Annotated in this window: 107 protein-coding genes and 1 riboswitch (1 of these 108 running past the window's edge); of the genes, 63 read left to right on the forward strand and 44 right to left on the reverse strand. The window is 57.4% G+C overall.

Annotated elements, in window-relative coordinates; genetic code table 11:
* On the forward strand, nt 1–1571 hold the 3' portion of the coding sequence (locus tag ACXADZ_RS04080) for a mechanosensitive ion channel domain-containing protein (RefSeq protein ID WP_475192804.1). 811 nt of this gene lie to the left of the window's left edge; the window shows 1571 of its 2382 coding nt (coding positions 812–2382); its start codon lies beyond the left edge, outside the window; the stop codon is at nt 1569–1571.
* Nucleotides 1572–1656: 85 nt separating this feature from the next.
* Here the strand turns inward: ACXADZ_RS04080 and ACXADZ_RS04085 are convergent, their stop codons facing one another.
* The 5 genes from ACXADZ_RS04085 to ACXADZ_RS04105 are packed head-to-tail and all read right to left on the reverse strand — an operon-like array spanning nt 1657 to nt 8878.
* On the reverse strand, nt 1657–3009 hold the full coding sequence (locus ACXADZ_RS04085; RefSeq protein WP_475192808.1) for a CoA transferase: 1353 nt from the start codon (nt 3007–3009) through the stop codon (nt 1657–1659).
* Nucleotides 3006–4160 carry an ABC transporter permease gene (locus ACXADZ_RS04090; protein ID WP_171094406.1) on the reverse strand — a complete coding sequence of 385 codons (1155 nt, stop codon included), beginning with the start codon at nt 4158–4160 and terminating at the stop codon, nt 3006–3008. Before ACXADZ_RS04090 ends, ACXADZ_RS04085 begins: the two co-directional genes overlap by 4 nt.
* Entirely contained in the window at nt 4157–5185 is a 1029-nt protein-coding gene (locus ACXADZ_RS04095) for an ABC transporter permease (RefSeq protein ID WP_475192814.1), read from the reverse strand. The genes ACXADZ_RS04090 and ACXADZ_RS04095 overlap by 4 nt, the downstream gene beginning before the upstream one ends.
* 14 nt (nt 5186–5199) lie before the next feature.
* Complete coding sequence (locus ACXADZ_RS04100) at nt 5200–7113, reverse strand: ABC transporter substrate-binding protein (RefSeq protein ID WP_475192819.1); 1914 nt, start codon at nt 7111–7113, stop codon at nt 5200–5202.
* Nucleotides 7106–8878, reverse strand: coding sequence for an ABC transporter ATP-binding protein (locus ACXADZ_RS04105; RefSeq protein ID WP_171094399.1), 1773 nt, complete (start codon nt 8876–8878; stop codon nt 7106–7108). The genes ACXADZ_RS04100 and ACXADZ_RS04105 overlap by 8 nt, the downstream gene beginning before the upstream one ends.
* A gap of 233 nt (nt 8879–9111) precedes the next feature.
* On the opposite strand from ACXADZ_RS04105, the gene ACXADZ_RS04110 reads away from it, so the two are divergent.
* The 7 genes from ACXADZ_RS04110 (at nt 9112) to ACXADZ_RS04140 (ending at nt 17083) form a co-directional block, all read left to right on the forward strand.
* Complete coding sequence (locus tag ACXADZ_RS04110) at nt 9112–9609, forward strand: class I SAM-dependent methyltransferase (protein WP_256367898.1); 498 nt, start codon at nt 9112–9114, stop codon at nt 9607–9609.
* Nucleotides 9610–9627: 18 nt separating this feature from the next.
* Nucleotides 9628–10257: a glutathione S-transferase family protein gene (locus ACXADZ_RS04115; protein ID WP_475192825.1), complete on the forward strand. Its 630-nt coding sequence runs from the start codon at nt 9628–9630 to the stop codon at nt 10255–10257.
* A gap of 112 nt (nt 10258–10369) precedes the next feature.
* Nucleotides 10370–12772, forward strand: coding sequence for a GcvT family protein (locus tag ACXADZ_RS04120; protein ID WP_475192827.1), 2403 nt, complete (start codon nt 10370–10372; stop codon nt 12770–12772).
* A gap of 2 nt (nt 12773–12774) precedes the next feature.
* Nucleotides 12775–14319 carry a trimethylamine methyltransferase family protein gene (locus ACXADZ_RS04125; RefSeq protein WP_171105827.1) on the forward strand — a complete coding sequence of 515 codons (1545 nt, stop codon included), beginning with the start codon at nt 12775–12777 and terminating at the stop codon, nt 14317–14319.
* Nucleotides 14320–14994, forward strand: a complete 675-nt coding sequence (locus tag ACXADZ_RS04130; RefSeq protein WP_475192828.1) for a TetR/AcrR family transcriptional regulator — start codon at nt 14320–14322, stop codon at nt 14992–14994.
* On the forward strand, nt 14991–16295 hold the full coding sequence (locus tag ACXADZ_RS04135; RefSeq protein ID WP_475192830.1) for an NAD(P)/FAD-dependent oxidoreductase: 1305 nt from the start codon (nt 14991–14993) through the stop codon (nt 16293–16295). Before ACXADZ_RS04130 ends, ACXADZ_RS04135 begins: the two co-directional genes overlap by 4 nt.
* A 56-nt stretch (nt 16296–16351) precedes the next feature.
* Complete coding sequence (locus ACXADZ_RS04140; protein ID WP_475192835.1) at nt 16352–17083, forward strand: hypothetical protein; 732 nt, start codon at nt 16352–16354, stop codon at nt 17081–17083.
* 6 nt (nt 17084–17089) lie between these two features.
* Here the strand turns inward: ACXADZ_RS04140 and ACXADZ_RS04145 are convergent, their stop codons facing one another.
* A complete protein-coding gene (locus ACXADZ_RS04145) occupies nt 17090–17452 on the reverse strand; it encodes a DUF3307 domain-containing protein (RefSeq protein ID WP_171094491.1) in 363 nt (120 codons plus the stop codon).
* 245 nt (nt 17453–17697) lie between these two features.
* Between ACXADZ_RS04145 and ACXADZ_RS04150 the strand changes: the two genes are divergently transcribed.
* Nucleotides 17698–20694: a cyclic nucleotide-binding domain-containing protein gene (locus ACXADZ_RS04150; RefSeq protein WP_475198479.1), complete on the forward strand. Its 2997-nt coding sequence runs from the start codon at nt 17698–17700 to the stop codon at nt 20692–20694.
* A 4-nt stretch (nt 20695–20698) separates the two neighbouring features.
* Here the strand turns inward: ACXADZ_RS04150 and ACXADZ_RS04155 are convergent, their stop codons facing one another.
* From ACXADZ_RS04155 to ACXADZ_RS04195, 9 genes are all read right to left on the reverse strand, one after another.
* Nucleotides 20699–20986, reverse strand: a complete 288-nt coding sequence (locus ACXADZ_RS04155) for an ArsR/SmtB family transcription factor (RefSeq protein WP_171094487.1) — start codon at nt 20984–20986, stop codon at nt 20699–20701.
* Between the two features lie 112 nt (nt 20987–21098).
* Nucleotides 21099–22331 (reverse strand): mandelate racemase/muconate lactonizing enzyme family protein, encoded by a 1233-nt coding sequence (locus tag ACXADZ_RS04160; RefSeq protein ID WP_475192839.1) that lies wholly within the window; start codon nt 22329–22331, stop codon nt 21099–21101.
* Nucleotides 22332–22350: 19 nt separating this feature from the next.
* Entirely contained in the window at nt 22351–23445 is a 1095-nt protein-coding gene (locus tag ACXADZ_RS04165) for a Zn-dependent alcohol dehydrogenase (RefSeq protein ID WP_475192842.1), read from the reverse strand.
* Between the two features lie 82 nt (nt 23446–23527).
* Complete coding sequence (locus ACXADZ_RS04170) at nt 23528–24727, reverse strand: TCR/Tet family MFS transporter (protein WP_475192845.1); 1200 nt, start codon at nt 24725–24727, stop codon at nt 23528–23530.
* 95 nt (nt 24728–24822) lie between these two features.
* Nucleotides 24823–25539 carry an alpha/beta fold hydrolase gene (locus ACXADZ_RS04175; RefSeq protein ID WP_475192848.1) on the reverse strand — a complete coding sequence of 239 codons (717 nt, stop codon included), beginning with the start codon at nt 25537–25539 and terminating at the stop codon, nt 24823–24825.
* A gap of 12 nt (nt 25540–25551) precedes the next feature.
* Nucleotides 25552–26340 (reverse strand): 3-oxoadipate enol-lactonase, encoded by a 789-nt coding sequence (gene pcaD / locus ACXADZ_RS04180; RefSeq protein ID WP_475192851.1) that lies wholly within the window; start codon nt 26338–26340, stop codon nt 25552–25554.
* 61 nt (nt 26341–26401) lie between these two features.
* Nucleotides 26402–27376 carry a threonine ammonia-lyase gene (locus ACXADZ_RS04185; protein WP_475192852.1) on the reverse strand — a complete coding sequence of 325 codons (975 nt, stop codon included), beginning with the start codon at nt 27374–27376 and terminating at the stop codon, nt 26402–26404.
* Nucleotides 27373–28203 carry an alpha/beta fold hydrolase gene (locus ACXADZ_RS04190; protein WP_475192855.1) on the reverse strand — a complete coding sequence of 277 codons (831 nt, stop codon included), beginning with the start codon at nt 28201–28203 and terminating at the stop codon, nt 27373–27375. The genes ACXADZ_RS04185 and ACXADZ_RS04190 overlap by 4 nt, the downstream gene beginning before the upstream one ends.
* A complete protein-coding gene (locus ACXADZ_RS04195; protein WP_475192858.1) occupies nt 28203–28889 on the reverse strand; it encodes a haloacid dehalogenase type II in 687 nt (228 codons plus the stop codon). The genes ACXADZ_RS04190 and ACXADZ_RS04195 overlap by 1 nt, the downstream gene beginning before the upstream one ends.
* A 126-nt stretch (nt 28890–29015) precedes the next feature.
* On the opposite strand from ACXADZ_RS04195, the gene ACXADZ_RS04200 reads away from it, so the two are divergent.
* Nucleotides 29016–29444: an FKBP-type peptidyl-prolyl cis-trans isomerase gene (locus tag ACXADZ_RS04200; RefSeq protein WP_475192862.1), complete on the forward strand. Its 429-nt coding sequence runs from the start codon at nt 29016–29018 to the stop codon at nt 29442–29444.
* Nucleotides 29445–29477: 33 nt separating this feature from the next.
* Here ACXADZ_RS04200 and ACXADZ_RS04205 read toward each other — a convergent pair whose 3' ends face one another.
* The 4 genes from ACXADZ_RS04205 to fabA are packed head-to-tail and all read right to left on the reverse strand — an operon-like array spanning nt 29478 to nt 32300.
* Nucleotides 29478–29657: a hypothetical protein gene (locus ACXADZ_RS04205; protein WP_475192864.1), complete on the reverse strand. Its 180-nt coding sequence runs from the start codon at nt 29655–29657 to the stop codon at nt 29478–29480.
* Between the two features lie 58 nt (nt 29658–29715).
* Complete coding sequence (locus ACXADZ_RS04210; protein WP_171094364.1) at nt 29716–30507, reverse strand: enoyl-ACP reductase FabI; 792 nt, start codon at nt 30505–30507, stop codon at nt 29716–29718.
* Between the two features lie 5 nt (nt 30508–30512).
* Nucleotides 30513–31742 carry a beta-ketoacyl-ACP synthase I gene (gene fabB / locus ACXADZ_RS04215; protein ID WP_475192867.1) on the reverse strand — a complete coding sequence of 410 codons (1230 nt, stop codon included), beginning with the start codon at nt 31740–31742 and terminating at the stop codon, nt 30513–30515.
* Nucleotides 31743–31790: 48 nt separating this feature from the next.
* Complete coding sequence (fabA, locus tag ACXADZ_RS04220) at nt 31791–32300, reverse strand: bifunctional 3-hydroxydecanoyl-ACP dehydratase/trans-2-decenoyl-ACP isomerase (RefSeq protein ID WP_475192870.1); 510 nt, start codon at nt 32298–32300, stop codon at nt 31791–31793.
* A 186-nt stretch (nt 32301–32486) separates the two neighbouring features.
* Here fabA and irrA point away from each other — a divergent pair, with 186 nt between their 5' ends.
* Entirely contained in the window at nt 32487–32903 is a 417-nt protein-coding gene (irrA, locus tag ACXADZ_RS04225) for an iron response transcriptional regulator IrrA (protein WP_171187038.1), read from the forward strand.
* Between the two features lie 4 nt (nt 32904–32907).
* Here the strand turns inward: irrA and ACXADZ_RS04230 are convergent, their stop codons facing one another.
* Entirely contained in the window at nt 32908–33804 is an 897-nt protein-coding gene (locus ACXADZ_RS04230; RefSeq protein ID WP_475192876.1) for a LysR family transcriptional regulator, read from the reverse strand.
* 83 nt (nt 33805–33887) lie between these two features.
* Here ACXADZ_RS04230 and ACXADZ_RS04235 point away from each other — a divergent pair, with 83 nt between their 5' ends.
* The gene (locus tag ACXADZ_RS04235; protein WP_171187036.1) at nt 33888–34685 is read left to right on the forward strand and encodes a phytanoyl-CoA dioxygenase family protein; all 798 of its coding nucleotides are present in this window, start codon (nt 33888–33890) and stop codon (nt 34683–34685) included.
* A 6-nt stretch (nt 34686–34691) separates the two neighbouring features.
* Here ACXADZ_RS04235 and ACXADZ_RS04240 read toward each other — a convergent pair whose 3' ends face one another.
* Nucleotides 34692–35555, reverse strand: a complete 864-nt coding sequence (locus ACXADZ_RS04240) for a glycosyltransferase family protein (protein WP_475192878.1) — start codon at nt 35553–35555, stop codon at nt 34692–34694.
* A gap of 122 nt (nt 35556–35677) precedes the next feature.
* Here ACXADZ_RS04240 and miaB point away from each other — a divergent pair, with 122 nt between their 5' ends.
* From miaB to cmk, 11 genes are all read left to right on the forward strand, one after another.
* Entirely contained in the window at nt 35678–36997 is a 1320-nt protein-coding gene (miaB, locus tag ACXADZ_RS04245) for a tRNA (N6-isopentenyl adenosine(37)-C2)-methylthiotransferase MiaB (protein WP_475192879.1), read from the forward strand.
* A gap of 172 nt (nt 36998–37169) precedes the next feature.
* Nucleotides 37170–37934, forward strand: a complete 765-nt coding sequence (locus ACXADZ_RS04250) for an outer membrane protein (protein WP_475192881.1) — start codon at nt 37170–37172, stop codon at nt 37932–37934.
* A 124-nt stretch (nt 37935–38058) separates the two neighbouring features.
* On the forward strand, nt 38059–39081 hold the full coding sequence (locus ACXADZ_RS04255; protein WP_171094353.1) for a PhoH family protein: 1023 nt from the start codon (nt 38059–38061) through the stop codon (nt 39079–39081).
* A 36-nt stretch (nt 39082–39117) separates the two neighbouring features.
* Nucleotides 39118–39612, forward strand: a complete 495-nt coding sequence (gene ybeY, locus ACXADZ_RS04260) for an rRNA maturation RNase YbeY (protein ID WP_171094351.1) — start codon at nt 39118–39120, stop codon at nt 39610–39612.
* A 35-nt stretch (nt 39613–39647) separates the two neighbouring features.
* Nucleotides 39648–40535, forward strand: coding sequence for a hemolysin family protein (locus ACXADZ_RS04265; protein WP_475192884.1), 888 nt, complete (start codon nt 39648–39650; stop codon nt 40533–40535).
* Nucleotides 40532–42040, forward strand: a complete 1509-nt coding sequence (lnt, locus tag ACXADZ_RS04270) for an apolipoprotein N-acyltransferase (RefSeq protein ID WP_475192886.1) — start codon at nt 40532–40534, stop codon at nt 42038–42040. The genes ACXADZ_RS04265 and lnt overlap by 4 nt, the downstream gene beginning before the upstream one ends.
* A 37-nt stretch (nt 42041–42077) precedes the next feature.
* Nucleotides 42078–42126: riboswitch (SAM-SAH riboswitch) on the forward strand.
* A 5-nt stretch (nt 42127–42131) separates the two neighbouring features.
* Nucleotides 42132–43313: a methionine adenosyltransferase gene (gene metK / locus ACXADZ_RS04275; protein WP_475192890.1), complete on the forward strand. Its 1182-nt coding sequence runs from the start codon at nt 42132–42134 to the stop codon at nt 43311–43313.
* Between the two features lie 97 nt (nt 43314–43410).
* A complete protein-coding gene (gene trmB / locus ACXADZ_RS04280; RefSeq protein ID WP_475192892.1) occupies nt 43411–44124 on the forward strand; it encodes a tRNA (guanosine(46)-N7)-methyltransferase TrmB in 714 nt (237 codons plus the stop codon).
* Nucleotides 44125–44211: 87 nt separating this feature from the next.
* A complete protein-coding gene (locus ACXADZ_RS04285) occupies nt 44212–45285 on the forward strand; it encodes an amidohydrolase family protein (protein ID WP_475192894.1) in 1074 nt (357 codons plus the stop codon).
* A gap of 85 nt (nt 45286–45370) precedes the next feature.
* Entirely contained in the window at nt 45371–46717 is a 1347-nt protein-coding gene (aroA, locus tag ACXADZ_RS04290; protein WP_475192896.1) for a 3-phosphoshikimate 1-carboxyvinyltransferase, read from the forward strand.
* The gene (cmk, locus tag ACXADZ_RS04295; protein ID WP_475192897.1) at nt 46714–47331 is read left to right on the forward strand and encodes a (d)CMP kinase; all 618 of its coding nucleotides are present in this window, start codon (nt 46714–46716) and stop codon (nt 47329–47331) included. The genes aroA and cmk overlap by 4 nt, the downstream gene beginning before the upstream one ends.
* A 23-nt stretch (nt 47332–47354) precedes the next feature.
* Here cmk and ACXADZ_RS04300 read toward each other — a convergent pair whose 3' ends face one another.
* Nucleotides 47355–47831 (reverse strand): YHS domain-containing (seleno)protein, encoded by a 477-nt coding sequence (locus tag ACXADZ_RS04300; RefSeq protein WP_475192902.1) that lies wholly within the window; start codon nt 47829–47831, stop codon nt 47355–47357.
* Nucleotides 47832–48049: 218 nt separating this feature from the next.
* Between ACXADZ_RS04300 and ACXADZ_RS04305 the strand changes: the two genes are divergently transcribed.
* Both ACXADZ_RS04305 and ACXADZ_RS04310 read left to right on the forward strand, forming a co-directional pair.
* Complete coding sequence (locus ACXADZ_RS04305; RefSeq protein ID WP_171669329.1) at nt 48050–48586, forward strand: hypothetical protein; 537 nt, start codon at nt 48050–48052, stop codon at nt 48584–48586.
* Nucleotides 48587–48742: 156 nt separating this feature from the next.
* A complete protein-coding gene (locus ACXADZ_RS04310; RefSeq protein ID WP_171187019.1) occupies nt 48743–50428 on the forward strand; it encodes a tryptophan halogenase family protein in 1686 nt (561 codons plus the stop codon).
* A gap of 43 nt (nt 50429–50471) precedes the next feature.
* Here the strand turns inward: ACXADZ_RS04310 and ACXADZ_RS04315 are convergent, their stop codons facing one another.
* A complete protein-coding gene (locus ACXADZ_RS04315; RefSeq protein ID WP_475192908.1) occupies nt 50472–50879 on the reverse strand; it encodes a hypothetical protein in 408 nt (135 codons plus the stop codon).
* Between the two features lie 197 nt (nt 50880–51076).
* On the opposite strand from ACXADZ_RS04315, the gene ACXADZ_RS04320 reads away from it, so the two are divergent.
* The 8 genes from ACXADZ_RS04320 to ACXADZ_RS04355 all read left to right on the forward strand — a co-directional run bounded on the left by ACXADZ_RS04320 (nt 51077) and on the right by ACXADZ_RS04355 (nt 58752).
* Nucleotides 51077–51370, forward strand: coding sequence for a DUF6525 family protein (locus tag ACXADZ_RS04320; RefSeq protein ID WP_475192911.1), 294 nt, complete (start codon nt 51077–51079; stop codon nt 51368–51370).
* A gap of 266 nt (nt 51371–51636) precedes the next feature.
* On the forward strand, nt 51637–53313 hold the full coding sequence (gene rpsA, locus ACXADZ_RS04325; RefSeq protein ID WP_171094327.1) for a 30S ribosomal protein S1: 1677 nt from the start codon (nt 51637–51639) through the stop codon (nt 53311–53313).
* Nucleotides 53314–53583: 270 nt separating this feature from the next.
* The gene (ihfB, locus tag ACXADZ_RS04330; protein ID WP_008758048.1) at nt 53584–53868 is read left to right on the forward strand and encodes an integration host factor subunit beta; all 285 of its coding nucleotides are present in this window, start codon (nt 53584–53586) and stop codon (nt 53866–53868) included.
* Nucleotides 53869–53875: 7 nt separating this feature from the next.
* A complete protein-coding gene (locus tag ACXADZ_RS04335) occupies nt 53876–54226 on the forward strand; it encodes a lipopolysaccharide assembly protein LapA domain-containing protein (RefSeq protein WP_475192915.1) in 351 nt (116 codons plus the stop codon).
* A 9-nt stretch (nt 54227–54235) separates the two neighbouring features.
* On the forward strand, nt 54236–54877 hold the full coding sequence (locus ACXADZ_RS04340; protein WP_475192916.1) for a phosphoribosylanthranilate isomerase: 642 nt from the start codon (nt 54236–54238) through the stop codon (nt 54875–54877).
* Between the two features lie 47 nt (nt 54878–54924).
* Nucleotides 54925–55260: a DUF3291 domain-containing protein gene (locus ACXADZ_RS04345; RefSeq protein WP_171094321.1), complete on the forward strand. Its 336-nt coding sequence runs from the start codon at nt 54925–54927 to the stop codon at nt 55258–55260.
* A 69-nt stretch (nt 55261–55329) separates the two neighbouring features.
* A complete protein-coding gene (gene trpB, locus ACXADZ_RS04350) occupies nt 55330–56577 on the forward strand; it encodes a tryptophan synthase subunit beta (RefSeq protein WP_475192920.1) in 1248 nt (415 codons plus the stop codon).
* Nucleotides 56578–57102: 525 nt separating this feature from the next.
* The gene (locus ACXADZ_RS04355; protein ID WP_475192924.1) at nt 57103–58752 is read left to right on the forward strand and encodes an Ig-like domain-containing protein; all 1650 of its coding nucleotides are present in this window, start codon (nt 57103–57105) and stop codon (nt 58750–58752) included.
* Nucleotides 58753–58791: 39 nt separating this feature from the next.
* On the opposite strand, the gene ACXADZ_RS04360 is transcribed toward ACXADZ_RS04355, so the two are convergent.
* From ACXADZ_RS04360 to ACXADZ_RS04390, 7 genes are all read right to left on the reverse strand, one after another.
* Nucleotides 58792–59166, reverse strand: a complete 375-nt coding sequence (locus ACXADZ_RS04360; RefSeq protein ID WP_171187008.1) for a DUF2237 family protein — start codon at nt 59164–59166, stop codon at nt 58792–58794.
* A gap of 9 nt (nt 59167–59175) precedes the next feature.
* Nucleotides 59176–60339: a serine hydrolase domain-containing protein gene (locus ACXADZ_RS04365; protein WP_475192927.1), complete on the reverse strand. Its 1164-nt coding sequence runs from the start codon at nt 60337–60339 to the stop codon at nt 59176–59178.
* An 83-nt stretch (nt 60340–60422) separates the two neighbouring features.
* Nucleotides 60423–61103, reverse strand: a complete 681-nt coding sequence (gene pth, locus ACXADZ_RS04370; RefSeq protein ID WP_475192929.1) for an aminoacyl-tRNA hydrolase — start codon at nt 61101–61103, stop codon at nt 60423–60425.
* A gap of 127 nt (nt 61104–61230) precedes the next feature.
* Entirely contained in the window at nt 61231–61884 is a 654-nt protein-coding gene (locus ACXADZ_RS04375) for a 50S ribosomal protein L25/general stress protein Ctc (RefSeq protein WP_171178062.1), read from the reverse strand.
* A gap of 247 nt (nt 61885–62131) precedes the next feature.
* Nucleotides 62132–63298 (reverse strand): alpha-hydroxy acid oxidase, encoded by a 1167-nt coding sequence (locus ACXADZ_RS04380; RefSeq protein ID WP_475192934.1) that lies wholly within the window; start codon nt 63296–63298, stop codon nt 62132–62134.
* Nucleotides 63299–63445: 147 nt separating this feature from the next.
* Nucleotides 63446–64237: a tryptophan synthase subunit alpha gene (trpA, locus tag ACXADZ_RS04385; protein ID WP_171094305.1), complete on the reverse strand. Its 792-nt coding sequence runs from the start codon at nt 64235–64237 to the stop codon at nt 63446–63448.
* Between the two features lie 78 nt (nt 64238–64315).
* Nucleotides 64316–64804, reverse strand: coding sequence for an acyloxyacyl hydrolase (locus ACXADZ_RS04390; RefSeq protein ID WP_171186995.1), 489 nt, complete (start codon nt 64802–64804; stop codon nt 64316–64318).
* Nucleotides 64805–65004: 200 nt separating this feature from the next.
* On the opposite strand from ACXADZ_RS04390, the gene ychF reads away from it, so the two are divergent.
* Nucleotides 65005–66102, forward strand: coding sequence for a redox-regulated ATPase YchF (gene ychF, locus ACXADZ_RS04395; RefSeq protein ID WP_171094301.1), 1098 nt, complete (start codon nt 65005–65007; stop codon nt 66100–66102).
* Between the two features lie 141 nt (nt 66103–66243).
* On the opposite strand, the gene ACXADZ_RS04400 is transcribed toward ychF, so the two are convergent.
* The gene (locus ACXADZ_RS04400; protein WP_475192940.1) at nt 66244–66678 is read right to left on the reverse strand and encodes an LCCL domain-containing protein; all 435 of its coding nucleotides are present in this window, start codon (nt 66676–66678) and stop codon (nt 66244–66246) included.
* Between the two features lie 229 nt (nt 66679–66907).
* On the opposite strand from ACXADZ_RS04400, the gene ACXADZ_RS04405 reads away from it, so the two are divergent.
* From ACXADZ_RS04405 to ACXADZ_RS04425, 5 genes are all read left to right on the forward strand, one after another.
* Complete coding sequence (locus ACXADZ_RS04405) at nt 66908–67789, forward strand: LysR family transcriptional regulator (RefSeq protein WP_475192943.1); 882 nt, start codon at nt 66908–66910, stop codon at nt 67787–67789.
* 85 nt (nt 67790–67874) lie between these two features.
* Nucleotides 67875–69578 carry an NAD(P)H-dependent oxidoreductase subunit E gene (locus ACXADZ_RS04410; protein ID WP_475192945.1) on the forward strand — a complete coding sequence of 568 codons (1704 nt, stop codon included), beginning with the start codon at nt 67875–67877 and terminating at the stop codon, nt 69576–69578.
* Nucleotides 69579–69591: 13 nt separating this feature from the next.
* Entirely contained in the window at nt 69592–72375 is a 2784-nt protein-coding gene (gene fdhF / locus ACXADZ_RS04415; RefSeq protein WP_475192948.1) for a formate dehydrogenase subunit alpha, read from the forward strand.
* Nucleotides 72376–72490: 115 nt separating this feature from the next.
* Nucleotides 72491–73276, forward strand: a complete 786-nt coding sequence (locus ACXADZ_RS04420; RefSeq protein ID WP_475192950.1) for a cyclase family protein — start codon at nt 72491–72493, stop codon at nt 73274–73276.
* A gap of 11 nt (nt 73277–73287) precedes the next feature.
* On the forward strand, nt 73288–73809 hold the full coding sequence (locus tag ACXADZ_RS04425; RefSeq protein WP_475192953.1) for a thioesterase family protein: 522 nt from the start codon (nt 73288–73290) through the stop codon (nt 73807–73809).
* A 4-nt stretch (nt 73810–73813) separates the two neighbouring features.
* On the opposite strand, the gene ACXADZ_RS04430 is transcribed toward ACXADZ_RS04425, so the two are convergent.
* The 3 genes from ACXADZ_RS04430 to ACXADZ_RS04440 all read right to left on the reverse strand — a co-directional run bounded on the left by ACXADZ_RS04430 (nt 73814) and on the right by ACXADZ_RS04440 (nt 81069).
* Nucleotides 73814–77902, reverse strand: a complete 4089-nt coding sequence (locus ACXADZ_RS04430; RefSeq protein ID WP_475192956.1) for a translocation/assembly module TamB domain-containing protein — start codon at nt 77900–77902, stop codon at nt 73814–73816.
* Nucleotides 77899–79704 carry an autotransporter assembly complex protein TamA gene (locus tag ACXADZ_RS04435; RefSeq protein ID WP_475192960.1) on the reverse strand — a complete coding sequence of 602 codons (1806 nt, stop codon included), beginning with the start codon at nt 79702–79704 and terminating at the stop codon, nt 77899–77901. Before ACXADZ_RS04435 ends, ACXADZ_RS04430 begins: the two co-directional genes overlap by 4 nt.
* Before the next feature lie 141 nt (nt 79705–79845).
* Nucleotides 79846–81069 carry a urate hydroxylase PuuD gene (locus tag ACXADZ_RS04440; RefSeq protein WP_171094284.1) on the reverse strand — a complete coding sequence of 408 codons (1224 nt, stop codon included), beginning with the start codon at nt 81067–81069 and terminating at the stop codon, nt 79846–79848.
* A gap of 96 nt (nt 81070–81165) precedes the next feature.
* Here ACXADZ_RS04440 and ACXADZ_RS04445 point away from each other — a divergent pair, with 96 nt between their 5' ends.
* Nucleotides 81166–82086 (forward strand): LysR family transcriptional regulator, encoded by a 921-nt coding sequence (locus tag ACXADZ_RS04445; protein WP_475192968.1) that lies wholly within the window; start codon nt 81166–81168, stop codon nt 82084–82086.
* 16 nt (nt 82087–82102) lie between these two features.
* Here ACXADZ_RS04445 and uraH read toward each other — a convergent pair whose 3' ends face one another.
* Nucleotides 82103–82459, reverse strand: coding sequence for a hydroxyisourate hydrolase (gene uraH, locus ACXADZ_RS04450; protein ID WP_171094280.1), 357 nt, complete (start codon nt 82457–82459; stop codon nt 82103–82105).
* Between the two features lie 164 nt (nt 82460–82623).
* On the opposite strand from uraH, the gene puuE reads away from it, so the two are divergent.
* From puuE to ACXADZ_RS04465, 3 genes are read left to right on the forward strand one after another with little or no spacing between them, the layout of a single operon-like run.
* On the forward strand, nt 82624–84042 hold the full coding sequence (gene puuE, locus ACXADZ_RS04455) for an allantoinase PuuE (RefSeq protein WP_475198480.1): 1419 nt from the start codon (nt 82624–82626) through the stop codon (nt 84040–84042).
* The gene (locus tag ACXADZ_RS04460; protein WP_475192974.1) at nt 84039–84545 is read left to right on the forward strand and encodes an ureidoglycolate lyase; all 507 of its coding nucleotides are present in this window, start codon (nt 84039–84041) and stop codon (nt 84543–84545) included. The genes puuE and ACXADZ_RS04460 overlap by 4 nt, the downstream gene beginning before the upstream one ends.
* A 42-nt stretch (nt 84546–84587) precedes the next feature.
* Complete coding sequence (locus ACXADZ_RS04465; protein WP_171094274.1) at nt 84588–86018, forward strand: uracil-xanthine permease family protein; 1431 nt, start codon at nt 84588–84590, stop codon at nt 86016–86018.
* 47 nt (nt 86019–86065) lie between these two features.
* Here ACXADZ_RS04465 and ACXADZ_RS04470 read toward each other — a convergent pair whose 3' ends face one another.
* The 3 genes from ACXADZ_RS04470 to ACXADZ_RS04480 all read right to left on the reverse strand — a co-directional run bounded on the left by ACXADZ_RS04470 (nt 86066) and on the right by ACXADZ_RS04480 (nt 88375).
* Complete coding sequence (locus ACXADZ_RS04470; RefSeq protein WP_475192978.1) at nt 86066–87052, reverse strand: type I glyceraldehyde-3-phosphate dehydrogenase; 987 nt, start codon at nt 87050–87052, stop codon at nt 86066–86068.
* A 54-nt stretch (nt 87053–87106) separates the two neighbouring features.
* The gene (locus ACXADZ_RS04475; protein ID WP_171669309.1) at nt 87107–87430 is read right to left on the reverse strand and encodes a hypothetical protein; all 324 of its coding nucleotides are present in this window, start codon (nt 87428–87430) and stop codon (nt 87107–87109) included.
* A 117-nt stretch (nt 87431–87547) separates the two neighbouring features.
* Entirely contained in the window at nt 87548–88375 is an 828-nt protein-coding gene (locus ACXADZ_RS04480; protein ID WP_475192982.1) for a bifunctional allantoicase/(S)-ureidoglycine aminohydrolase, read from the reverse strand.
* Between the two features lie 174 nt (nt 88376–88549).
* On the opposite strand from ACXADZ_RS04480, the gene ACXADZ_RS04485 reads away from it, so the two are divergent.
* Nucleotides 88550–88906 carry a hypothetical protein gene (locus tag ACXADZ_RS04485; protein ID WP_475192986.1) on the forward strand — a complete coding sequence of 119 codons (357 nt, stop codon included), beginning with the start codon at nt 88550–88552 and terminating at the stop codon, nt 88904–88906.
* A 15-nt stretch (nt 88907–88921) separates the two neighbouring features.
* Here ACXADZ_RS04485 and ACXADZ_RS04490 read toward each other — a convergent pair whose 3' ends face one another.
* Nucleotides 88922–89857 carry a 2-hydroxyacid dehydrogenase gene (locus ACXADZ_RS04490; RefSeq protein ID WP_475192989.1) on the reverse strand — a complete coding sequence of 312 codons (936 nt, stop codon included), beginning with the start codon at nt 89855–89857 and terminating at the stop codon, nt 88922–88924.
* A 131-nt stretch (nt 89858–89988) separates the two neighbouring features.
* Between ACXADZ_RS04490 and ACXADZ_RS04495 the strand changes: the two genes are divergently transcribed.
* From ACXADZ_RS04495 to ACXADZ_RS04510, 4 genes are all read left to right on the forward strand, one after another.
* Nucleotides 89989–91218, forward strand: coding sequence for an acyl-CoA dehydrogenase family protein (locus ACXADZ_RS04495; RefSeq protein ID WP_475198482.1), 1230 nt, complete (start codon nt 89989–89991; stop codon nt 91216–91218).
* Nucleotides 91219–91226: 8 nt separating this feature from the next.
* On the forward strand, nt 91227–92033 hold the full coding sequence (locus ACXADZ_RS04500) for a thioesterase family protein (RefSeq protein WP_475192992.1): 807 nt from the start codon (nt 91227–91229) through the stop codon (nt 92031–92033).
* 81 nt (nt 92034–92114) lie between these two features.
* On the forward strand, nt 92115–92753 hold the full coding sequence (locus ACXADZ_RS04505; protein WP_254448221.1) for a DUF1007 family protein: 639 nt from the start codon (nt 92115–92117) through the stop codon (nt 92751–92753).
* Nucleotides 92738–93724, forward strand: coding sequence for a nickel/cobalt transporter (locus ACXADZ_RS04510; protein WP_475192997.1), 987 nt, complete (start codon nt 92738–92740; stop codon nt 93722–93724). Before ACXADZ_RS04505 ends, ACXADZ_RS04510 begins: the two co-directional genes overlap by 16 nt.
* On the opposite strand, the gene truA is transcribed toward ACXADZ_RS04510, so the two are convergent.
* Entirely contained in the window at nt 93721–94488 is a 768-nt protein-coding gene (gene truA, locus ACXADZ_RS04515) for a tRNA pseudouridine(38-40) synthase TruA (protein WP_475192999.1), read from the reverse strand. The genes ACXADZ_RS04510 and truA overlap by 4 nt on opposite strands.
* Nucleotides 94489–94595: 107 nt before the next feature.
* Here truA and ACXADZ_RS04520 point away from each other — a divergent pair, with 107 nt between their 5' ends.
* The 11 genes from ACXADZ_RS04520 (at nt 94596) to ACXADZ_RS04570 (ending at nt 107026) form a co-directional block, all read left to right on the forward strand.
* The gene (locus ACXADZ_RS04520) at nt 94596–96011 is read left to right on the forward strand and encodes a YcjX family GTP-binding protein (RefSeq protein WP_475193001.1); all 1416 of its coding nucleotides are present in this window, start codon (nt 94596–94598) and stop codon (nt 96009–96011) included.
* Entirely contained in the window at nt 96008–96463 is a 456-nt protein-coding gene (locus ACXADZ_RS04525) for an N-acetyltransferase family protein (RefSeq protein WP_475193003.1), read from the forward strand. Before ACXADZ_RS04520 ends, ACXADZ_RS04525 begins: the two co-directional genes overlap by 4 nt.
* Nucleotides 96456–97445, forward strand: coding sequence for a YcjF family protein (locus ACXADZ_RS04530; protein ID WP_475193006.1), 990 nt, complete (start codon nt 96456–96458; stop codon nt 97443–97445). The genes ACXADZ_RS04525 and ACXADZ_RS04530 overlap by 8 nt, the downstream gene beginning before the upstream one ends.
* Nucleotides 97446–97505: 60 nt before the next feature.
* Complete coding sequence (locus ACXADZ_RS04535; protein WP_171094246.1) at nt 97506–98216, forward strand: VIT1/CCC1 transporter family protein; 711 nt, start codon at nt 97506–97508, stop codon at nt 98214–98216.
* A 76-nt stretch (nt 98217–98292) separates the two neighbouring features.
* Complete coding sequence (locus tag ACXADZ_RS04540) at nt 98293–98994, forward strand: NAD(P)H-binding protein (RefSeq protein ID WP_475193008.1); 702 nt, start codon at nt 98293–98295, stop codon at nt 98992–98994.
* A 266-nt stretch (nt 98995–99260) separates the two neighbouring features.
* Nucleotides 99261–99608, forward strand: a complete 348-nt coding sequence (locus ACXADZ_RS04545; protein WP_475198483.1) for a DoxX-like family protein — start codon at nt 99261–99263, stop codon at nt 99606–99608.
* Entirely contained in the window at nt 99605–100087 is a 483-nt protein-coding gene (locus tag ACXADZ_RS04550) for a DUF2269 family protein (protein WP_475193011.1), read from the forward strand. Before ACXADZ_RS04545 ends, ACXADZ_RS04550 begins: the two co-directional genes overlap by 4 nt.
* 79 nt (nt 100088–100166) lie before the next feature.
* Nucleotides 100167–102872 carry a DUF2339 domain-containing protein gene (locus ACXADZ_RS04555; protein WP_475193014.1) on the forward strand — a complete coding sequence of 902 codons (2706 nt, stop codon included), beginning with the start codon at nt 100167–100169 and terminating at the stop codon, nt 102870–102872.
* Between the two features lie 163 nt (nt 102873–103035).
* Complete coding sequence (gene ileS, locus ACXADZ_RS04560) at nt 103036–105948, forward strand: isoleucine--tRNA ligase (protein WP_475193016.1); 2913 nt, start codon at nt 103036–103038, stop codon at nt 105946–105948.
* Nucleotides 105949–106026: 78 nt separating this feature from the next.
* Entirely contained in the window at nt 106027–106482 is a 456-nt protein-coding gene (locus ACXADZ_RS04565; RefSeq protein ID WP_475193018.1) for a methylated-DNA--[protein]-cysteine S-methyltransferase, read from the forward strand.
* 76 nt (nt 106483–106558) lie between these two features.
* Nucleotides 106559–107026, forward strand: coding sequence for a hypothetical protein (locus ACXADZ_RS04570; RefSeq protein ID WP_475193021.1), 468 nt, complete (start codon nt 106559–106561; stop codon nt 107024–107026).
* Between the two features lie 22 nt (nt 107027–107048).
* Here ACXADZ_RS04570 and ACXADZ_RS04575 read toward each other — a convergent pair whose 3' ends face one another.
* The 4 genes from ACXADZ_RS04575 to fsa form a co-directional block, all read right to left on the reverse strand.
* On the reverse strand, nt 107049–107744 hold the full coding sequence (locus ACXADZ_RS04575; RefSeq protein WP_171094233.1) for a CDP-alcohol phosphatidyltransferase family protein: 696 nt from the start codon (nt 107742–107744) through the stop codon (nt 107049–107051).
* A 69-nt stretch (nt 107745–107813) separates the two neighbouring features.
* Nucleotides 107814–108734, reverse strand: coding sequence for a tyrosine recombinase XerC (locus tag ACXADZ_RS04580; protein ID WP_475193024.1), 921 nt, complete (start codon nt 108732–108734; stop codon nt 107814–107816).
* Nucleotides 108731–109438 carry a DUF484 family protein gene (locus ACXADZ_RS04585; protein ID WP_171186932.1) on the reverse strand — a complete coding sequence of 236 codons (708 nt, stop codon included), beginning with the start codon at nt 109436–109438 and terminating at the stop codon, nt 108731–108733. Before ACXADZ_RS04585 ends, ACXADZ_RS04580 begins: the two co-directional genes overlap by 4 nt.
* A gap of 197 nt (nt 109439–109635) precedes the next feature.
* The gene (gene fsa / locus ACXADZ_RS04590; protein ID WP_170520531.1) at nt 109636–110289 is read right to left on the reverse strand and encodes a fructose-6-phosphate aldolase; all 654 of its coding nucleotides are present in this window, start codon (nt 110287–110289) and stop codon (nt 109636–109638) included.
* Nucleotides 110290–110377: 88 nt separating this feature from the next.
* Between fsa and ACXADZ_RS04595 the strand changes: the two genes are divergently transcribed.
* The 4 genes from ACXADZ_RS04595 to ACXADZ_RS04610 all read left to right on the forward strand — a co-directional run bounded on the left by ACXADZ_RS04595 (nt 110378) and on the right by ACXADZ_RS04610 (nt 115276).
* Nucleotides 110378–112573 carry a primosomal protein N' gene (locus ACXADZ_RS04595; RefSeq protein WP_475193027.1) on the forward strand — a complete coding sequence of 732 codons (2196 nt, stop codon included), beginning with the start codon at nt 110378–110380 and terminating at the stop codon, nt 112571–112573.
* Nucleotides 112574–112652: 79 nt separating this feature from the next.
* Complete coding sequence (locus ACXADZ_RS04600) at nt 112653–113885, forward strand: MFS transporter (protein ID WP_171186929.1); 1233 nt, start codon at nt 112653–112655, stop codon at nt 113883–113885.
* Nucleotides 113886–113951: 66 nt separating this feature from the next.
* The gene (locus ACXADZ_RS04605) at nt 113952–114830 is read left to right on the forward strand and encodes a 50S ribosomal protein L11 methyltransferase (protein WP_171186927.1); all 879 of its coding nucleotides are present in this window, start codon (nt 113952–113954) and stop codon (nt 114828–114830) included.
* Between the two features lie 101 nt (nt 114831–114931).
* Nucleotides 114932–115276, forward strand: a complete 345-nt coding sequence (locus tag ACXADZ_RS04610; RefSeq protein WP_475193031.1) for a hypothetical protein — start codon at nt 114932–114934, stop codon at nt 115274–115276.
* Nucleotides 115277–115343 lie beyond the last annotated feature (67 nt).

The following is a 115343-nucleotide window of genomic DNA, read 5'->3' on the forward strand; positions in this document are numbered from 1 at the left end:
GCAGGCTTTACATCTGGGCATCGGCCTTGGCGACCTATGACATCTCGGTTGTTTTATTTGCGACCTGGGTCGCGGATTTTGGCCTGAACTACAACGTTTATGCCATGGTTTATGGTGGGCTGACGATGATTGGCGCGTTGGGCAATGTTCTGATGATCCTGTTCAACGCACGGGCCATTTCGAACGCGATCCGCGGTGGACGGGCTGGGGATCAGGTATCCTGGTTGCTGCGGGTTGTGTCCTATGGTTGGGCGCCTGTCCTGATCGTCTACGTCGTGTTCAGCTGGTTCCGTTTGGCAGTTGATCTGGCGCTGGAGAATCCAACGCCAATTCCTCTGATTGCCAGCAGCTATCTGATCTTCATGTCCGTCGTCATTGCTTATGGCGCGATGAATTATCTGCTGGAACGGTATTTCGACCGGTCCCGTATGATTGACGAAATCAACGAAGAAGCGGCGGCAGAGGATGACGATATCGCCCTGGTGGAAACGCCCGAGGCCGAGCAGCGCAAGCAATATCTCCTAACCTACGAAGATCTGGCGCGCCGCGTGGCCGGCATTCTGGCCTTTGTGATCGGGGCTTATGCGCTTGTCGTCATCTGGTACCCGGATGCGGACTGGAGTCAGGATCTGCCGGTCGAGCGCGCGCTGGATGTGATGGTCATCATCTTCATCGGCTACATCCTGTTTCACTTCTTCCGCATCTGGATCGACAGTAAAATCGCGGAAGAGGTCGATGACGGGAGTGACGCCGAACTGGGTGATGAAGGCGGCGAGGGCGGACAAAGTCGTCTGGCAACGTTGCTGCCCCTGTTCCGCGGCGCGATTCTGGCCGTTGTTGTCGTAACGATTGTGCTGATTGCTTTGATGGAGCTGGGCATCAATGTCAGCCCGCTGTTTGCTGGCGCCGGTGTGGTGGGTCTGGCCGTTGGCTTTGGCTCGCAGACATTGGTGCGTGATATCTTTTCCGGAGCGTTCTTCCTGCTGGATGATGCGTTCCGCAAAGGCGAATATATCGACATCGGGGATGTCAAAGGCACGGTCGAGAAGATCTCGGTCCGGTCCATGCAACTGCGGCACCATCTGGGTGCGCTGAACACTATCCCCTTTGGTGAGATCAAGGTGCTGACGAACTATTCGCGCGATTGGGTCATCATGAAACTGCCCTTGCGCGTCACCTATGACACGGATGTCGAGAAGGTGCGCAAACTGATCAAGAAACTGGGTCAGCAACTGCTGAGCGATCCTGTGATCGGAGAGAACTTTATCCAACCGCTGAAATCGCAGGGTGTGATTGAGATGCAGGATTCTGCCATGATTATCCGAGTCAAGTTCATGACCAAACCGGGCGATCAGTGGTTGGTGCGTAAAAAGGTCTATCAGGACATTCGTGAATTGTTTGCTCGTGAGGGAATCAAATTTGCACACCGTGAAGTCACTGTGAGATTGGCGGACGGCAAAGAAGCCGAAGACCTGACGCCTAAGCAGCGAGAGGCCGTGACCGGAGCAGTGCAGACTGCAATTGACGAGGATTATCTGGACGACATCGGGCCGGGTGGCGACGACCGCTAGGGACTCTCCCGCCGCTTTGGAATGCGTCTATGGCAAGACGCGACACAAAGCGTTGGGCCGCGCGTTCCGCGCGGCGGTTGGGTGGCTAGGCGGTAAAGGGCCAAACAGGTTTGGATGTGCCCAGTTTTGATGCTGGCAGATCCCAACGCATAGATGCCTCGCCGACTTGGAGCGCAGGTTTGAGCCGCAGGCCGGGCCCCCAGCCGGAGGGTTCGGGTTCTGTGTTGTAGTCTGCGGTCTTTGGGTTGATGGGTGCAGCTTTAGCATCGTCCTTGCCGAGCACGGCCAAAAGCTCAGCGGTGCGTGCAAGTGACAGGTGGGCGTGCATGATCGAATTACCTGCCGCGGCCTCTGACAGGGCGGACAGAACAGCGGCCGCCATCAAATACCCTGTCGCGTGATCCAAAGCCTGAACCGGCAGAGGAGTCGGCTTGTCCGCTTGCGCCCAGCCCATGCCGGTATGGGCAATGCCCGCGCTCATCTGCACAAGGCTGTCAAAGCCACGCCGGGTAGACCATGGCCCCTGCCAGCCATAGGCGTCCAACGTAACCTCGATCCGGTTCGGGGCAAGCTCATCACGCTTGGCGCGTGTCAGACCCAAAGCATCCAATGCGCCCGGTCGATACCCGTGCACAAATACGTCCGCCTGAGACAGCAATTCTTGCAGCCGTTTCAACCCATCGTCTGATTTGAGGTCCAGATAAGCGCAGTGTTTCCCGAGCGAGATGTCTGGGATCACACCCGGTTCATCCCAATCCGGAGGATCGATGCGCAGAACCTCGGCGCCGAAACCGGCCAGAGTTCGGGTCGAGACCGGACCGGCCAGAACACGTGTCAGGTCAAGCACGCGTAGTCCCGACAGGGGCCGCTCGGCCGTTGCCTGCGGCCTGTCGCGTAGTTTGACATAGCGCGGCCCTTGCCAGCCAATCAGTGGATCACGTGACACGGCGCGGCCTTGCGGATGTTCCAGCCACTCGGTTCGACTGCGCATGGCAGCGGCAACGCCACCTTCTGCCACCACTGCGGTTTCGAGATCCGCTATGGACCATGACTTAACGGCAGTTGCGACGGCCGCGCGATCAGGTGGAGTGCCAAGAACCTTCAGCGCAGCCGCCCGGTGGCGAGGTAAGTTGGTGTGCAACCTGATCCAGCCGTCCGATGCTTTGTAGTCGCCCGCGACCGCATCCCAGAGGCTTGGCATTTCCCAACCGTCTGGTTTGAAAGAATAGCCGAACCAAAGGGATGCCAGCCGGTGATCGACTTTGATTTCAGGCGTAGCAGAGGACAGGTTGAGCGCTTGCATCAACCGGGCCATTTCGTGACCAACCGCCGCAAAGCTGGCTGTCGCCATCTCAGATACCGCGAAAGCACTTGGCAGCGCGCCGTTACCCGTTCTGCGATAGTTGTCTGCAGCAGGAAGGGTGGCGAGAAGGCTCATTGCTGATAGGGGTCCAGACTGTCGCGCAGCCCGTCACCGAGGAAGTTGAAAGCCAGCACGACCACGATGATCGGCAGCATCGGGATGGCCGTCCACGGGTAAATCTCGATCGAGGCGAGGTTTTGCGCATCATTCAGCATGACACCCCAACTGACGGCAGGCGCTCGCAGGCCCAACCCAAGGAAACTAAGTGCTGTTTCACCCAGGATCATGGCTGGTATCGACAACGTGGCCGATGCGATCAGGTGCGACATGAAGTTTGGCAGCAGGTGCTTGCGGATCACCCGGCCCGAGCTCGCGCCCATCATTTCAGCTGCACGCACATACTCTTCCTCACGCAGTGACAGAAACTTGGCGCGAACAGAACGCGCCAGGCCAGGCCAGTCGAGTATGCCCAGAATGATCGAGATGATGAAGAAGACCGCAACAGGGCTCCAGTTCGATGGTACGGCGGCGGACAGCGCCAGCCACAAAGGCAGTTCCGGTAACGAACGCAGAATTTCGATCACGCGGTTGATCGTCCAGTCGATGCGCCCGCCGAAATAGCCCGCCATCGAGCCGAACAAGATGCCCAGGAAGAACGATACTGAGATACCGATCAAACCCACCGTCAACGAAAGCTGCGCGCCATAGAGGATGCGGCTGAAGATGTCGCGCCCCAGTCGGTCAGACCCCCACAGGAACAGGGTGGCGCCTTCGGGGGCGCAAAACAGATGTGTGTCGGATGGTATGAACCCGGCCAGACGGTATTCTGACGCTTCGCAAAAGAACCTGATGGGGCGTGGGTCGTCTGTGTCGGGCACAAATTTCCACTGGAATGTCTCAAGATCCGCTTCAGCAACGATCGGATACACATGAGGGCCAATAAACTCACCCTCATGGAACCAGTGAACCGATTGGGGCGGGGCATAGAGGTGCTCGCCATTGCGGTCGTTGGGTCCATAGGGTGCGATGAACCCGGCAAACGGTAACATCAGATAGCACAACAGCAGGAAGATGCCTGAGATCAGGCCTAGCTTGTGGGTACGGAACTTGCGCCAGACCAGCACCCAGTTTGGTGCGTCCAGATCGGCGCGTTCGAGCTGCTGAACAGACGCCTGCGGGTCAAAAGGCGCGTCATCGACAAAGCGGTTATCGGGACGTTCGGTCATGCTTCGCGCCCCTCATAACGGATGCGCGGATCGAGCATCACCAGCAGAATGTCCGAGATCATCGTACCGATCAGAGTCAGCAAGGCGACAAACATCAGGATGAAGGCCGACAGGAACTGATCCTGTGTTTTCAGAGCCGTCAGCAGGGTCGGGCCAATGGTTTGCAGGCCCAGAACAACAGAAACCAGAACCGAGCCTGACACCATTGACGGAAGCAGGTTGCCGATATCGGCTACGAAAGGGTTGAACGCGACACGTAGTGGGTATTTGGTCAGCATCCGCGACGGGGCCATACCTTTGGCAATCGCAGTTTCGACATAAGGCTTGCCAAGCTCATCCAGCATATTTGCCCGCAGGCGCTGCATCATGGCCGAGGCCCCCGACGTGCCTATCACAAAGGTTGGCACGATCAAGTGAATGAGGATGGATTTCAGCTTGTCCCAACTCATCGGCTCGCCTTCGAATTTGGGATCCATAAGGCCGCCGATGGGCAGGTTAAAATACTGGTGTCCGTAGTAGAACAAGATCAGAGCCAGAAGGAAGTTCGGTGTGGCCAGACCCAAATATCCGACAAAGGCCGAGGTATAGTCGATCCACGTCCGCGACCGTGCAGCCGCTATTACGCCCAATGGAAGCGCAACTGCATAGACGAACATGATTGCGGCCAGATTGACGACGACCGTCAGCCAAAGCGTATCGCCAACAATTTCTGAAACAGGTCGGTCAAATTCAAACGACCAGCCATAGTTCCCTTGAATCAATCCAGAAAAGCCGTGCGGTCCGGGCCAGAACCCCATCCAGATCAGGTATTGCTCCCAGATGGGACGATCCAGGGCGTATTCCGTGCGAAGAAACTCGGCTTTGGCGACACCGGCAGATTGGCCCGAGGCCTGAAGCTCGGCAATCTGGTTGCTCAGGTAGTCACCGGGCGGCAGGTTGATGATTGTGAAAATCAGAACAGAGACCACCAACAGCGTCAGCAGCATCGTGAAGAATCGATACACCGCATAGCGCAGCATGACCATTTTGCTGCTCCTGCTTAGTCGGCGAAAAAGAACTCGTCCGGGCGATGGATACCGAAATGCGCGCCGGGCTCCCATGCCCACATAGCCTGTTCCGGTACGTTGCGCAGACGGTTTGACACAACGACAGGCTGGGGCGCGCCGTTCAGGATACCAATCGCATACAGTTGGTCCGCATGAATATTCAGCATTTCCGTCCAGGCAGCCATGCGTTCTTCATCGCTTGTGGCGATTTCCCAATCATGGGCCAGCTCCATCAGGCGTTCGGCTTCGGGCATGTCGGGGGCTTCGCCAGCTTCACCTTTTGTCTGGTAATATTGACCCCATTTGGGCCAGGCCAGAAACACCTGATCGGTGGGCGCCAGATAGGCGGGGGAGGTATGTGCCTGCGGGATGCCATCATCCCATCCAAACCAAACTGACGCCATCGAGTTGCCCGCAAACACGCGGTTGCGCAGAATGTCGCGGTCCAGAGGACGCATCACCAGCTTGACCCCGATCTCGCGCCAGTTGTCGGTGACGATTTGCAGGGCATTCTCGACCTCTTGCCGCTCACCGGCGGTTTCGATGATCAACTCCATCGGGCGGCCATCGGGTAACAGGCGGATGCCATTCTTGTCACGCTGAGTCAGACCAGCTTCGTCTAGCAGGGCATTGGCCTGATCAATATCGTATTGCGCCCAGGCTGCGGCGTTCTCTTCACTGTAGAAAGGCGATGCGGGCAGCACGGACATCGCCGCAGGACGCGCCAGTTTGAAATACAGAGCCTGATTGATTGTATTGCGGTCTATTGCCAGCGACAAAGCGCGTCGAACGCGAACGTCACGCAACACGTCGCGCCAGACGTCATCTGCAAAGTTGAGGTTCGGATAGATCGCGACTTGGGACGCTACGCCGGTTTTCCAGAGCAGCGTTTTGTAGCCGCCTTGAGCTTCGCCTTTTTTAAGGATCGACGCGTCCCGGAAGGCCAACCCGCGACCTTGCAGATCGCTTTCACCTGCGTTGGTCTTGGCGGCGACCAGGCCGGGGGCCACAATCTCCATCTCGACCACATCGATATAAGGCAGTTGCACCCCGTTGCTGTCGATACGGTGATAATAGGGGTTACGCACGAAGTTGTGGCGGATCTTTTTACCCGAACTTGCGTTCAGCCAAGGTTGTAATGTCGGCAGTTCGTGGTTGTCGAACTTGTAAAGGTTGTCCAGCTTGTTGTGCAACGCGGCCCAACTTTTGACCCTTGCGTCCTCAACAAGAAACGCCAGTTCCTCGGGATCGGCGTATTTCTCGTGATACTGTTTGAGGAAGGCGGACGGTCGGTAGATAAAGGGCGGCCGGGCATTGGCAAGCGTTTGCAGGAAGTCCGGGTTTGGATCCTCCCATTCGAAGATCACCGTGGTTTCATCAGGGAAGGTGACAGTGGGTGACTTGCCTTCGACGATCAGAAACTCAAGCGGACCCGAAGGGCTGAGCAATTCGTTGTTGGCGACCTCTTCCCACCAATAGCGGAAGTCTTCTGACGTAAAGGGCGAGCCATCCGACCATTTATGCCCTTTCCGCAGTTTCAGCGTGAACTTGCGATTGTCTTCGTTCTCGAACGAGGCCAGCAGGTCGGGCACAATTTCATAGTCCTGGTTAAACCCGACAAGGCGAGCATAGCCATAGACGACCATTTGGCGGATATCTTTCGACCGCGTCACCATCGTGCGCAGGGTGCCGCCTTGCGTTCCGAATTCGCGACCTTTGGCGGCCAGATCAACAACCAGCGGTTCCTTGGGAAGACGTTCTTCAACAGGCGGAAGATTGCCAGCCTCAACCTCTGAGCTCCAGAAGGTGCTTTCCTGAGGAGCAGGAAGTGTTTCTGCCGTCGCGGGCAGCATCCCCGAAAGGGCCAGCATTGCGGCCAGGATCAGGGGGCGAGTGGTCTTAAACATGGCAACGTACCTTATGGCCCGGTTCCAATTCCACCAATGAAGGTATCACGGTGTCAGAGAAACGGAAGGCTTCTTCCCAACTGTCCGGCGCGCCGGCGCCCAAAGAGACCATTTGCAGGTCAATCGGACGGTTGATGTCGGGTTCGGGTTGAGCGGCAATCAGCGCCTTGGTGTAAGGGTGACGCGGATTGTAGAAAAGCGTTTCGGGCGGGGCCTGTTCGACAATCAGGCCGCGCCGCATGACGGCAACTTCATCAGCGATCCGGGCGACAACGGCCAGATCGTGCGAGATAAACAAATAAGACAGGTTCAGACTGTCTTGCAGGTGTTCCAATAAGGTCAGGATTTGCTCCTGAACCGAGACGTCCAGTGCCGACGTAGGTTCGTCACAAACAATCAGCTGCGGGTCCAGCATCATGGCGCGGGCCACTGAAAGGCGCTGCCGTTGCCCGCCGGAGAAAGCGTGGGGATAGCGTTTCAGCATGTCTTCTGTCAGGCCAACGCGCTGCAGCATCTCGGCGGCCTTCTCGCGCTGCTCAGCCACGGTGCCGATCTTGTGGATCTCAAGCGGCTCGGTCATTGCGTCTTGGATACGCATGCGGGGGCTCAGCGAACTGTAAGGGTCCTGAAACACCATCTGCGCTTTTCGCTGAAACGCCGTGCGCTGGGCACGCGTCATGCTGTGTACCGTGATTGGGTCAGCGTCAGGCGCGGTGCGGAAAAGGACTTCGCCGCCGGGGTCCGGAAGTTCTGCCCCCAGAGCAATGCGGGCGGCCGTTGTCTTGCCTGATCCGCTTTCCCCAACAATGGCCAGCGTTTTTCCGCGCGACAGATTAAGGTCCACGCCGCGGCAGGCATAAATGGCCTTGTCGGCCTGCCACCCCTTGCTGGACCTCATCGTATAGGTCTTGGACACACCCTTCATTTGAAGGATCAGATCTTCGTCAGGCATGGGTATCCCTACGGCATCCTGATCTGGTATTGCAGGCGCTGCGTCGAACAACTGTTTGGTATAGGGATGTGCTGGAGCGGTCAGGATCGGCGCGGCGGGGCCAGATTCCATAATGCGGCCCTTGTGCATGACCACCACCTGCTCGGCCATATTGGCAACCACGCCGAGGTCATGGGTGACAAGGATCAGCGCCATGCCGGTCTCGCGTTGCAACTCCTTTATTAGGCCAAGCACCTGTGCCTGTGTCGTTACGTCAAGCGCAGTGGTCGGCTCGTCCGCAATCAGAAGTTCGGGCTTGGATACCATTGCCATGGCGATCATGGCGCGCTGACGCATGCCACCTGACAGCTCGAACGGGTACGAGTCATAGGCACGTTGCGGATCTGGAAAGCCCACGCGGTCAAACTGGGTCAGAACCTGTTTCCGGGCTTCAGCCTCGGACAACCCGCGATGCAGCCAAAGGACTTCGCTGACCTGATTGCCGATCTTGTGCAAAGGCGAGAGCGAGCGCATGGGTTCCTGAAAGATCATCGAAACCCGATTGCCACGAATGTTGCGCATCTCGCGTTCAGAGATCGATGTCAGTTCCGACATCCCTTTGGAATCGTTCAGAGTTATTGTGCCGCTGCGGATCTGTGCAGAGCGGGGTAGAATACGTAAAGCGGCCCGGCATGTGATTGTTTTGCCCGATCCAGATTCACCCACCAGTGCAAGCGTCTGGCCGGCCTCGACGTCGAAGTTCACATCCGTGACCACGGAATTGCCCGTACCAAAGCCAATGCTCAGGTTTCTGACGGACAACAACGCGCTCATGCGGGTTTTCTACCCGTTTGGCCAATAGGTAACATCGGTTGTTTCAACTCCCCGTGATTTTTTCATCAGTGTCGCGCGGTTCCGCCCGTCTAGTCAAACCCGTTCTTATGCTGAAATGTCGCGGAAATGTGAAACTTTGGGCTTCATCGCTACACAAAGTCTTGAGAATTTGTCATCTAGGGCCGCATCGGACGCATCTATGCTTTCGATTGGTATCAAGGAGATATTTACCGGTGTCCGAGAATCAAAGCCGTCTGGATCTGTTCATCGACCGCATGGTGTCGCAGCGTGCCTGTCTGGATTTTGCCATTGCGCATACCCAAGGCATGGCCGGTCCGGTGTTCGAACTGGGTCTGGGCAATGGGCGCACTTATCACCATCTGTTGCAGCATATGGATGAGCGTCCAGTTTACGTTTTCGAACGCGCGGTCGCCTCGCACCCGGATTCGACCCCACCCGAGGATCGAGTAATTCTGGGTGATGTGCGCGAGACTTTGCCGTCATCGGTTGACCGGTTTGGTGCGACCGCAAGCTTGATCCATGCGGATCTGGGCGGGCACAACCGCGAAAAGAACGATAAATTTGCACGATTCGTGTCGCCGCTGATCGAGCCATTGCTAGCCCCGGGTGGCCTGATGGTATCAAGTGACCGTATGTATTTCCAAGGGCTGACGGAGATGCCGCTGCCCGAAGGCGCTGTCGAGGGGCGCTGTTTCATTTACCGTCGCTGACCAAAAAGGGGCGCCAGCATGATTTTCTACGACTGCTCAACAGCCCCAAACCCCAGGCGTGCCCGCATGTTCATTGCGGAAAAAGGGCTTGAGATCGAGACCCGCGAAGTCTCGATCGCCAAGGGCGAGCAATTGAGCGCGGCGTTTCGCGCCATCAATCCACGCGCCACTGTGCCTGTACTGGTCACCGATGAAGGCACAGTTCTGACCGAAAACATGGGAATTGCGGCGTATCTTGAAGCGCGTTGCCCCGAACCTCCTTTGATGGGGCGAACCCCGGATGAAAAAGGTCTGGTTCTGATGTGGAATGCGATCGTCGAGCAGCAGGGTGGTTTGCCCATCGCCGAAACGCTGCGCAACAGTCATCCGGCTTTCAAAGACCGCGCCATTCCCGGCCCGTCCAAATATGCTCAGATCCCGGAACTGGCGCAGCGGGGAAAAGATCGTGTGGCGCGGTTTTACGATCTTTTGGAAGCGCGATTGACGGAAAGCCGGTTCCTAGCAGGGGATGAATTTACGCTCGCCGATATTTCGGCCTTTGTGTTTGTGGATTTTGCGCGGGTGATCAAAATGCGAATTCCCGAGGGTAACGCCGCCACAACTGCATGGTTTGAAAACATAAAATCCCGCCCCAGCGCCAGCCTGTAGTAAACGTTTTTTGGGTGCGGTTTCCTGCTGACCTAGACTGTACAGAAATGTCTAGACAGAAGTGAACAGTGTCACTAGCGTCTCCGCAGATTCTGTTTTGGGAGAGGTTCGGATGAAATCTCAGTATCGCGTTGTGGTCATTGGGGGCGGAGTTGTCGGCGCCTCGGTTCTGTATCACCTTGCCAAGTTCGGCTGGTCCGATGTTGTTATGCTCGAACGGCGGCGATTGGCGTCCGGGTCTTCTTGGCACGCGGCGGGTGGCATCCATGCACTGAACGCTGACCCGAACATGGCGACATTGCAGGCCTATACCATCGACCTTCTGAGCGAGATCGAAAAGGAGTTGGGCCAGAATATCGGTCTGCACATGACAGGTGGTTTGACCCTTGCCGGAACGCCTGAACGGTGGGAGTGGTTGCAGGCCAATTACCGTATTTTCCAGTCCATCGGCATCGATGATTGTGAATTGCTGACCCCGCAAGAGGCACAGAAACGCTGCCCGATCATGTCGACGGATGGCGTTATCGGGGCCATGTGGGCGGATCGTGAAGGGTATATCGACACAACCGGCACCGTGCAGGCTTATGCAACAGCAGCCAAGAAACGTGGCGGTGAGTATTACGAGGAAACCAAGGTCGAAGAACTGATCCAGACCGATGATGGCTGGCAGGTTGTGACCGACAAAGGCACGATCACTTGCGAACACGTTGTGAACGCTGCGGGTCTTTGGGCCAAGCAGGTCGGGCGCATGGCTGGTGTAGAGCTGCCGGTGTCGCCGCTTAAGCACCATTATCTGATCACCGACACGGTGCCAGAAGTTGCTGCCGCCGATTTTGAGATGCCGATGACCGTGGATCTTGAAGGGTTCACCTATATGCGACAGGATCAAAAAGGTGTTCTGGTTGGCATTTACGAGGTTGATCACGAGCACTGGGCCATGGATGGCGCGCCCTGGAACTACGGTGAAGAATTGTTCCAGGAACAGCTCGACCGGATTGAGAACGAACTGACCCTGGGCTTTGAGCGTTACCCCTCAATCCAAAATGTTGGCATCAAGACATGGGTGAATGGGGCCTTTACGTTCTCACCTGATGGTAATCCTTTGGTCGGGCCTGTCCCCGGCAAGCGTGGCTATTGGTCGGCTTGCGCTGTGATGGCGGGCTTCCTTCAAGGGGGTGGCGTTGGCAAGACTCTGGCTGAATGGATGATCCATGGTGAGCCCGAGGCAGATGCCTGGTCCATGGATGTGGCCCGTTACGGCGATTATGCACAGAATAAACGCTATATCCGCGAAACCACAGGGCAGTTCTATTCCCGTCGTTTTGTGATGACCTATCCGAACGAACAGCTGCCCGCAGGCCGTCCGCTAAAAATGGCCCCGGCACATGACGCAATGACAGAAGCAGGCTGCAAATGGGGCGTTAGTTGGGATCTGGAGGTGCCTTTGTACTTTGCACCAAAAGGGTTCGAAGAAGCGCCGACGCTCAAGCGCTCGAATGCACATGACATCGCGGCTGAAGAGTGCAAGGCCATCCGCGAGGGTGTGGGCCTGATGGATATCTCGGGCTTTTCGCGGTTTGAAGTCACCGGGCCGAACGCCCAAGCGTGGCTAGACAGGGTGATGGCCTCGAAACTGCCTGCCCCAGGGCGCGCGAAACTGGCCCCAATGCTGGGCGAGGATGGGCGGCTCAAGGGTGACCTGACCGTGTTGAACTGGGGCGACGGTACCTGGTGGATCATGGGCAGCTATTATCTGCGCGCCTGGCACATGCGCTGGTTCGACGATCACATGATTGAAGGGGTCGAACTGCGCGATCTGGGCGAGGAGTATTGCGGCTTTGCCGTGGTCGGCCCGAAGTCGCAGGCCGTCGTCGAGAAGCTGGCGGAACAGGACATCTCGGGCCTAAAGTTCATGGGCTGCGGCGATTTTGACATCGGCCTTGTTCGGGCTCGCGTGGCGCGTATGTCGGTGACCGGCGAAAAAGGGTACGAGATCAACTGCCGATATGGCGACCACATCAAGCTGCGCCGTATCTTGTTAGAGGCCGGTGCCGAAGAAGGCATTCGCGAGGTTGGTTTCAACGCCATGGGGTCGACCCGGTTGGAAAAGAGCTTTGGCATTTGGTCAGCGGAGTTCACGCAAGCCTATACACCCGGCATGACCGGCATGGATCGCTGGATCGATTGGGAAAAAGAGTTTGTAGGTAAAGAGGCCGCGCTGGCCGAACGTGATGGCAATGGTCCGGCACAGGTGCAGGCGACGTTGGAAATCGATGCGGTTGATGCGGACGCCAGCGGGTACGAGCCGATCTGGGCCAATGGTGAACGCGTTGGTTTTGTGACCTCGGGTGGCTATGGGCATTACACCGGCAAATCGCTGGCAATGGCTCTGATTGACCGCGACAAGGCTGAGCCGGGCACCGAACTGTCCGTCCATGTGGTTGGCGTGGAACGGTCGGCACGCGTGGTTGCGCCGTCGCCTTATGACCCGCAAGGCAAAGCGATGCGAGGCTGATCATGAGCGCTCAGGACCGAGGACGCAGGCGGCGTGGACGGGGGGCTGAGGCCGCCCCGCCACCCAGCCGCGATGTGAATTATCGCCAGCTCAAGAACCCTTTCCCGCAAATGGAGGTGTTTCCGGCGGAGCAAATTGCGGACATGCATGAAACCGCGTTGCGTACATTGGAAGAATTGGGCGTAAAGGTCCTGCTGCCCGAGGCGCGCAAGCTTTTCAAACAAGGTGGCGCGCGCGTAGACGAAGACAGTGAAATGGTCTTCATTGGGCGCGAAATGATCGAGGCCGCGGTGGCCTCGGCCCCCAAATCTATTGATTGTCGAGCCGGAGCGCGGCGGAGGGACTTCACGCTTGAACTGGGTTCGCTGGTGTTTCAACCAGGCGCGGGCGCGCCGAACGCAACCGATCTTGAACGCGGTCGTCGCCCCGCGACAGGGCAGGATTATCTGGAGTTTCTGAAGCTTACGCATCATTTCGATGTGTTCCAGATGATTTCGCCTCAGGTCGAGCCGCAGGACGTTCCAACCCATTTGCGCCACTATTTTACGACACAGGCACAGATGGAACTAACGGACAAGTTCCCGTTCTTTTTCTCGCGTGGCACGCCGCAGGTGATGGATTGCTTTGAGATGCTGTCCACAGCCCGTGGCCTTTCGGATGATGAATTCCGGGGCAATGCGCATTGCTACACTATCATCAACACCAACAGCCCGCGCACGTTGGACATTCCGATGGCGCAAGGTCTGATCGACTTTGCACGTCATGGTCAGATGTCGATCATCACACCGTTTACCCTGATGGGGGCGATGGCGCCGATCACGGTGGCAGGGGCGATCACTTTGTCCCATGCCGAGGCGCTTGCCGCTTTGACCCTGACGCAGTTGGCCAAGCCCGGTGCTCCGGTCTGTTATGGAACGTTCACAAGCAATGTGGACATGAAATCCGGTGCGCCTGCGTTCGGAACGCCGTCACATTTCCAGGCGTCCCTGGCGGCGGGGCAACTGGCGCGGCATCTTGGACTGCCTTGGCGGTCTGCTGCAGGATCAGCGTCAAACATCAACGATGTGCAGGCCGCGAACGAAAACCAGTTTGGTTTGTGGGGGTGCTTGATGGCCGGGGCGACCGTGATCATCCACTCTGCTGGCTGGCTGGAAGGTGGTCTGACCGTATCTTTCGAAAAACTGGTCTGCGATGCCGAGGTCCTGAACATGGTGGCCGAACTTTGCGCGGGCGCGCAAGCGGGCGCGGCCGAGATCGGATTTGATACTGCCTTGCGTGAAGTAGAACCCAGCGGTCACTTCTTTGCCTCAAGCCAGACCATGGAACGCTACAACACAGAGTTCTATCAACCGCATCTGCACGATTATGCAAACTTTGGCACCTGGACCGAGCGAGGTGCAGTAGATGCCAACCATCGGGCGACTGGCGTTTGGAAGGGCATTCTGAATGACTTCAAAGCTCCAACAGTTGATGGTGACAAATTGGGTGCCTTGCACGATTTCATCGATCGCCGAACCGCCGAGGGCGGTGCGCCGCCGGAGAGTTGAATGAATACCAAACCTGTCCTTCATCGCGATGACCCCGAAGCCGAACCTCTGGTCGGCAACATCAAGGTCACGCGTGACGACTGGCTGAACGTGGCGATGGATGTGCTGATTTCGGACGGCGTGGACCAGATCAAGGTTCTGAACCTGGCCGAGCGGATGGCTGTATCGCGATCATCTTTCTATTGGTATTTCAAGTCCCGGCAGGAGTTGTTGGATGCACTCCTGGCCCGCTGGCAGGCGACCAACACCGCAGCATTGGTCGCACAGGCCGAAGCTCCGGCCGAGACGATCACGGCAGCCGTTTGCAATGTGCATCGATGCGTGGTGAATACAGAGCTGTTCGATACTGCGCTGGACTTTGCCGTTCGTGACTGGGCGCGCAAATCCGGCAAAGTGCGGCGAGCGCTTGACCAATCCGATGCACGGAGGCTTGAGGCGCTGCACGCTATGTTTGCCCGCTACGGCTATTCCGACATCGAATCCGAGACGCGCGCACGTGTGTTGTATTACATGCAGATTGGTTACGATCTGGCGCAGTTGAACGAACCCATAGAGACGCGAGTTTCTATGGTTCCGCATTACCTCTATGCCTTCACGGGCGTTAAGCCGAAACCTGAAGAAGTCGAAGAATTCAGCGCATATTCAATGCGCTATTGGAAAGGAGAACTGACATGAGTCAACCAGACGCTATCATTATCGGCACCGGGGTGATCGGCGCAGCAATCGCGTTCGAGATGTCCAAAGCAGGTTGGAAAACGTTGTCACTGGACCGTAACACTCAGGTCGGTCACGGATCTACCGCAGGGTCCTGTGCCATTATCCGGATGCATTACTCGACCTTCGACGGGACGGCCTTTGCCTGGGAGGGCTACCATTATTGGCGGGACTGGGCCGACTACTTGGGTCTGCCCGAAGAGGCCAATCTGGCCCAGTTCCGTGAAACTGGATGTCTGGTCATGAAAACTGACGCAAACGGCATGTTGGAAAAGCACATGCGCAATTCGTCGGATTTGGACTGCCCCTTTGAGGAATGGTCGGCTGAGAAAGTCGTCGAGCGCCTGCCGGTTTATTCGCTGGACAGCTTTGCCCCGGCGCGTCGTATGGATGATCCGGAATTCGGCCAGTCCAACGGGCGGAAGATGACCGGGGGTGTATATTGGCCGCAAGCGGGGTATGTCACCGACCCGGCCTTGTCTGCGCAGAACCTGATGGATGCCGCGAAACAGCACGGGGCCGAAGTGCGCACCGGCGCTGAAGTTACTGAAATCCTGACCGAGGGCGGGCGCGTTTCCGGTGTCAAACTGGCCTCGGGCGAGGAAATCCACGCCAAGGTCGTGGTCAACGTTGCGGGGCCGGGTTCGGCGATCATCAACGAGATGGCGGGTGTTCTGGACGACATGACCATCAAAACCCGGCCCTTGCGGCAGGAGGTGGTACATGTTCCGGCACCAGAAGGGTTCGACTTTGAAAATGACGGAACCATCGTCTCGGACAGCGACATCGCCTGTTATTGTCGCCCGGAACATGGAAACCATATCCTTGTCGGATCAGAAGACCCGGAATGTGATCCGCATCAGTGGTGCGAGGACGATGTGAACTACAACCGTGAGTTCACTGACCAATGGACCACGCAGGCGATGCGCTATGCGCAACGTGTCCCCAGTCTTGGCATCCCATCGAAAACGCGGGGAGTTGTTGACTTGTATGATGCGTCCACCGACTGGATTCCGATCTATGACAAATCCAGTCTTCCGGGGTTCTACATGGCGTGCGGTTCCAGCGGGAACCAGTATAAGAACGCGCCGATTGCGGGTAAGATGATGACGGCTCTGATCTCGTATTGTGAAGGTGGTGCCGACCACGACGCAGAGCCGCTGCAGTTTGAGCTGCCCTATATCAAGCGGAACATTGATGTGGGCTTCTATTCCCGCAAACGCCCGATCAACGAAGAAAGCAGTTTCTCGGTGCTGGGCTAGTCGCGGGCCACAAATGCTCTACGTCATGCGGGGCTGGCAACGAAGGTGGCCCCGCTATGACTGACAAACAGACCAAAGTTTTGATCCTGGGCAGTGCCCCTTCGGCGTTGGAGGCACGGGCTTGGTCTCGCAAGCCTTTCACGCATGTCGTCGCAATCAATAACGCTTGGCGCATTCGCAAGGATTGGGACTTTCTGATCCATCCTGAAGACTTTCCAATTGAAAGACGCCCAACGGATATCGGCCCCACACAACGTATCGTCACGGCGAAGGATTACGTCCCACGACAGAACGAATATGGTGGATTCGTTTATGCAGGCGGAACCATGGCCTTTACCGCTGGGTATTGGGCGTTATCGGCTTTGAACCCCGCTGTAATGGCATTCTTTGGATGCGATATGGTGTATTCGGGTTCAGGGCAGACCCATTTCTACGGAACTGGAGCAGCAGACCCACTGCGAGATGATGTGACGTTGCGTTCGCTTGAAGCCAAATCCGCACGCCTTGGGCTGTTCGCCGCCGCACAAGGGTGCAGAACTGTAAGGCTGTCCAGTGGGTCTAGCCGTTTGGTATTCCCCTCAACCGGTCTATCGAACCTTTCTGCGTTGCCCCTTGTCGATACAATCGGAATGCGTGCAGCTCAGCAGGCCGAGCAAGACTTGGGTTATTCTGTCGAGTCGGGCCGGTATTGGGAGGTTGAACACAAGTTCGACCCGGTAAAGATCGATGCGCTGGACAGAATGTGGTTGCAGGCCTATCGGGCGGGCGCGTTAGAAAACGCGGCGTAGTCTGACTCAGGTCGCCGCGAAAGTTACCCAGGCCCAGACCATCGCCACATATGTCAGGTTGTGCATCAATTGATCCAACCCGGCTGCGCGCCAAAATGCGGCTTGGGAAGGTTCCAGGCGATTCTTGTCGGAATAACTGGCTTTAACGAAATCGATATTGAAGTGGATGATCCATTCCAGCGCGGCGACGATTAAAATGAAGGTCAGGGGCGCACCAAACACAGCAAACACAATGACAGAGCCCGCGACATGCACAGCAGCATGTTGCGCGCGTCCCAAGTGAAAATACTCACCACGTCCAGCAAGCATCTTCGGTGTCTGGAGGTAAAAGTCAGCGAACATATGCTTTACAAGCAGCAAGCAAAGCATAAGGAACACTGCGCCAAAACTGGCAGTCAAAAGAACCCTCCCGATATCGTCCTGCTGAACACTCTAGGCAATTAGATGGGCATACGTAAATGAACTAGTTCACATAAGCTTAAGAATTCGCGTAATCGGGAAAAAAATTGCTAATTGTGTCTGGATGGCAGTAGAGTCATGCTGTTGAATTTGCGTGGATAACATCTGAACCGCGTCGTCGGTCAGCAGCAGGGGCAGGTTCCATAGAACGCACGATTTTCCGCTTTATCTGGAAGTACTCCAAACGCGACCAGCTGATCTTGCTGGCCGTGACAGCAACCTTGTTCCCGCTGCTGTACCTGACGCTGGAACTGCCAAAGCGCATTATCAACGACGCGATTGGTGCACCCAACCCGGAAGTGACCATCTTGGGCTATACGATGTCGCAGACGAATTTTCTGGTCATTCTGTGCTTTGCGTTTTTAGCGGCCGTGTTGGGGCATGGCCTGATGAAAATGCGCATCAACACCATGAAAGGTGTGCTGAGCGAGCGGATGCTGCGACGCTTTCGCTATCAGTTGATCAGCCGCGCATTGCGCTTTCCGCAACCCTATTTCGAGCGGGTCAGCCAGGGTGAGATGGTGTCGATGATCACCGCTGAAAGCGAGCCGATGGGCGGGTTGATGGGGGACGCGATCAGCCAGCCTGTTTTGCAGGCCGGTCAGATGATCACGATCCTGACCTTTCTGTTTTTGCAGAGTTTTTGGTTTGGTTTGGCCGCTGTGGCGTTGATCCCGGTGCAAGCGTGGCTGATCCCTAAGCTGCAACGCCAGATCAACCTGCTGAACAAAAAGCGTATTCAGGAAGTGCGGGTGCTTGCGGCCCAAATCGGTGAAAACGCTGCAGGGGCGTCGACGCTTCGCACAAATGGCGGCTGGCGGTATCGCCGTGCGATGATCTCCGACCAATTGGGGCGGTTGTTCGGCATCCGGTTCGAGATCTACCAGAAGAAGTTTTTTATGAAATTCATAAACAACTTCATCTCTCAACTGACGCCATTCATGTTCTACCTGATCGGTGGTCTGCTGGTGCTGCAAGGCTCGGTTTCGTTGGGAGCGCTGGTTGCAGCGCTTGCAGCCTACAAGGACCTGAGCTCACCTTGGAAAGAGCTTTTGACTTACTACAACCAGACGCAGGATATGTCTTTGCGTTGGGACGTGGTGATTGACCGCTTTGCGCCAGGTGGGATGCAGGACGAAGCCCTGTTTGAGGGCGAAGCTGACGCACGCCCTCATCTGAACGGCGACATAGTGCTGGATCATGTTTCGGTTCGGGATATGGACGGCAATCAGGTGTTGGACGATCTGAACCTCAGCTTTCCCGGCGGGAAGACAGTCGGCATTTCGGCACCCAGCGAAGAAGACAGACGGGCGATTGCGGAACTGTTGACGCGTGAAATCTTGCCAACTGGCGGCAAGGTTCGGATTGGCGAGGTCAATCTAGCCGAATTGCATCAAGGCGTCGTAGCCGCACGTATCGGGTATGCCACGTCGCGCCCCGTCATGTTTCAGGGCACACTGGGTGACAATGTGATGATGCCGATGCGGTTCCGTCCTTTGGCAAATAGTACAGATGATCCCGATTTCGCAGAAACCTTGCGGGCGGGGAACAGTTCCGATCCGTTCAAGGCGGATTGGCTTGATCCGTCTTTGGCCGGACTTCAGGACGCTGCAGCTCTGCGCGATTGGTGGTTGCAACTGATCGACGGCATGGGCTCGGGCGCGGCCCTGTTTCAACGCGGTGCTGAACAAACCTTCAACGCAGCCGAGCATTGTGAACTGGCTCATAAACTGGTCCAGCTGCGACCGACTGTGCGTCAGGCTGTTCAGGATGCGGGGCTTGAACAACAAGCGTTGATTTTTGATCGTAACCTGTACAACCCGGCCCTGCCTGTGGCCGAGAACCTGCTGTTTGCCACGCCCTGTGTGCCGGTGAACCACGCCTTACTGGTGGAACAGAAGGTCTTTCTGGGCCAATTGCGAGAGTTGGGCCTGGATGAAACACTGATCGCATTGACCCGCGACGTGATCGAGATGTTGCGCCAGATCTTTGGCCTTGACGGAACGGATCACCCATTGTTCCGCAAGCTTGGGTTGGATGCACAGACTTATGAAGCCGCCGTGGATTTGGTGGAACACACGCGCAAGGAAGGCTCGGCGGGGCTGGATGATGAACAGCTGGCCAATATGCTGGCTGTGCCGTTTGTAATTTCGGCCGAACAGATCGGGCCTGCGTTCACTGATGAACTGAAGAACCGTATCCTCGAACTGCGGCACAGCCACTCTGATAAGCTGATGGAGCGTTTGAAGGATGTCTTTGTTCCTTTGGACCCCGAAGTTTACGCGCCGGGGCTGACAGTCATGGAAAATGCGCTGTTCGGAAAAGTCAGTCAGATTGGCGGTGCCCGTTCCGATGAGGCGCGTAAGCTGATTGTTGATGTGCTGGCCGAAAACGGTGCGCGGCCATTGGTGACGGAACTGATTTATGACGTGCCGGTGGCCTTGGGTGGTCAGAACCTGCCCGCAGTGTTTGCAGAGCCACTGGCCTTTACCCGGGCCACGATCAAAAAACCGGACATCCTGATCCTGGAAAGCGCTTTGGCCAGCTATGACATGAAAACGCAGGTGGCCGTCTACAAGAAACTCCGAGAGTTGCTGCCTGAAACAACTGTCATCTACCTGAACGATCAGTTCGAAAATCCCGATGTATTCGACATGTACGTGGAAATCCGGCAAGGTCGTGTGGTCTCGGACGGAGGACCGGTCGACGTGGAAGAAGACAGCGCAGCATCAGCAGACCTGGCGCGAAAATTGCGAGCCTTGGAACAAACCCCTTTGTTTTCGGGTCTGGACCGGCGGCAGTTGCGTCTGCTGGCCTTTGGTGCACGCTGGTTCGAAGCCGAGCCGGGGCAGGTGGTGTTCCTGAAAGACGATCAACCAACCGATGGTGCCTATGTTGTGCTTGAAGGTGAGGCCGGTCTGTACTTGCCACAGGACCAAGGACCGGATCAGCTGATTACCACAGTAGGGCCGGGTGCTTTGGTCGGAGAGCTGGGATTGATCCGCAAAGAGCCGCGCGCGTTGAGCATGGTGGCAGAAACTCAGCTTTCCTGCCTGCGCATCGGTGAAGAGGAATTCCTTGCCGTTGTCGAGAACGACGCTGCAACCGCCTTCAAGCTGCTTCAGGTGATCGCAGGCTACGTCTCCAGTTAAGCGATCAGCTGTCTTCTGCGCAGAACAGTTTGTAGAGCAGACCAATCACCTGTTCCGTGTTCCCATCCCGCAGGGAATAGTAGATCGCCTTGCCTTCCCGGCGGGTCGAAACAAGCCCTTCTTCGCGCAGGCGGGCCAACATCTGGCTGACAGCGGCCTGTCGCAACTCAAGCAAATTCTCAAGTTCACCCACGGATTTTTCACCGTCACCAAGGTGGCACAAGATCATCAGCCGCCCTTCATGGGCCAGCGTTTTCAGGAAAGCAGCCGCGCGCGCGGCGTTTTCTTTCATGTCCGGCAGAGTGTCTGTGCTGCGTGCCTGAGGATCGGTTTGTTTGAGTGCCACGTTTTGACCGTTGTTCCGATTATTATCGGAACAATATGCCTCAAACACGCTGGTGTTGTCACCCCTCGGTTGCCGGTGCGCCGCCTTGAAAAGCGTTGCCATTGACGTAATCGCAGGGCTCTTCCTGCATTTGCAGATGTAGGTCGCGGCCCTCATAGGGATGCGCGCGGGCCAGTGTTTCGTCGACATCAATTCCAAGGCCCGGCGCTGTTGGCGCGGTCACGAACCCGTCCTCAACCCGAAGAGACCCTTTGATCAGTTGATTGTGAAACGGTGTTTCGATGCTTTCCAGCAACAGCAAATTAGGGATCGACGCGGCCAGATGGACATTGGCGGCCCATTCCACCGGACCCGCATAAAGATGCGGTGCCATCTGTGCGTTGAAGACCTCAGCCATTGCGGCAACTTTCTTCATCTCCCAGATCCCGCCCGCGCGTCCTAACGCCGGTTGCAGAATTTCCGCGGCCCCGGCGCGCAAAACGGCGCCGAATTCGGCCTTGGTTGTCATGCGTTCGCCGGTGGCGACGGGGATGCGGACATTACGGGCGACGCGGGCCATGTCTTCGATCATGTCTGGCGGCGTGGGTTCTTCGAACCAAAGCGGTTGATAAGGCTCCAACGCTTGCCCCAGCCGAATGGCCCCGGCGGTGTTGAATTGACCATGCGTGCCGAACAGCAGATCGGCCTTGTCGCCCACGGCTTCGCGGATCGCCTTGCAGAAGGCAACTGACATGGAAATATCGCTCATGGCGGGCATGTGGCCGCCCCGGATCGTATAGGGGCCCGCCGGGTCGAATTTGACGGCAGTATAACCACGCCGCACCATTTCAGCCGCCGTTTCGCCAGCTTGCTCAGCAGATGTCCAGAAATCAGTCAGATTATGCTGGGGCAGGGGGTAAAGATACGTATAGGCCCTGATCCGGTTGTTCATCTTTCCACCCAGCAAAGCGTAAACCGGGCGGTCTCGGTCCTTGCCCAGAATATCCCAGCAGGCGATCTCCAACCCCGAAAACGCGCCCATCACGGTCAAGTCCGGTCGCTGGGTGAAGCCGCTGGAATAGGCGCGGCGGAACATCAGTTCGATGTTTTCGGGGTTTTCACCCTGCATGTGCCGCTCGAACACGTCCTGAATGACATGGCGCATCGCCTCTGGTCCGACGGAGGAGGCATAGCATTCGCCCCAGCCGGTGATGCCAGTGTCTGTCGTCACCTTGACCAGTATCCAATAGCGCCCACCCCAGCCCGGCGCAGGCGGGGCGGTGACGATAACGTCGAGATCCTGTAGTTTCATCCCAAATCCTTTCGGAGGGTCAGGTCCTGTCGAACAGGATCACATTGCGCTTGGCCGATCCGGTTTTGGTGTCGGCAATAGCCTCGTTGATCTGATCCAAAGACCAGCGGCCCGAGATCAACTCATCCAGCTTCAGCCGCCCTTGTTGATAAAGGTCCACCATCCACGGAATGTCCCGCTGGATCACCACATCGCCCATCTTCGACCCAACAACGCCCTGACCCAGCGCCGCCAGAACAACGGGTTCATAACTGGCCATGTCACCCGAATGCGGCATCCCGATCATGATCGCCTTGCCGCCAAGGCCAAGATAGCGCGGTGCCTGATCATAAGCAGGGATCGCGCCAACCGTGATCAGAACCGCATCCGCACCACGCCCGCCTAACGCCTTGTAAGCGGCTTTCCAGGGCTGGTCCAAACTGGCCAACACGCCGTGGGTTGCCCCGAATTCCTTGGCGATCTCAAGCTTTTCTTCGGTCATGTCCACGGCCACGATTTGACGTGCGCCGGCAATCCGTGCGCCCTGAATGGCGTTCAGACCAACGCCGCCCGCGCCAATGACCACAACGTCTTGGCCGGGCCGTAGACCAGCGGCATTGACCGCAGCACCGACTCCGGTGATCACCCCGCATGAGAGCAGGCTGGCCAGATCCTTGGGCAGGGTTTCGGGGATTTTGACGATCTGGCGGTGGCTCACCACAACTTTTTCAGCAAAGGCGCCGCACGCCATGGCTTGTTCGAGTGGGTCGCCATCGCCGGTCTTCAACGGGCCTTTGACCGTATCGTATGGTGTTTCGCAGATTGTCGGTTTTCCGCCCGCACAGCTGGGGCACGTTCCACAGGCACGGATCAGCGTGACAACCACAGGGTCGCCAACTTTGAAGCCCCCAGCGGCATCACCAACGGCGCTGATCACGCCTGCGGCCTCGTGACCGTAAACGGCCGGTAGGAATCCGCCCCACGCGCCATCGGCGTATGATATGTCCGAGTGGCAGATAGCTACGGCTTCCAGCGTAACCTCGACTTCGCCCGTGCTGGGGGCTGCGAGTTGAACCTCTTCGATCACCAAAGGTTCGCCAAATGCCCGGCAGACTGCGGCTTTGATTGTTTGCATGTTATCTCTCTCTCCCGTTGCGTTCACGGTGGCCCGGGAAACGGCAACTCGCAAGGCAGAAACCGCCATTTGCGTGTCGTTGTTACGCCACGACAGGGCTGGATCTGCGGAACAAAAGGAAACCCGCCAGCATAAGCACAAGTGCTAGCAGGAAAGGTGCGCCGGGCAGGTAGAGCGGTGTGTCGGGCCGAATGAACTGCGCAAAAATCGATGTCATCAGCAAAGGTGAGATCACCATCGACAACGCGTGTAGTGCGGTCAGAACACCTTGCAATTCGCCTTGCTGCGAATTTGGCGTGGCCTTGGACATCATGGCCTGAAGAGCAGGTGTGATGACCGCCCCGATGGCCGTTATTGGAATGAGAAGCAGCGCGATGAGGCCGTTGGTGAGGAAGGCCAGAAATGCGAAGCTGATGATCTCAAAACCCATTCCGTAGACGATTGTACCTCTTTCGCCCAGAAACCGGATGGCAGGCCGGATCAATCCGCCCTGCACAATGGCCATGCCTATACCGTAGACACCCAAGGACAGGCCAATCATCTGTGGGGACCATCCGAATCGCTCGGTCGTGAAATAAGACCAGATAGCGGGGTAGACGTAGATGGACACTGAATACAGGAAATACACCCAAAGCAACGGTCGGATACCGGGCAAAGATGCGATGGCGTTCAGCGAATTGAGAGGGTTTGCGCGTTTCAGGCTAAAGGCGCGGCGGTTCTTGTCGGTCACGGTCTCTGGCATCACGAAATAGCCGATGCAAAAGGTCAGCGCTGCCAACCCGGCAGCGGCCCAAAACGGTGCGCGCGTGCCATATTCACTGAGCAATCCACCAATCACAGGCCCAAGGACGAAGCCCATGCCAAAGGCGGCCCCCAGCAGGCCAAAGTTAGCGGCCTTGTCTTTGGGGTCGGACACATCTGCCATAAAGGCCGCAGCAGTAGCGTGGGTCGCTGCGGTTATACCGCCTACGATACGCCCTATCAGCAACAACCAAATGCTGCCCGCAACAGCCATGACAACATAATCCATCGCCATGACAAACAGGGACACCAATAGGACGGTTCTGCGTCCGTACGCGTCTGACAGGTTTCCAAGTATGGGCCCAAAGATAAACTGCATCGCGGCGAAGGCGGTGCTTAGGACACCGCCCCAGATCGCTGCATTGGCAAGCGAGCCGCCCTGAACCTCGACGATCAGTTCAGGCATGATCGGCATCACCAGACCGATGCCCATGGCGTCGATCATGACGATGCAGAGGATGAAGAAAAACGGCAGACGCATGGAACCCGGCAAGAGATCTGATCAGCGCACCCTAAGCATAGATGATGACTGAGGAAAGCCAGAGTTTTTGCCGAACGAAATGCCGTTGCGACAGATCAGGGCAATTTGCCTGCCAGTTCGGATAGAATTTTAGCAAGCTCGCGCGGGTGCGAGAAGAACGGGGAATGCGAACTGTCGATGGTGCGGCGCATTTCTTCGGGGATAAGGGCGCTCATCGTTGCTTGGTATTCGGTTGGTACCGTGTGATCGTCCGTGGTGCGGATATACGCCTTGGGCACAGTGTCGAATTTCGCACCTGTCGGAAGGGGGGTTTCTTGTGGGTGGATGGCCTGAGGGCACAGGCGTGCATAGGCGTAAGGCAGGATATTGTCGGGGCAGTCATGGTAGAATAGCTGGGGAATAGCTTCGGCAGACACGGTGTATGACAGCCCATCCGGGGATTTCTCAACCGCGTGTGCAATAGTTTGCCTAGGGCCAAGCCTGCGCATCTCGGCCATGGAAAGACTGTTTTTGGGCACATAGGCGCACAGATAGATCAGCGCGCGCATGGTATCGGGTTGCGCTTCGGCGGCGGCGCTGATCGGGTAGCCGCCCCAAGAATGGCCAACGATGATTGTATCGGCAGTGCTGGCCTGCAGCACGGCGTCGCGGCAACTGTCCAGCGTGACCTCGGCTACGGGCGTGGGGTCAGCACCATGGCTGGGCATGTCGATTGCTTTGGCAGAATGCCCCAGAGCTTCAAGCGCGGGGATCAGGTCGCGCCAGCACCATGCGCCGTGGCAAGAGCCGTGGACCAACAGGAAAGACGCCATTGCCGTTCTCCTTCAGGTATGTCCGATTTCGGTCAGAAAACCATTCAGGATTTCTGCATATTCCGCTGGTTTTTCAACGCAGGGCAAATGCCCGGCCCGGCGCATCAACTGGAACCGGGACCCCGGGATCAGATCGACGGTCTCTCGCACCAGATCGGGGGGTGTTGATCCGTCTTCGCTGCCTGCAATGCCCAAGGTCGGGAGGCGCAGCCCACTCGTTGGTGTATAGAAATCGGTGCCTGCAATGGCCGAGCAGCAGCCCAGATACCCTTCAGCCGGTTGGCCCACCATCATGTCGCGCCATGGCAGGTGGTTTTGTGCGGCGCGGAAATCACGCGAAAACCAACGCTCCATCGTTGCGTCGGCCAATGCTTCGATCCCGCCCTTGCGCACGGCCTCAATCCGATCCTGCCACACCGAAGGAGTGGCGATTTTGGCGGCAGTATTCGAAAGAACCAATGCCCGGACCTGATCCATGCGCTTGACGGCAAGACCTTGGGCAATCATCCCGCCTATGGACAGGCCCACGAAAACACAGTCGCGGACCTGTAGGTGATCCAACAACGCCTCTGCATCGCGTATCAATGCGCCCATCGAATACGGCGCGGTCGGCACCGAGGATTGCCCGTGACCACGTTTGTCGTATCGGATGATGCGCAGCCCTTTTGGCAAATGCGGCAACACCGCATCCCACAGGTGCAGGTCGGTTCCCAAGGAATTGGCAAAGACCAATGGCGCACCGTCAGTTGGGCCGTCGATGCGGTAATTCATTTTCACGTCGCCCAGATCAGCGATCTTCATGACTGGCTTCCTTGTCGCCATGAACCTTTGGGGTGCAACATGCACATCTTGTGCAGCCCTGTCAGGTCAGGAATTCCAACGCCCTGGAAAATACTGCCGGATCAACATTGCCGCCAGACGCAACAACGATCACGTCGTCGCCTTCGATCTGGTCGCCCCGGAACAGGGCCGAGGCCAGGGCCACCGCGCCGCCGGGTTCCAGTACGATCTTGAGACGCAGGAAGGCAAGCGCCATGGCGCGCAAGGCTTCTTCTTCGGTGACGGACAACCCCGGACCGCACCGGCGGTTGAGAATCGGAAACGTGACGTCTCCGGGTTGTGGCGTCAGAATGGCGTCGCAGATGTTACCTGAAGCTGCGTTGTTGTTTTCAATCTGCCCTGAGGCCAGCGAGCGTTTGACGTCATCGAACCCCTCTGGCTCACAAGGGCGCGCGCGCAGGTTCGGCGCATGTTTTTCCAGGGCCAGAGCGATGCCCGAGGTCAGGCCGCCCCCGCCGCAACAGACCAGCACGTCTGCCTGAGTGACGCCCAGATCCGCTGCCTGACCGGCGATTTCAAGGCCGGTGGTGCCTTGGCCTGCAATAACCAGCGGTTCGTCATAAGGTCGGATCAGGGTCAGTCCGCGCGCGGCTGCAATGGTCTCGCCAATTTCTTCGCGCTTTTCATTCGCTCGGTCATACAGAACGACCTCTGCCCCAAGCGCGCGGGTGTTTTCGATCTTCAACTGTGGGGCGTCCGACGGCATAACGATAACCGAAGAAATGCCGTGCTTTGATGCCGCCATTGCAACGCCTTGCGCGTGGTTGCCCGAGGAATACGCAATTACACCGCGCTGGCGTTCGGCTTCTTCCAGTGCCGAAATCGCGGACCAAGCCCCGCGAAACTTGAAACTGCCGGTATGTTGCAGACATTCCGGTTTGACCAAAATCCGACGTCCGGCGAGATTGTCGAGAAATGGAGAAGACAAGATCGGTGTCTTTCGGATGTGTCCGTTCAGCCGTTCTGCTGCGGCTTCGATCATCTCGATTGTGCTCATGCGGCGTTCTTCAATACCTTTTGTATGAGATCCAAAGATTGAGGTTCGTTCAGAAACGGAACATGCCCACGATCGGGAACTTCGGTTGAGATCAAGCCCGGATGCCGGTCGTGCATTTCAGCTACCGTTTCGGTGCTCAGAACGTCCGAGTTCGCCCCCCGGATAACGCCCGTCGGAATGTCGCGCAGGGCTTCAAAGAACATCCATAAATCAGGTGTCGCCCCGCTTGCGGCCTGTTCGATCAGTGCCTTTCGCAGTGCCGGATCGTAGCGCAGCGCCAACCCATCCTCGTGTTTTTCGTACTGAATTTCGGCCTGCACGCGCCAGGTTTCCAGGGAAACGCCGGGGAATTGAGACTCCATTACCTGTTTCAGTGTCAGAGCGGCCTCATCATAGGTTTGCGCAGTCGGTTGCGTGCCCACATAGGCCATGATCTTGGCAATACCGGAAGTTTCAATGACAGGTCCAACATCGTTCAGGATCACCCCGGCCAGCCGCTCGGGATGGCTTGCGGCCAGGGCCATGGCGATCAGACCACCCCGCGAGGTGCCCAGAACGAATGTCTTCTCGATTCCCAGTACATCCAGCAGTTCGATCGCGTCATGCGATTCACGAAAGATGTTGTAGTTCATGAAATCGGGATCATAGTCCGACCGGCCACGCCCTCTGTAATCCATTGCGATCATGCGCAGGTCAGCGGCATGAGGGGCAAAAAATGAAAAGTCGCGGCTGTTTCGGGTCAGTCCGGCCAGACACAAAAGCGGCGTGCTCGTGCCCGTTTCCTCAAAGTAGATGCGCTTGCCGTCCGTGGTTGTGAAGTTTGACATCAAAGCCCTGCGAGTTTTGGGATTGTGGTTAAATCGGGCAGCACATGGGCTGGTGTCCAGGGCAGGCGGTCCATCGGTTCACCGATCCGGTTGACCCACGCAGTGACGAAACCGTACCCGCTGGCACCTGCCGCATCCCAACCGTTTGAGCTGACGAACAACACCTCGTCACGGGCGCAGTCAAACCGTTTCTGGACCAGATCATACACGCGGGCATGGGGTTTGAAGACACCAACACTCTCAACCGACAGAACATCGTCCAGCACATCGCCAATTCCTGCAGACTGCACAGCGCCGTCCAGCATGGGGGGCGAGCCGTTGGACAGGATCGCCGTTTGCAACCCGCCTTCTTTGAGTGCTTTCAACATGTCGGGAACTTCGGGGTAGGCTTGCAACTCCCAATAAAGATCAAGCAGACGTTGGCGCAGTTTGGGGTCGCCTTGGAGGCCTGCGGCGTCCAGCGCCCAATCCAGCCCGTCCTGAGTGACATCCCAAAAATCGGCATGGGCATCCGCCACTGCGCGCAGCCAGGTGTATTGCAATTGCTTCAGGCGCCAATGCCCCGCGACTGTTGGCCATTTGTCCTTGAGGGCTTCAAATCCTGGTTCGTCGGCAGCCTGGCGCGCAGCAGCCGCAACATCAAAAAGTGTTCCGTAAGCATCGAAGACACAGGTGGTGATCGGCATGTGATCCTCCTCTGATCGCGCGCAGGTTGGCACAACAACGAGGGGGGTGAAAGAGCCAAGGGTTTACAACATTGTGTCAGGCTCTAGGGTTGGCCGCTCAATCCTGTAAAACGGCCGGAGGCCACGATGACCGAAATCAAACAAGGCGACATGGTTCGCATCCACTACACCGGGACGCTGCTGGACGGCCAAACCTTTGACAGCTCAGAGGGGCGCGATCCTTTGGAGTTTGTGGTCGGATCTGGCCAGATTATTCCCGGCTTAGACAGTGCTATGCCCGGCCTGTCCGTGGGGGACAAAAAGCGGGTCGAGATTGCCTGTGTGGATGCCTATGGCCCCATTAATCCGGCGATGCGTCAGGAAATTCCTCGCGAAGGCATTCCCGATGACATCCCGCTTGAGCCTGGAACGCAATTGCAAATGCAGTCGCCGGATGGTCAAGCTGTACCAGTTACTGTGGTCGGTGCGAATGAAGCGACTGTAACTCTGGACGCCAATCACCCGCTGGCTGGTCAGGATTTGATTTTTGATATCGAGGTCATGTCGATCAACTGACGCACGGTTCGGGCCGGTATGCCGGCTCGGCCTCTACCCGATCAGCGCTTCAAGTGCTATGCGCACCTGCGGTTGCGTGAAAAATATGAACGCGACCAAAAGACATGTCAGCGTCAGCAGCAGAACTCTGGCACGTTGGCTGAGAAAACCGGTTTTCTTCCGGGTTTGCGTCGCACGTGCGTTATTCGCAATGATTTGATCTAGCTTGCTCATATCGAATTCCTGCCGCCTAAAGATGGTGAAATCTTGGCAGCGGCAGGGAAAGATATGGTCACATGGATTCGGGCTGAGGCATCCCAAGAACGTGGAAACCACCATCGACGCGGATGATTTCACCCGACGTGCATGCGCCCGCATCAGATGTGAGGTAAACCGCAGTTCCGCCCACGGCCTCCAACGTAGCATTCGAACGCATTGGAGCGTTCTGGTCGCAAAACTTGTAGGTCTTGCGTGCACCGCCGATGGCTGCACCGGCAAGGGTTCTCATCGGTCCCGGAGAAATAGCGTTCACACGGATCCCGTCAGGGCCAAGGTCGTTGGCCAGATAGCGCGTTGCCGATTCCAGAGCCGCCTTGGCAACCCCCATGACGTTGTAATTCGGTACAACGCGGTTTGATCCTTGGTAGGTCAGGGTCAGCAGCGAGCCGCCATTGTCCTTCATCATAGGATAGGCGCGGCGCGCCACCTCTATGAAGGAATAGGCCGAGACGTCCATTGAGTGTTTAAAATTCGCCCGTGTGGTATTTAGGAAACGGCCGGTCAGCTCGGATTTGTCCGAATATGCGATGGCATGGACAACGAAATCGATAGTGGGCCAGCGCTGGGCCAGCTCGCCAAATGCACGATCCAGCGAATCGTCATCGGTGACATCTGCGTCGACCATGAAGTCGCTGCCAAGGCTTTGGGCCAAAGGCTCGAGCCGTTTGCCAAATGCCTCGCCCTGGTAGGTGAATGCCAGTTCTGCGCCCGCCTCGTGCATGGCCTTGGCAATGCCCCACGCGATTGAGCGGTCATTGGCCACGCCCATGATCAGGCCGCGTTTACCCTTAAGAAGATCCGACATCACTTTCACCCGTTATACTTTGACAGAATCATGGACCCGTTGGTGCCGCCAAAGCCGAAGCTGTTGGTCATGACACTGTCCAGTCCTGCGTTTTCAACCACTTCGGTCGCAATTTCACCGGGCTGGATGCCCTCGGCAAGCGTGTCGACATTGATCGACGGCGTAATGAAATCATGATCCAACATCAGCAGGCAGAAGATCGCTTCGAGCGCGCCCGCCGCCCCTTGCGCGTGGCCAGTCATCGACTTTGTTGACGAAATAGGTGGCACGCTACCTTCGCCAAAGATGCGGCGCACGGCTTCAACCTCACCCACGTCGCCGACAGGGGTCGAGGTGCCGTGAGCATTGATGTAGTCCACTTTGCGGCCTTCGGGCAGAGTGCCAAGCGCCAGACGCATTGCACGCTCACCGCCTTCACCGGACGGGGCCACCATGTCATGGCCGTCCGAAGTTGCCGCGTATCCGGTGACCTCGGCGTAGATCTTTGCGCCACGCGCCAGCGCGTGCTCTAGATCCTCCAGCACAACGATGCCGCCGCCGCCTGAAATCACAAACCCATCGCGGTTTTCATCAAACGCGCGCGAGGCTTTGTCCGGCGTGTCGTTGTATTTCGAGGACATCGCGCCCATCGCGTCAAACAGGCACGAGAGCGTCCAGTCCAGTTCTTCACCGCCGCCAGCAAACATCACGTCCTGCTTGCCCAGCATGATCTGTTCTGCCGCATTGCCGATGCAGTGCAGAGACGTCGAGCAGGCCGAAGTGATCGAATAGTTGATGCCCTTGATCTTATACGCCGTAGCCAGGTTTGCCGAAATCGTCGAGCACATGCATTTCGGCACTGCAAACGGCCCAATCCGCTTGGTTGCACCAGTTTTCAGAACGGTTTGATGTGCCGTCAGCATCGCACTGGTCGACGGGCCGCCCGAACCAGCGACCAGACCGGTGCGTGGGTTCACAACCTGTTCTTCGGTGAGGCCAGCGTCTGCAATCGCCTGGCTCATGGCGATGTGGGCATAAGCGGCGCCCGGGCCCATAAAGCGCAAAGTACGCTTGTCCACATGCTGGGTCACGTCGATCTTGAGCGTTCCGGCAATCTGGCTGCGAAAACCATGTTCGACCATCTGCTCGTTGGCCTCGATCCCGGATTTGCCTGCTTTGAGCGAGGCCAGAACCTCTTCGGCATTGTTCCCGATGGAGGAGACGACCCCCAGACCGGTGACGACGACGCGACGCATAAGCGTACTCCTGTATTTCGTTTTCAGTGACGTGTCCGATAGCTGGGGTTAGCTTTCCGACAGTGCAACCTTCATATCTTTTACCTGATAAATTACTTCGCCGTCGGCTTCGACCCGGCCATCCGCCACACCCATGGTCAGGCGGCGGGTTTGAACGGCTTTGGTGAAGTCGACGTAATATGTCAGTATCTTGCGATCCGGGCGGACCATTCCGGTCAGTTTGACTTCGCCCACGCCCAGCGCATAGCCGCGTCCCTGCCAGCCGCGCCAGCCCAGATTGAAGCCGGTCAACTGCCAAAGGCCGTCCAGACCCAAACAACCGGGCATGATCGGGTTGCCCGGGAAATGGCAGTCAAAGAACCAAAGGTCAGGCGTGATGTCGAACTCGGCCACAACATGGCCTTTCCCATGCGCACCGCCATCGCCTGAGATATCGGTGATCCGGTCCATCATCAGCATCGGCGGGGCAGGCAACTGCGCGTTGCCGGGGCCGAATAATTCGCCGCGGGCGCATTTGAGCAGATCATCTTTGTCAAAACTGCTAGGGAACTGGGCCATTCTGCCGCCTTTCCTGCCGGGGGTCTGTCTTTACATCTGGCCTCGTCTATCACCCGTTTGCAAGGTCCTGCAAGAGTGGTGGCCCACATCATGTTGTGTACGCACCTAACTTTGCGAATGAATTTCATTTGAAATTGCCAACTATGCGCCCCTATATATAAACCAGCAACTATGGGTATCGGATCGATGACACCTCAGAGCCATGAAATAGCGACGGGTTGGCTGGTAAACGCCGGCTTGCGACCTACGCGTCAGCGTGTGGCGCTGGCTGAGCTTCTTGTGGGCGACGGCCGCCATCGCCATGTCACCGCAGAAAGCCTGTTTGAGTCTGCCAAGGCAAACGGGGACGCCGTGTCTTTGGCTACGGTTTACAACACCCTTCGCGCCTTTTGTGACGCGGGTGTTCTGCAGGAAATCACAGTGGACGGTTCGAAAAGCTATTTCGACACCAATACCCACGATCACCCCCATTTTTATTGGGAGGACGAAGCGCGCCTGAGTGATGCTCCGTCGGATCAGCTTGTGATTCAGCGCTTGCCTGAAGCGCCCGAGGGCGTTGAGATTGCGTCGGTCGACGTTGTTATCCGGCTGCGCAAGAAATAGGGCGTCAAACCTGTTTCAATCCTTCCTTTAAAACGCGTTCGGCCTGATCGACTGTTGGGTCAGCCGGGCCTGTGCCGTGTCGTGCCATAACCACGGATTCGGCGGCGTCCGGGTCGGTGATCGGAATGCCGACCAATCGCCGGTTGTCATAACTTACAGGGCTGGGCGGACTGGCGTAACTGATTCCGATTCCCTCGCCATGCGCGGCAAGACTGCGCTGAATTTCCAGCGACGCTGCCCGGTGCGCGACTGTAGGGCGCAGACCCATGCGGCGAAATAGACCCAGGATGTGCTGAGCCGAAAGCCCTTCGGTCGACAGGATCAGAGGGTGCGCTGCGATGTCGGTCAGGGCAACGCCATCCGTTGACGCAAGCGGATGATCTAGCGGCATCAACGCCTTTGGCCTGCTGTCAAACAACTTTGTTCGGGTAAACCCGGCGTCCATGGTCAAATCGTAGGTGATCGCAATGTCGATCTGGCCGTCGATCAAGCCGTTAAGAAGCCCTTCGAAGGATGCAGCGACACAGGAAATCGCGACATTTGGGAAAGCGACGCGCAAATGATGCAGGGCAGGGGCCAATAGGAACGGGGCGAGGTCTGTGAAGCAGCCCAATGTGAATTGCGTCATTCCCGGCGTGGGTGATTCTGAGGTTTCGATTCGCGCAGCGGCGTTCAGCAAAGCCTCGGCCTGTTCAATAAACCGCCGACCCTGCGGGGTCAGGGCCATGGCCGCACCCCGGCGGCGAATGAACAGTGGGTGCCCAAGATGTTCTTCAACCCGTGTCAGCGCGGTGGACAGGGCCGGTTGCGATACATTCAAATACTGCGCTGCTGCGGACAAGCTTCCATGGCGTCCAACCGCGCAGACATATTCGTATTGGCGAAGGGAAATATATAACATGAAGTTATTTATAGCTTCGAAAGATATGATTTGAACAGAATGCATGTTCAAAGCAAAACGGGGCAAAGCCAAAGGAGACCCGGATGCCACACCCACTCGTATCTCAAGCGATGATCGACACTTATCAGCAAGATGGTGTTGTTCTTATCAAGGGACTGTTCGCGGATCACGTGGAACAGCTACGCGAGGGCGTGGCAGCAAATATGGCTGAGCCCGGCCCCTTTGCCTCGGAAAACAAAAAGTCGGGCGAAACCGGGCGGTTTTTCGACGATTATTGCAACTGGACCCGAATTCCTCAGTTCCGTGAGGTTATCGAAAACTCACCGGCTGCCGAGGTGGCCGCCGATCTGATGCAATCGCAAAGTGTTCAGATGTTCCACGATCACGTGCTGGTCAAAGAGCCGGGCACGTCGATGGCCACCCCCTGGCATCAGGACGGGCCGTATTACTTCGTCGAGGGACAGCAAACCATCAGCTTCTGGTCTCCGCTGGATCCAGTCCGCCAGGCAACGCTGCGCTGTGTCGCCGGATCGCATCGGTGGGAGAAAGAGGTTCTGCCGACCCGTTGGGTGTCAGAGGAAGGCTTCTTCCCGGATGAAGGTCAGTACATTCAAGTTCCGGACCCGGATGCCGAAGGGATGCGGGTTGTTGAGTTCGAAATGGAGCCGGGTGACGCCGTGGCGTTCAACTATCGCACTTTGCATGGAGCACGAGGCAACCAGTCGGACAGCCGTCGCCGCGCGTTCTCGCTGCGCCTGGTTGGGGATGATGCACGCTATGTTGAACGCCCGGGCCGCACCTCGCCCCCGTTTCCCGGTCACGACATGACACCGGGTCAGCGCCTGCGCGAGGACTGGTTTCCTATGCTGTTGCAACGCTGAGGCGACTCAGAACCACTGACCTGATTCGATCAGACCCAGATCTAGCAACTGGCGGGACTGCCATTTAAACGGCACTGAGTTCCGCCAGCGAAAGCTGGGGATGTCAAAAGTAGACCCTGCATTTGTCTTCAGGGCTTTTGCCGCCCGAAATGAGCATACGGCCGCAGTCATGTTGTGATGCCATGGGCAGGAATAGGTGTTGTATTCCGGTTCATTGAATGTGTGGTCAGGCTGCAAGACCAGCCCTTTTTGCGATTTGAACAGGGCGATGCGGTCAATGCGGCGGCGTTCGTATGGAACGTGTTCTTCAAACCGCCAGCGTAAACCACCCGAAATATCCAACTGCCGATCTAAAGGCTGGCCGCTTGGGTCGTGGCGGGTATGCGCATAGTAGCCCGTGCTGTCGAAGAGGGCCTGATCGGGCGCGACTCCGTTGGGATTGGTACTTAGATCATCGGCATAAAGGTCAATGACATAGCTGAGCATGGCATTGCGCCTTTCTTCGCTGTGAAAGGCCAGCATTTCGCCAACGCTGCGCGTTTCGCAGAAAGGAAAGAACAGGTATTCAGCGTTGTAACAGTAATACATCCAAACGCCCGGCGCGGCCTGGATAATCCTGTTTATGGTGTCAAACACCACGGTTCGGGGCGTGCATTTCAGCGTGACCCGGTGCACGAGATCACTGAGATCCGCGTCGAGAGCGAGGTCCTGAGGCATGAACACAACTACGGATTTGAAACCCAGTTTCAGATGGTGCCGCACGGTGCTGTCCAGCTCGACCTCGTCTTCGGCAAAAATCAAGGCGATGGGCCCTTTGGCCAATGCAGTCTGACCCGATTTCAGAAAATGGTCCGGGGATTCGTACTTCATCGCGTGTTTTCGGTTTTGCCTTGCTGGAAAGTCCCGCCAAATTCGGGTAATTGCGCCCGCATTGCAAGCGGCGTTCGAAGCATATAAATGACGCCGGTCCCGCGAATGCAAAGGCCCGATCCATGTCCGAACCGAAGAAGCTGTTTATCAAGACCTATGGCTGTCAGATGAATGTCTATGACAGCGAGCGCATGTCCGAGGCACTGGGCGGGCAGGGCTATGTCGAAACCAAGACACCTGATGATGCGGATATGATCCTGCTGAACACCTGTCATATTCGCGAAAAGGCCGCGGAAAAGGTGTATTCTGAACTGGGCCGGTTCAAGGGTCTGAAGGCCGAGAAACCGGATCTGAAAATCGGAGTTGCGGGCTGTGTCGCTCAGGCTGAAGGCGAAGAGATCATGCGCCGCCAGCCTCTGGTCGATTTGGTTGTTGGCCCGCAAAGCTATCATCGCTTACCCGAGATGGAGGCCAAGACCCGCGCTGGTGAAAAGGCGCTGGATACGGATTTTCCTGAAGAGGACAAGTTCGAGAAGCTAAAAAACCGCCCCAAGGCCAAGCGTGGCCCGACGGCGTTTCTGACTGTTCAGGAAGGCTGCGACAAGTTCTGCGCCTTCTGCGTTGTACCCTATACTCGTGGTGCCGAAGTCAGCCGCCCGGCCGACCGCATTATTCGCGAAGCGCATGATCTGGTCGAACGTGGGGTGCGCGAGATCACTTTGCTGGGGCAGAATGTGAATGCCTATCATGGCGCGGGCCCGAACGGGGACATGACTCTGGCAGGTCTGATCTGGGAGCTGAACAAGGTCGACGGTCTGGAGCGGATTCGCTTTACCACGTCGCACCCCAATGACATGGCCGATGACCTGATCGAGGCGCATGGCACTTGCGACAAGCTGATGCCTTATCTTCACCTGCCGGTGCAGTCGGGTTCGGACCGCATTCTCAAACGGATGAACCGCAGCCATACAGCCGAAAGCTATCTGCGCCTGATCGAAAAAATCCGCGCGGCGCGCCCGGATATTGTGATGTCTGGCGATTTCATTGTCGGGTTCCCCGAGGAAACCGAAGAAGATTTCCAGGCAACGATGGATTTGGTCGAAGAGGTCAAATACGGCTACGCGTATTCGTTCAAATACTCGACTCGCCCCGGAACGCCCGCCGCCGAGCGGGCACAGGTTGACCCTGCGGCGGCGGATGAACGGTTACAAAGACTTCAGGCCCTAATCACCCGGCATCAGCGGGAGATTCAGGATAGCATGGTGGGCCGAACCGTGCGTGTTCTGTTCGAAAAGCCGGGCCGCCTGACCGGTCAAATGGTCGGAAAGTCTGAGTATCTTCATTCGGTCCACGTCAAAGGCCCCGAGATTGAAACCGGAGATTTGAAAGAAGTTCGGATCACCGATTCGGGCGCTAATTCGCTGGCCGGAGAGCTGCTGTAAATCGGCAAGTATCCACCGGTCAGCCACCATAGTTGGTGTTTGTTTCCAAAATTTACCCTTGATTTATTGCTTGGAACTATGTTCGGAGAAGAGCCAAGTTTTTCCGGGCGTGAAGTTATGCGTTAAAAAACGGTTTTTGGCCGGTGTTGCGACCGGAGTGATGGAGGCACGAGTGACGACCCTTAAGAACTTCAGGATTTCAATACTTGGCAGAACACTTCCCGCAGCGTCACTTGCTACTCTTCTGGCTAGTACAACAATTGCAGGTGATCTGAAGGGCACAGTGACCGAGCCTGAAGTGATCAGCCCGACTAGTTTCGGCAGCGATGTCAGCGCCTTTTATCTGGGATTGGCCGGCGGTTATGGCTCGGGGGGCGATGATCGCTTCGGCCTAAGAACACCCGCCGGGTTGTTCGATGTCGGCGAACAGGATCTGTCTGGTTCTTACGGTGAGATTCGTGGCGGCTGGCGTGGTATCTTGCCTGCCAGAGGTGGCCGTGACTACGTTTATGGTTTTGAAATCGGGTACCAGTTCGGATCCTTTGATGACAGCGTTGGCACCCAGATTGGCGGCGTCGATGTTCAAGGTGGCACCGAGGTGTCCGATGTACTGGCGATCCGGTTTAAAAATGGTCTGACCAACCGCAGCGGCCGAATCCTGTATTTCGTCAGTGTCGGCTATTTGTGGGGTGATATTGAAACGACCAACAGCATCACATCTGGCGGTTCGACGCAGAATTTCGCGGTTACTGATCGGCGGAACGGATACTCTGCCAGCATTGGGGCTGAACATAAACTTACCGACAATTGGTCGATTACCGGTGAATATGAATACGTCCAGTTCGACTCGAAGACCGTCCAGTTCAGTTCAGGTTTTTCTACAAAGTCGACGCCAAAATACGGCGGTCTCAGATTTGGGCTGAACTATACGTTCTGATGCCAACTGGAACGGCATTTTTCGGCTGTTTTGTCATCCCCGCACTAAATTTTGAATCTGTGGCTTGCGCCCACCGAGTTTTGTTGTCTACGCTCAGGGTGAACAGCCAAGACAGGAGAACGGATTGGCCATCGGTGCCCTGACCCCACCGCAAGATGAAATGCCCCAGCGTGAGGCGTTTGTAGAATTTCCCGACAACCGATTGTTGATTGACCTATGCGGCGAGTACGACCGCAATCTGACCGATATAGAAAGCAAGCTTTCGGTCCAGATTGTACGCCGTGGCAACCAGCTGGTTGTCATGGGCGACGAAGATGCTCAGAAACAGGCCGTAGAAGTGCTGCAATCGCTTTATACCCGCCTGGAAGGGGGGCGCGAGGTCGAAGCCGCAGATGTGGATCGCGAGTTGCGAATGGGTGCTTCGGAACAAGGTACGGGCACGCGCGACGGCGATCAGCTTGAGATGTTCAAGGGTGGCTCGGTCGAGATCAAGACCCGCAAGAAACTGGTCGAACCGCGTACAGATGCTCAGAAAGCCTATGTTCAGTCGTTGTTTCAGAACGAATTGGCCTTTGGCATTGGCCCTGCGGGAACAGGTAAAACCTATCTGGCGGTTGCCGTTGGTGTTTCGATGTTTATTGGTGGCCATGTGGATCGAATCATCCTGAGCCGCCCGGCGGTCGAGGCGGGTGAAAAGCTGGGCTATTTGCCTGGTGATATGAAGGACAAGGTCGATCCGTATATGCAGCCGCTTTATGACGCGCTGAACGATTTTCTGCCGGGTAAGCAACTGGCCAAGCTGATCGAGGAAAAACGAATCGAAATCGCCCCGCTGGCATTTATGCGCGGTCGAACTCTGGCTAATGCCTTCGTTGTTCTGGACGAAGCCCAGAACGCGACGACCATGCAGATGAAGATGTTCCTGACCCGTCTGGGTGAAGGCAGCCGAATGGTCATCACCGGCGACAGGTCTCAGGTGGACCTGCCGCGCGGGGTGCAATCCGGCCTGGCGGATGCTGAAAGGTTATTGAAAACGATACCAAATATCAGCTTCAACTATTTCACGTCAAAAGACGTCGTTCGTCACCCGCTTGTCGCCGCCATCATCGAGGCGTATGAGGCCGATGCGGGCCGCGATACCAGTTAAGTGCAAGGCCCTATGCAAGGGCTGATGTGCGGTAAGATGAACCTGGAACTCACTGTCGAAGACAATCGGTGGCAAGGTCTCGAGGCCTTGTCGCAAAAGGCGATTTCTGCTGTTTTGGCGTTTGTCGAACTGGATTCTGAGGTTTGTGAAGTCAGCGTTTTGGGCTGCGATGACGCACGGATTGCAGACCTGAATACAGAGTTTCGCGGCAAGCCAAGTGCCACCAATGTTCTGAGTTGGCCAGCCGAGGATCTGGCCCCGGAAGAACCAGGGCAGGTGCCGGTTTCGCCAGAGCCGGACTTTACAGGTGAAATCCCCTTAGGTGATATCGCGATTTCTTTCGACACCTGCGCACGTGAGGCAACTGACGCGGGTAAAGCCATGGACGATCACGTGATCCATTTGCTTGTTCACGGAACGTTGCATTTGCTCGGGTATGATCACATTCGTGATCCCGATGCCACCCTGATGGAAAGGATTGAGGTCGAGATACTTGGCAAATTAGGTATCGATGACCCATATAAGGTATGAAGGGGTCAGATGACCCGATCAATTGGAACAGGATAATGGGCGAGACAGACGGCAGTTCTAGGGCGGCGCACAGCGCGCAACCACAGGACAGCAGCAATACGACCGAAGAGAAAAGCGGATTTTTTTCTCGAATTTTTGATGCGTTTTCGAGCGATGAGGCTCAACCGCAGCCGGTGGCGAACGGACAGGATGCAACGGCGTCTCAGTCCCGTGGGATGATTAACCTGCGGCGGATGCGTGTTGAAGACGTCGCTATTCCGACTGCCGAAATCGTATCGGTGCCTTCTACGATCACCAAAGACGAGCTTGCGGATGTATTCCGTGAGAGTGGCCTGTCCAGAATACCGGTTTATGAAGGCACCCTGGATACGCCTTTGGGTTTTGTCCATCTCAAAGACTTTGCGTTGACCCATGGGTTCAACGGCGGGGGCAGTAGCTTCGATCTTGTCTCGATGCTGCGCACGCTTTTGTTTGTGCCGCCGTCAATGCCGATCGGGATCTTGTTGACCAAGATGCAGACAGAGCGGCGCCACATGGCGTTGGTGATTGATGAATATGGCGGTGTTGATGGTTTGCTGACCATCGAAGACCTGATCGAACAAGTGGTTGGTGAAATCGCTGATGAGCACGATGCCGATGAAGATCAGTTGTGGGTGCAAGAGAAGCCCGGCTGTTATGTCGTGCAAGCCCGTGTCCCGCTTGAGGATTTCGAAGCCGAGATTGGCCGCTCGTTGACCAGCCATGAAGACGTGGATGAAGAGGAAATCGATACTTTGGGCGGCTTGGTGTTCATGCTGTCGGGTCGTGTGCCCGCACGAGGTGAAGTTGTGATCCACCCTGAAGGTCCTGAATTTGAAGTCCTCGACGCCGATCCGCGTCGCATAAAAAGGCTTCGCGTCATGCTGCCGGAAATCGCTGCATGACCCCCCTGCGGGGCTTGCCTTTCCCGCTGAGACTACTGGCCGCCGCCATACTGGGCGGAGTCGCAGGGTTTGGTTTTGCGCCTTATGGCTATTGGGCGCTGACGATCCTGTCTCTGGTCCTGATCGTGCCGCTGTTCCTGTCCAGCGAAACCCGCGCGCGGGCTGGTTGGATTGGATGGGTTTTTGCCACCGGTTACTTTGTGCACACTCTCAGCTGGCTTGTCGAACCGTTTCAGGTGGACGCTGAACGCCACGCCTGGATGGCACCGTTTGCGCTGGTGTTTATGGCAGGTGGCCTCGCGCTGTTTTGGGCCGTTTCTTTTTGGATGTCTCGCCGCCCGGGCGCGTCTTCTTTTCTCCAATGCCTGCTCTTGATCGTTACCCTGTCCTTGGCTGAGCTGGCCCGAGGCTATGTGCTAACCGGTTTCCCTTGGGCGGGGGTTTCGCAGATCTGGATCGATACACCAGTGGCGCAAATGTTGTCTTTGTTCGGGCCGTTTGGGTTAAACGCGATAACGTTCGCAGCGACATTCCCAATCGGTTCGGCATCGATGCACCCCAGACCTTTTCGAGGGCTGGTGCAATCAACGGTATTTACAGCCGGATTGGCCATTGTCGCGTTGAGCTATGCTGCGATGCGGCCAACGGTTCACGACGGTCCGCATGTTGTACGGGTTGTGCAACCAAATGCGCCTCAGCATCAAAAATGGGACCCGGCCTACGCCCCTTTGTTCTTCTCACGCCAGATTGACTATACAGCTGCCCAGCCGCGACCTGATCTGATCGTATGGCCCGAAACTGCAGTGCCCGCGTGGCTCGGCAGTGCACAACCGATTTTGACGGCCATAGCGGATGCAGCGCAGGGCACTCCGGTGATCCTGGGTATTCAGCGCGGAGACGGCCCGAGGATTTTCAATTCGATGGTCTATCTGGACGAAAGCGGGAACCAGGCTGGTCTGTATGACAAGCACCATCTTGCACCTTTCGGAGAATACGTTCCTTTCGGCGATTTGATGGGGCGTTTTGGCATTCATGGATTAGCGTCCACAACGGGCCACGGGTTCAGCGCGGGACCGGGCCCGCAGTTGATGGATATGGGGCGCTTGGGGCAAGCCTTGCCGCTGATCTGCTACGAGGCCGTGTTCTCGCAGGATGTGAATGGTGCACCGGGGCGGGCGGATTTCCTTTTGCAGATCACCAATGACGCTTGGTTCGGAACTCGATCGGGCCCGTATCAGCACATGGTTCAAGCTCGTATGAGGGCGATCGAACAGGGCCTGCCGATGATCCGTGCAGCAAATACTGGCATATCGGCTATGATCGACCCTCTGGGCCGCGTCACGGCCTCTTTGCCTTTGGGCGAGGCTGGATATGTCGATGCCATTCTGCCACTGCCGCACCAGCCCACGGTCTATTCGCGAACTGGCGACAGTGCCATACTTGTGGCCCTTTTGTTTCTTGCCGCCATCATCCGATTTAGTGCCCGCCGGCGCGAGAATTATTAGCGATTGACCCCATCTTCGGGTGGGCGTATGCGTCTCTGACCTGTCACAACGGCTTCCTGGCGTGACAGAGAAACCCTAATGGAGCACATTTATGTCCCGACAGAACTATACATTTACTTCGGAGTCCGTTTCCGAAGGGCACCCAGACAAGGTCTGTGACCGCATTTCGGATGCCGTCCTTGACGCATTTCTGAATGAAGAACCCGAAGCACGCGTGGCTTGCGAAACCTTTGCCACAACCAACCGCGTCGTTATTGGCGGTGAAGTTGGTCTGTCGGATCAAGAAAAGCTGCATGACTACATGGGGCGTATCGAGAAGATTGCCCGCGATTGTATCAAAGACATCGGCTACGAGCAGGACAAGTTTCACCACGAAACTGTCGAGGTGACCAACCTGTTGCACGAACAATCCGCTCACATCGCGCAGGGCGTTGATGCGGCTGACAACAAAGACGAAGGGGCAGGCGACCAGGGCATCATGTTCGGCTACGCCACGACAGAAACCCCCGCGCTTATGCCCGCACCAATCCAGTACTCGCACGCTATCCTGCGTCGTCTGGCCGAAGTGCGCAAAAGCGGTGCCGAACCTGCGCTGGGTCCTGATGCCAAGTCGCAATTGTCCGTCATCTATCGTGATGGCAAACCGGTTGGCGTCAGCTCGGTCGTTTTGTCCACGCAGCACCTGGATGAAGCGCTGACATCAGATGACATCCGCGAAATCGTCGAACCCTATATTCGCGAAACTCTGCCCGAAGGCTGGTTGTCTGCTGACACCGAATGGCACGTAAACCCAACGGGCAAATTCGTGATTGGCGGCCCGGATGGTGACGCAGGTTTGACCGGTCGCAAGATCATCGTGGACACCTATGGTGGCGCGGCCCCACATGGCGGCGGCGCGTTCTCGGGCAAAGACCCGACCAAGGTGGACCGTTCCGCTGCGTATGCCGCGCGTTACCTTGCCAAGAACGTTGTCGCTGCTGGTATGGCAGAACGTTGCACGATCCAGCTGAGCTATGCGATTGGTGTCTCCAAACCGCTGTCCATCTATGCCGATACGCATGGGACAGGCCAGATTGCCGACGCCGAGATCGAAAAAGCCGTTGGGCAGGTCATGGATCTGACCCCGCGTGGCATTCGTGAGCACCTGGAGATGAATAAGCCGATCTATCAGCGCACCGCTGCTTATGGCCATTTCGGGCGCGAACCCGATGCAGATGGCGGCTTTAGCTGGGAACGTACCGATCTGGTTGACGCACTGAAAGCTGCAGTCTGATCCAAACAGAAAGAAAGCGCGCCTGTTGGGCGCGCTTTTTCTTTGCCGGTGCGGCGCGCACTTGCAACACTAAGGCCGGCGCAGTATGGCCACCGCCATGAGCACCGAAACCCCACAACGCCCGCGCAGAAATTTTTATGGCCGCTTCAAAGGTAAGACCCTGAAGCCCAGCCAAAAGACCTATCTGAACGAAGATCTTGCCTCGCTGTCGCCGGGTGCAGTGGATTGGGAGAAGAACCCCGAACGCAAACCCTTAGACTTGGATGGTCTGTTTGGCGGCAAGCCGGTTTGGCTTGAGGTGGGCTTTGGCGGCGGTGAACATCTGGTGCATCAGGCGCAAAGCAACCCGGATATCGGCATCATCGGGGCAGAGCCTTACATCAACGGTGTTGCAATGTTGCTGGGTAAAATCCGACAGGCTGGCGTCGAAAATCTTGCCGTGCATCCCGGCGATGCGCGTGATTTGTTCGATGTCCTGCCCGAAGCCAGTATCTCGCGCGCGTTTCTGCTCTATCCGGACCCATGGCCCAAGACCCGTCATCATCGCCGCCGTTTTGTCACGCCGGAGCATCTGGAGCCGTTGGCGAAAGTTCTGAAACCCGGGTCGATCTTTCGCGTCGCTACCGACATTCCCGACTATGTGCGCCAGACGCTGGAAGAAGTTCCTCGCGCCGGTTTTGAATGGATGGCGGAACGTCCTGCCGACTGGCGTGAGCCTTGGGACGATTGGATTTCCACCCGCTATGAGCAAAAGGCCCTGCGGGAAGGGCGGGTGCCGCATTATTTGACCTTCCGCAGGACGGAATCCTGATCACCGACAGATTTCTGCAATCCTGAACGCTATGCTAGAATGTGCGTGACGCCCTTATTTTAGCACAGCCTTTTGTCCGGGATTGCCATGTCTGATATTCGGATCACGAACTGCCACACGCACCTTTTTCACGCGCGCCATGTGCCAGAGGATTACCCCTATCCGGCACTCAAGCCATTCAAAAAGATGCCTTGGCTGATCAAGGCTCTGGCCTTTGGTGCGCGCCTGATTGGTCAGCATTCCGCCGCCGAAAAACTGGACAGGCTTTACCGCTTTCAGCAGGAAACGGACGCGGGCAGCCAGCGCGATATTCTGGACAACATGCGGCGACACTATCCCAGTGATACCCGTTTTGTCGTGCTGCCAATGGAGATGTCAGCTTTTGGGTTCGGCGCGCCGGAGGTTCCGCTGAGCGCGCAACATGACGAACTGGCAAAGCTGTCTGGCGAACCGGATGTCGGCAGGTCCGTAATACCCTTTGCAACGATTGACCCGCGTGCCGATCCTCAGGCGACGGAACTCTGGCGGGCCATAGATGGTCTGAAGTTTCGGGGCCTGAAGCTCTATCCGCGTCTGGGGTTCGCGCCGGACGATCCGGTTCTTATGCAGCATGTTTACCCGCGGTTAGAAGAGTTGAACCTGCCGGTCATGTCCCATTGCTCACGCGGCGGCGTTCAGGGGCGCTATCTTTCGGACTATTGGGCCGACCGCTATACCGAGCCCGAGGCGTTTATTCCCGTGATGCGCGCTCATCCCAAGCTACGGATTTGCTTGGCGCATTTTGGCGGGCAGCGCGACTGGGATGCCTATGTCAATCCGGATCGCAAGAACCCGCTGGATGACGCCTTCAACCGGAACTGGCAGGTGGCAATCCGGCGCATGATCGGCAGTGAAAACTACCCCGGCCTCTGGACGGATATCTCTTACACATTGTTCCAGTTCGAGGATTACGCCCCGTTCCTGCGCATTTTCCTGACCGGCGAAGATGAAGAAAGTGAGCGTCTCAGGTCGCGTGTCCTGTTTGGATCAGATTACTACATGACCCGGCAAGAAGCGCTGTCAGAAAAGGCGGTCTGTTTTCGGTTGCGCAACATCTTGGGCGAGGAGATTTTCCGGCAGATCGCTGAAGAAAACCCGGCGAAATGGCTGGGGGAAGCCTGAGAGACCGCTTTGCGCTCATTGTCGCTGGACCAACCCGTTCCAATTCGCTAATCCGCCTTGAACTGATAGCGCAAAAGGAGCCCCCATGTCCGGACACGGCACGCCCATCCCGATGACCTCGCATCCCTGCGGCCCGCTGACTGGCACGGCCGAGGTGCCGGGTGACAAGTCGATCTCGCACCGGTCGTTGATCCTTGGCGCGATGGCTGTGGGTGAGACCAGGATCTCGGGCCTGCTGGAGGGCGAAGACGTCCTGGACACCGCCAAGGCGATGCGGGCCCTTGGAGCCGAGGTTACAGATCACAGTGGCGGCGAATGGACCGTGCATGGCGTAGGCGTTGGTGGCTTTGCGGAACCGGATCAGGTGATCGATTGCGGCAATTCAGGTACCGGTGTGCGCTTGATCATGGGCGCTATGGCAACCTCTCCGATCACAGCGACCTTTACTGGCGATGCCAGCCTGAACAAACGTCCGATGGCGCGGGTGACTGAGCCTCTGGCCCTGTTTGGCACACAATCGGTTGGTCGGTCCGGTGGGCGTTTGCCGATGACCATCGTGGGTGCCGCGGACCCGACCCCGGTACGGTATGAAGTGCCCGTGCCCTCAGCTCAGGTCAAATCTGCTGTCTTGCTGGCGGGATTGAATGCCCCCGGCAAAACCGTTGTGATCGAGAAAGAAGCAACACGCGACCATTCCGAACGGATGCTGGCCGGGTTCGGCGCTGAGATAACTGTTGAAGATACAGATGAGGGTCGTGTCATCACTCTAACCGGACGGCCCGAGCTGAAGCCTCAGGTCATCGCCGTTCCTCGCGACCCGTCCAGTGCAGCCTTCCCGGTGTGCGCCGCGCTGATCACACCCGGCTCGGATGTGCTGGTGCCCGGCATTGGTCTAAACCCTACGCGTGCAGGACTGTTCACCACACTACGCGAAATGGGTGCGGATCTGACCTATGAGAATGAGCGCGAAGAAGGTGGCGAACCTGTTGCCGATCTGCGCGCAAAGTACTCACCTGACATGAAGGGGATCACCGTGCCGCCGGAACGCGCGGCCTCGATGATCGATGAATATCCTGTACTTTCCGTGGTTGCGGCCAACGCCACCGGCACCACGATGATGGGCGGTGTAAAAGAGCTGCGCGTCAAGGAAAGCGACCGTATCGACGCCATGGCGCGCGGCCTGCGCGCAAACGGTGTGACGGTAAACGAAGGTGACGATTGGTGGTCGGTCGAAGGGCTGGGCATCGGCAACGTTCCCGGCGCAGGTACCTGCGAGAGCTTTCTGGATCACCGCATTGCAATGTCTTTCATGGTGATGGGCATGGGCGCGCAGAAACCAGTAAGCGTTGACGATGGCGGCCCGATTGCAACGTCGTTCCCGATTTTTGAACCGTTGATGGCATCGCTGGGTGCTAAGGTCGAACGCTCGTGAGCTTCACAGTCGCGATTGACGGGCCTGCGGCAGCAGGCAAAGGCACGATCTCGAAAGCCGTTGCAGCGCATTTTGGGTTTGCCCATCTGGACACAGGGCTTCTCTACCGTGCGGTGGGTCGACGTGTTTTGGCGGGCTCCGATCCGGTCGACGCGGCAAAGGCTTTGACCGCCGAAGAGTTGGAGCAAGGCGATCTTCGTACTCCCGATATCGCTCAGGCGGCGTCCAAAGTAGCGGTTGTTCCCGAGGTCCGCGCCGCGTTGGTGGATTTTCAACGCGCCTTTGCCCGCAGGGCCGGGGGGGTCGTTCTGGATGGGCGTGATATCGGGACGGTGATCTGTCCAAATGCCGAGATAAAGCTGTTTGTGACAGCCAGCGCCGAAGTGCGCGCTGAACGCCGGTATCTTGAGCTTAGCGCCAAAGGTGCCGATGTGACACGCGATCAGGTTCTTGCAGATGTCAAAGAGCGCGACGCGCGCGATGCAGAGCGTAGCACTGCACCGATGAAGCCTGCCGAGGATGCGGTTCAGTTGGACACAACCGATTTGAGCATCGAGGCCGCATTGGCAAAAGCGCTTGAGGTCATCAACGCAAAATTGCCCGCGACACGCTAGCGCCGCAGGCAAAGGGTAGGGATTTAAAGCTCGCCGACGGCGACGCTTTTAATGTTTGCCCACTGATCGTCAGCTGTTTTTGCGGTGCCGACAACGTCCTTAAGAAAGGCTGCACGGGTTTCAGCGTTCAGGAACAAGTACAGTTTGCCGTCGGCTACCAGATACTGATCGGGATCACCGTCGAACTTCTTGCCGACTGACACGCCGAACGAACAGAACCCGCCATGCTGCGGCAAATACGCAGCGGGGTTTGCCTCAAAGGTTTCGCGGTTCGCAGCGGTCGTGAAGTAGTAGGAGGCGCCGTCATATGTTGCCGAGTGTGTAGCAAAGCCTTCGACCGGGTTGCCGTCGTTCACCAACGCAACCAGATCCACCCCATGTGCGGCCAGCGGTGCCCCTGCGGCAGAAATGCCGTTTGATACGTTGATCTCGTCGGCCGCAAAGGCCGGAGTGGACAGGGCAATAGCCGTCGTCAAGGCGGTCAGAACAATGTATTTCATAGTGAGTTTCCTTTTGGTTTCGGTTTCGGGCCAGGCACTGTGCTGGCCGATGACACACAGTTAAGGCGAAGCGATTGAACGTTTAATCGCAGAAGAGACACTTATCTTTGCAGATCGTACAATCCGCTGAATGATATGGTGCCCCAGATCACTAAGCTTTGTTTGGCCAGTTCGTATCGCGGTTCGTATGGTCAAAGGGTGTCTGCAGGAGTGACCTCATGTTTCGCTTAGCCCTCATTCTGATTTTCATCTCTGGAAGCCTTGCCGCTCAGGAAGTTGAGCCGAAGGTCCCGGAGGCTGAGCCGCCGATGACATATGAGCGGCTGGGTAACATCCTCTTTGCGTTGGATCCCAAGGCCGAGCCGTTTGGTCCTGGCTTCCAGATGACCGTGGCTGACGAGCAGGTTTTGGTGATCACCGACGTTAATGCGGATCGAATGCGCGCCATGATCGCCATCGGCAATGCCGCAGACCTTTCGGAAGAGGATTTGATCCGCGTGATGCAGGCCAATTTCGACAGTACGCTGGATGCGCGTTACGCAATTGCCAATGGTATCCTGTGGGCTGCGTTCATTCACCCGCTGTCGTTGCTGGAAAAAGATCAGTTAATTTCGGGGCTGGCCCAGACTGTGAATATCGCAAAGACATATGGCACGTTGTACACCGGTGGGGCTGCAGAGTTTGGTGGGGGTGACAGCACCGATCTTCAGCGTGCTTTGATTGAAGAACTTTTGAAAAAGGGCGAAGAAATCTGACCAGCCCATATGTGTGCGTAAATTGCGGTTAAAGCCCTAGATGGACGCAGGAAAGCTGTTATAGTTTCCCCCAAGCAAAAAGGGAGAGCTGCCACATAACCCGACTAAAAAGGGAGGCAGCCGTAAAATCCCCAAAGCCAACAGGGACAAAACCATATGAATAATCGTTTGAACCAAATCACCATCGTGGGCGGCGGCACGGCGGGGTGGATGACCGCGTTGATCCTGGACATGGTGTTTTCCAGGACGTCCTCGCAAAAGGATCGCCCGCGTATCTGTCTGATTGAAAGTCCCAATATCTCGACCGTGGGTGTGGGTGAGGCCACGGTGCCGCGCATGCCGGTCACGCTGCGCCAGGCAGGCATTTCCGAGCGAGATTTTTTCCGCGAGACCAACGCGTCGTTCAAGCTGGGTGTAAAGTTTTGCAACTGGAACAAGGACAGCAAGGGAAAACGCATCGATTATGTGAACCCTTTTGCCCATGGGCAGATGTTGGAAGGCTTGGATGCCGCCGAGTACTTCCTGCGCTTTGGTAACGGGGATCGGGACTTTACGCAGTCTATCTCGCCTCATGACGATCTGGGCCGTCTTTGCAAAGGTGCGCGGCAACTGGGGCAACCCGAATTCGAACAGCGCTTTGGCTATGCTTACCACCTGGATGCAGTGAAGTTTGCTGGAATGCTGACCAAGGTCTGCACCCAAAACGGTGTGGAGCATATTCGGGATGAGGTGCAATCGGTTGAGCTGGATGAACAGGGAAACGTCAGCCATTTGATGCTGGAACGCAGGGGCCGCTATGACATCGAGATGGTTGTTGATTGCACCGGCTTCCGCGGGTTGATCATCAACAAGGCGCTGGGCGAGCCGTTTCTGGACTATTCTGACTACCTGCCCAACGACCGCGCCATGGCGTTGCAAGTCGAGCATCCCAATCCGAAGAAGATCGAGAGCCTGACACGATCCACTGCACTTGGCGCAGGCTGGACGTGGCGGGTGCCGCTCTATAACCGCGTGGGCACTGGATATGTGTTCTCATCGGCGCATCGCACGGATGATCAGGCGGCAGATGAGTATCTTGAATGGCTGGGGGACAGCGGCAAGGGTTTGACACCGCGCGTTATTCCGATGCGCGTCGGGCGCGTGCGCAATGCCTGGGTCAAAAACTGTGTCGCCATTGGTCTGTCGGGCGGATTCATCGAACCGCTGGAAAGTACCGCGATCCACATGATTGATCATGCGGTGCGCTGGTTCGCCGAGCATTTGCCGACACGCGCCATCGAGCCATCGCTGCGAGCTAGATACAACCGGCAGATGGACAAGATGTACAACGAGGTGTTGGAGTTTATCTGCCTGCACTATCGCTTGGGCAATCGCACGGACGATCCCTATTGGATCGATGCGCGGACACAGATGAAGGTGCCGGACCGGTTGGCCGAGAACCTGGAGCTGTGGCAGCACCGCCTGCCAATGGATCACGATGTCGAGTTCGCAACGCTGTTTGATCATCGCGTGTATCAGACAGTTCTGTTGGGCAAACAGGTCTATGACACAGGCTATGGGCCGGGTATCCGGGATCAGGTGAGACCATTGAAGAAGGTGATCTGGTATCAGGGTATGCAGCGCGCGAAAGAGGATCTTGCGCAGATCATCAGAACAATGCCCGATCACAAAACGCTGCTGCGCGATATCCGTGGCGAGCTAGAGCGTCCGGCCTTTGGCAAAGCAAAGGTTGCGCAGCCAACTGTCGCGATGCCGGGCACTGCTCCGGCTCCGGTCAGGATCCAGAACATGCCCAATTTTGCCGAAATCCAAAGCGGTGCCAAGGACTTGCAGCTGTTCTAAAGAACGGCTGCCGATTGTGCAGATGTCTTGATGGGGGTGCGCCTTACGCCGGTACTGGAACCGGCGTTCGATCTCCCATCAGATACCGGATCACGTCCACATAGTCGAAGCCCAATGAAATCGCGATGGTCAATAAGACCGCGCGGATGATCCATCCGGGGATAACGGGCATGTCTTCACGTGCCTGTTGCCTCCACAGATACCAGGCAACTGGCGTCCAGAACACGACATGGCCCAGCCCCATTAACCGGACATAGCCAAGCTGGTTGAAGATCAGCAAAACCCCGACCGCAGCGAGCACACTGCCAACGACGGTGATGATTGCTGTCAGGCGCGTTTGTTTCCAGATCACAAGAGAGATCGGGAGGAGGAAGGCCCCAAAGCTCAGGACGTTTAACCAAATCTGAATCCACTGAGGCTGTTGGGCGACGATGAGGTTGAACTCTTCCATGATCTGACATCTCCGGTGTGTCTCTGAGCAGCCCCACTGGTGCCTTGTTGCAAGCGGTGATTCAACAAACCCGCAGCGTTATCAACGGAATGTGAGTGAGCCGGCATTAGGTGGGTTCCTTATGGCTCTGGTCATCTTGCACTTGGTTTTTTGAGATGTAATATCATCACAAAAATTGGACCGCAAAGAGCATGAACTTGAGCAGAACCCAGCAACGGGCTTTCCCAATGGGCGAATCCAATCGCAACCTGCGCAGTACCCTCAAGCGCCGCAGGCGGAACATCCCACCGATGCAGGCTTATGACGCGCTACCTCAGGAGTTGCGGCAATGGTTGGCGCAAGCCTGCCTGCCTTGGAGCCCAAGCTCGGCTTTGAAGATCTGGAACAAGGCCGGGGGTGGTCACGATCCGTTGGTTGCAATTGGTCGTCTGGAGACGGTAGAACGGGCCATGTTGCAACGCGACGCTCAAGTGTGGGGCGCGAACAGATAGGCGAATTGCAGCAGCAATGACCTGCCGAACCTTGAAAACATGGGCTTTGCCCTTGCACATATCAGGGAATCCGCCTATACGCGCGCTGTCGATACAAGGGCGGTCAACGTCCGGATGACGTTTCTGAGCAGGGCCGGGTTACCTCGGCCCTTTGTGTTTGTTTGCTTAGGGGCGCACCGGGTCACGCCAGACGGCATCATGAAACAAGACCGGCGGAGACAACCGCTCGGCCAGCAAAAACGTACTGTAAAGGAAAACAACGCCACATGGCTAACGCATCCATGGAGGAATTCGAAGCCCTCCTTAACGAAAGCTTCGAAATGGACACGCCCGAAGAGGGTTCTGTTGTCAAAGGCAAGGTTCTGGCGATCGAAGCCGGCCAAGCCATCATCGACGTAGGCTACAAAATGGAAGGCCGCGTTGATCTGAAAGAATTCGCAAATCCCGGCGAAGCCCCTGAAATCGCTGTTGGTGACGAGGTAGAAGTCTACCTGCGCGCCGCAGAAAACGCCCGCGGCGAAGCCGTTATCTCGCGCGAGATGGCCCGCCGTGAAGAGGCATGGGACCGTCTGGAAAAAGCATATGCCGACGACCAGCGTGTCGAAGGTGCTATCTTTGGTCGCGTCAAAGGTGGCTTCACCGTCGATCTGGGTGGCGCAGTTGCGTTCCTGCCCGGCTCGCAGGTTGACGTCCGCCCCGTGCGCGACGCTGGCCCGCTGATGGGTCTGAAGCAGCCGTTCCAGATCCTGAAAATGGACCGCCGTCGTGGCAACATCGTTGTGTCTCGCCGCGCAATCCTGGAAGAATCGCGTGCCGAACAGCGTGCCGAAGTTATCGGCAACCTGTCCGAAGGTCAGACCGTCGAGGGTGTTGTCAAGAACATCACCGAATACGGTGCATTCGTTGACCTGGGCGGCGTCGACGGCCTGCTGCACGTCACCGACATGGCATGGCGTCGTGTGAACCACCCGTCCGAGATCCTGACGATCGGCGAAACCATCAAGGTTCAGGTCATCAAGATCAACAAAGAAACCCACCGCATCAGCCTGGGCATGAAGCAGCTGCAAGAAGATCCGTGGGATCTGGTTGCTGCGAAATACCCGCTGGGCTCGGTCCATCAGGGTCGCGTCACCAACATCACTGACTACGGCGCGTTCGTCGAGCTGGAAGCCGGTGTCGAAGGTCTGGTGCACGTGTCCGAGATGTCCTGGACCAAGAAAAACGTCCACCCCGGCAAGATCGTTTCGACCAGCCAGGAAGTCGACGTTATGGTTCTGGAAATCGACGGCGCCAAGCGTCGCGTGTCTCTGGGCCTGAAGCAGACTCAGCGCAACCCATGGGAAGTGTTTGCAGAAACACACCCCGAGGGCACCGAGGTCGAAGGCGAAGTCAAGAACATCACCGAATTCGGTCTGTTCATTGGCCTCGAAGGCGACATCGACGGCATGGTTCACCTGTCCGACCTGTCCTGGGACGAGCGTGGCGAGGATGCGATCCAGAACTACCGCAAAGGCGACATGGTTTCGGCCGTTGTCTCGGAAGTTGACGTTGAAAAAGAGCGTATCTCGCTGTCGATCAAAGCCCTGGGCGGTGACAAGTTCGCCGAAGCCGTGGGCGGCGTGAAGCGTGGCTCGGTCATCACCGTTGAAGTGACCGCTATCGAAGATGGCGGTATCGAGGTCGAATACGAAGGCATGAAGTCGTTCATCCGTCGTTCGGACCTGTCGCGTGACCGTTCCGAACAGCGCCCCGAGCGTTTCTCGGTCGGTGACAAGGTCGACGTCCGCGTCACCAACGTCGACAGCAAGACCCGCCGTCTGGGCCTGTCGATCAAGGCACGCGAGATCGCCGAAGAGAAAGAGGCCGTGGAACAGTACGGTTCTTCCGACTCGGGCGCGTCGCTGGGCGATATCCTGGGTGCAGCGCTGAAGTCGGGCGACTAAGCCCCGGGCGCATCCCAAGAAAGAATTTCGGCCTCGCGCATCAGCGCGGGGCCGTTTTTGTTGCGAATCAATATGTTCCAAATGGCTTGCTTATTCGCGGTATTGTTCGCGCTTTAAGTGTGCAAAATCCGCTGTCCGGCAAAAATTCGTGTGAGAATATGGCAAAATAAAGCCTCAGCGCGCAGAGTATGCGTTCCCCCAAACCGGATTTTTTCCTATACTGTCAAATCAGTAGACCTGACACACCGGCTGCCTGGGAGGGTATCACGCATGATCCGTTCAGAATTGATTCAGAAAATCGCTGACGAAAACCCGCATCTCTATCAGCGTGATGTTGAGCGGATCGTGAATACCGTGTTCGAAGAAGTCACCGATGCCATGTCACGAGGCGACCGTGTCGAACTGCGTGGTTTCGGCGCGTTTTCGGTCAAAAAGCGCGATGCACGTGTGGGCCGGAACCCTCGCACGGGTGAGACGGTTCAGGTCGAGGAAAAATGTGTACCGTTTTTCAAAACTGGCAAGTTGCTAAGGGACCGATTGAACGGTAAAGCCTGACCCTATGATGCGCTACATTCGATACGCTTTTCTTGGGACTCTTGGGATCATCCTGATTTCGGTGTCCTTGGCTAATGTTGAGTCGGTTGAACTTAAACTGATGCCGGACCCGCTGGCTGAGTTGCTGGGGTTCAACCTGACCGCTTCGCTTCCCTTGTTCCTTGTGGTTCTGGGCGGTGTTGTGGCCGGTCTGATCATCGGATTCATTTGGGAATGGATGCGTGAACATAAGCATCGCCGTGACGCAACGGTGAAGAAAAGCGAAGTGCGCAAGCTTGAGCGAGAGGTCAAGAAGCTCAAGAACAAGCAAAACGAGGGCAAAGATGATGTTCTGGCCCTTCTGGATGAGGCAAGTTGAGCCCACCCCATGTCAGATGTTAGGTTCAAAATCTGCGGCCTGACCGCACCTGACCACGTGCGCGCGGCTGTTGACGGCGGAGCAGGGTATGTGGGTTTTGTTTTCTTTCCAAAGTCGCCGCGCCATCTGGAGACCGCGCAAGCTGCGGCATTGACGCAATTGGTACCGCCGGGCGTGGCGAAGGTGGCATTGGTCGTAAATGCGACTGACGAAGAACTGGACAGTATCGTGTCCGCAGTTCCGCTGGACATGCTTCAATTGCACGGCAAGGAATCACCCCATAGGGTGACTGAGGTTCGTGACCGTTTCGGATTGCCGGTGATGAAGGCAATCGGTGTGGCCGAAGCCGAGGATCTGACTGCAATAGATCTGTACTCCGAGGTGGCAGACCAATTGCTTATTGATGCAAAGCCGCCGAGGGATTCGGAATTGCCCGGTGGAAATGGGTTAGCGTTCGATTGGCGTTTGCTGGCGGGTCGGAAATACTGGCGACGCCCATGGATGCTGGCTGGCGGCCTGACTCCGCAAAACGTTGCTGAAGCCGCCAGGATGACCGGCGCGCGGCAGGTTGATGTTTCTTCCGGTGTCGAAAGCGCGCCGGGCCAAAAGGATGCCACGCTGATCCGCGCGTTTGCTGCTGCTCTGGTGTGATCTGATTTCGAATTCGCTGCGTATCCCCCGATACGGAGGGATGGAAAATGTTAGCAGCAATCGGCGGAATCTCGTTAAAACACTGGTACAACGCGCCCGAGTTTTTCTGGCGCGCGCGGCAGGCATATCATCAAGCAAAAGGTGATCCCTTGTGCCTTCATGCGGCAGTTTTTCGGCAGGACGGTCTCTATTTCTCACTTAGCGTTTGGCACGATATAGAGGCGATGTTGACCTTCGCGCAATCCGGCCCACATCGTCGCGTCATGATGGCGGCTGATCGATTGGCGGATTTGAACCGGTTTTACCATTTTAGCTGCATTGGTGTCCCAACCTCGGATCAGGCAATTCAAGTCTGGCGCCAAAACACGCAGGTTGCGGAATGATGCGTTTTGCCCATGGCAAATCCCGCCGCCACCTCCTATGAACAACGGGTACGACGAGTGGAGACACCCATGGCCAACGATCTTTTCAACTCTTTCATGTCCGGCCCCGATGAACAGGGGCGTTTCGGTATCTTCGGCGGACGGTTCGTCAGTGAAACGCTGATGCCCCTGATCCTGTCGCTGGAAGAGGAATACAACAAGGCCAAGGATGATCCGACCTTCTGGGCCGAGATGGACGATCTGTGGGCCAACTATGTGGGCCGCCCCTCACCGCTGTATTTCGCCGAACGCCTGACCGAGCATCTGGGCGGCGCAAAGATTTACCTGAAGCGTGATGAGTTGAACCATACCGGCGCGCACAAGATCAACAACGTGCTGGGCCAGATCATTCTGGCGCGGCGTATGGGCAAGACCCGGATCATTGCCGAGACCGGGGCAGGGCAGCATGGCGTGGCCACCGCCACCGTCTGCGCCAAGTTCGGCCTGAAATGCATCGTCTACATGGGTGCGCATGACGTTCAGCGTCAGGCCCCGAACGTATTCCGCATGCGCCTGTTGGGTGCCGAAGTGATCCCGGTCACGTCTGGCCGTGGGACGCTGAAAGACGCGATGAACGACGCGCTGCGCGATTGGGTGACCAATGTGCGCGACACGTTCTACTGCATCGGCACCGTGGCCGGTCCGCATCCCTATCCGGCGATGGTGCGTGACTTCCAGTCGATCATCGGCAAGGAAGCGAAAGAGCAGATGATGAAGGCCGAAGGCCGTCTGCCCGATACGATCATCGCTGCCATCGGTGGTGGGTCGAATGCAATGGGCCTGTTCTACCCCTTCCTCGACGACAAAGACGTCAACATCATCGGCGTCGAGGCCGGTGGCAAAGGCGTGAATGAGAAGATGGAGCATTGCGCCTCACTGACCGGGGGCCGTCCGGGCGTGCTGCACGGCAACCGCACATATTTGTTGCAGGATGACGACGGTCAGATTCTTGAGGGCTATTCGATCTCGGCTGGCCTGGACTATCCGGGCATCGGGCCAGAACACTCCTGGCTGAACGACATTGGCCGCGCGAATTATGTGTCGATCACCGATAAAGAGGCGCTTGAGGCGTTCCAGCTGTGCTGCGCGACCGAGGGCATCATCCCAGCGCTGGAACCCAGCCACGCGTTGGCTCATGTGATGAAAATCGCGCCGGATCTACCCAAGGATCACCTGATCTGCATGAACATGTGCGGTCGGGGTGACAAGGACGTTCAGACCGTGGCGAATTATCTGAATTTCGACATGTCTGACACCGAAGGTCGCACAGTCGGTTAAATCAAAACCGGGGCCCTTTGCCCCGGTTTTTTCTATCCACGCTTACGCTTTGTTGGACTCGCCTATAAGTAGAGTCACCAAACCTAAGGAATCGAGAGCGGACTAGGTGTCTGGTCGAGTAGGAAAGACGGTGTTTCTTGATTGAGGATAGCCTGATTTGATCGCATGAACTGTTGCAATTTTGCTAACTTTTCTCAGCTTCAACTCCCAAAACACCGCTGGTTTTCCATCTGCCGTTGCGGGCCGTTTTCTTGCATAACACCTTCAAAAACCTCTGGTTCATTGGTGCGACCTAAACAGCTTACAAAAAACGATTAACAATTGCGTAGTTGTCGGCGCTTTGTCGTGCAATCCCACATTCTATACAACTTCTCAGAATTGATTTAACGTTTTGTAAACTGGTTTTGGGAGCCGGTTTATCGGGGATGTCTCTACTTGTTGGCGCAAGAGATGACACGCTTGGGTTGCTGTTTTGACTCAAGCCCCTTTTTTGTTTGGCACCCGCGCAGTGCTGTAGGAGGTAAAATGGTAAGGTCAGCTATGTTGAGGTTGTCTAGCCTCGTGCTGCTCATTGCAGCGCTATTGCTTGGGGGCACAAAACAGGGTGCAGCGCTTGGCACCAATTTCATAGTGCAGAACAACCCGACGCCCAGCGGCGGCAATGTGGTGATTTCCAACAATCCGGCGTTGGGCTCGGCCTTCGTATCTGCGGGGGGATCTGTCCCGGGGGGCACCTTTTACAGCTTGGGATCTGTTTCCACGGTTTTGCCAGCAATCACCCCTGCCGCGTTGACAGGGCTTGGTTGGATCAATCCGACTATTATCAGTCAGGACGGGGCAGATTCGACTTATGCTGCTGATGGATACATGGGGTTTGTATTTACAGCACAGGAAACCGCAGGTGGGCCGCTCTATCGATATGAATTCGCGCTGTCCGGTGTAACGAACACGGTTCCAATCAACACGCGAACACTGGTGGATACAACCCAGCCAACGGCCACAATCGGAGCATTGACGGCTACAGGAAGCGGCACGTTTCAAGCGACGATCACACTCAGCGAACCCAGCACCGATTTCACTGTGGGTGACCTGTCGGTGACAAACGCAACGGCCACCCTGACAGGGTCAGGGACCAACTATGTTGCAACGCTGACACCGCAAAACAACGGCACCATCGAACTGTTCGTTCCAGCGGGTGTATTCACCGACGCGGCAGGGAATTTGAACCTGGCCTCCAACACTGTGACGACGGTACAGGCGGTTACAAATACGCAGCGGCTGATACAGGCGTTTCAGAACGCGCGGGCCACTAGCCTTGCGACCAACCAGCCGGGATTGACCCGGTTCTTGCAGCGGTCGGGTTCTGGCGTGTTGGACACGTCGGTGACGCAAGGTTCGGGATATCTGAATTTTGCCTCAGATCCATCCAACCCGGTCTGGTTCAATCTGACCGGCAACTGGAGTTCACAGGACAATTTCGACAGCTCTTATGCGTTGGCCGTTCTGGGCGCGCATCGTCAGGTCAATTCGAACCTTCTGATCGGGGCTATGCTGCAACTCGACTATGCCGAAACAGAAAACGGTCCGGCCAGCGTTGACGGCACGGGGTGGCTGATTGGCCCTTACGTGGTCGCCAAGTTGCCCAGCCAGCCGGTGTTTTTTGAAGGGCGCGCTCTGTATGGACAGGCTGACAACGACATCTCTCCACTTGGGACCTATACTGATAGTTTCGACAGCGATCGCTGGTTGGTGCAATCGCGCGTCACTGGCGAAATCAAGCGAGGAGCCCTGACTTTGATGCCATTGCTGGATGTCAGCTATGCCAGCGATGATCAGAAGGCGTACACTGACAGTTTGGGGAACCTCATTCCACAGCAGGACTTCAGCCTCACTACGGCGCGGTTGGGTATGGATTTCAGTCACCCTATCCAGGTGTCGCGTGGTGCCATGGAGCTAACCGGTGGATTGTCAGGGATCTGGAGTACAACCTCGGGCACCGGCACTGTCCCCGGCGTGACACCGATTGGCGATACGGCCCGTGCCCGTGCGGATTTGGGCTTTGACTACCGACTAGAGAATAACAGTTTGCTTGCGGCTAACGTGTTTTATGACGGCATTGGTGAAAGCGGGTTCGAGAACTACAGCGTTAACCTGCTCTGGCAAATGTCCTTCTGAACCATTCTGAGTGGATCAGACATGGCTCTTCTGAGGCTTTCACTTTTCCGCTTTGTGCTGTCGCAAAACTTCAAGGGGCACGATCTCTAACGCGCGTTGATGCGTGGCCTCAAGATGGACCTGAGGCGCACATCCTTCGTCATGGGCTTGTAGAAAGCGACTGGCGCAAAGGCACCAGCTGTCACCGGGCTTGAGACCGGGAAAGTCGAATTCGGGCCGTGCAGTGCTCAGATCATTTCCGACATATTTCGAAAAGGCCAGAAACTCGGCTGTCATCACCGCACAAACGGTGTGGCTGCCCTGATCTTCGGGGCAGGTGTTACAAGCGCCGTCCCGGAAAAAGCCGGTTAGGGGATCTCTTGAGCAGGGGGCGAGGACACCACCCAGCACATTGATACTGTCTTGCTTTTGCATAAGGCTACCTTACAGGCTTTCTGCGATCTTGCGGAACATTTCGATGTTCTGATCATTCACGCCGGGTTCACGGAACAGGCGATCTGCACCGGTCGAGACGATAAGAACACCGCGGGGCTGATTGAAATAAATGTACTGACCGTAAACGCCACGGGCCAGAAACTCACCCTCATGCGCACCTCGGGGTATCCACCACTGATAGCCATACCCGACCTTGCCTTGTGCCGTCGGGGCGCTGGGTTGCGTGGCCTCAAATATCCATTCGGCGGGGACCAGTTGCTGCCCTTTCACTTCGCCGTCTTGCAGTATCATCTGACCAAACCTAGCAAAATCGCGCGTGGTGAAGTTCAGGCCGCCCAAAACAAAAGCAACACCGGTACCGTCGGTAACGTAGTATCCGTCGCGTTCCAGGCCCAAGGGTTGAATGATTTTTTCAGTCAGCAGATCTGCAACGCTCTGCCCGGTCGCGCCGCGTATCACCATGCCCAGGACGTGTGTATCGATCGAGACGTATTGCCAGGTTTCGCCCGGCGTCGCGAAGCTGTCTTGCAAGGATGCCGCGAAATCGTCCAGCTCACCACCTAAGGCGATCACGCGCCCCATCCTGTTGATGTCGGAATTCGGGTCCAGATAATCCTCGTCAAAGGTGACCCCGCTGGCCATGTTCAACACATTGCGGATTGTCGCGCCTTCATACGCGCTGCCCTTGAGCTTTGGCGCGTATTTTATCACCGGGTCATCCAGCGACTCGATTGCGCCCTCATCCAACAAAATCCCAAACAGAGCTGACAAATAGCTTTTTGCCACCGACCACGAGATTCTACGGTCATCCGGTCCGGTGCCCAGATAGTATTCCTCGAACCGGATATCGCCGTCCTGCATCACCAGCAACGAGGTGACAGAGCGTTCATCGATCCAGGCGTCGGTGCCGTCCGGCAAATCAAACCCGTCGCCATAAGGCAGCTCCCATGTCGGGGCGTTGCCACGGGGCAGATCAACAGTCAAAAAAGCCGTGTCCATATGCGAAAAATTGTGAACGATCTTTTCTTCGGAAAACAGCGAGTTCACAGCCATCAGGCGCTGCAGCTCTTCACGTTTCCACAACCCTACGGCAACGGCTGCCAAAGTCAGCGCTACACCGATGCGCAGCACCCATTTCAAGAAGGTTCTCATCCCTTAGCCTCCCTTGGTCCACGGTATTGGATCGCGGCCGCATTCATTCTGCAATGGCTACGTAACGGAAGGTTTTGGACCTGCTATTTGAATTTGTCCAACAGCTTCTGCATGGCAGAGCGGTCATCAACCACTGGTTCTGTTGGTGTATCAGGCTTTGCCTGGGTCTTCGGGGCAGGGGTCTTCGAAGATCGCGGTGGAGCAGTGCGCAGCGCGACCGCATTCATGAATTTGCCACCATCTCCGTTTGCCAAATATGCCGCGCCGTCTGAAACCCCGCGCAGAACATCATCCAGCCAGTCGGCATCTGCCTTGGAAAAATCGCCCAGAACATAGGGCGAGACCATCTCTTTCCGCCCCGGATGCCCGATCCCCAACCGTACGCGGTCATAAGCCGGGCTGATATGATCATGGATCGAGCGCAGGCCATTATGCCCGGCATGCCCTCCACCCGCTTTCACGCGGACTTTGCCGGGGGCGAGGTCCAGCTCGTCGTGAAAGATGGTCACATCGGTTGAATCCAGTTTGTAGAACCGCATCGCTTCTCCCACCGACTGTCCCGACCGGTTCATGAAGGTCTGTGGTTTGATCAGCAGAACTTTTTCATCACCCAAACGCCCCTCGGTGATTTCGGCCTGAAATTTGGATTTCCATGGGCCAAAGCCGTGATCCTCGGCGATCCGTTCCACGGCCATGAAGCCAATATTGTGCCGGTTGCGGGCGTATTTCGACCCCGGGTTCCCCAATCCGACAAACAGTTTCATAGTCTCATCCTTGTGCGATGCAGGTGGTTGATGGCACGGAATGCCACCTGTTTCCAGCCCGAGCGGCAAAAGAAAACGGGGCCCGACAGGGGCCCCGTTTCCAAATCCGAACTCTTGAAGTTCGAGCTTACTCTTCAGCAGCGTCCTGACCGACGACTTCAACCTCGTCAGCTGCCACTTCTTCACCTTCTTCGTCGTCGCTTGTGGACAGACCTGTTGGTGCCGAAATGTTGGCAATCACGAAGTCACGGTCGATGGTCGGTTTGGTGCCTGCGGGCAGGTCGACCGACGAAATAGTGACAACGTCGTTGATGTTCAGACCGGTCACATCCACGGTGATCTTCTCAGGGATATCACCCGCGGTGCAGACCAGTTCGACTTCCGGACGGACAACAGTCAGAACGCCGCCCTTCTTGATGCCGGGCGCTTCGTCTTCGTTGATGAACTCAACGGGGATAAACAGCGCGATTTTGGTGGTCCGGCGCAGACGCATCAGGTCCAGGTGGGTCGGCAAGTCTTTGACGATGTCACGCTGGACATCGCGGCAGATGACGCGGACATCTTCGTGGCCGTCAACTTTCAGGTTCCACAGAGTCGACTTGAAGCGGCCTGCTTTCAGGCGCTTGAACAACTCGTTGAACGGGATCTGAATCGGCAGCGGCTCTTTATCGCCACCAAAAACAATGCCCGGAACCATGCCGTCGCGGCGTGCCTGACGAGCGGCGCCCTTGCCTGTCCCCGTCCGTTCCAGAGCTACGAGATCAGGAATCTCTCCAGCCATGATAATTCTCCAATGTTAGGGCGGGCATCCTCCAAGGCTGTATGCCCGCGTGAAGCCGCGTCCTTAGCTTGATTCATTGGGTTTGAAAAGAGGTTTTTAGCCGTTTTCCTTTTTGCGAGGCTCTGCCTCGCGCTCCGAGGTATTTTCGGCCAGATGAATAAAGGATCCTTGCTTCATCTGGCTATAAATATCGCGGGGGAGGCGCCCATCGGGCGACCGGGGGCAGAGCCTCCCTTTAACAACTGGTTCAGTCTTGCCAGCGACCGCCAAAATCTTCGGGCACAAGAAGGTTATGGCGGCCAAGATCGGTCACTTTACGCTCACCGCAAAGTGCCATTGTGGTGTCCAGTTCTTTTTGGATTACTTCCAGCGCCGCGGTCACGCCCTTTTGCCCCATGGCGCCCAGACCGTAAACAAAAGCGCGCCCAATGTAGGTGCCTTTCGCCCCCAAGGCCAATGCCTTTAAAACGTCCTGCCCGGATCTGATGCCGCTGTCCAAATGCACCTCGATATCTCCACCGACAGCATCCATGATCTCGGGGAGCACGCGGATCGAACTCAGGGCACCGTCCAGTTGACGCCCCCCGTGGTTGGACACAACAATGGCGTCTGCGCCCAGCTTGGCAGCAATCTTGGCGTCTTCGGCATCCAGTATCCCTTTCAGGATGACCTTGCCGCCCCATTGTTCCATCAGTTTTTCGACTTTGGCCCAATCCAGGCTGGGATCGAACTGCTCGGCGGTCCAGGCACCTAACGACGAAGCGTCTGAGATGCCTTCTACATGCCCTACGATGTTGCCGAATTCGCGTCTTTGCGCGCGCAGCATTTGGACACCCCAAGTCCATTTGGTCATCAGGTTGGCGATGGTTTTTGCCGTCAGTTTCGGAGGGGCAGAAAGGCCATTTTTCAGGTCCTTGTGGCGTTGACCAAGAATTTGCAGATCCAAAGTGATTACCAGCGCTGAACATTTGGCGTCTTTGGCGCGCTGGATCAGTCGGCTGACGTAATCCGTGTCCTTCATCGTATAAAGCTGGAACCAGAATGGCTTGTTGGTGTGTTCTGCCACGTCCTCGATCGAGTTGATCGACATGGTGGACAGGGTGAAAGGTACGCCAAACTCCTCGGCCGCTTTGGCCGCTTTCATTTCTCCATCCGCGTGCTGCATCCCCGTCAGACCGACCGGTGCCAGTGCAACAGGCATCGAAACATCCTCGCCAATCATCTGTGATGATGTCGAACGCCCGGACATATCAACCGCTACCCGTTGGCGCAGACGGATTTCTTCAAAATCGCTGCTGTTTTCGCGAAACGTCTGTTCCGTCCAACTGCCGCTTTCGGCGTAGTCATAGAACATCCGTGGTACACGACGTTCATATATGCGCCTGAGGTCTTCGATATTGGTAATTACGGGCATGGCTGAGGACCTCTGGGTTTTCTGGTTAATTTTCCTTACCAATCCCTTCCAAGGCCTGCAATGGATTGACCACGTGACCGGCCGTCAAAAAAACCGCCGCAGGGCATTCTGCGGCGGTTTGTTAGATATTGAAATGCGCTCTCTAGGTCAGACGCTGTGCGCCCCATCTGACAGAGATTTAACAAAATCCAGTACTTCGGCTACCGGTTTGCCTGCGCCGATCTGGCTCACGATCGCCGATCCGACGACGGCACCGTCGGACACGGATGCGATATTGCGGGACTTCTCGGGCGTGTTGATGCCAAAACCCACGATCACCGGCAAATCTGTCGCGGCTTTGATGCGAGCGACTTCGGGGCCAACATCCGTTGCCTGAGCTTCGGCCGCGCCGGTGATCCCGGTGATCGAGACGTAATAAACGAAACCGGATGTGTTCTGCAGAACGCGCGGCAGGCGCTTGTCGTCAGTGGTCGGGGTTGCCAGACGGATGAAGTTCAACCCCGCCGCCTGAGCGGGCAGGCACAGTTCTTCGTCTTCTTCCGGCGGCAGGTCCACAACGATCAAACCGTCAATCCCGGCTTCTTTTGCATCGGCCAGAAATGCGTCTACACCCCGGCTGTAAATTGGGTTGTAATACCCCATCAGGACAATCGGAGTCGTATCGTCCGTTTCCCGGAATGTGCGGGCCAGATCCAATGTGCGTTGCAACGTCATGCCGCCATCCAAAGCGCGTTGACCCGCTGCCTGAATTGTCGGCCCATCGGCCATCGGGTCGGTAAATGGCAGGCCCAGTTCGATGACGTCTACACCAGCGCCCGGCAGACCCTTAACCACTTCAAGTGAGGTATCATAGTCGGGGTCTCCGGCCATGACATAGGCAACAAAAGCCTTCTTTCCTTCGGCTTTCAGGGCGGCAAACTTTGCGTCGATACGGGTCATCGGATGTCCTTGCACTCGGGTTTGGACCCGTGTGCAGAAAGTTTGCCCGAAAATCAATCCCGCCAGGGCAGGAATAGATCAGAAGCCAAGATGATAGCGCAGCAGCACCGCGTTTACGCCAGGGTTATCGTCGTTTGTGCTGGCGTTGGATTTATGTGTGATCGCGAACGACACACTGTTTCCGTTGTCCAGTGCATAGCCCAGGCCAAGGAGACTGCGGATCTGAAAGTCACCCCCCAAGTCGTTCAGATCAATACTTGGGTTAAAATACCCTGGCATGACGCTGCCTTCCACAAACCAGCGTTCGTTCAGCGCATACAGTCCGACCACCCCCAGGCCGATGTGAAAATCGCCATTCTCATGTAGAGACAATGCCGTTCCCCAACCCACGCTGAACCGGGTCGCCTCGTGAAACGGCTTATGGTGGTATTCAAGGGAGAAAAGCGCTTGGTCCTCGGATGCATTGTCAGAGAAGTCTGCATATCCAGCGCCAAATATGACTTGTTGGGCTTGGGCTGTCGCATATGTGGAAACTGTCAACGCGGTCGCAAGTAAAAGCTGTTTCATTTTATTTTGCCAGTGAATTCTCGTCGTTCAATGCTAGTTGGTTATCGTAGAGGCATTTTTTCAATTCAGCCAAGAACACGTTTTTGGAACGTTTTTGTGATGTGACGATTTGGACTCAGCCGTGGCAAGTCCAGCAATGGCTTGCGCATTGAGGCTGACCTGCATAGAAGCTGCGTTCGTATTCTATGCAGGAGGCCGTGATGGGCTTTAAAATGGGAATCGTGGGTCTGCCGAATGTGGGCAAATCGACCCTGTTCAACGCGTTGACCAAAACCGCAGCCGCGCAGGCGGCGAACTTCCCGTTTTGCACCATCGAGCCAAACGTGGGCGACGTGGCCGTGCCGGATGACCGTCTGGACAAGCTGGCCGCGATTGCTGCGTCGAAACAGATTATTCCAACGCGGATGACGTTCGTGGATATTGCCGGCCTGGTCAAAGGTGCCTCAAAGGGTGAGGGTCTGGGTAACCAGTTTCTGGCCAACATTCGTGAAACCGACGCCATTGCACATGTGCTGCGCTGTTTCGAAGACGGCGACGTGACCCATGTGGATGGCCGTGTCGATCCGGTGGCCGATGCCGACACCATCGAGACAGAGCTGATGCTGGCCGATCTGGAAAGCATCGAAAAGCGCCGCGCCAATCTGGTGCGCAAGCTGAAGGGCAATGACAAAGAAGCGCAGCAGCAGGATCGTCTGTTGGCCGAGGCGCAAGCTATGCTGGAAAACGGCAAGCCTGCGCGATTGGTCGAAGTGAGCGACGAAGACGCCAAGGCATGGAAGATGCTGCAACTGCTGACCACCAAACCGGTGCTTTATGTCTGCAATGTATCCGAGGAAGAGGCGGCTGAGGGCAACGAGTATTCAGCGAAAGTGGCCGAGATGGCCGCCGCGCAGGGCAATTCTCACGTCATCATCAGCGCCAAGATCGAAGAAGAGATCAGCCTGCTGGAAGAGGACGAAGCCCAGATGTTCCTTGAGGAAATGGGTCTGGAAGAACCCGGCCTCGACCGCCTGATCCGCGCGGGCTACGACCTGTTGAAGCTGGAAACCTATTTCACCGTCGGCCCGAAAGAGGCCCGCGCTTGGACCATCCGCACCGGCACCGCCGCGCCACAAGCGGCTGGTGTCATCCATGGTGATTTCGAAAAGGGCTTCATCCGCGCGGAGACCATCGCCTATGACGACTACATCGCCGCCAATGGTGAGCAAGGTGCCAAAGAAGCGGGCAAGATGCGGGCCGAGGGCAAGGGCTACATCGTCAAGGACGGCGATGTGATGCATTTTTTGTTTAACACTTAAGCCGTGGCACCTTCTCTGCTTCAATTCTGGGATGTCATTGCGCGAGCACCCGAGCCATGACCGCTTTGAGCCCAATCCGGGAATTGGCTAATTCCATAGAAATTGTTTTTGTAGTGCAAGGTCTCCATCGAGCACTTGTGACTAGTGGCCCACAAATCGCTCGACGTCGAAACTGCCGAACTGGCTTGGATGGTCCCAGTCTGAACTAAAAACTCCGTTCGCAAGGGTGCCCACAAAGCTCTCCTGAACAGGTCCAGGGATGACACGAACGTCACCTCCCTGTTTTCCTGTTGCTCCGGCATGAAGCGCGGCCATGCAGATATTGCTTATCCCGTCGTATGGACCACTGCCGTACGCATAGCCACCTCTAAGTCTTCTGGCTTCAGCAGAGCAATGACAATTGAAGGGTTTTGTTGAATAAGGTTGCGTGTCACCGCGACTTGCAAGTTGTGGCGGGCAATCTGGAAGAAAAACGGGGTTTGTTGCCGGCTCTTTTTCCTCGCTTTGCGCGTTAGCTGGCATTACGGTGACCAAGGCAAAAAAGACCAATATGAAAGTGCGTGAGTATTTCGCCATCTCTAAAGACCCTCCGTTTAAGCTCAGTCATTGTACTACGTGTTCTTTCAAGTTGCGGCTGCTGCTATGTCCGCTTCTCTGACATTCAGATACCATCTCGGGGAGTTTGCCTGCTCGTATTTTGCTTGCGTACTCGTATTGGGCAGAGATTCTGGTCAGATCACGCGTTTCTACGCATTGAAAACCTCGCTAGAGTAACTTCTTAGCATGCCATTCGAGAATATCCTAAATGATCGAAATCCGCGACCTCCAACTCCTCAGCGCCTTGGCGCGGCATCGCCACTTTGCCAAGGCAGCCGAGGAATGCGGGATTTCGCAGCCTGCCTTTTCGATGCGCATTCGCAATCTCGAAGACCGTCTGGGCGTCTCCATCGTGCGCCGGGCCAACCGGTTTCAGGGTCTGACCGAAGAGGGCGAGATGATCGTCCAGCGGGCGCGGCGTATTCTCGACGATACCAAAGCGCTGGAACAGCAGGTGCTGGCCGCCAAAGGTGAGATCACCGGAACGCTGATCCTTGGCGTGATCCCCACCGCGATCGCCTTCACCGGTCGCCTGATCAAACGGCTACGCGATGCGCATCCGCGTATCATCACGCGGATCGAAACCATGTCAGCGACCGCGATTCAGCATCGGCTGGATGAGGGCAGCTTGGACGCGGGCATTACTTACGGCGACAGCATCGGCACAGATCTGCGGCAGGTGCAGCCTCTGTACGAAGAAACCTATGTTTTGCTGATTCCGTCACATATGACCGACGAGACCGGCCCGATCCCTTGGGCGCGGGTGGCAGAATTTCCGCTCAGCCTGCTGGAACCGCAGATGCAGAACCGGAGAATTCTGGACCGGATATTCGCCGAACAGGGCCTTCATCCAGATGTTGTGGCCGAAACCAGCGGATTCACGGCCTCGATGGTGATGGCGCGTGAGGGGCTGGCGGCCACCGTTGTCCCCCGCGTTCTGGTGCGCGCGCTGGGCGATTTGAGGGGGACCAAGGTGCTGCCCTTGGTCGATCCCATTGTCAGCAAACCGATTTGTCTGGCGACCCTCAACCGTGATCCGGAACTGCCGACGGTTCAGGCTTTGCGTGCTGTGGTGACGTCTTTGCGGTGATAAGCTGTCGTTATCGTGCGATAGCGACAAGAGATTTGACGATATGCTATTCTGATGAGACACGGAGCCTCAATCGGAGGGCATCATGGCACCATTAGATACCAAGCCATCAGGCGCACCCAAGGGCGTCTGGAAGTCAGGTAAAGGCAAGGGGCGGCACACGCCCAAAGGCCGTCAATTCACGGATGAGGCGCAGGCTGAAATTCATCGCCTGTTGGGTGACCGCCCGCGCCGCCGTGACCTGTTGATCGAATTTCTGCATTTGATTCAGGACGCACACGGCCGTATCAGCGCCGACCACATCGCTGCGCTGGCTGTTGAGATGCGTGTCGGACAGGCTGAGATCTATGAGACCGCCACCTTCTATGCCCATTTCGATGTGGTAAAAGAGGACGAGACGCCTCCGCCCGCGCTGACGATCCGGGTCTGTGATTCCCTGTCTTGTGAAATGGCTGGTGCCCAGCAGCTGCAGAAAGCTCTGGAAGACGGCTTGGATCCGGCTGAGGTCCGCGTTGTTCGTGCGCCGTGTATGGGCCGCTGCGACACTGCTCCGGTGCTTGAGATTGGTCACAACCACATTGACCACGCAACACCCGAAAAGGTGCAGGCCGCGATTGCTGCGGGCGACACCCACGCGCATCTGCCCGATTATGAAGGCTTCGCCGCCTATGAAGCCAATGGCGGTTACGCCAAGCTCAAAGAGCTGCGCGACGGCGGTGATTGGGAAAAGGTGCAAGAAGACGTGCTGTCCTCGGGCCTACGTGGTCTGGGTGGCGCCGGTTTCCCGTCGGGTAAGAAATGGGGCTTTGTTCGCATGAACGAAGGTCCACGCTATCTGGCCGTAAACGGAGATGAGGGCGAGCCGGGCACGTTCAAAGACCGCTACTATCTGGAACGCACGCCGCATGTCTTCCTTGAGGGCATGTTGATCGCCGCCTGGGCGGTCGAGGCTGAGACCTGCTTTATCTACATGCGCGATGAATACCCGGCAGTGCTGGAGATTCTGCGCCGTGAAATTGCTGCCTTGGAACAGGCGGGTATTGTCGACAAAGGTTACATCGACCTGCGCCGGGGTGCTGGTGCTTACATCTGCGGTGAGGAATCCGCGATGATCGAGTCGATTGAAGGCAAGAAGGGCCTGCCGCGTCACCGTCCTCCGTTCGTGGCGCAAGTTGGTGTCTTTAACCGCCCGACCTTGGTGCACAATGTCGAAACACTGTATTGGGTCACCAAAGTGTGCCGTGAAGGGCCGGAATGCCTGAACAGCACCGAAAAGAATGGCCGCACTGGCCTGCGCAGCTATTCGGTCTCGGGCCGGGTGGCAAAGCCCGGTGTGTACCTGCTGCCCGCAGGGTCGACCATACTTGATGTGATTGATGCCGCCGGCGGCATGGCCGAAGGCCATGTGTTCAAGGCGTATCAACCGGGCGGGCCGTCGTCAGGTCTTCTCCCCTCCAGCATCGACGACGTCCCGCTCGACTTTGACACTTTGCAACCACTGGGCACCTTCATCGGCTCCGCTGCAGTTGTGGTTCTGTCAGATCAGGACACCGCTCGCGACGCTGCGCTGAACATGCTGCGGTTCTTCGAAGATGAAAGCTGCGGTCAGTGTACGCCCTGCCGCGCGGGTTGCGAAAAGGCGGTTAAGCTGATGCAGGCCGACAAATGGGACACCGAACTGTTGGAAGATCTTTGCCAGGTCATGGGTGATGCCTCGATCTGCGGTCTGGGGCAGGCGGCCCCGAACCCGATCCGCCTGGTCATGAAACATTTCGCTAACGAAATCTGAGGGAGACAGAGCCATGCTTGACGCAAGCCCAACCAAGACCGTCACCTTCAACCTGAACGGCGATGACGTCACTGTGCCCGAGGGCACCACGATCTGGGAAGCGGCCAATGGCCGTGGACTGGTGATCCCCCACCTGTGCCACAAACCGGCACCTTGCTACAAACCAGACGGCAACTGCCGCGCGTGCATGGTCGAAGTCGAAGGCGAGCGTACACTGGTCGCCTCGTGCATTCGTCCGGCGGCCGAAGGGATGGTCGTCAAAACCGACACCGACCGCGCCGAGAAATCGCGGGCCATGGTCATGGAACTGCTGGTGGCCGACCAGCCTGAGCAACCGCATGATGCCTCAAGCCATTTCTGGGACATGGCCAAGCTGAACGATGTCAGCGACAGCCGATTTCCCGCGAAAGAGGCCGAGAAAATCCCTCTGCTGGATGACAGCCACGTTGCGATGCGTGTCAATCTGGACGCCTGCATCAACTGCAACCTCTGCGTTCGCGCTTGCCGTGACGTGCAGGTGAATGACGTGATCGGCATGGCTGGTCGCGGCCACACTGCGCAGGTGGTGTTCGACCAGAACGACCCAATGGGCGCATCAACTTGCGTGGCCTGTGGTGAATGTGTTCAGGCATGCCCGACCGGTGCGCTGATGCCCGCCACCGTGCTGGATGATCAGCAATTGGGCGACAGCAAGGACTACGATTCCGAGACCGAAAGCGTCTGCCCGTTCTGCGGTGTGGGCTGTAAAGTCTCGCTGAAGGTCAAAGACGGCAAGGTGAAATATGTCGAGGGCATTAACGGCCCCGCTAACGAAGGCCGTCTGTGTGTCAAAGGCCGCTTTGGCTTTGACTACATCCACCACCCGCACCGCCTGACCAAGCCGTTGATCCGGCGCGAAGATGCCCCTGAAAAGGGTCTGAACGTCGATCCTTCGGACCTGTCGACTCATTTCCGCGAAGCAACGTGGGAAGAGGCGATGGATCTGGCTGCGACCAAGCTGATGGCTCTGCGCGAGGAAGATCCGCGCAGCGTTGCAGGTTTTGGCTCGGCCAAGTGTACCAACGAAGAAGCCTACCTGTTCCAGAAGTTCATCCGTCAGGGCTTCAAACACAACAACGTCGACCACTGCACCCGTTTGTGCCACGCGTCGTCTGTCGCAGCTTTGATCGAGAACGTGGGATCGGGCGCTGTGACAGCGACCTTCAACGAGATCGAAAACGCGGATGTGGCAATCATCATCGGGGCCAACCCGATTGAAAACCACCCCGTTGCAGCGACCTACTTCAAGCAATTCACCAAACGCGGCGGCAAACTGATTGTGATGGATCCGCGCGGCGTCGGGATGCGCAAATTCGCAGACGAAATGCTGCAATTCCGCCCGGGTGCTGATGTCTCGATGCTGAATGCGATCATGAACGTGATTGTTGAAGAGGAACTCTACGACAGCCAGTACATTCACCGCTGGACCGAGAACTGGGAGGCCGAAAAAGAACACCTGCGCCAGTTCACGCCCGAGGCGATGGCACCGATCTGTGGCATCGAACCAGATCAGTTGCGCCGCGTGGCCCGCACCTTTGCGCAGGCTAAGGCCGGTCTGATCTTCTGGGGCATGGGTGTCAGCCAGCATATCCACGGCACCGACAACTCGCGCTGCCTGATCAGCCTGGCGCTTATGACCGGCAACGTGGGCAAGCCCGGCGCGGGTCTGCACCCGCTGCGTGGCCAGAACAACGTTCAAGGTGCCTCGGATGCGGGTCTGATCCCGATGTTCCTGCCGGACTACAAGACCGTCACGGATGACAACATCCGGGCTCAGTTTACCGATGTCTGGGGTTCGGACGATTTCTCGAACGAGAAGGGCCTGACCGTTACCGAGATCATTGATCAAATCTATGCGCGCAACATCAAGGGCATGTACATTCTGGGCGAAAACCCGGCCATGTCCGACCCGGATGTAAACCACGCCCGTGATGCTTTGGCCAAGCTGGATCTGATGATCGTGCAGGACATTTTCCTGACTGAAACGGCGAACTATGCCGACATTATCCTGCCGGCCTCGGCGCTGTATGAAAAGAACGGGACGGTATCGAACACCAACCGTCAGGTACAGCGTGTGCGTCCGGCCGTGGCACCTCCGGGTGAGGCGCGCGAGGATTGGGCGATCACGGTTGAGTTGGCGCAGCGCATCGGTCTGAACTGGGAGTACACCGATGTGTCTCAGGTCTTTGCCGAGATGAAGCTGACCATGGAGTCGTTGGACAACATCACGTGGGAACGTCTGGAAACCGAGACGATCACTTACCCGTCGCTCAGCGAGACCGACCCAGGCCAGTCCATCGTGTTCGGCGACGGCTTCCCGCGCGCCGACGGCAAGGCAAAGTTTACTCCGGCCAGCATCATCCCACCGGATGAGGCCCCGGATGAAGAGTATCCGATGATCGCCACAACGGGTCGCCAGTTGGAGCATTGGCACACGGGTTCAATGACCCGCCGCGCCACTGTTCTGGATGCCGTAGAGCCGGAAGCGAACTGTTCGATGAATCCGCGCACGCTCAAGCTGATGGGGATCGAACCGGGCGAGATGATCCGTCTGACGACCCGTCGCGGTTCCATCGAGATCATGGTGCGTGCCGACCGGGCGATCGCCGAAGACATGGTGTTCATCCCGTTTGCCTATGTCGAGGCGGCTGCGAACATGCTGACCAATTCGGCCATCGACCCCTATGGCAAGATCCCCGAGTTCAAGTTCTCGGCGATAAAGGTCGAAAAGATCGAAGACGCCATCGCAGCGGAATAACCTCTGCGCCAGTCACTCTTTCGAATAGGCGGTCTTAATGGACCGCCTTTTTCGCGTCTTGACAGCAGCTTACGCGCGGCCAACCCTGTGCCAACGATCAAAAACGGAGAATGCTATGGCGCGGCGTTTTGTGGACCTGTCCGTCCCGCTGGAAACCGGCATTGTATCGGACCCGCCGATCATGCTGCCCGAGATCGAATACCTGACACATGACCAAACTGCCGAGCAGGTCATGTCCTTTTTTCCCGGTCTTGCCAAAGAAGACCTACCGGGTGGCGAGGGCTGGGCGTTGGAACGTTTGCAAATCGCGACCCACAACGGCACCCATCTGGACGCGCCCTATCACCACCATTCCACAATGAGCAAAGGCGAGCGGGCAATCACCATTGATGAGGTTCCTTTGGAATGGTGCATGAACCCCGGTGTTAAACTGGATTTCCGTCATTTCGAGGATGGCTATGTGGTCACCGCAGCGGATGTCGAAGCCGAGCTGAAGCGGATCGGTCATAGGCTGAACCCATTGGATATCGTGGTGGTCAACACGTCAGCAGGGACGCAGTACGGCCAACCCGACTATCTGATGAAGGGGTGCGGTATGGGCCGTGAGGCGACTTTGTACCTGACCGAGCGCGGGGTCCGGGTGACCGGAACAGATGCCTGGAGTTGGGATGCGCCCTTTCCGCTGACCGCGCAGGAATATGCGGAAACCAAAGACCCCTCGATCATCTGGGAAGGGCACCGTGCCTCGATGGAGATCGGGTATTGCCACATGGAAAAGCTGACTAATCTGGAAACGCTTCCGCCGGCAGGGTTTGAGATTTCCTGTTTTCCCTTCAAGATCAAAGGTGCGTCGGCCGGGTTCATCCGCGCCGTTGCGATCTTTGAAGATCCGGACGAGTGAGGACTGTTGCCATGCCACAGGAAACCCAGCCCTTAGGTGGCCATGATGGTCCGTACGATGCGCCTGTTGAAATTCACGAGTTTGCGCTGCATCCAGATTGGATCGACTACAACGGGCATATGAATGTGGGGTATTATGGCGTCGCGTTCGATTTGGCTTTTGAACGGTTGCTTGTCGATCATCTTGGTCTTGGCGAGCCTCAGGTTCAGGCGTTGGGGCAGGGGCCGTACGTCCTGCAATCCCACATGCAGTTTCTGCGCGAAGTGACCGACGACATGACGATCTATTTCCAGTTTCGATTGTTGGATGCAGATCACAAACGGGGGCACTATTTCGGTCAAATGATCTCGGCCCCCGACCAGACTGTATGCGCCACGCAAGAAGTGCTGTTCATGAATGTCAGCCACAGAACAGGTCGCTCTGAACCCTATCCGGATTGGGCGGTCACTCGGTTGGCACGGATGGTGTCGGATCACGCGTCTTTGCCACCCGCGCCCCAGATTGGGCAGCCGATTGGTATTCGCCGCAAATGACGCTTTAATAATCGCGTTCGAAAAATACCCCGATGCCGGTTTCGCCGCGGCCATCAACCGTGCCCTTGACCGTGAAATTGTCTGTCACATCCAGGTTCAGGTTCACCTCGGTATCGCCTTCGGTATTGACCGTGAAATCGGTGTACAGGTTTTCACCCAAATAGGCGCCAGCCCCCAACCGACCCGCACCACTTTCCGAAGCGCCGACATCGATTGTATCCACGCCGGTGGAGTCCCGCAGGCCCTTGGTTACATCACCGCCCGCGCCGCTGAGTTGGGCCAGCGAGGCGGCCATCTGCGCAATCAGGAATGGTGAAATCTCCGAGAACCGATTCCCGAACAGCAGCATCGCAAGCGCTTCTTCGGCTGGGCGTTCGGGGTCAGAGAACACGTTGACCTCGGGCGAATCCAAAGGTCCTGCAATTTCGATTGTGGCAGTTCCGTCCGACGTACTGGCCGAGGACTCGAACTCGATATAAGGTGTCAGGTCGCCTTGGAGGGTAACGATGCCTTTCGTCAGGGCCAACCGGCGGCCCAGAATGTCGAAATTGCCTCGGATCAGTTCGATCTGGCCGGACGGAACGACGGCAGTGGTGGTGCCGCCGATGAAGATCCGGCCACCCAACTCTGCGTTTACGCCCCGTCCTCGGACGAACACGGCCTTGGGGGCCAGCAGGCTGATGTCCAGCGCAATTCTGGAATTGCTTTGGCTGGCTTCTTCCGTGACAACCAGCCCCGCGCGTTCTCGGGTGACAAAGGCCGGGCGGCTTTCATTGACATGTTCAATCTCGGGGATCGGTGCCGCCCCGACCGCGCCGGAAGCGGCCGCGAGATTGATGTTGGTTTCGTCGAACGTGATTTGCCCGGCAATCGAACTGTCTCCGGCTAGCGCCCCGGTCATTGCGATCTGGCCATTCAAGGTAGTCTCATAGAGCAGCTGATCCGTCAGCACGAGGCTGTTCAACGCCGTCGTGATCTGGGCGTTGAAAGGCGGTGTAAGGTCAACAGGTCCGGTAACGGTAAAGCCACCGCCAGCGCGTACTCCACCGCTGAGTTTGATGGTTGCACGACTTTGCGCCAGATCGATCTGGCCGCTGATACCGGTGATCGTTTGGCCTGCATCTGGAATAGCAAGTGATGTGCCAGAGGTCGTGACAGATCCACTCAGCGACGCCAGCGCAGGTGCCCCTTTCAGGGCCAAATTGAAACGTGCCGACCCGTCGATCTTGTTGGGTGTAATAAAGATATTTGCTATCCCAAGGTTGACGCCGCCTTGCGCCTTAAGATCGGCTTCAGTGCTGGTTTCGTCGAAGGTTCCGGCAACGGTGCTGGTGATGTCGGCGGGCCCTTCGGCTTTGGCATCGATGGTCCAAAGCCCATTGTCCCGCTTTGCATTGCCCGTCGCTGCGATGGTGCCCGGGAAATCAGGGACGAACCGCTCAATACGGTTGAATTTTGCGTCGAAGTCCAAGTCGGCTGAGCCGTTCGTATCGACCGAACCCGCGACTTTGGCATAAGAGCTGTCCGGTCCTTGCAGATTGGCTTTGCCTTCAAAGCCTGTGCTTGTGGGCGCGACGTTTCCATCCAGTTTCAATGGCCCCGTCAATGTTTGCGACAGTCGGCCCAAGTCGTCCAGCGCAGCAGTAAAGCTCAACCCTCCGGCATCCCGATCGAGTTTCCCAGAGGCCTCTGCCGACAGGGCGGTCCCTTTCAACCGGAAACCGCGAATATCAAGACCATCATCGCCTTTTTGCGCGTCCACGGTCAGGGTGGTGCGCCCTTGGATCAGTTTGTCGACAGCGTCGATTCCGGTCTGGATGTCGTTCGCATCCAGTTTGCCTTTCACATCAAAGCTTTTGCTTCCTAACGCACCTTTGCCCGAAACATCGGTTTTGATTGACCCGGCAAGGTCGCGTTTGGCAAGGCCCGAGAACAGAGACAGATCGGGGATGTTCAGGCTGGCTTCGCCATCCACAGCCAGCGCACTTGTCGGATCGTCGATTGTGGCTGCCGCTTGTGCCGTAAGGGCGGTTCCGTTCACCTTGGCGTCGCGGATCACAATTTGATCCTGACTGAGCGCACCGTCAAACGTGATCTCGGTCCGACCCGAAACCAGGGGTTCAATTTCAGACATGCCGGTTTTGATGTCCCGGCTCGTCACGCTGGCGGTCCCATCGAATTCCAGCGTCTGAACCGCGCCCTTACCGTTGAGCTGCGCTTGTAAGGCACCGCCAAGCTCGCGATTTGCAAGGCCCGAAAAGATGGAGAGGTCCTGAGCATTGACCGTGGCCTGCCCGTCGATGGTCAGATTGCCACCGGGCGTGGTAACTGTACCGTCAGCCTGTGCACGCAGGGTATCCCCGATCAGTGTGAAATCCCGGATCGTTACGCCATCTGCACCCCGCTTGGCGTCTACAGTGATTGTGGTGTTACCGCGAATGACCGGATCGATGTCGTCGCGCCCGGTGGACAGGTCATTTCCTTCGACCTCTAGCTTGCCGTCAAAGCTGCCTTCCAGCGGAGAGCCTTGCCCCACAAGCCGTGCAGACGCCTGGCCCCCAAGATCCATCTTTGCCAGATCCGAAAACCGCGACAAGTCCGTCGCCTGCAACGTGGCCGTGCCATCTACGGCCAGACCGGTGGAGAGGCCGCTGATTACCGCGTCCAGCCCCAGTTCGTAATCAGAACCAACCAACTCCACGCCGGACAGATTGACCGTTTGATCACTGCCATAGGCGAACACGCCATCCAGCGTGACGCGCTCGCCGACGGCTGCGTTCAGCGCATCGTCGGCCAGGTCGATCCCGTCCAGAGCAGCCTGAAGATCGCCATCCAGTTGCAGGGCCGTCCCTTGTTCCAGCGTACCCTGCGCCGAGATTTGCACACGTTGCAAATCGATCTGTGGCGTCTTTATTCCGTTGGCTGTAAGGCTCAGGTCCCAAAGATTGCCGTTTTTCTCGTCAAACAACGCGGAAATCTGTGCCGCTTCGATGGACGTGTCGCCGCCCGAAACCGGCAGTACCACGTTTTGCCCGTCCGGCGGTGTGATCCGCCCTTGCAAGGCGGCCAGTTGCAGTTGCCCACCGGCGGCCAGTTGCAGCTCACCCTTGAGGTTCAGCGCTTGAGAGGTCAGCTCAAGATCACTGATGGTCAGCGCGCCATCTGCTTCGGTTCGCCCGTCCACAAACAACTGTGTCTTGGTGCCAAAGAACGTATCCATGTTTTCGGCTACAAAGGGCGTCAGATCCCCACCGAGATCGGCTGTAAAGGCGATGCCCTCGTCTGCGCTTGCCGCTGCGGTCGGGGCCGAACGCAGGCGCACCTGTCCGGTCACGCGTGGTTGGCCATCACTGCTGAGGCCAATATCCGCCGTGAAATCGCTCACCGGCCCGGACCCTTTTGCGGTCAGCCCAATGGGTGGGCTATCCGGGATTTTAAGAGCCGTAGATATCAGGCCGCCCGCCGCCTCGGTCACTTGAAGATCAAGATCGATTTGACTGTCAGAGTTCTGAAACCCCGCGCTCAGCTTGATTTCATCCCCGGCGCGGTCCAGACGTGTGATGTCGAGATTTGTATCCAGCGTGCCATCCGCCAGTGACAGGTTTCCGGTCACTGCCAACTCTGCCGCAACGCCGATCAGTGGCTCGCCCAAAGACAGTTCGGTGATGCTGATTTCACCGATTTCGATGGAAACAGGAAGTTCGGGCAGTTGAAAGGCTTGCGTTTCAGCTGCGGGGGGCGGCGTATCTTTGGTGGTGGTGCCCGGGGTGCGGGCGATGTCAATTTCCTGTGCGGTCAGGGCGTTGACGGAAAACCGGCCACGGATCAGCGCCAGACGGTTCCAGTCCAGCACCGCATCCTTGATGGTCAGCCAGATCCCTTCATCGTCGGCAACCGTAATCTCGGCGATGGTGGCCCGCGAACTCAGCGCGCCTTGAAGACCCGTGACGGTCACGTTCTGATCGTCACCTGACAGCGTATCCTGCAGGAACCGCTCGATCATGCTGCCGCCTTCGTCCTCCTGCGCTTGCCCGGCCGTTGGTGCAAGCAGCAGAGTGCCGATCAGCAGAGGGTATGAAAGAAACCGTCTCAAAACGCCTGTCCGATCCCGATGTAAAACTGCAGACCGTCGCCGGTGGGACCACTCACCGGATAGGCGAGATCAAATCGCAAAGGTCCAAATCCGCCCAGATCGTATCTTACACCAATACCGGCGCCAGCGTGGTCTTCGGCACCGCTGCCGATGAACGAAGACGTATCGACAACACCGTAATCATAAAACCCGACCAGTGACAGGCTATCGGTGACCTTGCCGCGGATTTCACCTGACAAGCCGATAAAAGACTTGCCGCCTGCGATGCCGGTTCCAACCGGAATGCCAAGGCTTTCATAGGGTTGCCCGCGAACGGTTCCCGCACCGCCCGAGAAGAAAAGGAAGTCAGGCGTGACGCCATCGGCAGGGGGGCCAATTACGGAACCCAGCTGCGCGCGCCCGGCCAAAACGATCCGGCCCCCTGTCCCCAAGCTGGTATAAGCCCGACCATCAAAGAAAAGGCGGATGCCCGTGTCGGTACCGGAAATACCAACAAAGGGCATGACTTGTGAATCAAGATAAAAGCCCCGTGTGGCGCTGACTTTACTGTCGCGTTCGTCCCATTCCGAGCGGAACGGCACGATGAAATACCTGAACTTGCGACCGCTTCCATACGCATCATCAGCATCCGACCACTGAAAACCGGCAGAGGCTTCGGCATAGAGGTTGTCCGAGAAGGTGCGACGCGCACCGTAGGCCAGCGACGCAACCGACACGTTGTAGTTTTCAGTGTTGCGCCGTTCCAGTAGCGCGCTCCAGAATGTGTTGTCGTCCGGGCCGAGGCGATCCGGTTGATCCAGACGCAAGCCGATCCGGCCGTCGATGTTCTCGGCCCCGCCGATGTTGCGTATCGCGGCTTCAAAGCGCAAACGTTCCGCGCGTTTGAACATATTGCGATGGGCCCAGGTCGCTGTCACGTCAACACCATCGCGCGAGGCGATTTCAACACCAAAGGTTATGCGACGTTTGGGCAGGTCTTCGAAAGTTGCATCAAAGTCTAACGTGCCATCTGGATTTGGTGTCTCACGCTCTTGCAGTGAAACGACGTTGAACGTGCCGGTGCGGCGCAGTCGTGTTCCGACCTTTTGGATCTTTTCCGGCGAATAAACCTCTCCACTTGGAAACCCAGCGATCTTTTCGATGGATCTGTGGCGCACATCCGTGTCGCCCTTGATGAACATTTTACCGAATGTCAGCCTGCGCCCCGGTTCCAGCGTGACCTGAGCGTCCAACTGCGCCTGAGAATGCCGTGCGATGACTTTCTGCCCCGCGACCCCAGCCTTGGCATGGCCTGCATCCCGCCACCCCTGCACACCAGCTGACGTGGCCTGTTGAATAGCACCGGTTGTTGCCAGTTTGCCGGTTGCGAACTCTTCCGGCAGAACGGTGTCAGGCGCCAACGGCTGTACAGTGGCGGTGCCGAATTTAAAGCTGGGCCCGGTTTCAACGTTAATCGCCGCCCGGTCGATCTTTGCCGGAACGGTCAGCGAACTCATTTCCGCGGCTTCCTGGCCGTCGAGTTTGATGCTGACTACCGGGCTGAAATACCCCTCGTCATACAGGATCTGCACAATCGTGCGGTAATCCGACAATGCGGCGGACAGGATTTCAAGCGGGGTATCCAGGCCGCGCTCTTCGGCGGTGGTGACGGATGACGTCTCTTTCAGACGCTCCACCAGTTCTTTGGACGCACCCGGTGCGGTCAGAGAGGTTTCCAATGCCAGTGACACGTTTGGAGCCGACGCCACAACAGCGACACTCAGCCAGCGCCTCAGACGGCCTTGCGGCTTGCTCCCTTGCATGAATTGCCCCAAATGTCCCAGTTCCAAATATCATACACCGCGTTTGCCACGGTCCTTTGCATTCAGGTTAGAGCATCTGAATGCGATCTGGGAAAGAGATTATGCGCCTGATGCGAAAATTTAGGGTAAATTGCGTTTGTGCTACAGTCCGGCGTTGCGCACCCATCTGATTATGGCTTGGCGGTCTTCAGGTTCCATATAGGTTACGTTTGCCGGAGGCATCGCATGCGTCACACCAGCCTGCAGATAGATTTGCTGCGCGTTTCGGGCGATATCGGCCTCGGTTTCCAATAGCACACCTTTCGGGGCCCAAAGAATGCCCTCCCAGACCGGCTCGCGCGCGTGACACATCGAGCAGCGCCCAAGAACAATGTCATGGGCGTCTTCGAACCCGTCCGCATCAGCAAATTTCTGTTCATATGGTGTTAGCGGCTGTGCCTCTGCCTCTTCCAGCGGCTGGTACATGGGGGCTGTCGACAGCCACATGATGGCAATGAACAGCAGTGCGGTGGCCAGCCACGTCCAGGTGGGATTGCCAGCCCGGGCATGGCGGGTGTTGAAATAGTGCCGGATGGTCACGCCCATCAGGAAAACCAGCGCAGCGATGATCCAGTTGTATTCCGTCGCGAAAGCCAGCGGGTAATGGTTCGACAGCATCAGGAACAGGACGGGCAATGTCAGGTAGTTGTTGTGGGTTGAGCGCAGCTTGGCGATCTTGCCGTATTTCGGATCCGGCGTGCGCCCATTTTTCAGATCATCCACCACGATGCGTTGATTGGGCATGATGATGAAGAACACGTTTGCCGTCATGATCGTGGCTGTGAACGCGCCCAGATGAAGCATCATCGCACGCCCCGTGAAGATCTGGTTGTACCCCCAACCCATGGCCACCAGCAGCACGAACAGCAAAACCATCAGCAAAGTGGGGCGTTCTCCAAGTCCTGATTTGCACAGGAAATCATAAACAAGCCATCCAACGGTCAGCGAGGCGGCCGAGATCAGAATGCCTTGCCATAGCGCCAGATCAGCCTTTTCCGCATCGATCAGATACAGCTCTCCGCCGACCCAATAAACGATCATCAGCAGCGCGGCACCGCTGAGCCAGGTCGAATAACTTTCCCATTTGAACCAGGTCAGGTGATCCGGCATCCGTTCGGGGGCCACCAGATACTTTTGGATATGGTAGAAGCCGCCGCCATGCACCTGCCATTCCTCGCCATCCGCCGGACCCGGAATATTGCGGTTCAGACCCAGGTCGAGCGCGATGAAATAAAATGAGGATCCGATCCAGGCCATGGCGGTGATCACGTGCAACCAGCGCACGGCAAACGCCATCCAGTCCCAGAACACGGCAAAGTCGTACATTTCAGAGGTCTCCGATTGGTTGCCACCACACTAGGCAAACAGGATTTTCTTCGGTATTCCCGTATATTGTCAAACTGTATCAAAAAAAACGAAAAGATGTCCTATCTCGATAACATCCGCACCTTTGTCAGGGTCTACGATCTGGGCAGCATGTCCGCCGCGGGGCGAGACCTGCGAATTTCTCCGGCTGTGACTTCAGCGCGGATTTCTCAGCTTGAGGATCACTTAGGCGTACGCCTTTTTCAGCGTACGACCCGCAATCTGTCTCCGACCGAGCAAGGCAAAGCGTTTTATCCCGGTGCGGTAGCGGTTCTGGACGCGGTGGATGATGCCGAGGCTAAGGTGACCCATTTGACCGAAGCACCACGTGGATCATTGTTTGCGGCGGCGCCGCTGGGGGTGGGGCGCCGTCTGCTGGCACCGCATGTTCCTGATTTTCTGGCTGCGTACCCAGAAGTAGACGTGCGCTTGCGGCTGACGGACCGATCTGTCGATCTGACAACCGAAGGGCTGGATCTGGCGGTCTTCATTGGTCAACCCGAAGACAGCACCCTGCGCATCCGTAAGATCGCAGATTGTCAGCGGGTGCTTTGTGCCGCCCCCGACTATGTGTCGCGGCGCGGAATGCCATCAACCGGGGCTGATCTGGTCGCCGACAAACATGAATGCCTGAACCTGCGCTTTCCGGGAGCGGCTGAGTTTCAATGGATGCTGGAAACCCCTGAGGGAGCGAAACGTTTTGCGGTGTCGGGTCGGTTTGAATGTGATGACGGAGACGTGTTGACGGATTGGGCTTTGTCAGGGCAAGGGATTGCAATGAAACCCGTTTTTGAGGTCGCTGAACACCTCAAATCCGGGCGTCTTGTTCCGGTTGCAACCGCAACACCACCGGTTTCCGTGCAGATGGCATGTCTTTACACGCACCGGCGACATCAAGACCCGAAGGCGCGTTTGTTCATGGACTTCATGATCGAACGGATCGGAAAAATCGTCCGCAGTGCCGAGCTACCCGCTTAAGCCCCCCGGCTCTCAGTCAGCTTCCGCGATAGGTTGAATAGCCATAGGGCGATAGCAAAAGCGGGACATGGTAATGCGCCTCTGCATCGGACATGCCGAACCGGATGGGTACCTGATCCAGAAACAAGGGATCGTCTCCGTCCTGACCTGTTGCACGCAGGTAATCGCCTGCAAAGAAAATCAGTTCGTAAGTGCCTGTTTTAAATGCGTCCTGCGGCAATATTGGGCTGTCGGTACGGCCATCCGCGTTGGTTTCCATCTCAACCAGTTTTCGATGAGAGTTCCCGGACACACTGTAAAGCGCGATTTTCAGCCCCTCTGCAGGGCAGCCACGTGCGGTATCCAGAACATGGGTTGTCAAATAGCCTGCCACCGATCTCTCCTATCATGTGCCTTTTGATTTTTGACAGTCTGGCGCAAAGTTCGAAACAGTTGAAATGCCGAAAGAACCGGAAACAGCGTTCGGATTGATTTGATAATCAAAGGCTGTGTTCTGGGGTAAGTCTGTTGGAAACAGAAATAGAAATGGACCATACTATGCAGTCGCCGCGTTACCCCCGGGACATGATCGGATACGGAGCACACCCTCCGCAGGCGAAATGGCCGGGCGGGGCCAAGTTGGCCGTTCAGATTGTGCTGAACTATGAAGAGGGTGGCGAAAACTGCGTGCTGCACGGCGATGACGCGTCCGAGGCGTTTTTGTCCGAGATCGTGGGGGCCGCGCAGTGGCCGGGTCAGCGGCACTGGAATATGGAGTCGATCTATGAATACGGCGCACGCGCCGGGTTCTGGCGTTTGCATCGGCTGATGAAGGATCTTCCGATCACGGTTTATGGCGTGGCCACATCTCTGGCGCGGTCGCCCGATCAGGTGGCGGCGATGAAGTCCGCTGGTTGGGAAATTGCCAGCCACGGCCTCAAATGGGTCGAACACAAGGATATGGCCCCGGAAGAAGAACGTGCACAAATAGCCGAGGCCATACGTCTGCACACAGAAGTTGTCGGTGAACGCCCGCGCGGCTGGTACACGGGGCGCTGTTCCGAAAACACAGTGCGTCTGGTCGCGGAAGAGAGCGGGTTTGCCTATGTCGCAGACACCTATGCGGACGACCTTCCCTATTGGATGCAGACCGGAGGGCGGGATCAGTTGATCGTGCCTTACACGCTGGATTGCAACGACATGCGTTTTGCCACTCCGCAGGGGTTCAATTCGGGTGATCAGTTCTTCGCGTACCTGAAAGACAGTTTTGACGCACTGTACGCTGAGGGTGAGGCGGGCGTTCCCAAGATGCTCTCGATCGGTTTGCATTGCCGCCTGATTGGCCGACCGGGGCGTGTGATGGCGCTGAAACGGTTCTTGGACTATGCACGGGGATTTGCCGATGTCTGGTTCGCAACGCGATTGCAAATCGCGCAACATTGGGCAACCACCCATCCGCCGGTGCATCGCGTGCGTCCGTCACAGATGGACCGCACCGCGTTTGTCGAGGCATTTGGCGGTATTTTTGAGCATTCGGCCTGGATTGCTGAACGCGCCTTTGATCTGGAGCTGGGCCCGGCACATGACACTGCTGGTGGGCTGCACAACGCGTTGACGCGCATGTTCCGTTCGGCTTCAGAAGACGAGCGTTTGGGCGTTCTGACCGCACATCCGGATTTGGCGGGTAAGCTGGCGCAGGCCAAACGGCTGACACAGGAAAGCACGTCAGAGCAAGCCTCGGCCGGGTTGGACGCGCTGACCGATGCCGAGCGCGAGACGTTTACTGATCTGAACCAGCGCTACACGCAGACCTTCGGGTTCCCCTTCATAATTGCGGTACGGGACCATAACAAAGCGTCGATCCTCGAAGCCTTCCAGCGACGTATTGAACAGGATCGCACGACGGAATTTGCCGAAGCCTGCCGTCAGGTTGAACGGATCGCCGAGTTCCGGTTGCGGGATGTATTGCCCGCATGACCCGGCAGATCGTGACAGAAATAATCTCGGCAGACGCATTTGCCCCATTTGGAGATTTGATCGAGGCGTCTGGGCCGCCCGACAAGATCATCAACCAGGAGCAATGCGGGCGGTTTCATGACCGCGCGCAGTTGGATTTTTCTGATGGCCGGGCTGGGCTGAGCCTGTTCAATGCCAACCCCCGTTCACTGCCCTACACGCTTGAGATGGTCGAGCGCCATCCTGACGGCAGTCAGGCTTTCATTCCCATGACGTATCAGCCTTTTCTGGTGATCGTCGCGACCGACAATGTCGGGGAACCGGGCGTCCCGCGCGCGTTCATAACCAAGCCGGGCCAGATGGTGAATTACCACCGCGGAACGTGGCATGGCGTTCTGACACCTCTGCGTGGCCCGGGTCTGTTTGCGGTGGTGGACAGGATCGGCACCGGCTCAAATCTGGAAGAACACTGGTTCGACACACCCTATGAGGTGGTGCCGAAACCCAATGAAGCCGCGGGATAAGCGGCAATACCCCCGTGAACTCTGACTGAGAGGACAGTGCCCATGGCCGAAACTTCAATTGGAACACCCGAACAACTTCGGGATCCGAATTTCACACCCGCGCTGCACAAGGCGATTCCACTGGGTATTCAGCACGTTCTGGCGATGTTCGTCTCAAACGTGACACCTGCAATCATTGTCGCAGGTGCGGCTGGGTTTGGGTTTGGTTCGAACTCGCCCGATTTCCCAGAGCTTTTGTACTTGATCCAGATGTCGATGCTGTTCGCTGGCGTGGCAACGTTGTTGCAGACGGTCACTCTGGGTCCGGTTGGGGCTGCGTTGCCGATTGTTCAGGGGACAAGTTTCGCCTTTCTGCCAATTATGATCCCACTTGTGGCGGGTAAAGGGGTCGACGGGTTGGCAGCTTTGTTCGGGGGTGTGATCATCGGTGGTGTGTTCCATGCCTGTCTGGGGGCTGTCATCGGGAAGATACGTTTCGCTTTGCCACCACTTGTGACCGGTCTTGTAGTCACGATGATCGGTCTGGCGTTGGTCAAAGTTGGTATCCAGTACGCTGCCGGAGGAGTTCCGGCAATCGGTACGCCAGAATACGGGTCAATGCTGAACTGGTCAGCAGCGATGGTCGTTGTTGTTGTAACGCTTGCGTTGAAATTCTTCGCCAGGGGCATGCTTTCAGTTTCAGCTGTCCTGATTGGTCTGGCGGTTGGATACCTTTATGCATTGATGGTCGGGATGGTGACCTTTGAAGCGATTGGTACAAGCTGGGGTCGCGCTTCGGCGTTTGCACTGCCTGTTCCGTTCAAATACGGGTTTGAATTCTCATTTGCCGCCGTGATCGGTTTCTGCCTCATGGCCTTTGTCTCGGCCATCGAAACCGTAGGCGACGTTTCGGGTGTGACTAAGGGTGGTGCAGGACGTGAGGCAACGGATGAAGAGATTGCCGGTGCAACCTATGCTGACGGTTTCGGTTCGGCACTGGCCGGTGTGTTTGGTGGCTTGCCCAACACGTCCTTCAGTCAGAATGTCGGTTTGATCGCGATGACAGGCGTGATGAGCCGCCATGTCGTGACCATTGGTGCCTTGTTCCTGATCCTGTGCGGGTTGGTTCCCAAGGTGGGGGCAATCATCCGGACCATTCCAATTGAGGTGTTGGGCGGGGGCGTCATCGTCATGTTCGGGATGGTTGTGGCGGCGGGTATTTCGATGCTGTCTGACGTCGACTGGAACCGTCGCAATATGGTGATTTTTGCAATCTCGCTTTCCATCGGATTCGGGTTGCAGCTTGAACCCGACGCGGTTCAGCATCTGCCGGACACGTTGGGTATTCTGATGAAAAGTGGTCTTCTGCCAGCAGCGGTTATTGCGATCGTGCTCAACCTCATCCTGCCGGAAGAATTGACTGACGAAGCCACCGAAGAAGTATCGGGTGGAATGTCCGGGCATGGTGCAGGCAGCTTGCCTGGACATAAGTAACCTGTTCCCCGCCGGATCACGTGCCATCCGTCAGGGCCGCGATCCGGCTACTCCGTCGCCATAAGGCGGGCGACGTCCAGCATCCGGGCTGAAAAGCCCCATTCATTGTCGTACCAGCCGAAGATCCGAACCTGATTTTCCCCGACCATGCGGGTTTCCGGCCCGGCGATGACCAATGACTCCGGGCGGGCGCGCAAGTCGGACGAGACCAGCGGCACATCTGTCCAGCCAAGCACGGGCGAGGCAGAAACGGCCTCTTTCAGCGCTTGGTCAAAAGCACTTATGCTGAGGCCCCGCTCAAGTGTCACGATTAGGTCCACGGCGGAAACACTGGCCGTCGGCACACGGACAGCCGCGCCGGAAATGCGTCCGGCCAGATGCGGCAGGACCACATCGATCAGATGCATGGCGCTTGACGTCGTGGGGACCATTGACAGCGCACCGGCCCGCGAACGGGCAAGGTCGCCGCGCGGCGCGTCCACCATCGGTTGGCTATTGGTATAGCAGTGAATGGTGGTCATATGCCCAGAGGCGATGCCTGCGATGTCGTCGATCATCTTGACCAGCGGTGCCAACCCGTTGGTGGTGCACGAGGCGTTGGATACAATCCTCGCGCTGCCCAGTTGATCCTCATTTGCGCCTAGAACAATGGTCACATCCGCTGCAGGCGAAGGGCCAGATATCAGCACCTTGCCCGCGCCCGCGGTAAGACCGCGACGCGCAACGTCAGAGCTGCGGGCAATGCCGGTGCAGTCCAGCATCACGTCGACACCCGACAGATCAACGCGGGTCAGATCGGCACTGTGGGTCATGGGAATCGTCCGCCCATCCACAATCAGCGCGGCATCCCCTTCGGACACATCGCCGGGGTAGGGGCCGAACGTGCTGTCGTATTTGAAGAGGTAAGCGCATGTTTCCAGCGGTGCGATGTCATTGATCAGCACCAGCTCGATATCTGACCCTTCCGGCAGGGCCAGAACCTGCCGCAGGATCGTACGGCCGATGCGGCCGAATCCGTTAATCGCGAGTTTCATGCGCAAGCTATGGCAGGCCGTTCAGGCGACCTCAATGCCTTAACTGACGTATTGTCAGTTGCAGCTGACCTGCGAGAAGAACTGGCCCGAGATGTTCTGATACATGCTGGCCACAATGGGTTTGCACCCGGTTGCCTGCTGAATGGCGGCGATGGCCTGAAGGGTGCGCAGACGTGGTGGGGGGCCAAACGGGTTGAGATTGTTGTTGTCACGCGTGGCGCGGTACACAACCGGCGCGTCCGAGACTTGCGTCACTGCCCAGGTGCGGCTCATGACAAATACGGATTTGGTCTCTTCCTTGGCGGAAAGGGGCGAGGTGAAAAGGGTCGCAGATGCGGCGAGTGCGGCAATGGCCAGCAGGGCAGGGCGCAGTTTCATGGAACAATCTCCAATGCTTAAAATCAGAATTTGCTTGGATTTCAGCAAATTCCGGCGCGCGTGTGAAGCCCCGAAGCCACAAAATCACGGCACACCTTTGCGAACCACATGATTACCTTAGGGCAAAGACAAGGGCATGTGCCGATTGACGTCTTTGTACAGCAGATACCGGAACCGCCCCGGACCACCCGCATAACAGGCTTGCGGGCAGAAGGCGCGTAACCACATGTAATCGCCCGCTTCGACCTCGACCCAGTCCTGATTGAGGCGATAGACGGCTTTGCCTTCCAGCACGTAAAGCCCGTGCTCCATCACATGGGTTTCGGCAAATGGTATGACCCCGCCGGGTTCGAAATTGACGATATTGACGTGCATGTCATGGCGCAGGTCCTGAGGGTCGGCAAACCGCGTGGTCGACCAGCGGCCCTGTGTTCCCGGCATTTCCACCGGTGTCACGTCTCGCTCGTTGGTTATGATCGGATCGGGCAAAGGCAGCCCGGGCACCGCCTGATAGGCTTTGCGGACCCAATGGAACCGGGCGACTGCGTCACCCGTGTTCTGCAATGTCCAGTCGCTTCCCGGTGGAATATAGGCATAACCCCCTGTTTCCAATACATTTTTTTCGGCATTCAGGGTTAAGGTGACAGTCCCCTCGACCACAAAGAGAACGGCCTGGGCCTGCGCTTCGGTTTCAGGCTGGTCGCTGCCACCGCCGGGTTGTACCTCCATGATGTATTGTGAGAACGTTTCGGCAAATCCACTGAGCGGACGCGACAGAACCCACAGGCGCGTGCCTTCCCAGAAAGGCAGGGAGCTAGTGACGATGTCGCGCATCGTGCCTTTGGGGATGACCGCATAAGCGTCCGTGAACATAGCGCGGTCAGTCAACAGTTGGTCCTGACCGGGATGGCCCCCGGTCGGGGCGAAATAGGTTGGGTTGGTCATCATGAGCCTCGGGGTCGTTTGTACGGCACTATGAGCGCAAAGACCGGGCGCAGATAGGTCCACCGGCGCGATAGGTTTGTTCGGGATAATTTGAAGGTCGACGTCAGGGGCTTGGCCCTGCAGCGGCAGCGGTATATCCTTGGACACAAATGATTTCAGTTCTGTGAGGCCGCTATGAAAGCCCAGTTTTTGCCCGCAATCGCCGCTTGTGGCGTTCTTTTCATGACCGGTTTGGCAGTCGCCAAGCCACTGTCGCGAATCATTGCAGAAATGGGCTTGTCGCCTGCGGATTTCGAAGTCGTCAATGCAACCGCGAACACGATGCTGACCAGCGGTACGCCATCTGTTGGTCAGGAGCGGGCCTGGAAAAACGACGACACCGGATCGAAGGGCACGATCCGGGTGCAAGATGTGCAGGGCAACTGCGTCAGCCTGCAGCATGTCGTTCAGCCGGAAGGCGGGGATCAGAGTCGCGAGATCAGAACCCGCCGGTGCAACGACGGCAATGGCAACTGGATTCTCACGCCCTGATCTGCGGTACGGGCCTCAATAGCCCTGAGCCCGATCCACCTCATGCAGCAAGGGCGCGCCAGAGTTGAGCCGTTTAAAGTTCTCGGCAACATCTGAAAGCGCGTCACCCAGATGCCAGCCCGAGACGTGCGGTGTGATCGTCACGCCGGGATGGGCCCATAACGGGCTGTCCTGTGGCAGTGGTTCCACTGATGTAACGTCCAGCACGGCGTGACCTGGTGTGCCTTTATCCAGCGCTTCGATCAGGGCGGCTTCGTCAATCAGATCCCCGCGCCCGGCGTTCAGCAATTGGCTGCCGGGTTTCATCGTGGCCAGTGTTTTTGCGTCGAACAAACCAACGGTCTGTGGTGTCGAAGGCAAAATCGCACATACATGATCGCATTGCCCCAAAAGATCAGGCAGGGTGTCTTGCCCATGCAGGCAAGTCACACCTTCTATGGACTTCGGTGTACGGCTCCAGCCCATAACCTGAAACCCGACGGCCCGCAGCATCAGGGCGGTACGGGCCCCGATATGACCCAGCCCCAGAACGCCAACGCGTGTGTCAGGTGTAAAGATCGGCTCTCGCGGCGACCATTCCGCCCGGGATTGGGCGGCCTCGTGGAACGCCATGTGTCGTTGGTCGCGCAGGATGTATGCCACAAACCACTCGGCAATGCCCTGTGCAGGGGCATCCGGTTTCAGGCGCGCGATGCGGACATGGGCCGGAAGGTCGGGGTGGCTGACAATGGTTTCCACGCCCGCCCCCAACTTCTGAACCAGTTTCAGATTGGGCAGTCGCGCGGGATGGTCGCTTTGCATGCCGACCAGCGCGAGCATAGTGATGTCTTCAGGGTTCCCAAGCGTTTGGGGCGTGCGGATATCTGCATCAGGCGCTGCGGCCTTCAATTTGGCAGCAATTTCTTCATCGCCTATCCAATCGGACAACCCGGTTTCGATCAACAACGCCATGCGCGGCTCCTGCGTAGAATTTGGTGTGGTGACGTCCCGTCACTGTGGTGGACAGGCTCGGGGCAGTTAAGCCATCCTTGCAGCAAAAGTATAGCCCGGTTCCGACGCCTGAGGAGGATGCTTCCGTGAACATGTCATTTACCCTGCGCGAGGAAAACCGCGTTCTTCTGGAACGTGTTTCGGAAATGATCCGGGATGAGATCATGCCGCTGGAGGAAGAATACCACGCCGAAATCAACAATGGCGACCGCTGGCAGTACACACAGCGCCAAGCCGAAATTCTTGAAGGGCTGAAGGCCAAGGCCAAGGCAGCAGGGCTGTGGAATTTCTGGCTGACCGACAGCGACAAGGGGTTTGGCCTGACCACCGTGGAATACGCCTTTTTCGCCGAAGAAATGGGCAAGACCCCCCTAGGGGCCGAAGTGTTCAACTGCTCGGCCCCGGATACCGGCAACATGGAAGTTTTCGAACGCTACGGTTCCGCGAAGATGAAGGAACAATGGCTGAAACCACTGCTCGAAGGTGAAATCCGATCTGCTTATCTGATGACCGAACCTGACGTGGCCTCGTCTGACGCAACCAATGTGTCGATGTCCTGTGTGCGGGATGGGGATGACTATGTCCTCAATGGTGAAAAATGGTGGTCTTCGGGCGCGGGCGACCCGCGATGCAAGGTTTATATCGTCATGGTCAAAACCGGCGGCGATGAACAACCCAAACACAAGCGTCAGTCGATGATTGTGGTGCCTGCGGATGCAGAAGGGATCGAAGTTCTGCGCCCCATGCAGGTCTATGGCCACGATGATGCACCTCACGGCCACATGCATATCCGGTTCACCAACGTTCGCGTTCCGGCCGAAAACATCCTGCTGGGCGAAGGGCGCGGGTTCGAGATTGCGCAAGGTCGCCTTGGGCCGGGCCGCATCCACCACTGTATGCGCGCCATCGGGCAGGCCGAAAGTGCGCTGGAGCAGATGTGCAAACGATCGCTGCAACGCGAGGCTTTCGGCAAGAAACTGGCGCAGCTTGGGGCCAATTACGACATCATTGCCGAATGCCGGATGGAGATCGAAATGGCCCGACTGCTGTGCCTGAAAGCCGCTTGGTACATGGATCAGGGCGACGCGCGGGCTGCGGCACCGTGGATCAGCCAGATCAAGGTCGTCGCACCACAAGTTGCACTGAAGGTGATCGACGAAGCAGTGCAGATGTTCGGTGCACAGGGCATCAGTCAGGACACACCGCTTGCGACGGCCTGGACCCATGTGCGGACCCTGCGATTGGCCGATGGGCCTGATGCGGTGCATCGCCGTCAGGTGGCACGGGCCGAGCTAAAGAAATATACGCAAGAAAAGATCTGAGGGGGCCTATGGCAGCAGCGCTCGATTTCGCCGACAAAGCCTATTTTAGTCAACGAGAAGACGGGGCATTTGTCGGCTACGATCCCGCACGTGGCCCGTGGTCTGCTGATCACTGCCATGCGGGGCCTGTGAGTGGTCTGATCGTGCGGGCGGCGGAAACCGAAGTCGGCTCGGAAAAGATGCTGACTCGTCTGACTGTCGACCTGTTACGCCCTTTACCGCTGGCCGGTTTGCGGGTTGCGGCAGAAACAACCCGCCACACCAAGACGTTGGCGACCACGCGCGTTACGGTTCACGATTTGAACGACGCGCTATGTGCCACGGCCTCGACCATGCATCTGGTGCGTCGCGATCTTGGACCGGTTGCAAATGTTGAAAGCACTGCCCCCCGGATCGAGGATGCCGTCGACGGCCCGTTTCCAATTGGCGAGATTCGCCACGAGTTGCCCGGTTTTGCCCATTACAGCGATATTCGGTACCCGAAAGGCGGCAGGCAGGGGGCCGGACCCAAAACGGTTTGGATGCGGACACCGCGACTTTTGCAGGGTGAGGTACAATCGCCCATTCAGGCCCTGTGTCCGTTGGCAGATTGCGGCAATGGCATCTCATGGAACGCGCCAACCTCGGAAATGGGATTCATGAATACCGACCTGACAGTGAACATCCATCGAGAGCCGGTTTCCGATTGGTTGGCCTCAGACTCTGTCTCGCATTGGCAGCCGTCAGGTATCGGGATGTCACAGTCGGTGTTGTATGACACGCAAGGTCCGGTTGGAACCGCATTGCAAACACTGGTTTTGTTCCCGCCCGGCTGACACTCGGCCGGTTTTTGCATCCTGACTATAAAAGCCGTTGCCGCCGCAGATCGGCAGACCTATCTTGCAATCATGCGTTGGATGCTTGCCGCTATAACCTGTTGCCTGCCTATCCCGGCCTTGGCTCACCCGCACGTCTTTATCGACACTGGGCTTGAGTTCATCGTGGATGAAAGTGGTAACTTGACTCATGTCCGAGTGACCTGGGCCTATGATGAGCTGTTTTCCTTACTGCAACTAGAAGACATGCGGCTGGATCAGGACGGTGATGGCGCGCTGACCGAAGGCGAAGAAGCGATCCTTACCGGGTTCGATGCGCAATGGATCGAAGGGTATAACGGCGATCTGGTTGTTACGGCCGGAGGAGTGCAAGTTGACCTTTCGGGCCCGATGTCTCCTCATGCCACAACCGAAGATGGCCGCATCGTCACAACGCATCTGCGCGCGGTCGAAGGGGGTTCAGTGCCCGCCAGCGCCTTGTCGGCGAAGGCGTTCGATGAGACCTATTACACAGCCTACGAAGTGACACGCCCTGTCATCGTCACAGGCCCCGCTACCTGCCAGATGGAACGTTTCGATCCGGATATTGACGGTCAATTGGCCCAGATGCAGGCGTTTCTGCTAACGCTGGATGCAGATTACGACCTTGAGGAAAACGACATTCCTCTGGTCGGAGAGAACTTTGCCACCGAGATTCGCATTTCATGTCCCGCTACCTGATAGTTCCGGTTGCCCTTGCCTGTGGACTGCTGCTTTGGTTCTGGGGCAGTGGCGGGTTTGACTCTCTTGCAGCCTGGGCGGCGGGTGAGCAACGCGAGTTTCAGAACCAGATCGCCCGCTCGCTGCGCGCCGCACGCGCCGAGCAGCCGCAGGCCGTTGCCACGCTGCTGACCGTATGTTTTGCCTATGGCTTCTTTCATGCCATCGGCCCGGGTCACGGTAAGGTTCTGATCGGCGGGTACGGGCTGGGTCGGCGCGTGGCTTTCTGGCGGCTGTCAGCGATCAGCGTGCTGTCCAGCCTGGGACAGGCCGTAACGGCCATCGTTCTGGTCTATGCCGGGGTATTGGTGTTTCAGATGTCCCGCCAAAGCCTTGTCGGCGCGACCGAGCAGGTCATGGCCCCCATAAGCTATGGCGCGATTGCTTTGATCGGGTTGTGGCTGGTGTTCCGTGCTTTGCGCAGTTTTGCGCGGCGGCAAAAAAGCCAACCGGCGCATGATCATGACCATGCTCACGATCACCACGCCAACGCGCACCAACACGATCACGACCATCATCATGACCACCACGATCATGCGCATCACCATCACCATGATGACGGTGTCTGCTCGGATTGTGGCCATCGGCATGGACCAACGGCGGAAGAGGTCGCAAATGTGGGCACACTGCGCGAGGCTATGATCCTGATCGCTGGTATTGCCGCGCGGCCCTGTACGGGTGCTTTGTTCGTGCTGATCCTGACCTGGCAGATGGGCATCGCAATGGTTGGTGTCGCCGGGGCTTTTGCTATGGCGCTGGGCACGGCTACAGTCACAACGCTGGTCGGCTGGACATCTTTCGGCCTGCGCGGTGGGTTGTTGGCTTCAGCCTCGGCCACACGCTTTGCGTCCGTGCTGGCCCCAACCATCGAACTGGTCGCGGGGCTTGTCATTGCAGTGATTGCCGGTGGTCTGCTGATGCGCGCGATTTAGTCGAAAACCGGTTTAGGGTAACCGACCCGCGCCAGATACAGCCCCTGCGGCGGGCAGACCGGCCCACAAGCCGCACGGTCAGCAGCGTTCAACGCGTCGCGCACATCCTCGGGCGTCCAGGCACCGGCGCCGACACGTTCCAAAGTGCCCACGAAACTGCGGACCTGGTTGTGCAGGAAAGATCGGGCGCGCACGTGGAAATGGATCTCGGGGCCGGAAAAACCCGGAACCTGCTCGACCCGCAGCTCATCCAGAGTTTTAACAGGGCTCGCCGCTTGACAGATCGAAGACCGGAACGTGGTGAAATCATGCCGTCCCAGCAGCATGTTTGCCCCGTCCTGTATCGCATCAACATCCAACTGATGGTTGATCTGCCAGACCTGCCCCCGGTCATGCGTTGCCGGGGCGCGGCGCATCAGGATGCGGAACAGATATTGCCGTTCAACCGCTGAAAAGCGTGCATGCCAATCCTCATCGACCCGAGCGGCCTTCACAATCGCCACAGGCTGCGGTTTGAGGTGATAGTTCAGTGCCTCGGACAGGCGGAACGGGTCCCATTCCTTGGCCATGTCGCAATGGGCAACCTGACCAAGCGCGTGAACCCCGGCATCGGTGCGACCTGCGGCGGCGATTGTATGCGCACCCGGCTGAATACGCGACAGAGCCTCTTCAATGGCCCCCTGAACGGACGGCTGATCCTTTTGCCGCTGCCATCCGGCAAACGGTTCCCCTTGGTATTCGACTTTTAACGCATATCTGGGCATGCGCCGCTGGTAACGCGCGAGGCCGGAACGGGCAAGGGGGCGAAAGCGCTGGTATGTGCCGCACCCTCTACCTATCTTGGGTAAAACGATAATTGCGGGGCGACAGTTTGGTCATCTCATCACTGGCAGACAGTCTTGTGCGTGGCGTCGAAACCATCGGCGATACCGTGTCCGAGACGTTTTTCGAGCCGGTCATCCGTCTGGGTGTCACCGGGTTGGCGCGATCGGGCAAGACGGTTTTCATCACCTCGCTGGTGGCCAACCTGTTGGACCGGGGCCGCATGACCGGCCTGACCGCGCAGCAGGAGGGACGGATCAACGCCGCTTATCTGCAACCACAGCCGGACGATACGGTGCCCCGGTTCGACTATGAAAGCCACCTGTCCGCTCTGACCGGACCCACGCCACATTGGCCCGACAGCACCCGCGCTGTGTCCGAACTGCGTTTGTCGTTCAAGGCGCGCCCTTCAGGGATACTTGCCGGGTTGCAGGGGCCGCGAACAGTGCATTTGGACATCGTGGACTATCCCGGTGAGTGGCTGCTGGATCTGGCTTTGCTGGACAAATCTTACGAAGATTGGTCGCAAGAGACACTGACGCGCATCGAGATCCGTGCCGAGGCAGCCGAGTATCTGGCGCAGGTCAAGGCCACAGACCCGTCTGGTGCGCATGACGAGCCGACGGCGCAAGCTCTGGCGTCATCGTTCACGGCTTATCTCAATCAGGCGCGTGAAGCTGGTTTTTATGACTGCACCCCGGGGCGTTTCTTGTTGCCGGGTGATCTGGCGGGCTCACCGGTTTTGACCTTTGCGCCTTTGGCTGTGTCCGGACCGTCGCGCCGCAAAACTCTTCAGCGTGAGATGGAGCGGCGATTTGAGGCTTATAAGTCTCAGGTGGTGAAACCCTTTTTTCGCGACCACTTTTCGCGCATCGACCGGCAGGTGGTTTTGGTCGACGCACTGGGCGCGATCCACAAAGGCCCGCAGGCGGTTGAGGATATGCGCCGCGCGATGGCCGATATTTTGTCGGCCTTTCGCCCCGGTCGGAATGCGTGGCTCAGCCAGTTACTGTTGGGCAAGCGGGTCGAACGCATCCTGTTTGCGGCGACTAAAGCCGACCATTTGCACCACACACAACATCCCCGCATGACGGCGATCATCGAAGCGTTGACACGCGAGGCACGAGACCGCGCGAATTTCGCGGGGGCGCAAACGGCAGCTCTGTCCCTGGCCTCGCTGCGCGCCACGACCGAAGAAATGCGCCAGCACAATGGGGTGGAGCTGCCATGTGTAAGGGGCACTCTGTTGGACAGCGGGAAACAGGCTGCGTTCTATCCCGGCGAATTGCCTGAAGACCCAGCGCATCTTTTGGGTCCGGCGCGAAATGGGGCGCACAGTTGGTTGGATGAAGATTATGGGTTCATGGCATTTGCCCCTGCGCATCTGACCCTGAAACCCGGCGACGGGCCGCCGCATATCCGTTTGGATCGCGCAGCTCAGTTCCTGATCGGAGACAGGTTGTGACCGTTATCTTGCGCCCTGCACGTACCACAGATGCTGGTACCATGGGGACAATCCTGCACGGTTTCACCGTGGAAAATGACTGGATGCCAAATCTGCACAGTTGCGCTGAAACCATCGCCTTTTGCGGTAAAATGATCGATCAGGATTGGGTAACTGTTGCGGAAAGTGACGTGGGCGTGGTCGGGTTTCTGGCGCTCAACGGTACCGAAATCCATTCGCTTTATCTGGACGCGCAGGCGCGAAGGCGGGGGATCGGGCGGCAATTGCTGGATCACGCGAAATCGCGACAAACCCGGCTTAGCTTGTATGCGTTTCAGGCCAACACAGGGGCTTGTGAATTTTATGAGCGCAACGGCTTTGCCGAAGCAGCGCGCAGCGATGGCGCGGATAATGACGAAAACCTGCCGGATATTAAATTTGTCTGGCATAGCAAAGGTATGACCCATGGCTAAAGGCCCGGTTCTGATCGATCTTGAAGCGGATGATCCCGCCGCTGATGTTGCGCAGGCCCCTCCGGTGCCAGATGTGGCGCAGCCTCAAGGGCAAGCGATGCAGAGCGCTGCGATGCTTGCCGCCCGAAAACCATCCGTCTTGGCGCGTTGGTTTTGGGGGCTGGCCTTGGCTGTTGTTGGCGCGGCAATCTCTGTTGCAGCTTGGGATTTTGCAACTTCACTGGTGGCGCGGATGCCGGTTCTGGGGTGGGTCGTAGTTGGCCTGCTGGCGGCATTGGTGCTGGTTGGATTGATCATTGCAATCCGCGAATTGGCAGCTTTGGGGCGGTTGTCGCGGGTCGATGGAATGCGCCGCGCGGCGGATACGGCCTTGACGGATGCCGATCTGGCACAGGCCCGTGTTGTCACCAATCGTCTGATCACCTTTTACAAAGGCCGGGAAGAGACCCGCTGGGGCCGCGACCGACTGGCAGAGCGTATGGCGGATCAATTTGATGCCTCGGCTTTGCTGAGCCTTGCCGAAGATGAGCTGCTGGCTCCGCTAGACGAGGCGGCCAGCCGAGAAGTTGAGGCTGCGGCCCGGCAGGTCGCAACCGTGACCGCCTTAGTCCCATTGGCCTTGGCAGATGTTGTGACAGCGCTGGCCGCATCGCTTCGGATGATCCGCCGGGTCGCGGAAATCTACAGCGGTCGGGCCGGTACCCTCGGCAGTTGGCGCCTGACACGTGCCGTGTTTGTTCATCTTGTGGCCACAGGCGCGGTCGCCGTCGGCGACGATCTGCTGGAGCCTGTACTGGGCGGATCCGTCCTCAGCAAACTGTCCCGCCGGTTCGGAGAGGGGTTGGTCAACGGGGCGCTAAGCGCACGTGTGGGCGTGGCCGCGATGGAGGTTTGCCGCCCGCTGCCATTCTCAGAACGGCACAAACCGTCAACGCGCGGCATCATCAAACGCGCCTTGCAGGGCCTGTTTTCCAAGGGTTGATCCAAAGCAAAGCGTCATAGCCCACCCTTCGTCACACTAGGAGTGTCGGAGGAGCCAGCCATGACGGATCACGGTCACAGCCCGCAGGAAATCGCCGAACGGATCAATGCACCGCCTGGTCGTGGAGTGTTGCGCGATGTTGTCTATGGCGGCATCGACGGGTCTGTTACCACCTTTGCCATCGTGGCAGGGGTCGCAGGGGCAGGGCTTTCCCCGTTTGTGATCGTTGCGTTGGGTTTGGCGAATGTGCTGGCTGACGGGTTTTCCATGGCTGCTGGCAATTACTCGGGCACCAAGGCGGAACTGGACAACATTCGGCGCATCCGCGCGGTCGAAGAACGCCACATCGCGCTTTACCCGGATGGTGAGCGGGAGGAAGTGCGCGAGATCCTTGCGCAAAAGGGGTTGTCGGGCGACGTTTTGACCGAAGCCACGGCCGAGATCACCTCGAGCCACGAAAACTGGATCAACCTGATGATCGAAGGAGAGTATGGGTTGGGCAGTGTTGACCCGCATCCGTTGAAGGCGGCGCTGGCCACATTCTTTGCCTTCCTGGTGGCAGGGATGATCCCCCTGCTGCCCTTTCTGGCTTCGGTTCCGAACGCATTTGCGATGTCCGCCTGGATGACCATGGGGGTCTTTTTTGCGATAGGAGCGCTTAAAAGTCGTTGGTCTCTGTCCCCATGGTGGCGGTCAGGGATAGAGACGCTGTTGATCGGAGGGCTGGCTGCGCTGATCGCGTATCTGGTCGGGTCACTGTTCCATCCTTAATTGTCGCAGCGCGGCTGTGGCGGCTGGCCAATATGTAGCACTTGGGTAGAGTGGCAAAAAACGGGTGCGAAAACCGATGCCACGTCTCTCTTTATCTGAACAACACGTATTGGTTCTGGGCGCTTACGGCTTCATTGGCGCGGCAGTCACGCGTGCGTTGCAAGCCGAAGGTGCCTCGGTTCAAGGCGCGGTACGCGACCTTGCGCAAGGGGCACGGATTTTACCGGGTGTTCCGCTCAAGCAGGCTGACATGCGCGATCTTCTTCACACCCAAGATTGGCTGGGTCTGTTGGAAAACGTCGATGTCGTAGTGAAATGCGCCGGTGCATTGCAGGACAATGCCGAAGACGATCTGGAAACCGTGCACCACACAGCGATCGCGGCCCTGGCCAACGCTTGCGCAGATCAGAAGATCAGTATTGTCCAGATTTCCGCCATCGGTGCGGAACCTGCAGCAAGCACGCATTTCCTGCGCACCAAAGCGGCCGGAGATCAGGCTCTGCGTGCGTCGGGCGTTCCGCTTTGGGTGCTGAAGCCCGGGCTTGTCATCGGACAGACGGATTATGGCGGCACAGCACTGCTGCGCATGTTGGCCGCTGTGCCTTGGTTCAACCCTTGGCCTATCCCAATACGCCAGTGCAGTGCGTGGGGATGCCTGACCTTTGCGCCACGGTCGTCGATGCCATTGCGGGGGATTTGCCGCAAGGCACGTATGACCTTGTCGAGGACAGCCCGCACAGCCTGTCGGACGTGGTGCGCGGAACCCGGCAATGGCTAGGGTTTCCTGCGGCGCGTTTCTCAGTAAGTTTACCGCCGGTTATGACCAAAGCCGTTGCAGCGTTAGCCGATGGTTTGGCCTGGTTTGGCTGGCGATCACCTCTGCGCAGCACGGCGATGACGGTCATGGCGGACGGCGTGATCGGAGATCCCGCGCCTTACAGGGCTGCCTCGGGGCGCGGGTTTTCACCTTTGCCCGACATCTACGCATCGCTTCCCTGTGCCCGGGAACACCGCCTTACCGCACGAATGACGCTGTTGATGCCGATGGTTGTTGCAACGCTCAGCCTGTTCTGGGTTCTGTCGGGCCTGTTCGGGTTGTCGGGCCTGTCCAAAGCCTCGGGCGTACTGACGGGAGCTGGTTGGTCAGCGCCTGCGGCCACGGTTGCCGTCGTTTTCTTGTCTCTGGTCGACATCGTATTGGGGTTGGCCATCCTATGGCGTAAATGGGCTGTGCGGGCCTGTTTGGCTCAGTTTGGCGTGGCCGGAATCTACATGACTGCCGCCACAATCACGTCACCGGAATTGTGGACCGACCCGTTGGGCCCACTGGTGAAAATCCTGCCCGCGATGGTCTTATCCCTTGTCGCGTTGCCCATGTTGGCAAGTCGATGACGGACCCTGATCTGATCCTGCGCTGGTTGCACGTCATTGGCGCCTGTGTCCTGCTGGGGACCGGAGCAGGGATTGCCTTTTTCATGCTCATGGCACATCGCAGCAATGATCCGAAAATCGTCGCGCACACGGCGGGTGTCGTCGCGCTGGCCGACCTTTTGTTCACGACAACAGCAGTCATCCTGCAACCCATTACTGGCACTCTGTTGGCTTGGCGTATTGGGTGGTCGTTAAGCGAAGTATGGATTGCATTGTCCCTGGTGCTTTACGTGTTGACCGGTCTTTTCTGGTTGCCGGTGGTTTGGGTGCAACTTCGAATGCGGGATTATGCCAGAACAGCGGCAGAGCAGGGGTCGTCTTTGCCGCAAGACTATTACCGTTTGTTTCGGTTTTGGTTCGCGTGTGGCGTGCCTGCCTTTCTTGCGGTGTTGGTCATCCTGTGGTTGATGATCGCGCGCCCGGCGATTTCTGTGTTTTAGGAAGGTCTGCAGCTTTCCTGACTGTTATTGGCCATCGCCCCAAGATAGCCTTGCCGCGAGACTTAGATTGGAGATTGCTTTGGAATCGCTACTTGTTCTTGTCGGCCTGATTGTTCTGGCAATCCCGGTCACGCTGGTCGCGCTGATGGTCGGACAAACCCGATTGCGCCGCCGAGTGGCAGAGCTGGAGGCGCGGATTTCGAATCTCTCGGCAGGTGACAACGTGGGTTCTGAAACCCACGAGGTAAAGGAGCCTGATCTACAGACAGACGTTGCAAAAGAAGCGCGCAGACCCGGCCCGTGGGCCGCGCCGAAACGGCAGAAAGAAGATACTCCTGTTGAAGAGGCGGAGGTGCCTTCTCCTGCCGTCGTATTCAATTCTGACCGGTTTACCGAGCTGGGCGCTTGGTTACGCGAAAACTGGTTCTATGTGGTCTCAGCCTTGTCGCTGGCGTTGGCCGGGATTTTCCTTGTGCAATACGGTGTTGAAAACGGATTGCTGCCTCCGGCGGCCCGCGTATTCGCGGCACTTGGGTTCGGGGCACTTCTGATCGTTGCGGGTGAAGTTCTGCGCCGGAAGTTCGGAGATGATGAGGATGCGTCCACAGCCTATTTGCCTTCCGTCTTTTCCGGGGCCGGGCTTGTTACCCTTTTCGGGGCAATTCTGGCCGCGCGCCAATTGTACAACCTGATTGGTGCCGAAGCGGCGCTGGCAGGGATGGTTGCCGTCGCTCTGATTGGTATTGTACTGGGTTGGTTTCATGGCCCCTTGTTGGCGGCGGTCGGATTGGTCGGAGCATTCGCGGCCCCCTTCATGGTCGGTGGTTCGTCCGAGGATCCTTCGTGGCTTTATGCCTATTTCCTGCTGGTTGCCGTTTTGGGGCTTGGTATCGACACGGTTCGGCGTTGGGCGTGGGTGTCTGTTCTGACCGTGTTTGGGGCCTATTCGGCGAACCTGCTGCTGGTGGCAGGCGCGCCGAACACAGAACCGAGTTATCTGGTCGCTGCTTTGATACTGGCGGTTTTGGTGATGGCTATTCCCGCGCGTCGCATATGGCCGGATCACGCGGGCCCCATGATCTCTCAAATGATCCGCCATCCAAAGTCCCACCCTTGGCCTGACTTTCCAACCAGACTGGCGGCAGGCGCCGTTGCAGTCAGTTCGGCGATCTTGTCCTGGCATTGGGCGGATTCGGCGGCAGAGTTCTGGCTGGGTGTCACCTTGTTGACCGTCCTTGTGCTGGCCCTGTTGCTTTGGGCCAAGGATGCGCCCGCGCTTCAGGATTTGACCGTCCTGCCGGCGGTTGGGCTTGTATTCTATGTCTTGTCGCATGGGCTTGATCAGGGCGCGGTTCTTCGTGACTTTGCTGTCACTTATGCGGAAGCGGTTGAGGCCGACTATCCAATGGTCGTCACGGTGTTGGTCGCGTTGGGAGCTTTGATCTCAATCCTGATGGCATGGCGGTCTGCACAGGCAAGCCAGTTTCGCGCGATCTGGGCCGGAGGGGCCGCTCTGTTTGCCCCGGCAATGGCGATCGGGCTGGAGGTCGGCTGGCATCCAGCTTCTGTAATTGGCGCATACCCCTGGGCATTACACGCTGTGGCGCTGGCCGTCCTTATGGTGGTTCTTGCGGAACGTTTTGCCCGTGTCGACGGAGAGGATCGGATGCGTGCTGCGCTGGCCACTTTGTCTGCGCTGTCTTGTCTGGTCTTTGCCTGCGTCATCGTGCTCAGCGCGGCGGCGCTGACGGTGGCGCTGGTGGCAAGCGTCGTGGTGGCGGCGGCTCTGGACCGCAGGTTCGCTTTGCCCCCGATGAGCTGGTTCATATGGGCCGGTGTCTTCACCGTCACCGTTCGACTGGTGCTTGATCCGGGGCTGGACTGGGCAAACACGGCTCCGGTGCCCGAGATGACATTGGTATACGGTGCGGCCACGATTGGCTTTGTCGTCGGTTGGTGGATGTTGCGCCCTTTGCAGCGCCCTGTGGCGTCGTTGTTGCTGGAGAGCGCAGCCTGGGCGACGGTGGGGATGCTGCTTTCCCTGTTGTTGTTGCGCTGGCTTGAAGGGTTTGGCGAAGGTGGTGCCTATAGCAGCCACTGGGGGCTGGGGTTGTTGGCGGTTATCTGGCTGCTGCTGGCCTTTGCTCAGGTGCAGCGGTTCGAGCTGGGCGGAAAACTGAATTTTGTTCGCTATCTGCTCGCGGCATTTTTCGCCGCACATGGCGTGTTCCGGCTTGTCGAGTTGTTGGCCGAGCAAAACCCATTGGCAAACCAGTTCTCCGATCCGGTTTTGGGCCCGCCCGTTTTGAACACACTTGCCGTGGCCTACTTGTTGCCTGCCGTGGTCATCGGGTTTTCCGCACGTCGTATTCGGTCGATGCACTTGAAATTGCGGCTGGTCTGTTATGGCTTTGCCGGAGCGCTCGCCGCGTTTTGGCTGGCCCTGACGATCCGTCATTTCTGGAAGGGGGCCAAAGGAATGCATGTCGGCAGTGGCGTCACCCAGCCCGAGCTTTATACCTATACCATGGCCCTGCTGTTGATGGGGGCTGCGCTGTTCTATCAGTCGCTGGCGCGCGGGTCCGACCTGATGCGCAAGGCCGGGCTGCTGGTAATCGGGTTGGCTGTGGCCAAGGTCTTTCTGATCGACATCGCAGGACTGGGCGGGTTGATCCGGGTCTTCTCGCTGCTGGCGCTTGGCCTTGCGCTGGCTGGTCTGGCATGGCTGAACCGCTGGGCCAAACTGCGCCATTCGCCGCATGGGGCAGAACCTCTGGACCATTAGGCGCGGGCGTCTTATAAGCCCGCCATGCATGACCGTTTGGCCATCATTATTCGAATTATATCCCCGGCGCTCTGACCCTCTGAGACGCCGGGCAAAGGTGTTTGAGAACTCGCACCGACCGCTTCGATCCTAGTACGACCAGATCATCCAAAGGACGCCCCCAATGTGCGCCGACACGATCCAGACACCTGATTACAAAGACACGCTGAACCTGCCCAAAACCGACTTCCCCATGCGCGCTGGCCTGCCCAAGCGCGAACCCGCATGGCTGGAGCGCTGGGAAACCATCGGCGTCTATGACCGCCTGCGCGAGAAACAAGGCCGCACACCCTTTACCCTGCACGATGGCCCTCCTTACGCGAACGGCCACCTGCATATCGGCCACGCGCTGAATAAGACCATCAAGGACATGATCGTGCGCAGCCATCAGATGATGGGTTTTGACGCGCGTTACGTGCCCGGCTGGGACTGCCACGGCCTGCCGATCGAATGGAAGATCGAAGAACAATACCGCAAGAAGGGCAAGAACAAGGACGAGGTGAACATCGTCGATTTCCGTCAGGAATGCCGCAAGTTCGCCGAGGGCTGGATCGATATCCAGCGCGAAGAGTTCAAGCGCCTGGGCATCACTGGTAACTGGCCTGATCCCTACATCACCATGGACTATCACGCCGAGGCTGTGATCGCGGATGAGTTCATGAAGTTCCTGATGAACGGCACGCTTTATCAGGGTTCGAAACCCGTGATGTGGTCACCCATCGAAAAAACCGCTCTGGCCGAGGCCGAGGTCGAGTATCACGACAAGGAAAGCTTCACCATCTGGGTGAAGTTCAAGGTTGTGAATGCAGGTGATCTGGATGACGCATTTGTCGTGATCTGGACAACGACCCCATGGACCATGCCGTCGAACAAGGCAGTCGTTTACGGCAAAGACATCTCTTACGGCCTGTACGAAGTCACCGGCGCGCCCGAGGAATGCTGGGCCAAGGTAGGCGACAAGTTCCTGCTGGCCGACAACCTGGCCGCTGACGTTCTGGGTCGCGCGCGTCTGAACGACGACCAGTGGACCCGCGTTCGTGACGTGACCGCAGATGAGTTGGAAGGCGTTCAACTGACCCACCCGCTGGCCGGAGCCGAAGGCGGCAATGGCGAATGGGACGACATCCGCGATTTCCGCGCTGCTGAGTTCGTGACTGATACCGAAGGGACCGGCTTCGTTCACTGCGCGCCGTCGCACGGGATGGAAGAATTCGAGCTGTATCGTGACTTGGGGATGCTCGAGCAGGTCATCACTTATAACGTGATGGACGACGGTAGCTTCCGCGCTGATCTGCCCTTCTTTGGCGGCAAGTACATCCTGTCGCGCAAGGGCGGCGAGGGTGACGCGAACAAGGCGGTGATCGACAAGCTGGTCGAGGTCGGCGGGCTTCTGGCGCGTGGCAAGATCAAGCACAGCTATCCCCATTCGTGGCGCTCGAAAGCTCCGATCATCTACCGCAACACTCCGCAGTGGTTTGCGTCCGTCGACCGCAAGCTGGACGACGGCATGGGCGAGATGGGCGACACGATCCGCGAACGCGCCCTGCGATCCATCGACGAACTGGTGAAATGGACGCCGCAGACCGGACGCAACCGCCTCTATTCGATGATCGAAGCCCGCCCGGACTGGGTTCTGTCCCGTCAGCGCGCCTGGGGCGTGCCGCTGACCTGCTTCACCAAGAAGGGCGCTTTGCCCACCGACGCGGATTACCTGCTGCGCAACGCGGACCTGAACGCGCGCATCAAGGCGGCGTTCGAGAAGGATGGCGCTGACGTCTGGTACACCGACGGCTTCAAAGAAAAGATCCTCGACGGCATCGCCAACCCGGATGACTACGATCAGGTGTTCGACGTGCTGGATGTTTGGTTCGACTCGGGCTCGACCCACGCCTTCGTTCTGCGTGACCGCGAGGACGGGACCGAGGACGGCATCGCCGACGTCTACATGGAAGGCACCGACCAGCACCGCGGGTGGTTCCATTCGTCCATGCTGCAGGCCTGCGGCACCAAGGGTCGCGCGCCCTATCGGAACGTTGTCACCCACGGCTTCACGCTGGATGCCAAGGGCAACAAGATGTCCAAATCGCTGGGCAACACGATTGTGCCGGAAGAGGTCGTCAAGCAATACGGTGCCGATATCCTGCGTCTGTGGGTGGCCCAAACCGACTATACTGCCGACCAGCGGATCGGGCCTGAGATCCTGAAAGGCACTGCCGACAGCTATCGTCGCCTGCGCAATACCATGCGGTTCATGCTGGGCTCACTGGCTGATTTCACTGAGGCCGACCGCGTCGCGCCCGAAGATATGCCGCGATTGGAACGCTGGGTCCTCAGCCGTCTGGCCGAACTGGATGAGCAGGTGCGCAAAGGCTACGCGTCCTTCGACTTTCAGGGCGTGTTCAGCGCCGTGTTCACGTTCGCCACAGTTGATCTGTCGTCTTTCTACTTCGACGTCCGCAAAGATGCCCTGTACTGCGATGGCGACAGCCTGCGCCGTCGTGCGTCGCGCACTGTTCTGGACATTCTGTTCCACCGCCTGACCACATGGCTGGCTCCGGTTCTGGTGTTCACCATGGAAGAGGTGTGGCTGGAACGCTTCCCTGGCGATGACAGCTCGGTCCATCTGGTGGATTTCCCGGACACACCTGCCGACTGGCGCAATGACGAGTTGGAAGCCAGCATGGCCAAAGTACGTCGCGTCCGCCGCGCCGTGACCGCCGCGCTCGAGGTTCAACGTCAGGACAAAGTGATTGGTTCCAGCCTTGAGGCTGCGCCGATCGTGCATGTCGAAGATCAGGAAACCCGCGATCTTCTGGAGACGTTCGATGTAGATGACATGTGCATCACTTCGGGCTTGACCGTCTCGGGCGATCCGGCCCCGGCCGAGGCGTTCCGCGTCCCAGAGATTGAAGGCGTTGGTGTTGTCTTCGAAAAAGCCGAAGGCGAAAAATGTCAGCGGTGCTGGAAAATCCTGCCCGACGTGGGTCGCCACACCCATCCGGGTGTGTGCAGCCGCTGTAACGACGCGCTTGGTTAACACTTACCCCCAGCCCATCGGCTGGGGGTTTTTCTTTCCCTGCTTGCAACAGCTTTGGTGATCTGAAACGCTGCGCCTATGCCGATGATTGCCGTAGAAACCCAATTTGGATGTCTGGGTGCCGAAGAAATAGACGGAGCCCTCACGCGTCTGGTCTGGGATGGCCGGGATGTGGGAGAGCCGACGGATCTGTTGCGTGAAGCCGCCGCGCAATTGAAAGCGTATGACGCCGGGCAACTGGACCGGTTTGACCTTCCTTACCGCGTCGTAGGATCTGACTTCCAGCGACAGGTCTGCGATCTGATGTATGCGATTCCTCTGGGCGAAACGCGTACTTACGGAGATATCGCCAAAGAGCTTGGGCAGCCCGCGCAACCTGTAGGGCAGGCTTGCGGTGCAAACCCCATTCCGGTGATCATTCCCTGCCACAGGGTGCTCTCAGCAAACGGTCTTGGTGGCTTTTCTGGGGCCGGCGGGGTCGAAACCAAGGTGGCCCTGTTGCGCCATGAGAGGGCCGCCGGGCTTTTGATCTGACCTGTGAAATTCGGTTGCAATCCGTCTGTGGCGGGCACACCATATATATGTTGTTGAATTTGAAGGACCGCATTGCATGACCACGGATCAAGATCGCGCCGCCCGAAAGAAGACCATAATTGACAGGTTGATGTCACTTGAAGCGCAAGAGCTTGCAACGGCGCAGGCGCATTACGATGCGTTTTTGAAGGACGCTCAGCTGGATGATCGGGAAGGTCACGACAAGGATGACCTTGCCGCCTCACGCGAAAACGCTGACTTGGCGGCTGCGTTTGACGCCCCTGTGCATGCACACCACGCCAAGATCGACGTGATTGAAAACACCGATTTTGGTCTGACTGACACAGTTCAACCCGGCGCAGTGATCAAATTCAACAATCGCAGATTTGTCGTTTGCGTCTCGACCACCCGGTTCGAGGTGGATGGAAAGACCTATATGGGCATTTCAACACAAAGCCCGATTTATCTGGCCATGGTGGGCCTGCAAGAGGGCGATGTCTTTACCCATAACGGCACCGAGTTCGAGGTGCAGGACGTCATGTAGCTCGACTGTCGGCAGCGCTGCGTCAGGCGCGGCGCTGCGGTATGATTTGCTGCGCGATGCCTGCAAAAGTCAGATACAGGCTGGTGATCACCAGACCCCAATGCGCCCAGCTTTCAGGGTGAAAATCGACCCAGGCCGCCCAACCGGCAAAGAACGTCCATGCCAGAGCCATAGGCAGCGTCAGGCTGCGCCAACGCTCGGTACGCACGGGATGAACAAACTTGAGCGGCAGGAACATCGCAAGCGACAGCAGTGTTACCAAAAGCAGAATAATCCAGAAATTAGGTTCAAGCGCGAAGATCACGATAACGAACATGTTCCAGCATCCCGGAAAACCGGAAAAGGAATTGTCCTTGGTCTTCATCCGGGTGTCCGCAAAATACATCGCGCTGGCAAAGGTTATGACGATGATCGCAAACCATCCCGTCCAGCCGTCCATCAGCCCGGACTTGAACAGGGCAAAGGCCGGTATGAACACATAGGTCAGGTAATCGATGATCAGATCCAGCAGAACACCATCAAATTCCGGGGCGTTCTTTTTGACGTGGTAATGACGCGCCAGAGGGCCGTCGATTCCGTCCACGACAAAAGAAACAACCAGCCAAAGATACATAAGGCTCCATTTCTCTTCGACGGCGGCCAGCATGGCGAGCATGGCAAAAACAGCGCCGGTTGCAGTGAAGAGATGGACGGAAAGAGCTTTGAATCTGAGTGTCATGCACGCGTCATGACTGATGCACGCCTGAGATGCAAACCAAAAGCCGTGCGGTTTTAATGGATGTGTGTGTCAGGCCTTGGGGTGCGCACGGTTGTAGACCTCCATCAACCGCGCCGTGTCCACGGCAGTATAGGCTTGGGTGGTTGAAAGCGACGCGTGGCCTAAAAGTTCTTGAATCGCACGCAAGTCGCCTCCCGCCGAAAGAAGATGCGTTGCGAAGCTGTGCCGCATGGCGTGGGGTGTTGCGGTTGCAGGCAGGCCCAATTGCATTCGGGCCTTGGCCATGACGCCCTGTATCGCACGTGGATTCAGCGCCCCGCCGCGTACACCGCGGAACAAAGGCGCGCCCTGTGCCTTCGGGTGCGGGCAGAGTTTTACGTACCGGTCGACGGCTTCACGGGCAGCAGGAAGAACCGGTACGACCCTCTCTTTGTCGCCCTTGCCAACGATGCGCAAGGTGGCGGGTAAAGGTACGTCTGCACCAGTCAATGACAGCGCCTCGGATATGCGCAGTCCGCACCCATAGAGCAACGTGACCACGGCCACATCCCGCGCGGCGACCCAATCCGAACTGGATTGCAACTCGACCGTGTCGATCATGGCGCGGGCGGCGTCTTCGGCCAGGGGGCGGGGCAGTTTCTTGGTGAATTTTGGTGCGCGTGTGGACAAGACAGCAGTGGGTTCAAAGCCTTCACGTTCGGCCAGCCAGCGGTAAAAGCTTTTGACGGCTGAGAGTTTGCGCGCCAGTGATCGTGCGCTCACGTCCTCACTGCGTTGGCCCGCCATCCAGGCACGCATATCTGACACAGTGATCCGTTCCAGCGCTTTCAACCCCTGCCGTTCAGCGTGGTGCAGCGTCATAAAGGACAGAAAATCCGTCACATCCCCGCGATAGGCGGTTTGCGTGTTCTGCGATCTACCCGCCAGCGCACCTAAGCTGTCCAGCCAATGCTGCAGCGCATCGCGGCAGGCGGGTGAGATCAGGCTCACGACAGCCAGTGACGCATCGAGCGTTCGAACACGCCAGCAAAAAAGCTTAAAAGGTCGGTGCCAAGCTGCGGCGTGAAATGCCGCGGATCCCGCGCACCCATGACAATCATTCCCGGCAAACGACCGGGGCCGAGGTCAAGCTTCAGGCAGGCTTCGGACCGCAATTGATCTGCAAGCGCGCCAAAAATGCGGCGGTTGGGATGATGCACCTCGCGCAGTGTGACGTCGCGGGCCGGTCCGCCGCGATCAATGGTCAGATACTGGTCGATAAAGCCGGGTTCGGCAATGGTTAGAACGCCCCCCAACGTATCAACTGCTGGATCGTCCTGAACCACGGTTGTTTCCAGAACCAAAGTGATGTGATCAACACGCAAAATATCGGCAACGTCCGCGCCAAGCGCGCGCAGGAAATCTTCGAATTCGACCGGCTCCAACAGACGCAGAATTGCGCGATGCACTTGGTTTGTGCCCGCCAGATTCTCGTAGGCTGCTGCTATCACAGACCGATGGGTGTCTTCCAACCGGTCCAGCCGCGCTTCGAGCCGTTGCATGGCGATGCCGCGCAAATCGATCACATTGTCGCCGCGTGCGCGTTCATTGGCACTGACCAGCGCCTGCATCAGATCCTTGTCATCCAACACGACGTCAGGCTCGGCCAGAATCGCCGCGCGGAGGTTATCCTCGAGTTTGGGGTTGCTGCTCATGTCCCGTCCGGTCTTTTTTTGTTGAGCGGCTTATAACATGCCAGACCGGTTTTGCCTTAGGAAAAATGCACGCAAAGGTGGATTTCCTTGAGTGCTGTGGCGAAGGGGCTCCCGCCCGCCATGCCTGATCGCAGATCAACCAAAGGGCCGTTGGGCCGCGCGCGGTGCCTGAAAGCACCGCGCGGTCTTGCAAAAGGTCAGAGGATTTTCTGACCTGTCTTGGCCCAATCGGCCAGGAAGGTTTCCAGACCTTTGTCGGTCAACGGGTGGTCAGCGAGCTTTTTGATCACGGCTGGCGGAGCAGTGATGACATCGGCACCAATGCGGGCGCTGTCGGTCACATGGTTCACGGTGCGGATCGAGGCGGCCAGGATTTCAGTCTCGAACCCGTAATTGTCATAGACTTGGCGGATGTCGGCAATCAGATCCATGCCGTCGAGGTTGATGTCGTCGAGGCGACCAATGAAAGGCGAGATGAATGTTGCACCTGCTTTGGCAGCAAGGATTGCCTGATTGGTCGAGAAACAAAGCGTCACGTTGACCATCTGACCTTCGTCGCTGAGCGTTTTGCAGGTTTTCAGGCCAGCCCATGTCAGCGGCACTTTCACTGCGATGTTCGGCGCGATCTTGGCCAGCTTGCGGCCTTCGGCGATCATGTCCTCAGCTTCGGTGGCGACAACCTCGGCCGAAACCGGACCATCGACCAGATCACAGATCTCTTTGGTCACTTCCAGAATGTCGCGACCCGACTTTAGGATCAGCGAAGGGTTGGTGGTTACGCCGTCCACCATGCCAAGATCGTTCAGTTCGGCGATGGCGTCGATCTCGGCGGTGTCTACGAAGAATTTCATGAGGGCAGTCCTTTGATGGGTTGGCCTTGGTCGCGGATGGCTTTACCTCAAAGTGAGCCATGCTGGAACCCCCTGCTAAGGATATGCTGTGAGCGCTAACGGATTTTTCGACCAAGGAGAGCTGATTGCGGTGCTGACAACGCAGCCGCTGGACCGGAAGTTGGATTACAAAGCGCCCGAAGGCGGGTGTTTTCTGGGTGCGTTTGTCGAAGTGCCTTTGGGGCCACGTAAGGTTCTTGGCGTGGTCTGGGGCCCTGGGCAGGGCGGGTTTGATCTGAGCAAGGCTCGGTCCGTGATCCGGGTACTTGAGGTTGCACCGATGCGCGAAGAGATGCAGGTGTTTCTGGGCAAGGTCGCCGACTACACGCTGACACCGATGCCAGCGATGCTGCGTTTGGCAACCCGTGCGCCGGGGCTGGGGGACCCTCCGTCAATGCGCAAAGTGTATCGCCTTGGCAGTGGCGAACCGGACAGGATGACCGATGCGCGATCCCGTGTGCTGGAGGTTTTGCGAGACTATGGCGGCCTCGCCTTTACATTGAAGGAACTGGCCGAGCAGGCAGGTGTAACCTCCTCTGTTGTCAAAGGGTTGGTCAAACAAGGCGCTGTCCGGGAAGAGGACAGCCCGCGCGATCTGCCGTACCCGCATCTTGATCCGAACCTGCCGGGTAAAGACCTGACCGAAGATCAGGCGGCGGCTGTGGCGCGATTGCGGGCCGGGCAGCAGACAGGCGACTATGGCACAACACTCCTGAAAGGTGTCACGGGTTCGGGCAAGACCGAAGTGTATCTGGAAGCCGTCGCCGAAGCCTTGCGGATGGGACGCCAGGCTTTGGTCTTGCTGCCGGAAATTGCGCTGACCGCTGAATTCCTGACCCGTGTCGAGGCGCGGTTCGGTGCGCGACCGGCCGAATGGCACTCGGGCGCGACAATGACGGAACGCCGCCGGGTCTGGCGGATGGTTGGGCAGGGGGATGCACAGCTGGTTGTAGGTGCACGATCTGCATTGTTTTTGCCGTTCCGCGATTTGGGGCTTGTGGTGGTCGATGAGGAACACGACACCTCTTACAAACAGGAAGACGGCGTGCACTACAGCGCGCGGGATATGGCAGTTTTGCGTTCGGCCATTTGCGGCGCGCGGGTGATTCTGGCCAGTGCGACGCCGTCGCTGGAAAGCTGGGCAAACGCTGAAGCAGGAAAGTATGACCGGATCGACCTGACTTCGCGCTTCGGCGCGGCGGTTCTGCCTGAGATGAAGCCCATTGATATGCGCGCTGAGCAGATGCAGCCCGGAACATGGATTTCTCCGTCCCTGCGGCAGGCGGTGCGGCAGCGGGTTGAAAAGGGTGAACAATCGCTGCTGTTTATAAACCGTCGTGGATATGCGCCGGTAACTCTGTGCCGGGCTTGCGGTGAACAGATCGCCTGCGACTATTGTGACGCGCGCATGGTTGAACATCGGTTTCTGAAACGCCTGATGTGCCACCAATGCGGTGAGACCAAGCCGATGCCCGAAATCTGTCCGTCCTGCGGCGTAGAAGGCAAACTGGCCCCGGTTGGGCCGGGGATCGAGCGGCTGGCAGAAGAGGCCGAAGCGACCTTTCCGGATGCCAAGATTGCGATGCTGAGTTCCGATCTTTTCGGCTCGGCCCGTGCGCTGAAAGCCAAGATCGAAGAGATTGCCGCAGGAGATGCGGACATCATCATCGGCACTCAGTTGGTCGCCAAGGGGCATAACTTCCCCAAACTCACCTTGGTCGGCGTTATTGATGCGGACCTGTCACTGCACGGTGCCGATCTGCGCGCAGCAGAACGAACGTTTCAATTGATGCGGCAGGTTGCCGGGCGTGCTGGCAGGGCGGATAAGCCGGGGCAGGCGTTGTTGCAGACGTTCCAACCAGAACACCCCGTGATCCGGGCGATCCTGTCCGGTGATGAGGAAGGTTTCTGGAAAGCCGAAGCCGCTGGGCGGCAGGCGGCGGGGGTTCCCCCTTATGGGCGCATGGCCGGAATTGTGTTGTCGGGGCCGGAGGTCGGCCCGGTCTTCGATATCGGCAACGCGATGGCCCGCAATGATACCCCTGTGCGCGATGTGGGGGGGCAAGTTTTTGGCCCTGCACCAGCGCCGATTGCGCGTATTCGCGGACGGCACCGTGTGCGCCTTCTGGTCAAAGCCCCAAAAGGGGCCCCTATTCAGGACGCGATTGCCCGCTGGATCGCGCCTTTGCGTCTGAAAGGTGACATCCGCCTGACTGTCGATATCGACCCGCAGAGCTTTTACTGACCTCTGCATCAGCGCAGGGCGGCTGTGCGCCAACGGCTTCCCTCTCGCCAAGACGACGAAATGGGCGTAGAGGACCAATATGCTAAATCCCATGCCCCTCAACGAGGCGCAGAGCCTTCCGTTCTGGCGTCGTCCTGTCACGCTCTTGTTTGTGATGGCCATGACCATGCCCATCGCGTTTAACGCGTGGAGTGCTTTGCTGAACAATTTCGTCATTGAGGTGGCGAATTTTGATGGGGCCGATATTGGCCTGCTGCATACGGTACGTGAAATTCCGGGCTTTCTGGCGATTGGCGTGATCGCCGTCATCATTTTCATCCGCGAGCAGGTTCTGGCGATGATTTCGCTGATGATGCTTGGGGTGGCAACCGCTGTAACAGCCTGGTTCCCCAGCTTGGGTGGGTTGTTGTTTGTGACCCTGTTCAGCTCGATCGGGTTTCACTACTATGAAACGGTAAATCAGTCGCTGCAGCTGCAATGGCTGCCCAAGGATCGCGCGCCGCAAATTCTGGGATGGCTGGTTGCGATGGGCTCGGCAGCAACGGCGGTGGTCTACGGGTTGATCGTTCTGACCTGGGAGCGCTTTGATCTGTCCTACAACTTCGTTTTCATGGCTGCAGGCGGCGTGACGGTCTTGTTGGCCCTGTTCAGCCTGATCGCCTATCCTCAGTTTGATGCCCCAACACCGCAGACCAAAAAGCTGATCCTGCGTCGCCGGTACTGGCTCTACTACGCGTTACAATTCATGGCCGGCGCACGGCGGCAGATTTTTATTGTGTTTGCCGGGTTCATGATGGTCGAAAAGTTCGGTTTCAAAGTGCATGAACTGACCAGCCTTTACCTGATCAACCTGATGATCAACATGATGGCCGCGCCTTTGCTGGGGAAAGCTGTGGCAAAGTTTGGCGAGCGGCGGACCCTGATCTTCGAATATGCCGGGCTGGCTATCGTGTTTGCGGCTTATGGCGGTATCTACTGGTTCGGCTGGGGGGTGCTGCTGGCGGCGATCCTTTATGTGATCGACCATGTGCTCTTCGCACTGGCGCTGGCGCTGAAAACCTATTTTCAGAAAATCGCGGACCCTGCGGACATTGCTCCGACAGCGGCCGTGGCTTTCACGATCAACCACATCGCCGCTGTGTTCCTGCCTGCTTTGCTGGGGCTTTTGTGGGTGGTTTCGCCGGGCGCAGTGTTTGGTTTGGCGGCGGCTATGGCGATTGTTTCACTTCTGTTGTCGCTGTTGATCCCGCGCCATCCCGAACCGGGCAATGAGACAACCCTGACCAAATACGCTCCGGCACCTGCGGAATAGGCTGGGCGGCTTGACCTTCTCGGCGCGGCGTCCTAGGCGCTGTGCCAACTGAGACAGGAGGCCCAGATGCCCACATTCACCGCGCTGACTACGCTGACAGGTAAGAAGGCCGCCGAAGGTCTGGGCGAAGCCATGGAGCGTTTGGAGCCGGAACCCACCGGTGTTGGTGTGTTCGAGGTCGAGGATGGTTCGGGCCTGTGGGAAGTGGGCGGTTATTTCACTGAAGCCCCGGACGAAACCGCGCTGGCGGTCCTTGCGGCTGCGTTCGAGGCGAAGCCCTTTGTCGTGTCTGAGCTGCCTGAAACCGACTGGGTCGCACATGTGCGCCGCGAGCTTGCGCCCGTCGAAGCAGGTCGGTTCTTTGTCTACGGCAGCCATGATGCCGACAAGATGCCCGAAGGCCGCATTCCGTTGCTGATCGAGGCTGCAATGGCCTTTGGCACCGGGCATCACGGCACAACATTGGGCTGCTTGAAAGCACTGGATTGCTTGTTGGACGAAGGATTTACTGCATCGAAAGTGGCGGATATTGGCTGTGGTACGGCTGTTTTGGCCATGGCCGCCGCTCGGGTCTGGGATGGTGACATCATCGCCAGCGATATCGACGAAGTCGCCGTTGACGTGGCCGAGGCGAACCTGAAGGCAAACGGTATGTCAGGTGCGGTGAAATGCGTCGAGGCCGCTGGCTTCGATCATCCTGACCTCAAAGCACACGCCCCGTATGATCTGATCTTTGCCAATATTCTGAAGGGTCCGCTGGTGGCGCTATCGCCTGAAATCTCCGCGAATCTGCGCCCCGGAGGGTATGCGATATTGTCGGGAATCCTTAACGAGCAGGCAGATGATGTGGTTTCCGTTTATTCTCAAAACGAGTTCAATCTTACGCACAGGGGTGAGATTGGTGAATGGACGACCCTAATTTTAAGCAAACAGGGCGCGAATTAGGCCATTTGCAGGAGTTTTGTGGAATTTTGCCACGCTTTTGTCGCAATCTCTAATTACCGTTTTCTGATCAAAGTCGAGGGGGGCGGTTTTTGGAGGCTGCCATGACGGGTAAACAACTGGAGTTCAATCAGCGCGTTAATCGCCTGAACAAGAAGCATCAGAAGATGAGCCGGGGCTATCGCGCAACGATGCGCAAGGATGGACTGGTGGTCATGAAGCCGCAACGGGTCAGTTCTGCCGTGCCAGTACGAGTCCTGCTGTTCACGCTTGTTGCGTTCTTTGTGTTCAAAGCGTTTCTTTTGTCCCACCTTGGGCCGACGGGATATCAATTCAGAATCGACAGCCTGAATGAAGGCACCAAAGTCGAACAGGCAGGGGCTTGGGTGATGCAGATCGATCCTGTGTCACAGGCACTGTCCCAGCAAATGAACAAGCTTCTCTTCTGAATTTTATGCTTTAATGAAAAAAACACCGCGTGCCGTCCGGGCGCGCGGTGTTTCTTTTGCCCTCATG

The sequence above is a fragment of the Ruegeria sp. ABM4_193 genome (assembly GCF_056158705.1).

Coding starts and splice junctions, on each gene's coding strand:
- ACXADZ_RS04085 (WP_475192808.1), bottom strand. CDS start 3,009: ATGAGCCTTCTCGCCACCCTTCCTGCTGCAGACAACTATCGCAGAACG.
- ACXADZ_RS04090 (WP_171094406.1), bottom strand. CDS start 4,160: ATGACCGAACGTCCCGATAACCGCTTTGTCGATGACGCGCCTTTTGAC.
- ACXADZ_RS04095 (WP_475192814.1), bottom strand. CDS start 5,185: ATGGTCATGCTGCGCTATGCGGTGTATCGATTCTTCACGATGCTGCTG.
- ACXADZ_RS04100 (WP_475192819.1), bottom strand. CDS start 7,113: ATGTTTAAGACCACTCGCCCCCTGATCCTGGCCGCAATGCTGGCCCTT.
- ACXADZ_RS04105 (WP_171094399.1), bottom strand. CDS start 8,878: ATGAGCGCGTTGTTGTCCGTCAGAAACCTGAGCATTGGCTTTGGTACG.
- ACXADZ_RS04115 (WP_475192825.1), top strand. CDS start 9,628: ATGATTTTCTACGACTGCTCAACAGCCCCAAACCCCAGGCGTGCCCGC.
- ACXADZ_RS04120 (WP_475192827.1), top strand. CDS start 10,370: ATGAAATCTCAGTATCGCGTTGTGGTCATTGGGGGCGGAGTTGTCGGC.
- ACXADZ_RS04125 (WP_171105827.1), top strand. CDS start 12,775: ATGAGCGCTCAGGACCGAGGACGCAGGCGGCGTGGACGGGGGGCTGAG.
- ACXADZ_RS04130 (WP_475192828.1), top strand. CDS start 14,320: ATGAATACCAAACCTGTCCTTCATCGCGATGACCCCGAAGCCGAACCT.
- ACXADZ_RS04135 (WP_475192830.1), top strand. CDS start 14,991: ATGAGTCAACCAGACGCTATCATTATCGGCACCGGGGTGATCGGCGCA.
- ACXADZ_RS04140 (WP_475192835.1), top strand. CDS start 16,352: ATGACTGACAAACAGACCAAAGTTTTGATCCTGGGCAGTGCCCCTTCG.
- ACXADZ_RS04145 (WP_171094491.1), bottom strand. CDS start 17,452: ATGCTTTGCTTGCTGCTTGTAAAGCATATGTTCGCTGACTTTTACCTC.
- ACXADZ_RS04155 (WP_171094487.1), bottom strand. CDS start 20,986: ATGAAAGAAAACGCCGCGCGCGCGGCTGCTTTCCTGAAAACGCTGGCC.
- ACXADZ_RS04160 (WP_475192839.1), bottom strand. CDS start 22,331: ATGAAACTACAGGATCTCGACGTTATCGTCACCGCCCCGCCTGCGCCG.
- ACXADZ_RS04165 (WP_475192842.1), bottom strand. CDS start 23,445: ATGCAAACAATCAAAGCCGCAGTCTGCCGGGCATTTGGCGAACCTTTG.
- ACXADZ_RS04170 (WP_475192845.1), bottom strand. CDS start 24,727: ATGCGTCTGCCGTTTTTCTTCATCCTCTGCATCGTCATGATCGACGCC.
- ACXADZ_RS04175 (WP_475192848.1), bottom strand. CDS start 25,539: ATGGCGTCTTTCCTGTTGGTCCACGGCTCTTGCCACGGCGCATGGTGC.
- pcaD (WP_475192851.1), bottom strand. CDS start 26,340: ATGAAGATCGCTGATCTGGGCGACGTGAAAATGAATTACCGCATCGAC.
- ACXADZ_RS04185 (WP_475192852.1), bottom strand. CDS start 27,376: ATGAGCACAATCGAGATGATCGAAGCCGCAGCAGAACGGCTGAACGGA.
- ACXADZ_RS04190 (WP_475192855.1), bottom strand. CDS start 28,203: ATGTCAAACTTCACAACCACGGACGGCAAGCGCATCTACTTTGAGGAA.
- ACXADZ_RS04195 (WP_475192858.1), bottom strand. CDS start 28,889: ATGCCGATCACCACCTGTGTCTTCGATGCTTACGGAACACTTTTTGAT.
- ACXADZ_RS04200 (WP_475192862.1), top strand. CDS start 29,016: ATGACCGAAATCAAACAAGGCGACATGGTTCGCATCCACTACACCGGG.
- ACXADZ_RS04205 (WP_475192864.1), bottom strand. CDS start 29,657: ATGAGCAAGCTAGATCAAATCATTGCGAATAACGCACGTGCGACGCAA.
- ACXADZ_RS04210 (WP_171094364.1), bottom strand. CDS start 30,507: ATGTCGGATCTTCTTAAGGGTAAACGCGGCCTGATCATGGGCGTGGCC.
- fabB (WP_475192867.1), bottom strand. CDS start 31,742: ATGCGTCGCGTCGTCGTCACCGGTCTGGGGGTCGTCTCCTCCATCGGG.
- fabA (WP_475192870.1), bottom strand. CDS start 32,300: ATGGCCCAGTTCCCTAGCAGTTTTGACAAAGATGATCTGCTCAAATGC.
- irrA (WP_171187038.1), top strand. CDS start 32,487: ATGACACCTCAGAGCCATGAAATAGCGACGGGTTGGCTGGTAAACGCC.
- ACXADZ_RS04230 (WP_475192876.1), bottom strand. CDS start 33,804: ATGTTATATATTTCCCTTCGCCAATACGAATATGTCTGCGCGGTTGGA.
- ACXADZ_RS04235 (WP_171187036.1), top strand. CDS start 33,888: ATGCCACACCCACTCGTATCTCAAGCGATGATCGACACTTATCAGCAA.
- ACXADZ_RS04240 (WP_475192878.1), bottom strand. CDS start 35,555: ATGAAGTACGAATCCCCGGACCATTTTCTGAAATCGGGTCAGACTGCA.
- miaB (WP_475192879.1), top strand. CDS start 35,678: ATGTCCGAACCGAAGAAGCTGTTTATCAAGACCTATGGCTGTCAGATG.
- ybeY (WP_171094351.1), top strand. CDS start 39,118: ATGAACCTGGAACTCACTGTCGAAGACAATCGGTGGCAAGGTCTCGAG.
- ACXADZ_RS04265 (WP_475192884.1), top strand. CDS start 39,648: ATGGGCGAGACAGACGGCAGTTCTAGGGCGGCGCACAGCGCGCAACCA.
- lnt (WP_475192886.1), top strand. CDS start 40,532: ATGACCCCCCTGCGGGGCTTGCCTTTCCCGCTGAGACTACTGGCCGCC.
- metK (WP_475192890.1), top strand. CDS start 42,132: ATGTCCCGACAGAACTATACATTTACTTCGGAGTCCGTTTCCGAAGGG.
- trmB (WP_475192892.1), top strand. CDS start 43,411: ATGAGCACCGAAACCCCACAACGCCCGCGCAGAAATTTTTATGGCCGC.
- ACXADZ_RS04285 (WP_475192894.1), top strand. CDS start 44,212: ATGTCTGATATTCGGATCACGAACTGCCACACGCACCTTTTTCACGCG.
- aroA (WP_475192896.1), top strand. CDS start 45,371: ATGTCCGGACACGGCACGCCCATCCCGATGACCTCGCATCCCTGCGGC.
- ACXADZ_RS04300 (WP_475192902.1), bottom strand. CDS start 47,831: ATGAAATACATTGTTCTGACCGCCTTGACGACGGCTATTGCCCTGTCC.
- ACXADZ_RS04305 (WP_171669329.1), top strand. CDS start 48,050: ATGTTTCGCTTAGCCCTCATTCTGATTTTCATCTCTGGAAGCCTTGCC.
- ACXADZ_RS04310 (WP_171187019.1), top strand. CDS start 48,743: ATGAATAATCGTTTGAACCAAATCACCATCGTGGGCGGCGGCACGGCG.
- ACXADZ_RS04315 (WP_475192908.1), bottom strand. CDS start 50,879: ATGGAAGAGTTCAACCTCATCGTCGCCCAACAGCCTCAGTGGATTCAG.
- rpsA (WP_171094327.1), top strand. CDS start 51,637: ATGGCTAACGCATCCATGGAGGAATTCGAAGCCCTCCTTAACGAAAGC.
- ihfB (WP_008758048.1), top strand. CDS start 53,584: ATGATCCGTTCAGAATTGATTCAGAAAATCGCTGACGAAAACCCGCAT.
- ACXADZ_RS04335 (WP_475192915.1), top strand. CDS start 53,876: ATGCGCTACATTCGATACGCTTTTCTTGGGACTCTTGGGATCATCCTG.
- ACXADZ_RS04340 (WP_475192916.1), top strand. CDS start 54,236: ATGTCAGATGTTAGGTTCAAAATCTGCGGCCTGACCGCACCTGACCAC.
- ACXADZ_RS04345 (WP_171094321.1), top strand. CDS start 54,925: ATGTTAGCAGCAATCGGCGGAATCTCGTTAAAACACTGGTACAACGCG.
- trpB (WP_475192920.1), top strand. CDS start 55,330: ATGGCCAACGATCTTTTCAACTCTTTCATGTCCGGCCCCGATGAACAG.
- ACXADZ_RS04355 (WP_475192924.1), top strand. CDS start 57,103: ATGGTAAGGTCAGCTATGTTGAGGTTGTCTAGCCTCGTGCTGCTCATT.
- ACXADZ_RS04360 (WP_171187008.1), bottom strand. CDS start 59,166: ATGCAAAAGCAAGACAGTATCAATGTGCTGGGTGGTGTCCTCGCCCCC.
- ACXADZ_RS04365 (WP_475192927.1), bottom strand. CDS start 60,339: ATGAGAACCTTCTTGAAATGGGTGCTGCGCATCGGTGTAGCGCTGACT.
- pth (WP_475192929.1), bottom strand. CDS start 61,103: ATGAAACTGTTTGTCGGATTGGGGAACCCGGGGTCGAAATACGCCCGC.
- ACXADZ_RS04375 (WP_171178062.1), bottom strand. CDS start 61,884: ATGGCTGGAGAGATTCCTGATCTCGTAGCTCTGGAACGGACGGGGACA.
- ACXADZ_RS04380 (WP_475192934.1), bottom strand. CDS start 63,298: ATGCCCGTAATTACCAATATCGAAGACCTCAGGCGCATATATGAACGT.
- trpA (WP_171094305.1), bottom strand. CDS start 64,237: ATGACCCGTATCGACGCAAAGTTTGCCGCCCTGAAAGCCGAAGGAAAG.
- ACXADZ_RS04390 (WP_171186995.1), bottom strand. CDS start 64,804: ATGAAACAGCTTTTACTTGCGACCGCGTTGACAGTTTCCACATATGCG.
- ychF (WP_171094301.1), top strand. CDS start 65,005: ATGGGCTTTAAAATGGGAATCGTGGGTCTGCCGAATGTGGGCAAATCG.
- ACXADZ_RS04400 (WP_475192940.1), bottom strand. CDS start 66,678: ATGGCGAAATACTCACGCACTTTCATATTGGTCTTTTTTGCCTTGGTC.
- ACXADZ_RS04405 (WP_475192943.1), top strand. CDS start 66,908: ATGATCGAAATCCGCGACCTCCAACTCCTCAGCGCCTTGGCGCGGCAT.
- ACXADZ_RS04410 (WP_475192945.1), top strand. CDS start 67,875: ATGGCACCATTAGATACCAAGCCATCAGGCGCACCCAAGGGCGTCTGG.
- fdhF (WP_475192948.1), top strand. CDS start 69,592: ATGCTTGACGCAAGCCCAACCAAGACCGTCACCTTCAACCTGAACGGC.
- ACXADZ_RS04420 (WP_475192950.1), top strand. CDS start 72,491: ATGGCGCGGCGTTTTGTGGACCTGTCCGTCCCGCTGGAAACCGGCATT.
- ACXADZ_RS04425 (WP_475192953.1), top strand. CDS start 73,288: ATGCCACAGGAAACCCAGCCCTTAGGTGGCCATGATGGTCCGTACGAT.
- ACXADZ_RS04435 (WP_475192960.1), bottom strand. CDS start 79,704: ATGCAAGGGAGCAAGCCGCAAGGCCGTCTGAGGCGCTGGCTGAGTGTC.
- ACXADZ_RS04440 (WP_171094284.1), bottom strand. CDS start 81,069: ATGTACGACTTTGCCGTGTTCTGGGACTGGATGGCGTTTGCCGTGCGC.
- ACXADZ_RS04445 (WP_475192968.1), top strand. CDS start 81,166: ATGTCCTATCTCGATAACATCCGCACCTTTGTCAGGGTCTACGATCTG.
- puuE (WP_475198480.1), top strand. CDS start 82,624: ATGCAGTCGCCGCGTTACCCCCGGGACATGATCGGATACGGAGCACAC.
- ACXADZ_RS04460 (WP_475192974.1), top strand. CDS start 84,039: ATGACCCGGCAGATCGTGACAGAAATAATCTCGGCAGACGCATTTGCC.
- ACXADZ_RS04465 (WP_171094274.1), top strand. CDS start 84,588: ATGGCCGAAACTTCAATTGGAACACCCGAACAACTTCGGGATCCGAAT.
- ACXADZ_RS04470 (WP_475192978.1), bottom strand. CDS start 87,052: ATGAAACTCGCGATTAACGGATTCGGCCGCATCGGCCGTACGATCCTG.
- ACXADZ_RS04475 (WP_171669309.1), bottom strand. CDS start 87,430: ATGAAACTGCGCCCTGCCCTGCTGGCCATTGCCGCACTCGCCGCATCT.
- ACXADZ_RS04480 (WP_475192982.1), bottom strand. CDS start 88,375: ATGACCAACCCAACCTATTTCGCCCCGACCGGGGGCCATCCCGGTCAG.
- ACXADZ_RS04485 (WP_475192986.1), top strand. CDS start 88,550: ATGAAAGCCCAGTTTTTGCCCGCAATCGCCGCTTGTGGCGTTCTTTTC.
- ACXADZ_RS04490 (WP_475192989.1), bottom strand. CDS start 89,857: ATGGCGTTGTTGATCGAAACCGGGTTGTCCGATTGGATAGGCGATGAA.
- ACXADZ_RS04495 (WP_475198482.1), top strand. CDS start 89,989: ATGTCATTTACCCTGCGCGAGGAAAACCGCGTTCTTCTGGAACGTGTT.
- ACXADZ_RS04500 (WP_475192992.1), top strand. CDS start 91,227: ATGGCAGCAGCGCTCGATTTCGCCGACAAAGCCTATTTTAGTCAACGA.
- ACXADZ_RS04505 (WP_254448221.1), top strand. CDS start 92,115: ATGCTTGCCGCTATAACCTGTTGCCTGCCTATCCCGGCCTTGGCTCAC.
- ACXADZ_RS04510 (WP_475192997.1), top strand. CDS start 92,738: ATGTCCCGCTACCTGATAGTTCCGGTTGCCCTTGCCTGTGGACTGCTG.
- truA (WP_475192999.1), bottom strand. CDS start 94,488: ATGCCCAGATATGCGTTAAAAGTCGAATACCAAGGGGAACCGTTTGCC.
- ACXADZ_RS04530 (WP_475193006.1), top strand. CDS start 96,456: ATGGCTAAAGGCCCGGTTCTGATCGATCTTGAAGCGGATGATCCCGCC.
- ACXADZ_RS04535 (WP_171094246.1), top strand. CDS start 97,506: ATGACGGATCACGGTCACAGCCCGCAGGAAATCGCCGAACGGATCAAT.
- ACXADZ_RS04540 (WP_475193008.1), top strand. CDS start 98,293: ATGCCACGTCTCTCTTTATCTGAACAACACGTATTGGTTCTGGGCGCT.
- ACXADZ_RS04545 (WP_475198483.1), top strand. CDS start 99,261: ATGGTTGTTGCAACGCTCAGCCTGTTCTGGGTTCTGTCGGGCCTGTTC.
- ACXADZ_RS04550 (WP_475193011.1), top strand. CDS start 99,605: ATGACGGACCCTGATCTGATCCTGCGCTGGTTGCACGTCATTGGCGCC.
- ileS (WP_475193016.1), top strand. CDS start 103,036: ATGTGCGCCGACACGATCCAGACACCTGATTACAAAGACACGCTGAAC.
- ACXADZ_RS04565 (WP_475193018.1), top strand. CDS start 106,027: ATGCCGATGATTGCCGTAGAAACCCAATTTGGATGTCTGGGTGCCGAA.
- ACXADZ_RS04570 (WP_475193021.1), top strand. CDS start 106,559: ATGACCACGGATCAAGATCGCGCCGCCCGAAAGAAGACCATAATTGAC.
- ACXADZ_RS04575 (WP_171094233.1), bottom strand. CDS start 107,744: ATGACACTCAGATTCAAAGCTCTTTCCGTCCATCTCTTCACTGCAACC.
- ACXADZ_RS04585 (WP_171186932.1), bottom strand. CDS start 109,438: ATGAGCAGCAACCCCAAACTCGAGGATAACCTCCGCGCGGCGATTCTG.
- fsa (WP_170520531.1), bottom strand. CDS start 110,289: ATGAAATTCTTCGTAGACACCGCCGAGATCGACGCCATCGCCGAACTG.
- ACXADZ_RS04600 (WP_171186929.1), top strand. CDS start 112,653: ATGCTAAATCCCATGCCCCTCAACGAGGCGCAGAGCCTTCCGTTCTGG.
- ACXADZ_RS04605 (WP_171186927.1), top strand. CDS start 113,952: ATGCCCACATTCACCGCGCTGACTACGCTGACAGGTAAGAAGGCCGCC.
- ACXADZ_RS04610 (WP_475193031.1), top strand. CDS start 114,932: ATGACGGGTAAACAACTGGAGTTCAATCAGCGCGTTAATCGCCTGAAC.